This is a genomic window from Halomonas sp. KX33721 (genome assembly GCF_001596805.1).
GTDB classification, from domain to species: domain Bacteria; phylum Pseudomonadota; class Gammaproteobacteria; order Pseudomonadales; family Halomonadaceae; genus Vreelandella; species Vreelandella aquamarina.
The window spans coordinates 115,344-227,327 of record NZ_LVIA01000020.1 but is presented as its reverse complement, the minus strand read 5'-3'; the positions used below and the strand labels follow the sequence as shown (position 1 = coordinate 227,327).

Genomic DNA, 111,984 nt, shown 5'->3' with positions numbered 1-111,984 from the left:
CGAGAAAATCAATGTATTCACGGCCATTCTCATCGGTCAGCCGCGCATTCTGTGCCTTGGTAAAGACAACAGGAAACGAACGTGAATAGGTACGAACATTGGATTCCATGCGTTCGAGTGTTTGGGTCTGCATTAGCGACCTCCTTATCAAGTATGTGAGCTAAGCGAGTTAAAACAGCTAGGGCAACACGAGCGGGAAAACGATCTATCGAGACGGCCTTTAGATGTGGTCCGTCTGGAATGGCCCGATACGTACTAGGTTTTCCGGGTCGTGCTCTCCCCCAAGCTGTTCGGTAGAAAAGTATTCACGGCTGTTCAAAGGTGCCTGCCAGCGTGCAGCTAGGCGACGGAACAACCCCCACGATGCTTGGTTGTCAGGGGTGATCGTGGTTTCTAAGTGGTGAACGTCGTCAAGTTCAGGGCGCGACATAATCGCTTCCACCAGACGGCGTGCCAGACCTGTGCCCCGAGCTTTTTCACCTACGGCGACTTGCCATAAAAAATAGGTGTCAGGGGCATTATCTTTGACATAACCGGATACAAAACCAACTACTTCACCCTCTTCGTTGGTAGCCACAGCACAGGTATCGCGGAACTGCGTTGCTAGCAGCAGATAAGCGTAGGCTGAATTAACATCGAGCGGCGGGCACGCTTTGATGAGTTCGTAAATCCCCCAACCATCATCAGCATTGGGCTTACGAATAAAAAGCGGCATTTCGGCATGGCCTACCACGGCATCAGCAACGGTTGGGCGAGCCAGCTCGGCAGAAGGTGTAAAAGGCTTAATAGGCGTACTCATGGTTATGCTTCGCTGTAGCGAATTTGAGAATCATTATAACAGCTGATTATGAGCAATTCAAAAACCATATTATTCATCCTCGCATCTTCTATAATTTTTGGTTATCAAACGAGCGTTACGTACTCTAGCATCAAGTTTCTGGCTACCATCAGAGTTTAGATCAGTGATACCGATGCGCGAGACAAAAAAGGCGAGCCGAAGCTCGCCTTTAGTCGTTGATCAATAAGGTTAATAGCGCGCGGGGGTTCGCATGGTGACGAACTCTTCGGCCCCAGTGGGGTGAATGCCTACCGTACGGTCGAAATCTTCTTTGGTAAGGCCTGCTCGAACGGCGATGGCAATCCCCTGAATCAGCTCGCCTGCTTCTTCACCTACCATGTGAGCACCGACAACAACATCGCTGGCGTCATCGACAATCAGTTTCATCAACATGCGCTCCTGGCTACCGGAAAGCGTGTGCTTCATGGCTCTGAAATCAGTGCGGTAGACCCGTATTTTGGAAAACTTCTCCCTAGCCGCCTCTTCAGATAAGCCGACCGTACCGATATTGGGATGACAGAAAACGGCAGTAGGAATGGTGTCATAGTCCAATGGCCTAGGCGTTTTTTTATGGAAGTGAATATCCACCAGTTGCATCGCCTCTGCCAGAGCGACGGGCGTTAATTCAGGCCCAGCGATTAGGTCACCCAAAGCTAGTATTGAAGGAATCTGCGTCTCATAACGCTCATTCACGGACAGCTTGCCTTCGCTGTTTAGCTCAATCCCCAGTACATCGATACCCAGGCCGCTTGTATTCGCCTTGCGCCCAGTTGCGGCAAGCACCGCATCCACTTCTAAGGTTTCCCCAGTGGTTAGCTCAACCTGCAGAGCACCCTCTGTCCGTTCAATGCGCGCAATGTTGGCAGAAAAATGGAGGTTAACGCCCTTTTTGGCCATTTCATCACACGTGAACTCGCGGACTTCCTGGTCAAACCCTTTTAAAAGCAGGTCGCCTCGATAAATCAAATGTGTCTCGCTGCCCAATCCGTTAAAAATACTGGCGAACTCGACGGCAATATAGCCACCACCCAGTACTAAAAACCTTTCAGGAAAGCTATCTAAGTCAAATACTTGGTTAGAGGTTAAGGTAAGATCGCTCCCTGGAAACTCGGGTACCCAGGGCCAGCCGCCTGTCGCGAGTAAGATTTTTTCGGCGCTGACGCTCACTTCGCCATCTGCATTGGTTAGTGTCACTGTGTGCGGATCAACAACGCGGGCCCGAGCGTTAAACAGTGTTACCCCTGCGCCTTCTAGCATGCGCTGGTAGATGCCGTTAAGCCGTTTGATTTCGCTGGTTTTATTATCTCTTAACGTAGGCCAATCGAAGGTTGCTGGTGAGGCCAGCCGCCAGCCAAAACCTGCCGCATCATCAAAGCTGTCATGAAAATGAGCAGCATACGAGTATAGCTTTTTGGGTACACAGCCCACGTTGACACAAGTACCGCCTAAATAGCGATCTTCCGCAACAGCAACGCGTGCGCCGGTAGCTGCTGCCATACGTGCCGCGCGAACCCCACCTGAGCCCGCTCCAATTACAAATAAATCGAAGTCATATGCAGCATCCGCTGACATGGTTATCTCCTATTCATTACCTGCTTACCCATTGCAGTGGGAAGCGCTAAGATTGACCTTCTTTGCAAGGGAGGTTAAAACGCCTACCTTGTGTTTAAAACGCTGCTGCGCGACGCCGAGCAAGCCCCCCTGATAATGTCACTCCACGGAGACTCGATGCCTGACCAAATTGCAACGCTGCTAGATAACAATCGCGCTTGGGCGGAACGTATGTGTGAAGAAGACCCTGACTTCTTTAAACGCCTCGCTAATCAACAATCACCTGACTACCTGTGGATTGGCTGCTCAGATAGCCGCGTTCCTGCTAACCAAATTATCGCCCTGCCACCAGGCGAAGTATTTGTGCATCGCAATGTCGCTAACCTTCTCCACCACACCGATATGAATGCGCTGTCGGTTGTTCAATATGCGGTGGATGTCCTCAATGTAAGCCATATCATGATTGTTGGGCATTATGGCTGTGGTGGTATTAAAGCAGCTGTCACGGGTGGTGAATGTGGCGTGGTAGATTATTGGCTTCACTCAGTCCGTGAACAGTACAACCGCCATCGAGACACACTCGATCACTTGCCCATTGAAGATCAAATTGATCGCATGTGTGAGTTGAATGTGAAGGCCCAGGTCAACAGTTTGTGCCGCACTAAAATCCTTCAGCGCGCTTGGCAGCGCGGCCAATCCATCTCGGTACATGGCTGGGTATACGGCCTGAGCGACGGTCGCGTGAAGGATTTAAACTGCACTATCAGTGGTCTTGAGCAGGTTGAAACGCTTTATCGCATTGATCGCGTTCAATCCAGCGACTAAACGCTGATGCCTACCGCTTCGTTAATCGTAGCGGTAGGCACGGTGACAACTTCGACAGCTAAGACCCACCTCAGAAAAAGCCCGTGTAGCTGCTCGATAATCTTCCTGTTCCGCAGCGTCTATTAAGACACCTACTTTCTCTTCCAAATCGACAAACCCAGCGGAAAAGTCATCCCATTCTTCCCATATTTCTGGTTTCGCATCAGAGCCTCGCCCATGGGTTCCAGCAATAAATGCGGGTAATAAGTGGGCTTGAGTAGCCTTCTCCTGCAGCTCCGCTAGGCGCGGGGCTGCACCACGAGCGTCTTGATTATTGACTAAGTCAAAGCGCAGCTGACGAAGCAGGCGTTCTAGATCTTTTAGCTCATCCTGTCGCCAGATAACTGCTTCACGCTCACTACCAAAAGGTGTGTCATCAACCGATTGTGGCATTGCGGGCGCTTGTTCAGCGTGAGCCCCAAGGCTAAATAAACCGAACACCACGAAGGTTCCGGCAGAACGGGCAACCTGACTTTGAAGGGGGCGATGAAGCAGCATATTTTTGGACCTCAACCAATGGGACACGTAACACCAGTACCTTTTAAACCGCAGTAACCGCCAGGATTTTTATCTAAATACTGCTGGTGATACGCTTCGGCGTAATAGAACACGTCGAGTGGCTTGATCTCTGTGGTGATACGCCCTTTGCCTGCGCGTTGCAATGCTGCTTGGAACGCCTCTGCGCTTTGCTTAGCAGCCGCCAGCTGGGCCTCGGTAGTGGTGAAAATAGCAGAGCGATACTGGCTACCAATATCATTACCTTGACGGTTACCTTGCGTAGGATCGTGCTGTTCCCAGAAGATGTTCAGCAGTGTGGTCAGACTTACCCGTTGTGGATCATACACCACTTTGACAACTTCGGCGTGCCCTGTTAAGCCTGTACAAGTCTCTTTGTACGTTGGATTGGGCGTGATGCCCCCAGCATAGCCGCTGCCGTCACATACACCCCCGGCTGCTGCCAAAACAGCCGTTCTACCCCCCAGAAGCATCCCATACCCAACACAATTTCCTCATAACCTTCAGCAAACGGTGGGTGTATAGAGTGTCCGGTAATGGTATGAAGGTCGCTGGTCTCAATGGGTGTATCGCGCCCTTCTGGTGCTTGATGTTTCGTAAATAGCGTCATAACACCCTCTTCTATTCTATTGCTGCGGATAAATATAAGGATCGCCTGAGCGCGTGAACGTGTAAATTAGGTCAACGGCTTGGTTAGCACCAGACACCGCCTGTAGATACAGGTTCCGCCATAGCGTATAGCGTAAGGTTAGTTCTGCAATTGGAGAGAAAATACCTACGCCATAGCTAATGCGAAGATCATCAGACAGTTGGCCACTCACCGCTACCTGACTGTCGTCACCCGCCCCGGTGGTATCAAGTGTCAGGTCATCAATTCCAAACGCTTCTCCGATAGAGCCAACGGCCCCACCGGTGCGGCCAAGGGACATACCAATGAGCGCAGTGGTTAGTGCGCTATCAACACCACCACCTGAAGCATCCGGCGCGCGGCCGCGTAGCAAATACGATAGCGCACGGGTCTCGTCCATCGCGGGCTCTGAAAAGATCATCACATTGGGCTGTTCGGCATCGCCTGTTACGCGCAGCCCCGCAATCACATCATCTTCGGTGATATCCGGGTTGCGGATGGCCTCAAAATCTAGCACTGGCAAGCCCGGAGGACCACTAAAGATCAGTTGACCACGACGAATCAATAGATCTTGCCCGAATGCCTGGAAACGGCCATTTACTAAGTTGACGTCGCCAAACAGCTGAAGCGCTCCGCTATCCTGACGAATCTCCAGGCTACCGCCCAATCCTGACTCCAGGCCATAGGCGGAAATTTGCATATCGCGCCCAAGATTCAGTGTAATTAGCACATCCAGAGCCATACCGGTGTCTGCCAGTTCATCAGCTGCACTGGGATCATTCCCAGCCTCTGCCGCAAGACGTGCTTGTCGTTCAGCCTCACGATCATCGCGCTCGGTAATGATAATTTCATCCGGGCTTGGCGATGTTGCTGACGAAGGTAGATCACCCACCTCTAAGCGAGCCCAGGGAAGATCCACATTGCCCCGTACCTGCAGACGCTCTGGGGTAATACGAATGCGAATATCTGGCGCGGCTTCCAGGCGACCGAACTGCGGTAATACCACCAACAAAGGCTCTTGAGTTGCGTTTAGGTCTATGCCAATACGCCACGCTTCATCGGTAGGCCAATAAGCGTTACCGCTAATCGAAAGCCGGCCTCGCTCGGCAGCGAGAAAACCGTCTATATTTCCCTCTTCGCCATCAAAGGCTACCGCCAGCTCGCCATCCACAATAGTAATGGGAATATCGGGCCCGCTAATACGCAGGCTGCGTAAGGCTAGTTCACCCTGTAAATCAGGCTGGCTTGTGGTGCCACCAATTTGCACGCTGCCATTTAAGCCGCCTTCAAGCTCATCCATACCCACCACCATAGGGCGATAGGGTGCTAACGTGATGTTATTTGCCCGTAGCTGACCATCAAGCGCTCCCTGACCCAATGGGTCGTTTACCGCTAGATTAAGCGTAAGCTCACCTGCTTCCGACAGAGCAAGCAGTACATCCGCTTGGGCCTGTGCTTGATTGGCTTCAATTTTCGCATCCAGATTAATAGTGGGAAGCTCTACTGGCTGACCGTAATCATTGACTGCCGTGATGGCTAACTCACTGAGCAGCTGAAGATTGGCTTGCCACTGGGCGCCTCCCTGCCCCCAGTTGGCTACTAGATCCGCCGTGGTATCACCTTCAAAGCTCCACTCCTCTGGCAAGAAAGGTTCCAGCATCTCCATGGGTACTTCGCGAACACTCAGCACTGCACGCCCCTGGTCGGATGACGCGGTAATGGGCTCTTCAGAGCATACGAGGCCGCCCTGCAACCGACGCAGGCAGAAAGGTGTTAAGCGTGCCTGGCCGTTAGCAAGATTGTAAGTGATATCCAGCGGCGCTTCCAAGCGAATGTCCCCCGCTTCTGAATCAACTTCCAGCGGGGTTAATCGCGCCTGATACTGTTGAGCCTGCTGGTTAAAGCGCCCGTCTAAGGCCAAATTAGCTTGGCTCAGAACGTTATCGGCTTCGCCTGTGGTACTGAGTTGCAAGGCATGCTCGGAAAGTCGCCCGGTGAGGTCAAGGGCGACCGACGCGAGCGCTTGCCCACCTGCATTAACGCCTTGCAAATCCAGTTCGATATTGAGATCGGGGTCGTCAAGACCCTCGACATTACCCGATAGAGAGAGCGTAGTTAGCCTATTTTCAGCAAAGCGTAAACTGCGACCATTCAGCTCTACTACCACTTCTGGCCGGGAGAAACTGCCTTGGGCTTGAATATCACCGGTTAATGTCCCTGCTAGATCAGGATGTAAGCTTTGGAGCTGATTCAGCGTGATATTGGCCTCAAGAGACATCGCCTCTTGGCTGAGTTGTCCTGATGCCGTTAGACGGTTATCACCTTGGGTAAAGAGCAGCTCTTCAATATCAACTTCCAGTTCGCTGTTAGCCTCAAGAGAAGCTTTGAGTGTGAGTGGGTACTCCTGTAGCTGCCCCTGGATATCTAGCTCCGGCAGGCTAATGTCCCAGCGCTCGCCGCGCTGGCGTACGCTGGCGACGATATCGCCACTTAGATTGCCAGCTAGCTGCGGAACAAACAGCGATGGATCTACATTTTCCAAGCGCACGTTGGTATCGACCTCAATCGCCTCTTCCCAGCTTACCCGGCCCTCGCTGCTAAGCGCACTATCATTAATAGTGAGGGTGAGAGGTGACCAATGGAAAGAGGCTAAATCGCCCTCTCCACTCAAACGGATGGCGGTGGCAGGCACTTGTGGGCCTTCGGCATTCGTTTCAAGCGTTACTTGATAGGCCTCCAGGCTGCCGTTGACACCAAGGCTAAGGTTTTCCAGCACGTAGCTCTCAGCTGTAGTGGCAGGTTCTTCCGATGACGCCTCTGGAATCTCGCTGTTGTCAAATAGCGGCCACTGCAAACGGTCGCTCTCTAGTTGCGCTTCAAATGGGAGCGTGGGAGCTAACGCATCTACTTGCGCAGTCAATGACGCATTAACGGGCCCGGTTGCGTTGAGATTCGCGGTCAGGTCAGCAAGGCTACCAGAAAGATTCAGTGCCACCTGCTCACCGCTAAGTGCTGGGAATAACTCGGGTAGCCATAGTTCTGCACGAATCGCAGCATCCAGTGGGTAGTCGCCGCTTAGAGTGACATTGACAGATAAGGTGGCGTCAGCATCAGGTGTGGCAAGCTCCAGAGTGCTTAGCGTTATGTCGCTGCCCTCGGCCCGAGCTTCTACAAGCAGTCGCTCAATCTGATACTCAGCAGCGCCACTTATTGTTATGTCAGTGACTAACAGTGATGCCAGCTCTACGTTAATCGGCAGCTGAATCTCGGGAAGCGTAAGCCGCTCACGCTCGCTAAGGGCAATAGCCTCATTGTCAGCCGCAGGCTTCGCCGGCTGAGCTAGCTGAATAGCGCCGTCTATACCGGCGGCGTTTAGCGATGTATCTATCTTTTGCGTCAACAGCACGCCGGGAGATGGCGGCAAGTAGAGAGAAAGCTCTTCCAGTGTGGTAGGTGCGATAGTGACTTGCTGCTGCTCGGCGGTTATGGAAGTAGCAAATGCTTCCCAGCCCACTTGTGTACCGTCGGCCAGCGTCAGCTGTACGTTATTGAGAGCGATATCGCGCAGTTCAATCGGAAACGGCAGATAAATGCTGAACGGTGCATTGCTTTCCTGTGGCGGCTCCTCGGTTGCTGAGCTTTCAGCTAAGCGAATATCTGCACCCTCAACGCGTAGCGTGTCTAAGCATAACTGACCGGATAGCAAGCAATCTTCTGCCCAGGCAAGCTCAAAATCCGCTAGCGTAATTTGAGTGCCACCAACAGCCATTTGAAAGCCTTGCAGTCGAAAGCTGTCCAGTAGCGCGCCCTCTTGCTGCTCGTAGGTGAAAAAACCACGTTGTTCACCTTGGGAAAACAGCTGCCCGGTTCCCCAAGGGGAGAGCGCCACCCCGGCAACTAAGGCAATTAACCCAAACAGCCATAACGGCAATACGATGATAAGGCGTAACAGGCTCCAGAATGCTAACCAAGTACGGCGCTTAGGTGAGAGCCTCTGACGGTTTTGGGGCGCTTTTGAATCAACCTTAGCCAAAGAGCTCTCCTAGAATTCTGGACCAATCGAAAAGTGCACGCGGAAAGCGTCGTCGATATCAAAGGGATGTGCGATGTCGAAACGTATCGGGCCAACGGGAGACACCCAGCGCACGCCCACGCCCGCGCCTGTTTTAAGGCCAGTCGGGCCCCAATTATCGAACGCATCCCCTGTATCAATAAAGGTGGCGCCCCACCAGTCTCCCGTAACACGACGCTGATACTCTAATGTGGAGGTCAGCATTTGTTGGCCGCCACGTAAGCGACCTTTTTCATTACGCGGTGACAAGCTCTTGTAGGAGTAACCGCGTACGCTGCGATCACCGCCTGCGAAGAAACTCAGCGATGGCGGAATCTTGTCAAAGTCACTGGTCTCGATAGCGCCAATGCTTAATCGAGCTAAAAAGCGGTTGTCATTACCGATGGTGCGAATCCATTCGGTATCGCCGGTTAGCCGGGTGAATTTGGCGTCAGACCCCCAGGCTCTGTCAGAGTACTCAATCGATAACTGCTGACGATCGCCCCACAGAGGAAAACGTTGAGGACGAGTGCGGGTTCGCGACCACTGAATCCCTGGATAAAACAGCCAAACCTCATCAGCTTGGCCGCCTTGGGTAAAGTCTTCATACGTTGTGCGGAAGTAGAGCGTTTGTACCCAACGGTTCTCAAATTCCCAACGCCGAGCCACTTCTACGGTGCCTTCCAAGGATTTTGTGTCGCCATCGTCAATATTGCGCACGCCATACTGCAGGCGGTAGTTATCCCGTATCGGGTCCTCTAGCGGAATATTGTATACCCCCGTAAAACGCTGTTCAGGGGCAGAAAGATAGAGATCATGATCCAGACTGTGACCAAACCGGTTGATCCATGGCTGCTGCCAGCCAAAACGCAGGCGTGGGCCTACATCTGTGGCATAACCTATACCTACCTCAAACTGGTGGCGATCTGCCGGCTCGACACTGACATCGATGGGCAAGCGGGTATCGTCACGGCTGTTAATACTGAGAGCACTGGCAAGCGCTGCGCTACTTACTCTAGAGCGTTCAGGCTGCGATGCAGTGGCTTCGTTCCACCAGGGCGACCCTCCGCTCGGCGGAGCGATTGTCAATTCTTGAGCTGTCTCCAGCCGGGGCCGTACGGAGACAGAACTAAACCATCCTGTTTCAGCTAAACGCTGATTATAGCGGGCCAGGGATTCCGCTAGGTAAGGCTCACCAGCACGAAACGTCTGCATTTGTCGCAGCCGCTCAGGTTCAATATGGCTGCCCGTAATAAATGTATCGCCAAAGTGATAGCGTGGCCCGCTATCAAAGGCCATATAGAGGCGAGCGCTTTCCAAGTAAGGGCGCACTTCCATCCGTCGATCTGAAAACCCCCAGTCGAAGTAGCCCCGCTCAATAGCTAGACCGGCAAACTGGCTACGTAGACTGTCCCAGGGGGCATGGCGCAGCGGCTCCCCCTGCTTTAAAGGAAAATCATCAAGCGCGTCTTGGAAAGGGGGGTCATTGTTCGCATCCCCTGTAATACTGATGTCGAGTACTTCAATCACTACCTGAGGCCCTGATTCAATACGCACGGCGATGGGCGGCTGATCTAGCTCGACAGTAATATCAGGTTCGTAATAGCCATATACTCGCATGGCTTCTTGCGTGCGCTGGCGTATTTCACCTTCCAAGCGGGCATCGGTGTACTGGTCGGCCTCAATATTTTCTAAATAGGCCTCAATATTAACTAGCACACGCCCATCAACACCGCTGATGTCTGCTTCAAGGGCCCAAGAGACCGATGAAGCAGACATTAGCGGCAGCACCAGTAAATACGCCACTTGTTTGGCCGTAGGCCACCGCCGTTGTCTTCCCATACCGTTATATCCCTAACCCTATCATCGGCTTAGTGGCTTGTTTCTTCCACATCGTGATGCTGCTATTTAATTGCGCAGCATTTCCATCTGCGCACTAAAGGCTAGCTGCGCCTGCCGAATCTGCCGTAAGTCGCTCTCAAGCGTGTTTAAGCGCTGGGTCCACTGCGCTTCCAGCGCTGTTAATTCAGCTTGGCTAGCAGGCTCTTCTTGAGGTTTGAATTCAGCGACAGTAGAAGAGAGCTGCGTTAACTGCTGCTCGACATTTTCCCGCCAGATACTCAACTGCTCTTCAGTAGCAGTTCGGTCGCTGGCTACCTGGCGCTCCATGGTATCGAGCCGCTGGTTGATGACCCCCTCTAAATGAGTAACCTCCTCCACTAAATTTTGCCTACCAGAGGTACCCGCTTGCTCTAAGGCATCTAGCGATGTCCGAATAGCGGCTAGCTGGCTATCACGAAGGGCTGCTTGCTCCTGAAATTGCTCGAATCGTTGTGAAAATGTCTCAAGCGCCTCATTTGATACAAGCTCTTCATTTTCTGTGAGAAGCCCGTAGAGCTCTTCACGCGTATTAGTCAATGCCACAGCCAGCTGCTCCTGCTCTTGGAACAGAGTGGACATCTGAGCTTGTACAAAGGTTATCGCATCTTGGGCCTCTGTGTCATCGGAGTCGAGCCTTGCGTGAAGATTAGACACCTCACCACTCACACGATGCACTTCTGCTAGCAATCTCTCTCTTTCGTACCAAACCCCTGCTGCTGCTGCGCCTAATAGCAACATCAACAGAATTAATACGAGCCAAAGCGGCCATAATCGCGGCCCCCTGCGATGGCGTAAGTGCTGTGCTGTCAGGCTTTGATCCACGTCGGGAACAATACGCTGAGATGAAGTGACATCGGACATATGTTTTCCTTAGGGCGTCGTTGGATCGGCGCGTCGTCCAATTCCCCGATAATGTAAGCCGCAGCTGGCTACAAAAGTGGGGTCGTAGATATTGCGTCCATCCAATATTAGCTTTTCGCGTAGCAGTGAGGCTAAGCGGTGCCAGTCAGGATTCCAGTAGGCTTTCCATTCGGTCACTAGCATCAGGGCGTCTGCACCCTGGCAGGCAAGATAAGGATCATCCTCGAACGTCATTAAATCATTCCGCTGCCCAACCGCCGAGTAGAGCGCTGGAATAGCCGCCGGGTCGTGTAGTTTGACCGTGACTCCCTGTGCCCAGAGCGCTTCAAGCAGCGTTAACACCGGTGCATGATCAATCCGGGCGGTGCCTGGTTTGAACGCGGCACCCCATATCGCTACCGTTTTGCCTGCTAAATCACCCTCAAAAAATCCCCACAACTTTCTGAACAGCGTCTCTTTTTTCTGCTCATTGATGTCCATCACCTGCTCAAGCAGCGCCGAGTAGCGACCACTGGATGACTGAACATCGGCTAAGCGCATCAAATCACGCGAGAAGTTAGGGCCACCAAAGCCACATCCTGGATAAAGGTACTCAAACCCTATCCGCGTATCTGCGCCCATACCCTGGCGTACATGCTCAACGTCCACTCCTAACGTATCGGCAAGACCTGCAATTTCATTCATATAGCTGATACGGGTAGCCAACATACCATTGATGGCCAGCTTGGTCAGTTCAGCGGCACGACAAGGCATGCATTGAAACACTTCGCTACGACGATTGAAGGCACGCAGTAGCTCTCTTGTCATTTGCTCACCCATGGCGTCATCGCACCCGAGCAGCCAGCGCACTGGACGAGTAAAAGAGAGCCAGGCTCGCCCTTCTTCCAGAGTGTCAGGCAGTGCCACACGACTATGCTGGTGTCCCATTAGCGAATGCAAACGCTCGGTCTCGCCCACTGGGAATGTTGAATTATTGACCAGCACCGCGCCGCTGTACTCCTGAAACATTGGGTGTTGTAAAAGCGAATTGGCTGACTGACGCTGACTAGGAGAAAGCGCTAACCAAACAATATCAGGCGTTTCAGAGACGTCAGGAGTAGCAACGATGGTTAAGTTGCCTGCTGCCATGGCTTGCTCAATCTGTGCCATCAGCGATGGTTCTCGGCGTAGCCAGTCAGCACTGGCCAGCGTTGGCCAGGGAACGCTCTCGTGGAGTAACCAGTCAACGTGATGACCTACCCAAGCAAGCGCCGCCGCCGCAGTTGCGGCGCTTAATTCACTACCATGCAGCAATACACGCATTCAGATACTCTCCCTGGCCAATAAGCGCCGATAAAATAAAGTGTTAGGCGTCATGCTGAGTTCCTTTCCATGCGTTTCGCGTTAGGAGTGGTTAGAATAACCATAATACTCAACGTTTGAGTGGATGCCACCTTGCCGCTAACCACCGCGAAATGGCAAACCATATTCATTTCACTCAAGACCAACTGCCGATGGGGGTTACACCATGTCAGTGACACTTCAGGATAGCACCACTCGCCGCTATCAAGACAACGTCGATGCCGCAGAAGTTGCGAAATTTGAAGCACTTGCCAGTCGCTGGTGGGATCCAGAGAGCGAATTTAAACCGCTTCACGATATTAACCCTCTGCGCTTGGACTTTATCGATGCTCGGGCTGGGCTGGCTGGTAAGAAAGTGCTGGATGTAGGTTGCGGTGGCGGTATTTTGAGCGAATCGATGGCCCATCGAGGAGCCAGCGTGACGGGCATTGACCTAGGGGAAGCACCGCTAGGGGTGGCGCGGCTTCACGCTGAAGAGAGTGGCGTTACGGTAGAGTACCGGCATATCAGCGTTGAAGGTTTAGCCGCTGAAGAGCCCGGGCACTATGATGTGGTGACCTGCATGGAGATGTTGGAGCATGTACCCGACCCCGCTTCGGTTATCCGTGCCTGCAGTACACTGGTTCGCCCTGGAGGCTATGTATTTTTCTCAACGCTTAACCGCACACCGAAGTCTTACGCCTTTGCCATCCTAGGGGCCGAATACGTGTTGAAGCTGCTGCCCCGTGGTACCCACGACTACGCCAAGTTTATTCGCCCTTCCGAAATGGCACACTGGGCGCGTACGGCATCTCTTGAGGTGCGTGAGCAAACGGGACTTACTTATAACCCTATTACACGGCACTATCGTCTGGTTCCTCATGATGTATCCGTCAATTACATGATGTACTGCCGCAAAGCGAGCGAGTAAATGTTGATACCCTCCCCCCAGGCGATACTGTTTGATTTAGATGGCACATTGGTAGATACCGCCCCCGACTTGGCTGCCGCAACTAACGCGTTAAGAGCCCATCACGGCTTAGCGGCCCTGCCGTTCCAGGAAATACGTGGGCAAGTGTCTAATGGTGGCAGCGCCCTGGTCACGCTGGCGCTTGGCCTTGAAAGCGGTAGTGACGAGCATGATGAGGCAAGGCAGTTCTTGCTGGATGCTTACGAGCAAGCAGTGGCGGTCCATAGCAAGCTTTTCGAGCCGTTAAATGAGTGGCTAACGCAGTGGCACAGTGAAGAGCGACTTTGGGGAATTGTGACTAATAAACCGCGGCGCTATACCTTGCCGCTTTTGGAAGCGCTGGCGCTAACGCCAGGGGCGTTGCTCTGCGCTGATGACTTAAGTGTTAAAAAACCTGCGCCTGAGCCGCTTTGGGAAGCAGCAAAACGCCTCGGTGTTTCCCCCGAAGCGTGCTGGTATATCGGCGACCATGTTCGCGATATGCAAGCGGCTAAAGCAGCCGGTATGACGGCTGTCGCCGTGGGCTATGGCTATATCAGTGAAGAAGACGACTACCAGAGCTGGCCTGCCGACCTGTGGTTTACAACGTGTGATGAGCTGGTAGCCGCTCTTCATGACCACCGCACTGATTAGCCTTCGCCAGTGTGGAAACGTTAGACGCGTGGCGGCTGGGCATCAAACTTCTGGCCGCTAACGCCTTTACTATCAGGCCCCATCAGCCATAGGTAAGTGGGCATGACCTCTTCAGGCGTACGCAGTGTAAACGGATCTTCACCTGGGTAAGCAGTGCGGCGCATTTGGGTACGCGTAGCACCTGGATTCAGCGTATTCACTCGAACATTCGTCTGATTCTCTAATTCATCAGCCAGCACCTCCATAAATCCTTCTGTGGCGAATTTTGACACAGAATAGGCACCCCAATACGCACGCCCTTTACGGCCAACGCTGGAGGAAGTGAAGATAACCGATGCATCATCAGACGCCTGGAGCAATGGCAGCAGCGCTTGAGTCATCCAGATGGGACCATTGATATTGACCTGCATTACCTGACCCCACAGTTCGGGATTATACTGCTCGAACGGAGTAATGCGGCCAAGCAGCCCAGCGTTGTGCAATAACCCATCTAGACGGCCAAACTCTTTATCCAGCGTTTCTGCCATATCGTGAAAATCTTTGAGTGTCGCCCCTTCAAAATTGAGCGGAAAAATAGCCGGCTGTGGCCCGCCAGCCGCTTCAATTTCATCATAAACGCGTTCAAGTTTAGCAATAGTGCGGCCTAGCAATATAACGGTAGCCCCATGACGGGCATAGGTTAATGCCGCCGCGCGGCCAATCCCATCTCCCGCACCGGTTACCAACACGACGCGATTTTCTAGCAGATTGGGCGCTGGTTGATAGTCGATTTTGCAGCTCATGAGGTTTCCTTGAAGCTAAAAAAGTAAACGGTATTAACCCGCCGACTGGCGTAAGAAGTCATTGGCCAACCCAGCGGCACTGCTTTGGGGATAGTCATCCCGCACTTGTTCCAACAGCTCGCGGCTACGCTCTGCTTCGCCTTTACGCGCCTTAACCAAGCCGAGTTTGTAGAGCGCATCGGGTACTTTGGTACTACCGTTGTACTGCTCAATAACGCGCGTGAAGGCTTGATCAGCTGCATCTAACTCACCCTCTGCAGCATAAAGTTCGCCCAGCCAGTAATGGCCGTTCGCCGTCAAGCTACTTTCTGGGTGGTCGGCCACAAAGGACTCAAAGGCCGCAATAGCATCTTCAAACTGGCGCGCCTGAACGTGGGCAAATGCAGCTTGATAAGCCGCTTGTGCGTCTTCACTTACATTACGGGCGGAAGGCGCTTGCACAACCTGCTCCGCTACTTCTGGCTCAACTTGAGGCGTTGCCTGCTCAATTTGACTGGGCGCGCTGCTCATCAAGCGGTCTTCAATATCCAGGTATTGCTGCTGCGATTGGTTTCGCAGTTGCTCTAACTGGTGACGCAGTTCTTCAATCTGGCCACGCAGCTGTTGAATTTCCTGCTGGTGCTCTTGCACTTGGTTAAACAGGACAAGATTACCGCCTGACGACTCTTGCCGCTGAGTTTGCTGATAAAAGCTATTGGACGAACCTGAGGAGAGGTCTTGGACCAGCGGCTGCTGCGCCAAGGCGGATGCTGACAGAAGGGATAAAGGCAATACGGACAGCGGGAGCGCTATGGCTCCCGCACCGCACAGCCTCTCAAAATAGCGTTTGAGACTGTGATTCATGATAGCTCCGAGTGATACAGTTGGCGTGCCAGGGCACGCCAATACTATCAGTAGTTAAAGACGACGCGACGGTTTTGCGAGTAGGCGCTTTCGTTTTGGCCACTCACTGCCGGACGCTCTTCACCGTAGCTAACCACGCTCATTTGTGAAGGAGATACACCCTGAATATTCAGGAAACGCTGTACGGCTCCCGCACGACGCTCACCTAGCGCCATGTTGTATTCACGGGTACCGCGTTCGTCGGTGTGACCGTGAAGAACAACGCGGGCGTTCGGGTTAGCACGCAGGTAGCGCGCATGAGCCATTACCACAGATTCGTATTCGCTCTTAATGGTATCGCGATCGTAATCGAAGTAAATAGTGCGTACTTCAGGAATACGAGAATCCGCCTGCTGACCAGCAGCGCCAGAACCTGACGTTGAGCCATACTGACCACTAGTGCCAACACCAGACGTGCTAGACCCCATACTGCTGCCATCCTGGCTTCCGTACGAGTCTCCGTCTTGGGTTCCGCCGGTGCTGGAACAGCCAGCGATAACTACGATAGATAAAGCGACTGCTAATGAGCGAGCCAACGGCTTAAGTTGCATAATCAGACTCCTTGCCTGAAAACAGAAGTTAGTGCTGTTCATCTATTAATTTAAGAAAGGTGACCACGCGGGATCACGTACATCACCTTGTGCTGCGGGCAACCTAAATGACGAGCGGCCATCGGCTGAAACGGCACTTAGTACTCCGCTACCACCCTGTTGGGTAGCGAAGATTACCATGGTCCCGTTCGGCGCAACACTAGGAGATTCATCTCTTGTTGATTCGCTTAATACCACTAAGCGGCCACTCTCAAGATTCTGCTTCGCCACTTGAAAACCGCGGCTGGAACGGTGAATCAAAAAGATTTCTTCACCGTCTGGCGAAAAGCGTGCACGGGCGTTGTAGTTGCCCGTAAAGGTCAGTCGGTTGGTCTCTCCACTGCCTAACGAGGTTTGATAAATCTGCGGGCCACCGCTGCGATCCGACGTAAAAATCAAGCTACGACCATCAGGAGACCACGCGGGCTCGGTATCGATACTGTTGCTGTTAGTAATACGGTCCAGCGAACGGTTAGCTACGTCCAGCACGTAAATTTCTGGCTGACCGTCTTTGGATAACGACATGGCGATACGACGGCCATCTGGCGACCATGTTGGCGCACCATTGATACCACCAAATGAGGTGGCTTGAACGCGCTGACCTGTATTAACGTCTTGGATGTAGATAGACGCCTTGCCTGTTTCGAAAGAGACATACGCCAGCTTGCGGCCATCCGGCGACCAAGCGGGCGACATAATGGGCTGATCCGAGGTCAGCACCTGCTGGCTTCGACGGCCATCGGCATCAGCCACATACAACCCAAACTGCATGTTATCGCCTAGGCCCTGAGCCGTAACGTAAGCAATGCGGGTTGAGAAAGCGCCGCGAATATCGGTAATCGCCTCGAAAATTTGGTCACTGATGTAGTGCGCCGCACCACGAAGGTCGTTGCCACTGGCAGTCACGGTTTCACTGATCATGGGACGTTGGCCGCTAATATCGACCAGGTCGAACTGCAACTCATAACCGTTGCCTGTCTGCTGCGCGCGCCCAACGACGAGATAACGCACGTCCAGCGATCTCCAAGTGCCAAACTCTACGTCAGACGCTTGGCTTGGACGGTCGAACATAGCACTACGCTCTAGCGGTGCGAAAAATCCGCTGCGTTCAAGGTCGTCTTGTACAATTTGCGCGACATCTTCAGGTAGGCCTTCGCTGCCTGCGAATGGCACGACCCCGATAGGCAACGCCTGATCGCTACCACGCGTTATCTCAATGGTTAAATTAGCGCTTGCTACGCTGCTGATTAGTAGCAGTACGCAAAAAAGCCACATTTTGCTTAACGTTTGCATCAGCGAACATCCCCCGGGGTAAATCGCAGATTAAATTGACGTAAAGTACGCTGCTGTTCCGCTGGCAAGTCACGTAACTCGCCAAACGGTGCTGCATGTTCCACCGCCTGCATAGCTGAGCGATCAAAAGCACTATCACCGCTGGATGAAGCGACAGAGGTCGCTAGTAGCTCACCCGATGGACCAAGCCTCACTTGTATCGTAGCACTCATTGCGTTGCTCGCTCCTGGAGGGATAACCCACGCTTGCTCTACAGCACGCCGGACAATGTTAATAAAGCTGTTTGCCGCCTGTTGGGCCTGCTGTGCATTAGCGGCCGCTTCTGCCTCGCCTGCTAACTGACGTTGCATGGCCGCTTCGGCTGCCTCAGCAGCACGACGCTCTTCTGCTTCACGCTGTTTCTGGGCTTCTGCTTCGCGAGCGCGCTGCTCCTCCGCTTCCCGTTGGCGACGAGCTTCTTCCTCCCGCTGGCGCTGCGCTTCGGCTTCACGCTCACGTTGTTCTTCCGCTTCGCGCTGGCGTTGGGCTTCTGCTTCACGGGCACGTTGGGCCTCTTCTTCCCGAGCGCGTTGCTCTTCAGCCTCACGTTGGCGCTGAGCCTCGGCTTCCGCCCGTGCACGCTCTGCTTCCGCTTCACGCTGGCGCTGGGCTTCGGCCTCTGCCTGCGCACGCTGCTCTTCCGCTTCACGTGCTTGGGCTTCTGCCGCTTGCTGTTCGGCTAATCGCTCAGCTTCTTCTGCGCGACGCTGGGCTTCGGCTTCGGCTTCAGCTTCTGCTTGGGCTTGTTCTAGCGCGCGAGCCTGTTCCGCTGCCTCAGCTTCTGCTTCGCGCTGGGCTGCCTCGGCGGCAGCTTGCTGCTCCGCCGCGGAAGGCTCATCGCTAGGCGGCTCTGGATCGGGCTCTTCGGGTTCAGAGGCATTGTTCATTGCGGCCTGTTGCTCAGTGACTTGCTGGGCCTGATCAGTGAACGTTTCCGTGCTCACGAACGTCGCTTGTACGATCGAAGAAGAGTCTGGTTCCGCCGACATGCTGGGCAGCTTGACCAAGCTAAAGATAACCACGAGCAAGTGCACGGCAACAGCCAAAATCGTTGGCCACGTGTAGCCAACGTCTTGTGGGTCACGCGGTGGTTTTACAGCCATGTGCGACTCGCCCTTAACCATCTTGGGGCGGCTCTGAGAGCAGCCCTACGTTGGCGACACCCGAACTCTGCAGTGTGCTCATCAGCAGCACAATCTGGCCATAAGGCACATTGCGATCTCCGCGCACCATCACAGGCGTACCGGGACGACGCTGAAGAATAGCAGTCACTCGCTCCGACATTTGCTCCAGAGAAACCGCCGTCGAATCTTCTCCCAGAGTAATAAAGTAGCCGCCATCGCGATCTACCGAGATGATGATCGGGTCATTATCTTCCTGGGTTTCAATAGGCTCAGAGGTGACTTGAGGCAGATCTACTTGAACGCCTTGTGTCAGCATGGGAGCAGTAATCATAAAAATGACAAGCAGTACCAGCATCACGTCGATAAAAGGGACAACGTTGATCTCCCCCATCGGCTTGCTTTTGCCACTACGATTGAACGGACCTTGCATGGCAGACTCCCTTAACTAGCGCTAGGTTTGCCGTCACGTCCTTGCAAGTTACGGTGCAAGATTGCGTGAAACTCTTCAGCAAAGTCTTCATATTTACCCAGTAAGCGAGAAGCGTTATTGGATAGACGGTTGTAGAAAATAACAGCGGGAATCGCTGCGAAAAGTCCCATTGCCGTGGCAATCAGCGCTTCTGCAATCCAGGGTGCAACAGTCGCTAGTGTCGCTTGCTGGGTCATGGAAAGTGATTGGAATGAGCCCATAATGCCCCATACCGTACCAAATAAGCCGATATAAGGACTGGCGGAGGCAACCGTTGCCAGAAAAACAAGATGTTGGGTCAGGCGGTCTTCTTCCCGCGACCAGGCGACTCGCATGCTGCGCTGGACACCTTCCAGTACCGTATCGGCACTGCGGGTTTTAGGCATTAGGCGGTTAAATTCCCGAAAACCTGCCTGGAAAATGTGCTCCGCTCCATGACGAGGGGCATCAGCAGGAATTTCGCGGTAGAGCTCGTTTAGGTCAACACCTGACCAAAACGACTCTTCAAACTGGTTGTACTCTTGCTTGGCTCGGCGTAGCGCAATGCTGCGCTGAAAGATCACCACCCATGAGAGGATTGACCCCACCACTAGCAGCAGCATGACCAGCTGTACCACAATGCTGGCACTCATTATTAAGTGGGGAATGGACATGGTGTTATCGTTCACAGTTGCCCTCATCAATCAATTAATGTCGTTTTCGACTGGGGTGTGGTGTTAAGCGACAATGGCCACGCTTTTGGACGCAGTGTCGTAGCGTTTAAGCAGGCTATCTCGACTGTTGCGGAGCACAAGAGTTCCTCGTCGCGCCGAACCTGTTGTTCAAATGTCATCCGGCAACGACCTTTTTCCGCAATGTTGGCAGTTACCGTCAGTGCCTCATCCAATCGTGCGGGTTTGGCATAGTGGCAGGCCATGCGGTATACCACTAGCTGTGTACCTTCGTCTAGCAACGTTTGCTGGTTAAGGCCTAATTCTCTTAGCCACTCGCTGCGCGCCCGTTCCATAAACTTCAGGTAGTTAACGTAGTAGACAATTCCACCGGCGTCAGTATCTTCCATGTAAACACGCACTGGTATGCTAAATTCGCCCGTCATGGCCGACGTTCTCCCTCAACATCAATTGACTGTTCGTGGGGCGTCTTATCAAAGTGTAGCCAGGCTTGACGAGTCACCACACGGCCTCTTGGTGTACGCATCATTAGCCCCTGCTGAATCAGATAAGGTTCAATCACATCTTCGATGGTATCGCGCTCTTCACCGATGGCGGCAGAGAGTGAGTCAACGCCCACCGGGCCACCATCGAATTTGTCGATCATCGCCAGCAGTAAACGGCGGTCCATGTGATCCAAACCGTGGTGATCGACATTTAGCATATTGAGCGCCGCATCCGCTAATGTCACATCCACAACGCCATCGCCCTTTATTTCGGCGTAGTCCCGCACTCTGCGCAACAGTCGGTTGGCGATACGCGGCGTACCACGGGAGCGGCGCGCGACTTCAATGGCACCTTCATGGCTGGTTTCAACGCCTAGTAGCCGTGCTGAGCGGGCGACAATCTCGGTCAGCTCTTCCAGGTTATAAAACTCAAGACGCTGAACGATACCAAAGCGGTCACGCAGCGGCGAGGTCAACAACCCCGCACGAGTGGTGGCGCCCACCAGCGTAAATCTGGGCAGGTCAAGTTTAATAGAACGTGCGGCGGGCCCTTCGCCAATCATGATATCGAGCTGAAAGTCCTCCATCGCGGGATAAAGGACCTCTTCCACCACGGGCGAGAGGCGATGGATTTCATCGATAAACAGCACATCGCCCGGCTCAAGATTGGTCAGCATAGCGGCTAGATCCCCCGCGCGCTCCAGCACCGGGCCAGAAGTAGATTTAAGCCCCACGCCCATTTCAGTAGCGATAATATTCGCCAACGTCGTTTTACCTAAGCCTGGCGGACCGAACACCAGCGTGTGGTCTAAGCTCTCTTCGCGTAGCCTGGCTGCTCCAATAAAAATCTCAAGCTGTTCGCGAACCCGAGGCTGGCCAATATAGTCTTTGAGATGTTTCGGACGAATAGCATAGTCGATGCGCACTTCGCCCTGCTCTGGCTCAGCGGCAATTAATCGGTCGTGTTCTAACATAAAGACTCTTCTAGAGTGCTGACTAATGAGTACACGCTATTGCACTCGTGCTGGTCTAACCGGACATGCGTTTGGTTAACGCGGCTTTGATCAAAGCTTCGGTAGTTTGATTGGGGTCGACGTCGGCTAACATTTTCGTCGCTTCTGTCAGCTTATAACCCAAGCTCACCAGGGCTGCTTCGGCATCCGCCAAATGATCCCTTGGAGCAGCTCGCCCGCTTGTCGCTTCAAGAGCCAACGGCGCATCGTTGCCATGCTCCCACTCAGGAAAGCGGTCACGCATTTCGATAATCAACCGTTCCGCCGTTTTTTTACCAACGCCTGGCAGTTTTGTCAGCGCTTTGCTGTCGTCATCTCTGATACAGCGCATAAAGGCATCTTCATCCATGCCCGACAGGATCGCTAACGCAAGTTTCGGCCCTACGCCATTCACTTTGATCAAGGCGCGAAACAGCGCTCGCTCATGCTCTCGCCCAAACCCATAGAGCAAATGCGCATCGTCACGGATGGTGAGATGGGTATAGAGTGACACCTGCTCGCCGGGAGCGGGCAGCGCTACAAAGGTGTTCATGGAGGCTTCAAGCTCATAACCAACGCCATGCACATCTACCACCATCCAGGGCGGCTGTTTTTCCAACAACAGGCCGGTTAAACGTCCAATCATCATATGCCTCGCAGCCAATCAAAACAGCAGCCACTATAAAGCCACTCTGTACAGATGACCAGTAATGCCTAGAGCCGCCATCGCCCTGATGAGCGGCGCTTACTGCGTGAAGGAGTCGCCGCCACCAGGGCGTTGCCAGCAAAAGCGTGGGTCAGTGCAATGGCTAGTGCATCGGCGGCATCTGCCTGGGGTGTCGCCGACAGGCCGAGCAGCGTGGTGACCATATGCTGCACCTGGCTTTTATCAGCGCCGCCCTGCCCGGTTACCGCTTGCTTAATCTGCCGAGCGGCGTACTCCGCGATACTCAGCCCATGGTTAGCCAAACAAACCAATGCTGCGCCGCGGGCTTGGCCTAGCTTGAGGGCCGAATCAGCATTTTTAGCCATAAAAACCCGCTCTACTGCAACAGCATCAGGGCGGTGCAGGCCAATCAATTCGCTAATACCGGCATATATTTGCGCCAAACGCTGCTCCAGTGCACCATCAGCCGTACGAATGCAGCCACTGGCCACATAGCGAGGCTTCACGCCTATTAGATCAATCACGCCGTAACCGGTGATACGTGAGCCTGGGTCAATGCCTAAAATTCTGACCGTGGTCGCCAGCTGTTTTTCGTCCATGGATTTTTCTCTTGGCACTGCCTAAAACAAAAACACCGACGCTAAGCGTCGGTGTTGTACTCGTCAAAACGTGAAGGCGGTCTTACTCGCCCGCTGCTTCCGCTTTGGCTTTTTGGCGTAAGCGAATGTTCAGCTCTTTGAGCTGATCAGCGCTGACTTCACCCGGTGCATCGGTCATCAAACAAGCAGCACTTTGGGTTTTCGGGAAGGCGATGACTTCACGAATGGTTTTCGCACCGGCCATGAGCATGACTAAGCGGTCCAGACCGAAGGCCAAGCCGCCATGGGGCGGTGCGCCATACTGCAAGGCATCCAGCAGGAAGCCGAACTTCTCTTGTGCTTCTTCTTCGCCGATCCCCAAAATATCAAACACGGTGCTTTGCATGGTTTGGTTGTGGATACGGATAGAGCCACCACCCAGCTCGGTACCGTTGAGCACCATGTCGTAAGCGCGAGAAAGCGCTTTAGCCGGGTCTGCTTTCAGCTCTTCCGGCGAGCAGGAGGGCGCTGTAAACGGGTGGTGAAGCGGGCTTAGACGGCCATTGTCGTCGGCTTCGAACATGGGGAAGTCAACGACCCACAGCGGCGCCCAGGCTTGAGTGTAAAGGTTCAGGTCGGCACCCAGCTTGACACGCAGCGCACCAATGGCTTCGTTGACGATACGCGCTTTATCCGCACCGAAGAAGATAATGTCACCATCTTCAGCGCCGACACGATCAAGCAGCTCTTCGACCACGTTTTCCATGAACTTAACGATCGGCGACTGCAGGCCATCTAGCCCTTTGGCACGCTCGTTGACTTTGATCCAGGCAAGGCCTTTAGCACCGTAGATACCTACGAACTTGGTGTATTCGTCGATCTCTTTACGGGAAAGCTTGGCACCACCCGGTACTTTAAGAGCCGCCACGCGGCCATCTTCTGCCTTGCCGGCCCTGAGAACACATTGAAACTAACCTGCTGCATCAGGTCGTCAACGTCGGTGAGCTCCAGCGGAATACGCAGATCGGGTTTATCCGAACCAAAGCGATCCATGGCTTCTTGCCAGGTCATACGCGGGAATTCCGGCAGTTCGACGCTCAGCACTTCCTGGAACAGTTGGCGAATCATGGCTTCGGTAATGCCCATGATGTCGTCTTCTTCCACGAAAGAGGCTTCGATATCGATCTGTGTGAATTCAGGCTGACGGTCAGCGCGCAGGTCTTCATCGCGGAAGCACTTTGCGATTTGGTAGTAGCGGTCAAAACCCGCCACCATCAGCAGCTGCTTAAACAGCTGGGGAGACTGTGGCAGTGCAAAGAAGCTGCCCGCGTGAGTACGGCTAGGCACGAGGTAGTCCCGGGCACCTTCAGGCGTAGCTCGTGTCAGCACAGGCGTTTCAATATCTAGAAAGCCTTGGTTTTCTAGGTAAGCACGTACGTTATGAGAAATACGCGAACGAAGCCGCAGTTTTTCGATCATATCCGGGCGGCGTAGATCAATATAGCGGTGTTTCAGACGCACTTCCTCACCGACTTTGCCATGCTCATCAAGCTGGAAAGGCGGTGTCGCTGCGCTATTCAGTACTTCAACTTCTTTGGCCAGCACTTCAATCATGCCGGTGGGCATGTTGGGGTTCTGGGTGCCTTCAGGACGCAGCCGAACACGACCAGTAATGCGCAGAACATATTCGCTGCGTGCACGGTCGGCATTAGCAAACGCCTCGGCGGTATCGGGGTCTACGACAAACTGAGCGATACCATCACGGTCACGCATGTCGAGAAAGATAACCCCACCGTGGTCACGACGGCGGTGAACCCAACCGCAAACGGTGACCGTTTGATCCACCAATGTTTCGTTAAGCTGGCCGCAATAATGGCTGCGCATGTCACATCCTGTTCTGTTTCGTGGCAATTAAGTTGTCTTGAGCCTTTAAAGGCCCTGACAGCCGCGGCTACGCCGCGGCGCCTTTTTTCGTTGACGTGCTGCCGACATCGCTTTTCGCGCTACCCGCTGCTTGTCCGTCGGCAGCTAAATTCTTTTTGCTACCTGTTTTGAAATCAGTTTCGTACCAACCGCCACCCGCTAAGCGGAACCCGGCTGCTGAGACCAAGCGCTCTAGATCATCTTGCTGACACGCAGGACAGCTTGTTAACGGATCGGCGCTAATTTTCTGAAGTTTTTCCATGCGATGGCCGCAGGCCTTGCACTCGTACTCATAGATGGGCATGTTGATGGCTCCTGAAAAGCTCAACTCCGACAGGTTTTATGTTGACAGTGTCGTGGCAAACTTAATGCTACCAGGCTGACAATATGTGGCCTGTCGGGATAAATTCCAAGACTGCGGTCGATAGAGCGGTCATTATACCCTTTTGTGCCCCCTGCCGAGCAAGGCCAAGCGGCTTTCGGCAGTTAATGGAGAAATAAAATGCCCAATGCGGTCATACTGGATGCCCAAAGCCTTGGCCCTGACATTGATTTGACGGCTATTCGTGATGCCGTCACGCACTTAGAAATACATCAGCAAAGCACCACAGCGCAGGCGCGTGAACGCCTAGCAGATGCCGAAATTGCCATCGTCAATAAAGTAAGGCTGGATGCTGAGACGCTTTCACAGCTTCCTTCGTTACGATTGATCTGCGTGCTGGCCACTGGCTTGAATAACATTGACCTAGATGCTGCCAAAGCCCACAACATTACAGTTAAAAAACGTGTCGGCCTATGGCACCGCTAGTGTGTCGCAGCACACGCTGATGCTGATGTTATCACTGGCGAATCGCTTACCCCGCTATCAAGCGGATATTGCCGATGGGAAATGGCAAGCGAGTGATTTTTTCTGCTTACAAGATCACCCAACACTCCAGCTTGCTGGCAAGCAGTTGGTGATGGTGGGTCAAGGAGAGCTGGGGTCTGAAGTGGCTCGGCTTGCAGAGGCGTTTGGTATGCAGGTCACGTTTGCCGCCCGTCCTGGCAACGAGCAAAACGATCAGCGACCTTCGCTGGATGACCTACTGCCCTCGGCAGATGTGATTAGCCTGCACTGCCCACTGAACGATGCTACTAAGCACCTTCTCAACAAAGAGCGTCTAGCGAAAGCAAAGCCGTCACTGCTAATCGTCAATTGCGCTCGTGGCGGTATTATTGATGAAGAAGCCGCGCTGGAAGCGCTTCGTAGCGGTAGCATCGGTGGTCTAGCCGTCGATGTGCTACCTGTCGAACCACCCAAAGATGGACACGCACTATTAGATGCGCTGGCGAATGCAGAACCCCTCAATCTGATCGTAACGCCGCACAACGCGTGGATCACGCCCGAAGCACGGCAAAACATCGTCGGCTTAACCGCCGACAATATTCGTGCGTGGCAGACAGAGAATCACTAACTTGCCAGCTAGGCACACTAAACGTGTGCCTAATAGGTCGAAAAGTGGTCAGGAGCGTAGTGATGAGCATCCAGTGTTTCAAGTGTGACATGGGTCACCCGCGCCCCTTCTGGGCCCTGCCAAAGCCATTGGCTAAGCTCGGCAACGGCTGAAGAGGGCCCGCACATTAGCACTTCAACCCTGCCATCAGGCAGGTTCTTAGCGTAGCCGGTTAAGCCACGCATCAATGCCTGCTCTTGAGTGGCACGCCGGTACCATACTCCCTGCACTTTTCCTGTTATGTAGGCACGTACGCAGCAATGGGCCATGACAAACTCCTCCGTCGTTAAAGCAGCTCATGCTTAACCAGAACAGCGCTATTGCGGGGCACCAGTGGACGCCCACGTCGTAGTAGCAACGAGCGTGTGAACGCTGCACCAAAGAGTAAGATAAGCGAGCTGTAGTATACCCATAGTAAAATCATAACCACCGAACCCGCCGCACCATAGGTGGATGCCGTGGCCGTGTAGGCGAGGTAAATGGTAATAACACTGCGACCAATGGTAAACAGCACTGCTGTCACCACTGCACCAATGAAGACATCCTGCCAGCGTAGCACTACATCGGGCAGCACTTTAAAAATAGTCGCAAACAGCAGAGCGACCATGGCAAGCGATATTAACGACTCGGCGGTGGTGGTTAGTAGGCTTGCAAATGGCAACAGGTCGTTTGTCGCGTCTAGCATGCCGCGAAGCACCACTCCAAGCACTAGCGACACCAGCAAAATAAAGCCGATAGACAGTACAACGGTTAACGATAACAAACGGTTTTTGATAAAAATAAGTGCGCTGTTGCTATTTGGCTTCGCTCTAACCCCCCAAATGGTATTCAGCGAGAACTGCATCTGCGCAAATACGGTCGTTGCACCGATTACAAGGGCAATAAAGCCAAGAATTGTGGGCAGAACCCCCGACTCTTCAATGCGAGACTGGGCAACCGCCTGCTCTATTGCCAAGGCAGCTTCTGTGCCTAAGGTTCCTTGTAACTGCGCCACGATCTGACCATGAGCCGCCTCTTCGCCGAGGACCACGCCAATCACTGTAACCGCAATAATCACCGTGGGAGCTAACGAGAACAGCGTGTAGAACGCCAGCGACCCAGCGTAGCTAAACGCGTTACGCTCAAGCCAGAGTGACGTTGCATCTTGAATTACCTTCCACCAAAAAACGAGCGTGCGCTTAAGCATCATCATTCCCTTAAAAGCAAATCACAGCGTTTTCATACAACGCTTATATACTGATTAATCAATAAGCATACCCAATGAAAACGCTCAGCGCAGGTATGATTGCGTTGCAGAGGCTGATGGGGCCGACCATAATGGCAACGCTTTATTCTCACATTTTCAGCAATCAAGGACACGCAATGAACTCAGATGCAGCTCGGTCTGTAACGTCTTATGACTTTGATTGCTTAGTATTTATTGGTCGCTTTCAGCCTCCCCATTTAGGCCACCTTGCCATCATCCGCGAAGCCCTTAAACAGGCTCGACAGGTAATCGTCATGGTGGGCTCCTCCTGGCAGGCGCGCTCGCTTCGTAACCCGTGGCATTTTGATGAGCGCCAAGCCATGATCCGCTCAGGATTTGATAATGCGGATAATCAACGACTTGAAATCACTCCGCTTCTGGATGCGCTTTACAACGACGATGTATGGGTCAGGGACGTACAGCGGAAAGTGCGCGATTTAGCAGCTCCCGCCAATGCACGGTTGCCAAGGATTGGTCTCATCGGCGCAAGTCGTGGGCAGTCCAGCTACTATTTATCGCTTTTTCCCCAATGGGAGTCGGTGAGCGTACCGCTCGTGGAGGGCATTTCGGCCAGCCAAATTAGAGAGCGGCTTTTCCGCTCACCTGGCTCAACCGATGATTATCTCAGTACGGGGGCTTACCATGACTTGCCCCCTGGCGTGGTAGAAAGCGTGAGTAAATTCTGCAAAGGCGAGGACTATCATCGACTATTGGAAGAGCAGCAGTTGCTCGATCAGTATCGACAAGCATGGTCACAGGCACCCTACACCCCTATCTTTGTCACCGTTAACGCGGTTGTTGTGCAATCAGGGCACGTATTACTGGTGAAGCGTACTGCGGCTCCTGGGAAAGGCCTATTCGCGCTGCCCGGTGGGTTTATCAATCCCCATGAGCGATTACTAGATGCCTGTTTGCGTGAGCTGCGCGAACGGTTGCGCTTAAAAGTGCCAGAACCGGTATTGAAAGGCTCTCTGCGTGGCCAGCGGCTGTTTGATGAGCCCCACCGTAGCTGGCGAGGTCGCACACTAGCCGAAGCTTTCTACTTTGCTTTGCGGCCTGACCAGCAGCTGCCGCGCCTTAAACCCGTTAAGGGCGGCGACCATGCCCGCTGGGTGGCACTCGCCGACTTGGAGCCAGAGAGCCTCTTTGAGGATCACTTCTTTATTATTCAGAATTTCCTTGGCTTACCCGCCGATTTTGGCTCTCTTTAAGCCTGCAGGAAATCACGCGGCAGTTTCATCATCTGCCGCCATAAGCGCTCTACTCCCGGCTTGTGGACCAGCGAGCAGCGATAGAGGCGAATTTCCAGTGGAATGTCCCAACTCTCATCGCCTGCTCGCACAAGCTTACCGGTTTTTAGCTCCTCACGAATACAGAAATCAGGAATCCAGGCAACCCCTACGCCCTGTAATACCATGCCCTTCAAACCTTCAGCCATGGCGGTTTCGTAGACCGTTCTAAGCTTCATGCGCAGCGGGTCGTTTTTCAGCAGCATCCGCACGCTGCGACCTAGAAACGCCCCCTGAGTATAGGCCAGATAAGGAATGGAGCTATCGCGCTGCAAAGAGAACAACGGTTTCCCATGCTCGTCAGGCAGCGAAACAGGAAGCATCTTGACCTTGCCGATCGAAAACGAAGGAAATACCTCCGCATCTAATTGCATTGTGGCGAAAGGGTCGTAGTAAGCCAGCATTAAGTCACAGTTCCCCTCACGCAGCACATGAATGGCTTCACCGACGTTCATGGCAACCAAACGCGTTGGCAACTCCCCTAGCCCTTTTTGTAGCCTAGAGATCCACGGCGGATAAAAACTGAGCGCTAACGAGTGCGCCGCGACGATATCCAATGCTTCGTTGGCAATGGAGAGCCCTCGCAAATGGCTGAGCGATTCGTTTAACTGTTCAACTAAGTTGCGGGCGGTCACCAAAAATAGCTGCCCTTCTGAGGTTAAGCCAATCGGCGTCGTTGATCGGTCCACTAAGGTAACGCCAACTGCCTGCTCTAATGCCCGAATACGCCGACTAAACGCAGGCTGGGTGACATGGCGCTGTCGGGCAGAGGCAGAAAAACTGCGGGTATTCGCCAGTGCGACGAAGTCTTCTAGCCATTTTGTTTCTAGATTCACCCATGACTCCTGTTATTTGAACGTTGATGGCTTGCGTCATTTGGTTGGGGCAAACGATTACTGTACGGGTGCCATTAAATAAGCAGCACGGGACACGACTTTTTTCCACATGGGGCGCTGACTCACTTCATCGAGAGTCACTCGGCGGCACTTGGAAAAATCAGCTTCCAGCATGGTGGCAACATCGTTGGCAAAATCGGCGCTGGGAATGAACGCAGTGATTTCAAAATTTAACCGAAACGACCTATTATCCAGATTTACCGTACCTACAGTGGCGTATGAATGGTCGACAAGCATGACTTTTTGATGTAGAAACCCAGGTTGATAACGGTATATTTTCACACCCGCTTTTAACATATCCGGCAAAAAAGAGAACGCAGAGAGGAATACCAGCAAATGGTCGGGGCGCTCCGGGATCATGACGCGCACGTCGACGCCTCGCATAGCTGCCAATCGTAAAGAGTCTTGGACGCCCTGATCAGGTACGAAATAGGGGCTCGTAACCCAAAACCGCTGGTTGGCGCTATGAATCAGCTGTTGAACAAGTAATCCAGCCGTATCCTGCTTATCGGCTGGGCCGGAAGGCACAATCACCACTTGCTGATCTTGCTGTGGGTGACTTTCCGCGTGCCAGTTCAAGGTAATGACATCGCCTGTTGCCCAGTGCCAATCCTCCCAAAAGGCTTCTTGCAGCCCTAGTACACACGGCCCCTGCACTTTCAAATGGGTGTCTCGCCAAGGGCCGTGCTTAGCACTTTTGCCAAGATACTCGTTGCCGACGTTAAAGCCGCCTATCCACCCCTGCTTGCCATCTACTACGGCAATTTTTCGATGGTTACGGAAATTGAGCTGAAAGCGGTGTTTTAGCCCGCGTGATGAGCGGAAAGGTGTGACCTCTGCGCCACTTGTACTTAATTCATTTAAATAGCCGTCATTTAGTTTACGGCTACCAATTTCGTCATATAGAAAATAAACGCGCACACCGCGCTTAACCGCTGCAATCAGATGCTGCTGGAGCTGCCTGCCTAACTCATCATCGCGAACGATAAAGAACTGGATCAGCAGATAATCCTGCGCTTGATTAATACCTGCAAATAGGCTGTCAAAAGTGGCATCGCCATCAATTAACAGCTCGGTGCTATTGCCTTTCGTCAGCGGCATCATCGCTAATTGTTCAACCGCTTGAATATCGGTATTGTCGGAAATAGCGACATGGGGCTTTACGTTATGTCGATAGCGAACGAGCACTCGGCGCAACACCGAATCCCTGGCACCTCTTGCCGTCACATACCCATAAAAACGTGGCCTGCCAAACAGCCAGTACGCTGGCACCGCCGCATAGGGAAAGGTTAGCAGTGAGATAATCCACGCCACTGCACCCTGTGACGTACGGCTCGACATTAATGCCATCACCGCCGAGATCATTCCCAGCACGTGAATCAGCATGATCCCTGTCCCTAGCAACCAAGAGGCCATTCGCTATTCCTCACCATCCGTTAGGACCTGTTATTTCTGACTACTCCATAAACAGGAGCCCCGTTAGAACGGGGCTCCTGTGGTTAAGCAACGCCTATATCACCTCAGCGTATCATGCTTTTTCGGCAATAATTTCTTTCCATTTAGCCGGGCCTGTCTGGTGAACAGAGGTGCCTTGGCTATCTACCGCTACCGTGACCGGCATGTCTTCCACCTCAAATTCGTAGATGGCTTCCATTCCCAAGTCTTCAAAGCCCACCACGCGTGACTTTTTGATCGCTTGGGCAACCAGATAAGCAGAGCCACCCACTGCCATGAGATACACTGCTTGGTTGTCACGGATCGCTTCAATGGCAGCTTGGCCGCGCTCTGCTTTGCCGACCATACCCAGCAAACCAGTCTCCTCCAGCATCGTCCGAGTGAACTTATCCATGCGTGTGGCCGTGGTGGGGCCTGCAGGGCCAACCACTTCATTGCCGACCGGGTCGACTGGGCCAACGTAATAGATAAAGCGCCCTTTCATGTCGACCGGCAGCGGCTCGCCTTTGGCGATCATATCCACCATACGCTTGTGGGCAGCATCGCGGCCCGTCAGCAGTTTGCCGTTTAACAGCAGTGTATCACCGGGCTGCCAGGTTTTGACTTCTTCGGGCGTGACAGTGTCTAAATTGACACGCTTGACGTTATCGCCTGCTTCACGGGTAATCTCCGGCCAGTCTTCCAGCTTCGGAGCCGGCAAGGCTACAGGGCCAGAGCCATCCAGCGTGAAATGCGCATGCCGGGTGGCTGCACAGTTGGGAATGATCGCCACCGGCTTATTGGCAGCGTGGGTCGGATAATCTTTGACTTTGATATCCAGTACCGTGGTCAGGCCACCTAGGCCCTGGGCACCAATACCGCTTTTGTTCACCTTATCGAACAGCTCAAGGCGCAGCTCTTCGGCACGGTTGCTTGCGCCACGGGCCTGAAGCTCTTGAATATCGATAGGATCTAATAGCGCTTCTTTGGCAATTTCCATTGCTTTTTCAGCGGTACCGCCAATACCAATGCCAAGCATACCCGGCGGGCACCAGCCAGCACCCATTTTGGGAAGCTGTTCCATCACCCAGTCGACCACGCTATCGGAGGGGTTGAGCATGGCAAACTTCGATTTCGCCTCGCTACCGCCGCCCTTCGCTGCCACATGAATATCGACCTTATCGCCCGGCACAATTTTGTGGTGAATGATGGCGGGCGTGTTGTCTTTAGTGTTCTGGCGCTTGCCATCCGGGTCGGCAAGAACCGAGGCGCGCAGTACGTTATCCGGCAGTTGGTAGGCGCGGCGCACGCCTTCGTTGATCATGTCGTCGAGGCTTAGCTCGGCGTCCCATGTGACGTTCATACCTACGTGAACGAACACTGTCACGATGCCGGTATCCTGGCAAATTGGGCGGTGCCCTGTTGCGCACATGCGCGAGTTAATCAAAATCTGAGCGATGGCATCCTTTGCGGCGGGGTTCTCTTCACGCTCGTAAGCGGCGGCCATCGCATCGATGAAATCTTTCGGGTGGTAGTAAGAGATGTACTGCAGAGCATCGGCAACGCTTTGGATCACGTCGTCCTGGCGAATCACGGTCATGGATTAACAGCTCCTCGGTTATCGTCTTGGCTGCAGCCTTCGCGGCCGTCTAAGTGTGCGGGAAGTATACCGTATTGAGACTCACGCGGCAGCCAATGCACCGAGTAACCGCTTGCTGTTACGTAGCGCTTTGGTCTGATTGTTTGAACATAGCTATTAAGATAACGGTATAAAATTTATCCCAAGGAGAAGGCTGTCATTGTGGGCAAGAGTATAGCCGCCGAGACCCGACCATCATGCGCTCAATCACACTGCCGCAACGATGGCACGAGAGCCCGGCGCGCTCAAATACGCTGAACCGCCAATCTGTTTTTCAATGCGATCGCTGCGCGGCGAATCTCTGGATCTTCAGACATCGCTTATCCTAGCGCCAGCTGCTTCTCTTTCATTTGATGGAGCTGGTCGCGCAACCGCGCCGCTTCTTCAAACTCGAGATTTTGAGCCGCTTCAAACATGGCATCTTCAAGCTTACTAATGGCCGTGAGCAAGTCTTGCTTACTCATGGCGGTCACATCGTAACCGCCTTTAAGCTCGGCCACCTTACGCTCATTGCCCTTACGCCGACTGCTCTTCTTACCTGGCGTCTGCGCGGCTTCTAGAATATCTGCAACCGAGCGGGTAACCGTCGTGGGGGTAATGCCGTGCTTCTCGTTATGCGCCATCTGTTTATGGCGTCGACGCTCGGTCTCATCAATTGCTTTCCGCATGGAGTCCGTAATGCGGTCGCCATATAAAATCGCTTTACCGTTGGCGTTACGCGCTGCACGACCAATGGTTTGAATTAACGAGCGTTCGGCGCGCAGGAAACCCTCTTTATCGGCATCCAGAATCGCCACCAAAGAGACTTCAGGAATATCCAACCCCTCCCGCAGCAAGTTGATGCCCACCAGCACGTCAAACTTGCCCAGGCGTAGGTCACGGATAATTTCCACCCGCTCGACCGTATCAATATCGGAATGTAAGTAGCGCACGCGAATACCATGCTCATCAAGGTAATCAGTCAGGTCTTCTGCCATGCGCTTGGTTAAAGTAGTAACGAGCACCCGCTCGCCTACCGCTGTTCGCAAACCGATCTCCGACAGCAGATCATCGACTTGCGTGCTGGCCGGGCGTACTTCAATTTGCGGATCCAACAGCCCAGTTGGCCGAACGACTTGTTCGACGATCTGGCTTGCGTGCTCAGCTTCATAGTTGCCTGGTGTTGCGGATACGAAGATCGTTTGTGGCGATATAGCCTCCCACTCCTCAAACTTCATGGGGCGGTTATCCAACGCTGACGGCAGGCGGAAACCATACTCGACCAGTGTCTCTTTACGCGAACGGTCGCCTTTGTACATCCCGCCTACTTGGGGCACGCTCACGTGTGACTCATCGATAAACAGCAGCGCATCATCCGGCAGGTAATCAAAAAAACGTGGGCGGTGGCTCACCAGGTGCACGGCCAGAGAGGTAGCGAGAGTAGTTTTCAATACCGTTGCAGTACCCCAGCTCCAGCATCATCTCAATATCGTAAAGCGTACGCTGCTCAAGCCGCTGGGCCTCTACTAAACGCTCGTGCTTACGCAGCCATTCCAAGCGCTCTTTGAGTTCTGCTTTGATGGATTCGATGGCTTCTAGAATGGTCTCACGAGGCGTCACGTAGTGGGATTTTGGGTAAATCGTCATCCTTGGGACTTGCCCGCGCACATCGCCAGTGAGCGGGTCAAATAAACGGATAGAATCTATTTCGTCGTCGAAAAGCTCAACGCGCACCGCTTCCTCATCCGAATCCGCCGGGAAGATATCAATCACGTCGCCCCGCACGCGGTAAGTACCGCGACGGAAATCCATATCGTTGCGGGTGTACTGAAGCTCTGCCAAACGGCGCAGGAAGGCTCGTTGGTCGATAAGCTCGCCACGAGTGAAGTGCAGCCGCATTTTCAAGTATTGGTCTGGATCACCCAAGCCGTAGATCGCCGATACGGATACCACGATTAGCGCATCACGGCGCTCCAGTAACGCTTTCGTAGCGGAAAGACGCATCTGCTCAATATGGTCATTGATTGAGGCATCCTTCTCAATAAACGTATCTGACGAGGGCACATAGGCTTCGGGCTGGTAGTAGTCGTAGTAGGAGACGAAGTACTCAACAGCGTTATCGGGGAAAAACGATTTAAATTCGCCGTACAGCTGTGCCGCCAGGGTTTTGTTCGGCGCCATCACGATGGTGGGCCGCTGAAGTTGCTGCACCACATTGGCCATGGTGAAGGTTTTACCTGAACCGGTGACCCCGAGCAGCGTTTGATGGGCAAGCCCGGATTCCAAACCACTGATCAACCCGCGTATGGCCGCAGGCTGGTCGCCCGCAGGCTGAAATTTTGACTGCAGACGAAATTCCTTGCTCATCGTTGCTCCTGTTGAGGAAGTAGGCCTACGCGGTATGGGTCGCTATCTCTATCGTTGCCTGGGTCATCAGGCGCTGAATCGGACAGCGGTGGCTAATGTCTTCCAGCTTTGCTCGCTGTTCTGGATCGCTGATGCCATGCAATTCTAACGTCACATCTAGCTTGTAAACGCCTTTGCGCTCTTCGCTATCGTCACGTTGAACCTTGACGGTGATGCCTTCCAGTGGCCACTGTTTGCGCTTGGCGTACATTTGGACCGTAATTGCCTTACAGGTTCCCAACGCGATATCGAAATAGTCGTGGGGGTCCGGGGCACTATCATCGCCCCCCATCGCAGTGGGTACATCGGCATAGAGATCTTCCATACCACTTACCTCGATACGCTGACGAAAAACGCTATTTCGTTCGCTAATCACCACGATAGGCGGATGCATTACGATACCTTGACGCGAAGATTAAGTTTTTCAACCGCTTTAATTAGCGCTTCTCGCTTAGCACGACCCTCCACTTCCGCCCCATAGCGCCCCACTTCGGCGCTATCGACGCCGTCAAGCATCATCAGTGCGGTGGTGATTTTGTTAACTTGTTCGGCGGTAGTGACGCCTTGAAAGCTTAATGATTGAACTGCCATGCCGCGTCCTTTGCTGAATAATTGTCAACTCACATACAATGGGACTGTATACAGGAAATTACCTATGCAAACCTGATACAGGACAAAGAGTCTAGCATGCTCCCAAGGCCTTGCAATCTGCCTATTCTGCCCACACTTTTACAAGCACGCTTTACTGACACATCCCACTAACTACGCCCAGGAGTGACTATGGCCACCGCGAACACGCAGCCCCCCAGCGCCGTACGTTTGACCCAGTATGCCGCGCTCGATATTAAAGGGGCCGATGCGGAGAAATTCTTACAGGGCCAAACTAGCGCACAGGTGGGATTGGCGAATGGCACTTTCGCACCGCTCACCTGCTTCTGTACCCCTAAAGGGCGCATGTTGGCCAATGGGCAGTTATTGAGGCTCGGCAGCGACCATTTCCGCTTGGTACTAGATGCCTCTCTTGCGGACGGACTGCTCACCCATCTGAAAAAATTTGCCGCTTTCTATAAAGCAGAGCTTTCAGTGGTAGGCAGCGTTACGTTTGCAGGCGCCAGCGAGCCTGCAGATACGCTTGCCAATCAACTAGACATCACGCTGCCCGACCAACCTTATACCCACACTACCAGTTCAAAGGGAACGGCGTTGCGGATGCCCGGCAAACCCCGTTGGCTGTTGATGTTTGAAGAGGATGCCAGCGACCTCGTCAACAGTGATGATACATTACACAACGAGTGGCAGCTTGCAGATATTCGCAGCGGTCTTGCTTGGCTTACCGCTAAACAGCAGGATCACTTTCTCCCCCAAATGCTGAACTGGGAAGCATTAGGCGGCATTAGCTTTAAAAAAGGGTGCTATACAGGCCAAGAAGTCGTCGCCCGCGCTCACTTTCGTGGCCAGGTGAAAAAAACGCTTAGTTCACGCCAGTGTTAATGCGACCACCCTTCCTGAGATTGGCGAGTCACTGCTTGATGACAACGGGAAGACGTTAGGAGAAGTGGTCAGCAGCGCATTTAGCGGCGAGCAGCAGGTAGAATTGCTAGCGGTGATGAACACCAAGGTCATGGAAGAGAATTTAGCAGTTTATTGGCAACAGCAGCCTATCACGCTGTATGAGATGCCCTACCCCATTGAGCGCTTGGACCCGGAGCAGATCGCGGCTCAACTTGCTTGAGGTCAGGATTTTCACTCATCGTTAGTTAACTTAAATGCTCGTGCGGCGTTGTCACTGCTCAGCGCTGCTACGGTATCAAAAGATTGCCGACGTAACCTCGCCACCTCCTGAGCCACCAGCATTACCCGAGAAGGCTCATTCCGCTGGCCCTGATAACCGCTTAATGGCATATCGGGGCTGTCGGTTTCCAGCACAAACCCATCATCGGGTAGTTTTGCCACCACACGGCGTAACTTTTGAGCGCGCTCATAGGTCACCGCGCCGCCCAGCCCCAGCACATAACCAAGGTCCAAAAACTTGACGGCCTGCTCGTAAGAACCGGAAAAGGCGTGAACGAGCCCGGCGCCTGGCAGCGCTTGCTGACGAAGCCGCTTGCTGACCGTATCATTTGCCTTAACGCAGTGCACCACCACAGGCAGCTTGCAGCGTTTAGCGATGTTTAACTGCTCATCGAAGTAGTGCCATTGCTCGTCCAGGCTATCCGTAAAGCGACCATCAATACCGCATTCGCCAATGGCGACTGGCCGGGCTGGGCAAGCGCCAGCAAGCTGCTGAAGTATGAGGGTTTCGAGCGCTTTCAAATCATCTGGCTGGTGCTGCTCAATGAAGTACGGGTGAAGCCCTAGGCAGATGCTGACATCGTCACGCTCACCCAGCGCCAATACGTTTTGCCAACGCGCACGCACCGTGGCAGGTACAATAAAACGGCAAACGCCCACTGCCTGGGCGGCGGCGATCACGGCATCACGATCCGTATCGAACCCCGCTACATCCAAATGGCAGTGGGCGTCTATCAGCATATTGCCCTCTTTAAGGGGTTTAATGCTCGCGGGTAGACTGGAAGCGAATATCCGGCCAGCGCTCCTGGGTCATTTGCAGGTTAACCCGCGTAGGCGCGATGTAGGTCAGGTAACCGCCGCCATCAATGGCGAGATTAGTACTGGCCTTGCGCTTAAACTCTTCAAGCATTTTGGCATCGTTGCAATACACCCAGCGGGCGGTTTGCACGTTGACGCCTTCATAAATACAGTCGACCTTATACTCTTCCTTCAAGCGGTGAGCGACAACATCAAACTGCAGCGTACCAACCGCCCCTAGAATCAGGTCGTTGTTATCCATCGGCATAAAGACCTGGGTGGCACCCTCTTCCGACAGCTGCTGCAGGCCTTTCTGTAGCGCTTTCATCTTGAGCGGATCTTTCAGGCGCACGCGCTTGAAAAGTTCAGGCGCAAAGTGAGGAATGCCGGTAAAGCGCATATCTTCACCCACGGTGAACGTATCACCAATTTGAATAGTGCCGTGGTTATGCAGGCCAATAATATCGCCCGGCCATGCCTCTTCCACTTGAGAGCGGTCTGAGGCCATAAAGGTCAGGGCGTCAGCGATTTTGACGTCTTTACCAATGCGCACATGGCGCATTTTCATGTTCTTTTCGTACTTGCCGGAACACACCCGTAGGAAGGCGATACGGTCCCGGTGATTCGGGTCCATATTGGCCTGAATTTTAAATACGAATCCAGTGAAGCGATCATCGTGGGCGGTCACTTCACGCGTATCAGTTTCACGTGGCTGCGGAGCCGGCGCGTGCTCGACAAAGCCGTCTAGCATTTCACGCACACCGAAGTTACCCATAGCGGTACCAAAATAGACCGGCGTTAGCTCACCACGACGATAGGCTTCCAAGTCAAACTCATGGGAAGCACCCCGTACTAAGTCTACTTCCATACGCAGCTCTTCCGCCTGCTCTTCACCTAGCACGGCGTCAACTTCTGGGTTATCTAGCCCCTCAATACGCTTGTCATCAGGAATGCGACTGCCCTGACCCTGGGTATAGAGATGAATAACATCGTTATAGAGATGGTAAACCCCTTTAAAGTGACGCCCCATGCCAATGGGCCATGTCATGGGCGCACATTGGATGTTCAATACCGTTTCTACTTCGTCCATCACTTCAATAGGATCGCGGATATCGCGGTCCATTTTGTTGATAAACGTGAGGATAGGCGTAGTGCGCAGACGACACACTTCCATCAGTTTGATGGTGCGATCCTCGACGCCTTTCGCACCGTCGATGACCATCAGCGCGGAATCAACCGCCGTCAGCGTGCGGTAGGTGTCTTCAGAGAAGTCTTCGTGCCCCGGCGTATCCAGTAGGTTGACGATACGCCCACCATAGGGGAACTGCATCACCGACGTGGTCACCGAGATGCCCCGCTCTTGCTCCATCTTCATCCAGTCAGACGTAGCATGACGATCATTACGTTTGCTTTTCACAGACCCCGCCAACTGGATGGCATTTCCAAACAGCAGCATCTTTTCTGTGATTGTGGTTTTACCGGCGTCAGGGTGCGAAATAATCGCAAAGGTACGGCGTAGCTCAGCTTCGCGCGCTAATTGGGCGTCAGACATGGAGTTCTCTAAGATGGTACAACGTGATGACTTAAAACGTAGCGCCAAACCTTCGGCGTTGTGTGTGCCTATGGTAACGCAACTCGCCTTCAACGGCATACCATCACATGCGGGGCGCCGTGCCGATAGATATAAAAAACGCCGACAGGGTCGGCGTTTGGGGTCTCTAGCAACAGAAGGGTTAAGCGTAGGTGTTTACCTGGGTGCCTACACTACCTTCTTGAGCCAAGCTAGGCTGTGCCCCGGTATCTGCAGAGGCGAGCACCTCGGTAATTTGTTCGGACTGCATATCCAGTGCTTGCTTGAACAGTTGCATTTGTGCCTGCTCAGCAGTTTGCGCCTGGTTCATATACAGTGCCGTGCTAACTGCATTACTTGCGGCGACATCCATTATTGCACCTCAATCTATTGAGTGACTCATTCAGCCTAGCAAACCCAGCCTTCCTAGGCCATGTTTGTACTTTTTCATTATGTAACAGGCTGCGGCGTCATATTTAAAACCGGTCTGCCCGAAACGGTGCCATATCAATGGCGGTTGGTTTGTTTTCCATCATGTCCGCCAGCAGCTGGCCTGTCGCCGGACCGAGGGTGAACCCTTGGTGGCCATGTCCAAACGCTAGCCACAGGCCAGGATGGCGTGGCGCTGGGCCAATAACGGGCTTCATATCTGGCAAGCAAGGCCGTGCGCCTTTCCACGCCGCGCTATCTTTTCGCTCACCTAGTGGGAAAATTGTCCGCGCCACTTTTTCGGCAGCGCCCAGCTGCTCTTCATCCGCGGGAGATTCAAGGCGGTCTAGCTCTGCCCCCGTCGTCAGCCGCACACCAGCATTCATCGGTGCCAGCAAATAACCGATCTCGGCGTCCATCAACCAGTAGTTTAATTTGGCCGTTGGCTGTGTCGCGTAGTGCATGTGGTAGCCACGTTTCACAAACGTGGGGAAGTGGTAACCCAGCGGTTTCATCCATTGGCCAGCCCAGGGGCCAAGGGCCATGACAACTTGTTCAGCCTCAAACGACTCCGCACTGGTCGTCACTTTCCAGCGATCATTTTGCTGAGTGATACCAGTGATGTCCGCTTGTACCAGTTGTCCGCCCATCGCTTCAAACGACGCCGCATAGGCAGCCACTAAGCCACCCGGGTCAGCGACTGTCCAGGGGTCTAGCCAGTGAATAGCGCCGATGATTTTATTGCCTAGTTGCGGCTCCTTCTCACTCAGCGCTTCGCGATCAAGAACGGTGAACTGTACGCCGTAAAGCTCGCGGGCTTCTTCAGCCTCTTTAACTCGCTTAGCGAGCTTTTCCGGCGTGCGATAGATTTCAAGCCACCCTTCCTTACGCACTAGATGCTCAGCACCAGCGGCCTCAATCATCGGCGCGTGGGCGTCCAAACAGAGCTGAATTAACGAGGCGTACTCAGGCACGATTTTTTTGTAGAGCCGTGACGAAGAGTGGTGCCAGTAACTCAGCAGTGGCGAGGCCGCATTGACCATACCGGCAGGCCGGTAACGGATATCGACCCGACGGTTTGGAAGCACACTCAATATCGTTTTCATATCACGGGGAAACGGATAAGGCCTAACTGCTTCACGCTGGATAATGCCCGCGTTTCCAAACGAGGTTTCGCGTCCAGGCTGGCGGCGATCCACCAGCGTTACTTGATAGCCACGCTTTTGCAGCTGCCAAGCAATACTGACACCCACCATGCCTGCTCCTAAAACCACCGTTTGACGCGCCATTATGATGCACTCCTCTCGCTCTATTGTTTGCCCAGCCATATGCTGTTAATCACACAAGTAACATATTGAAAAATATCACCAATCAAACAGCTTTTGCACAGTTATAAACACTATTTTTAGACATTTTTTTAGTCTTTCATGACGCAAAAAGCTTAATTAAGGATGACTTTGCTAAGCACGGCATAACATTTGCTTAATCTCAGTTAACACTGCGTTTAACACCCCAGAAACCTTCCGCGACAGAAGCCACAGCGCGGCATTAATAGAAGACATCTTTCCTAACAATGCACCATGTCAGTGTTCACCTTGCACCAGATCAGCACAAGGATCACGCCAATGACCGACAGCTTTGATACAACACTCATCGATATGCTTTGGGTACTGTGGGCAGCTGCGCTGGTTTTCGTCAGCCCGTACCACGCTGGCTTCCATTGGCGACGGCGTTATTACCTGCGACGCCAGCGGCAATATCACGTGCGTGCTACACCGCCAAAGAGGCTGGTCGCAACCGCATTCACTGCTATCAACCTAACGACCACCTGCTGCTAGAACGTCACGGCGAACTGCAGTGGGTTCAGCGGCTACAAAATGCCCTAGATAACGACGCCTTTCGACTTTACGCGCAACCGATTAGCGCCGTATGCGGCAACGGGCCGGGCTATCGGGAAATTTTACTGCGTTTGGAGGAGAACGGCATACTCATTACACCCGGCAGTTTTCTACCCGCCGCCGAACGCTATCACTTTATGGTGAGAATTGATCGCTGGGTGGTTCGCAACACATTAGCGTGGTTGGGGGACCGTTATCGCTGCGCGGAGAACCATACCATAGGCCACTGGGGTATTAATTTATCTGGGGATTCGCTATCAGACAGCGATTTTTGTCAGGAGTTGGTACAGCAGGTACGTCGCGCCGGGTTACCTGAAGGCACCTTATGTTTTGAAATTACTGAAAGTGCAGCCATTGCGCAGCTTTCAAAGGTGGGCGAACTGATTCAAGCGCTGAAAGCACTCGGCTGCCGATTCGCGCTGGACGACTTTGGCACCGGACTCTCCTCTTTCAGCTACTTAAAACAGCTATCAGTCGACTATTTGAAGATTGATGGCAATTTTATCCGCAATATCCACCACGATCCGATTGATAGCGCCATGGTAGAGGCGATTCACGCCGTTGGCAAAGCGCTCAATATCGATACAGTTGCCGAATACGTAGAGAATCAAGCAACGCTGGACAAGCTGCGCTCATTAGGAATTGACTATGCACAGGGGTATTTGCTGGGCAAACCGGAGCCTATTACCGCTACAGCAGGTAACCAGATTAAAGTGATGCCGCGATAGAGGGGTATAAAACAGACAATGGCTAAAAAAGCCAAAAAGAAATGCTTATTTAACTAGCAGAGACGCTGGAGAGCTTTGTAAAAGAAGAGGAGATATAAGAGAGTAAATTACAGGTTAATGGGGTGGATGATGGGGATCGAACCCACGACCACCGGAGCCACAATCCGGGGCTCTACCACTGAGCTACATCCACCAGAACCTGAAACTTTTAATGCTGCCTTGTCAATGGGGTGGATGATGGGGATCGAACCCACGACCACCGGAGCCACAATCCGGGGCTCTACCACTGAGCTACATCCACCACTGACAAAAAGCAAACTTGAGAATACCCAACTGGAGAACAAACACTGAAAAGTATTTGATTGGCACGCCCAGCAGGACTCGAACCCGCAACCTACGGCTTAGAAGGCCGTTGCTCTATCCGGTTGAGCTATGGGCGCACATAGTGTATCCAGAGTGAATACTGATGAGCACTTGACCACAACCAAAGTTTGGAGAAGCAGATTAACACCTTCCGTGCTAGGTACGTGGTCGGGATGGAGGGATTCGAACCCCCGACATCCTGCTCCCAAAGCAGGCGCGCTACCAGACTGCGCTACATCCCGATTTCTTACCTTAGACGTTGCTGCGTGTCCCGTCTCAAGCGAGGCATATATTACTATTTCTAATTTTAAAGTCAACACTTAAAGTGATTGATTCGATAGGCGCTTTGCCTTGCCGCGCTACCATGCGAAAATTGCCCCCTTAAAAGCGCGTTCTACCACCAGCGCTTGTCAGTTTGCTTTGCTTTTCAACCTTCATAGGGATCTCATTACATGACCGCCCAACTCATCGATGGTAAAGCCATCGCCGCTAATGTCCGTCAACGCGTTGCCGAGAAAATTACCGCACGTCAGCAAGCTGGCGCTCGTGCACCCGGACTAGCCGTTGTTGTGGTCGGCGAAGATCCAGCCTCTCATGTGTACGTAAGCAATAAACATCGCGCATGTGAGCAGGCTGGCATTCTCTCTTTTCAACATGCCCTGCCAGCGGACACCACCCAGGAAGCGTTAGAGGCATTGGTCGATGAGTTGAATAACGACGCAACTGTGGATGGCATTCTGGTTCAGCTCCCCCTGCCCGCCCACCTCGACGCTCGGCCAATTCTGGAACGCATCCGCCCTGACAAAGATGTCGATGGTTTTCACCCTTATAACCTTGGCCGCCTGGCCCAGCGCTTACCTTCACTACGCCCCTGTACGCCAAAAGGCATTATGACCATGCTGGCGCAAAGCGGTATCGCGGTACGCGGCATGGACGCCACCATTGTGGGAGCTTCTAACATCGTTGGACGCCCGATGGCACTTGAGCTAATGCTGGCAGGCTGCACCACTACGATATGCCACCGTTTCACCCAGGATTTAGCCGGCCATGTCAGCCGTGCAGATTTAGTCGTTGTTGCCGTCGGTAAGCCCGGCATTGTGAAGGGCGAATGGATCAAACCAGGCGCCGTGGTGATTGATGTCGGCATTAACCGTCAAAATGACGGCACCCTCGTCGGTGACGTCGACTTTGCTGCAGCTGCAGAGCGCGCCAGCTATATCACTCCCGTACCGGGTGGCGTTGGTCCCATGACCGTTGCCACGTTGCTGGAAAACACTCTTGAAGCCGCCGAACGACACGATCAGCAGCATTAAGCACTGAGCGTTTCAACAATTAAACCTCACGAATTACGACGGAGAATGCGACAGTGCAACGGATTGGAATTATTGGCGCAATGGCGCAGGAAGTGAATATTTTAGCGGGGCAGCTTGATAACGCCGAGCGCTACGAGCACGCCGGATTTGTATTTCATACCGGTACGCGCCACGGCTTGGAAGTAATCATTCTGCAATCGGGTATTGGAAAAGTGAACGCGGCGGTTGGCACGGCGATTTTATTAGAGCGCCATCAGCCGGATGCGATCATCAATACTGGCTCAGCTGGCGGGTTTGCCACCGACTTAGCCATTGGCGACGTTATCATTTCCGATGAAGTTCGCCACCACGATGTCGATGCAGTGGTATTTGGCTATGAGCTAGGCCAAGTACCAGGCATGCCGGCTGCCTATCATGCAGATAGCCGCTTGCGCGACATCGCTCGCGGCGCGATTGCAGCACTTGGCGAGGTAAACGTACGCGAAGGGATGATTGCCACTGGCGATGCTTTTATGGCCGACCCCGAGCGGGTAGCCACCACACGCGCCCAATTTCCCACCATGCTCGCAGTGGAAATGGAGGGCGCTGCGATTGCCCAAACTTGCTACCTCTATGGCTGCCCGTTTGTCGTCATTCGCGCCCTCTCTGACATCCCTGGCAGTGGCGACAACCACCTCTCTTTCGAGCAGTTCCTCGATATTGCCGCCGACCACTCATCACGGATGGTGGATCAGATGCTCATCGCCCTGGGCGAAACTAAGTAAGTGTCATCGCCTAACTGCGCTAACGAAAACGGAGCCTTAATGGCTCCGTTTTCGTTGAGACTTATACAGCGCATTACTTTTTCATCGCCCATTGCAGTGTTTCACCTGCCAGCAGCGGCACAATGGTTTGTCCCGATGCGTAGGGGTAACTCTCGGGCAATACCCATTGACGGCGCTCAAGGGTTACCGTATCCGTATTCGGCGCCAAGCCGTAGAAGCGTGGGCCGTTCAGGCTAGCAAACGCTTCTAGCTTATCCAGCGCCTGCATCTCTTCGAACGCCGTCGCGTATAGCTCGATGGCAGCGGGAGCGGTATAGGCACCAGCACAGCCGCAGCTCGACTCCTTATCGCCTTTCGCGTGGGGTGCGCTATCCGTGCCTAAAAAGAATTTCGGGCTACCGCTGGTCGCCGCTTTCAGCAGGGCTTGGCGATGCTGTTCACGCTTGAGAATAGGCAAGCAGTAGTAGTGAGGACGAATGCCGCCCGCTAACATTTTGTTGCGATTGAACAGCAAATGGTGAGCGGTGATAGTCGCCGCTACGTTATCGGAGGCGCTGGCCACAAACTCAGCGGCCTGCTGAGTGGTAATGTGCTCGAATACCACTTTCAAACTAGGGTGACGCGCCAGCAGTGGTTTCATCACCCGCTCAATAAACATCGCTTCCCGATCGAAAATATCGATCTCGTGATCAGTGACTTCTCCATGCACCAATAACGGCATGCCTAGCTTGGCCATCATAGCAATCGTGGCGTCACAGTGAGCAATATCCGTCACACCTGACGCAGAATTGGTCGTCGCCCCTGCTGGATAGAGCTTCACGGCTTTAACAATACCGCTTTTTACCGCGCGCTCAATTTCTTCAGGTGGCGTCGTATCCGTCAGATAAAGCACCATCAAAGGCTCAAACGCACTGCCCTCTGGTAGCGCTGCCAGGATTCGCTCGCGATATGCTATTGCCTGCTCTGTCGTCGTCACCGGCGGTTTCAGGTTAGGCATAATAATAGCGCGCCCCATTTGCGCAGCAGTATGCCCCACCACGGCGTTTAACGCCTCGTCATCACGTAAATGCAGGTGCCAATCATCGGGGCGGGTAATGGTAATAGCGTCCACGGCAAATCCTATTCTGATCTTGGGTAAGGGAGTTCAGAGAGCTGCCACAGTATACTCAATACGGCGATAGGATAAATCTGCGCGTCACCCCCACAGATAAGCGCAAGTGTCGTATCATGGCGGCACGCTGTAAGATCAAGGATTCAGTTGTTTATGCAGAACGTACGACGCTATGCGGATTTTATCGCCAGCATCGAGGGATTGGCGTGGCTGGGGCTCGCATGGTCGATTTCTATATCAATGCACCGTCAAAGCACCGAACCTACTCTGGCGATGCTATTTGTGGTGGCAACGCTGGTCCTGTTTAGCTGGGCACATCGACCTATGCGCTATTTACTGCGCCGTTACCACATTCGTAAGCGCCGCACTGACATGTGGATTCACACGCTGGCGCTCCCGCTGCTACTGGCGATGTTTTTCCACATTATGTTGGAAGCGTTGCTCGGCTCGGCCTGGCTCCCTCCGAAGATGCTGCTGTTTAACCTGTTAGCCTCTGCGGGTTGGATGACGTTTGTCATGACCCTATTTATTAAGTTCGTTATCCATAGCGTCAAAACATCAAGTAAATAAGCCGCCTCATGCCTACTGCTCTGCCCTTGCCGCTCTCTACGCCTAACCGCAATCTGGTACGGCTCACCATCGTTCGGGGGATCACCTGGACGGGGTTTTTGATGGCCATTATTGTAGGCATCGAACTACTAGCGTTTAAATTGCCCGTCACAGCCGTGGTCAGCGTAGTCATTGCCATGGGCATGTTGAACATTGCCACGTGGTGGCGGCTGGGTAGGCCTAGAGCCGTTAGCCATGGCGAGTATTTATCGCATTTACTCGCCGACATCGCAGGGCTCACGCTGCTGTTTTACTTTTCAGGGGGCTCCACCAACCCGTTTATCACTTACTACTTGGTGCCGGTGACTATTGCCGCAGCCACCCTACCTTGGCGCCACGCGTGGATCATCGCCGCCTGCGCCATGGCGGGCTACAGCTTCCTGATGTTTTACTACCACCCGATACCGCAGCTAGGACATATCAGTAGCGATGGCCCGTTAAGTCTACATATCCTAGGAATGTGGCTGAACTTCGGACTTTCTGCCGGCCTAGTCACCTTCTTTATTTATAAAATGGCCCACGCCCTGCGCAGCCGGGATAAAGCGCTTTCCCGCACCCGGGAGGCTGCGCTACGCAACGAGCAAGTGCTCGCCGTGGCCACCCAAGCAGCGGGTACTGCTCATGAACTGGGAACGCCGCTTTCTACGATGGCCGTGCTATTGAAAGAGATGCAGGCGGACGCGGAGCAAGAGAGCTCACTAGGGCAAGACATTGCGCTGCTGCGCCAGCAGGTGGATATCTGTAAATCGCGCCTGCAGCACTTGGTCAGCAATGCTGACCGTCGGCGTATGGCCGAACCTGAAATACTCGATGCGGAAGTATGGCTGGCAGGCGTGGTACAGCGCTGGCTCGTCATTCGGCCCGATGTTAGCCATCGTTTTGAAGTCGCTGAACGCCGCGGCAGGCCCTGGCTGGCAGTTGATGCCACCTTAGACCAAGCACTGACTAACTTGTTGAATAACGCCGCCGATGCCAACCCCGAGCACATTGCTATTCGCCTGGATTGGCAAGACGAGGAGGTGGTGATTGATATTCGTGATCACGGCCCAGGCGTGGCGATGTCAATTGCGGATCAGCTAGGCGATACCTTTGTCTCCACTAAAAGCAAAGGCATGGGTATTGGCCTATTTCTCACCCACGCCACGATTAACCGCTTCGGCGGCGGCGTTAGCCTTTATAACCATCCAGAAGGTGGAACGCTGACCGAGGTCACCCTGCCGCGTTGCTCAGCACCAACCTAGGGTGAGACGGCAGCTATTTAGACAAATGAGGGTACTATGCAGAACCAAGAGCAACGTCTGCTGATTGTCGATGACGATGAAATGTTTTGCCACGTACTAAGCCGCGCACTGACCCGCCGCGGCTTTGAAGTGATGGTCGCTCACGACGCCGACCAAGCGCTGAATATCGCGGCACAGTTTATGCCTACCATGGCCACGCTTGATTTAAAGCTGGAGCATAGCTCTGGCCTTAAGCTGCTGCCTGAACTGCTCTCCGCAGTACCAAGCTGTCGCATCGTTGTGCTCACGGGCTACTCCAGCATTGCTACGGCGGTAGAAGCTATCAAACTTGGCGCGATCAACTACCTGTGTAAACCGGCAGATGCCGACGATGTGATGGCGGCCTTTGAACACCCTGACGCTGACCCCAATATCGAGCTGGCGGATAATCCCCCTTCCATCAACCGGATTACCTGGGAGCATATCCAAAAAGTGCTGCAAGAGCATGATGGCAATATTTCCGCCACGGCCCGGGCGCTAGGCATGCACCGCCGCACACTACAGCGCAAGTTGCAAAAACGCCCGGTTCGCCGCTGAGCCCGCCCGTTATCAAGCTCCACTGGCTATCGTAACAGGCGGGGGGGGGTTGGGTTAGTGTGCTGTCCAGCCGAGATCAATATTCCAGCTAGCGCCAGTGACTGCGCCCGCCGCATCTGACGTCAGGTAAGCGACCAACTGAGCAACTTCGGAGGGGTCGATTAAGCGCTTAATCGCGGCGTTTTTGAGCATGATTTTCTCGATCACCTCTTGCTCATCCATACCATGCAGCTTGGCCTGATCGGCAATCTGGTTATCTACTAACGGGGTTTTAACATACGCAGGGCAAATCGCATTGGCGGTAATGCCCTGTTCGCCGCCTTCCAGCGCAGCGGTTTTGGTTAACCCAATCATGCCGTGTTTGGCGCTAATATACGCCGCCTTACCCGGCGATGCCACCTGCGCATGGATTGAGGCAATATTTACCACTCGCCCCCAGCCCTTTTCACGCATATAAGGCCAAGCGGCCTGGGTGAGAAGGAATGGCGCGGTCAGCATCAGGTCGATAATTTGCCGCCACTTCTCTTCGGGAAAAGTCTCGATAGAAGCGACATGCTGAATTCCGGCATTATTCACCAAAATATCCACGCCACCAAAGCGTTTCACTGCCTCAGCAATTGCACCACGGCATGCATCTGCGTCGGTGAGATCCGCTTGGTAAAACGCCGCGCCTGCCGCTTCTGCAATCTCTTTTCCAGCAGGATTAAAATCGACGGCCAGGACTTGGTGGCCCTGCTCGCAAAAGTGTTTAACAACGGCTTCACCGATACCACTGCTGGTACCAGTCACCACGGCAACCCGAGGGGTTGAAGCTTTTTGGGATGACATTCAGACGTCCTTTTATTAACTGCACGGTAATGAATGTATAAACGCTCATGAGTATAGGAGTCGCCGGTAGCTTCTGCCTACTCTACCCTTGCGGTACAGCGTTCGGGGTCATTAGCTGTTCCATCATGCGCTGTGCTAATCGTGCTGTCTCTTGAAGCGTTTCAAGATCGCTTAAATCTTCTAAGATTTTTCGCTTATAAAGCTCGATACCCGCGGGCAAACGCTCTAGTTGCAGTGAGTAACGGCCTGAAGGAAGCGTTAACGCACACTGTGACTCAAGCGGCGCTTGTAAAGCAGACTGCTCTGGCAGCGCGACAAGCCATAGCTCACAAGGCGTAATTAAAGCGCCAGCCATCACGCTGGCGCCGCTAATGCGCGACTCAATATGCTGAAAACAGAGCGCATCAACGCCTAATCGCGGATTGAAGTGCGCCTGCTGCTTAAGTCCTGCTAAGTGCTCATCGCGGTAGCACTTAGCAAGCTCAGCTAAATAACCATATTCATGCGGAGCCAGGGTTTGCATGGCTTCTCCTACTGTTCCATTGCTCATTGTGCGGCTTTATAGGGCACGTAGTGTGGTGCTATTGGCGAAAACCTGTGCCCTACGCCACAATGGGCGCTGATTCCTAATCCAAGCATTCTGTATCGTAAAGGAGTTGTTGCCATGTTTGTGGTCATTTTTGGGCGCATGTCGTGCCCATTCTGTGTACGTGCCAAGCATCTTGCCGAACACCTCGAGAGCAACGGCAAAATTGATGGCTACCGCTATGTAGACATGCCCTCAGAAGGCGTTACCAAGGAAGATATCGCCAAAACTGCGGGCAAACCCATTCATACCGTACCGCAAATCTTTGTCGACCAGCAGCACATTGGCGGCTTTACCGAATTCGACCAGTTTGTCCGTGATAAGCAATTAATGGCCTCTTAGCACCACTGCTGAATATTTAACGCTGGTGACGCTTAACTCAGGCTTTGACTGTTACCGGATTACTTGGGAGGCTTGGCACTCACCCAAAAACAGCTAAGCATGGCGTGAGCCAAGGCCCACGCCATTTCACCATGCTCGCTTTCAGTGTTACTCGTCGAAGGTCATTTCTGGAACGTGGTCAGGAACGATCAGCTTGCCTGCAGTTTTCTCGACAATTTCCTCAACGCTAACGCCGGGCGCGCGCTCTTTAAGGATGAAGGCACCGTCTTTAATTTCCAGGTAAGCCAGATCCGTTAGCACTCGATTGATGCACCCGGCGCCTGTGAGCGGCAAGTTACATTTTTCCAGCAATTTGGATTCACCGTGTTTGGATGCATGGGTCATGGTGCAAATAATATTTTCTGCGCCAGCCACAAGGTCCATCGCCCCACCCATACCTTTGATGAGCTTACCGGGGACCATCCAAGAAGCGATGTTGCCCTCCTGATCAACCTCGAACGCCCCCAGTACGGTTAAGTCCACATGTCCGCCACGAATCATAGCGAACGACTCAGCGGATGAGAAAATGGCAGCGCCAGGACGCGCGGTAACAGTCTGCTTGCCCGCGTTAATCATATCGGGGTCCACTTCTTCCTCAGTGGGAAAGCGCCCCATGCCCAGCAAGCCGTTTTCAGACTGGAGCATGACATCTATACCATCTGGGATATAGTTAGCTACCAGGGTAGGAATACCAATGCCTAAATTGACGTAAAAACCATCCTGCAGTTCACGGGCAACGCGCTGTGCCATCTGTTCGCGAGTTAAAGCCATGGTGCCACCTCTTGTCTTAGCGGTTAGTTGATTGTTGGCGTTGTTGCGCTTAGCTGCGCACCGTGCGCTTCTCAATACGCTTCTCGAATGTGCTTTGAATAATACGATCCACGTAGATACCCGGCGTATGAATCTGGCTTGGCTCCAGTTCGCCTGGTTCAACAATCTCCTCAACTTCTACAACGGTGATCTTGCCTGCCGTGGCGGCCATGGGGTTAAAGTTCTGTGCAGTATGGCGATACATCACGTTGCCATAGCGGTCGGCTTTCCAGCCTTTCACAATCGCAAAATCGCCTTTAATGGCTTCTTCTAAAATATAGTGGCGGCCATCGAACACACGCTCTTCTTTGCCTTCTGCAATCGGGGTGCCATAACCAGTAGCCGTGTAGAAGGCGGGGATGCCCGCTCCGCCAGCACGCATTTTTTCTGCCAGCGTTCCTTGAGGGGTCAGTACCACCTCAATTTCATTATTCAGCATTTGCTGCTCAAACAGCGCGTTTTCGCCTACGTAGGAGGCGAAGATTTTGCTTATTTGCCGATCTTCGAGCAGAAGGCCTAAGCCAAAACCATCGACGCCACAGTTGTTAGAGACAACAGTAAGGTCTTTCACACCACGACGTTTGATTTCTGCGATCAGATTTTCTGGAATACCACACAGACCAAAGCCACCTGCGAGGACGGTCATGCCGCTTTCAATGCCTTCCATTGCTTCTTCGTAAGAAGCTACACGCTTGTCGAATCCTGCCATTGTTATGCCTCACATTGTTGTTGAGTACGTATCGGTGTTGAGAACGTTTGTCGAGAATAGTGTGCAAGAAGCGTTTGTTGGAATGTCGCGCCATACATAGTGAGTATGACGATCAGAACAGTATTGCCAGTGTTGTCCTAGATGATATATTTGTTAAGTTTGTTTTTCTTATCAATTTATTTTAATAACTTATAAAGAGACACCATGACCGTCAAGCAGCTTCGTGCATTTTTAGCCGTGGCACAGACCCTAAGCTTTACCCAGGCATGTGAGCGCCTGCACCTTTCACAGCCCGCCCTAAGCCTTGCCATCAAAGGGTTAGAAGATTCGCTAGGCGGCAAACTGCTTATCCGTAGCACCCGCAGCGTGCGACTAACCCCAGAGGGGGAGTCGCTGCTCCCGCTTGCCAAACATCTGCTGGCGCAGTGGGATAACACAGAGGAACGCCTGCGCCAGCGGTTTACGTTACAGCTAGGGCGACTCAGCGTTGCGGCCATGCCGTCTTTTGCCTGCAATCTATTACCCAGTGCACTGGTTAAGTTTCGGCAACAGTACCCCAAAATCAACGTTACGGTGCACGATGTGATCAATGAAGAAGTCACGGATATGGTGCGCTCCCGACAGGTAGAGATTGGCATTGCCTTCTCGCCGGAGGGCCAGGGAAGCTTAAGTTTTACACCTTTGTTTGAAGATCAGTTTGTCGCCGTGGTTCCTCCCACCTCGCCCCTGGCTCACCGCGACACACTGCCCTGGACGCAGCTGCTTGAGAATGACTTTATCACGCTACAACGCCCCTCCATGGTACGGCGTTTACTGGAGCAAGAGCTTGAAAAGCGCCATATAGACCTCCCTGTCGCCTTTGAAAGCCACCAGCTCTCTAGCGTCGGACGAATGGTCGCGGAAGGCCTAGGGGTCAGCGCTGTGCCCTCCATGTGCATTCAGCAAATGCATGAGCTGGGTGCGCGCTGCGTACCACTTGTCGAGCCAAGCATCGCTTGCCGCGTGGGGATCCTGACCCAGGAAGAACTTTCCGTGGCGGCGCATGCGCTGCGTAGCGTGTTGCTTGCGAGTGTTAAAGCACCCTCCCTACCCATTGACGTATAACGCTTTGATACGGTTATGCTGGGCAGCGTGGCGCTGATCTATTAGCATTTATCGCTAAGCGCGTGATTAAAAGGCCTTTAGCACGCAGACGAATAGCTGTGAGGATTGTGGTATGCCAATTATTAAAGGGGGCGTTAGCATCTTGCTGCTGACGTTGAACACGCTGGTTTGGGGTGTCCCCCTGATTATTCTGACGCTGCTCAAAGTCATCGTCCCTGGGCGGCGGCAAAAAGAGTGGCTGCTTAAAGGGCTATGTGCCGTCGCACTAAACTGGATTGGCGTCAATTTGTGGTGGATGCGGCACTGGTTAAAACCTAATGTCTCGATCAACGTGCCAGATACATTAAGCCCTGAGCAGTGGTGGCTGGTAATCTCCAACCATCGCAGTTGGACCGATATCTTTATTCTGCTTATGGCACTGCACCGACGCATTCCTATGCCGCGCTTTTTTTCTCAAACACCAACTTATCTGGATCCCGATTGTTGGTCTCGCCTTCTGGGCGCTTGAGTTTCCCTTTATGCGTCGCTTTAGCCGTGAGCAGATCGCCAATAACCCCAAGCTAGCCACAGTTGACCGGGAATCCACTGAGCGCATGTGCCACCAAGCTCGCCATGCCCCTATCGCTATTTTTAATTTTGTCGAGGGAACCCGCTTTACCGTCGCCAAACGCGAGACGCAGCAAAGTCCATTCCAGCATCTGCTTCGCCCTAAAGCAGGAGGAATTGCCCAAGTACTTAGCCTGCTGGGGGATCAGTTGGATGGTATTCTTGACGTCACTATTAGCTATACCAACCCATCACCCACGTTTATGGGTTTTTTATGTGGTAAAGAAGCCCCCATTACGCTTGAAGCCCGGCAGCTAGCCATTCCTGAATGGATGCAAACTGCCAACTACCATGACGAACCGCAGCATAAGGAACGCTTCCACGCATGGATCAACTCACTCTGGCAGGAAAAAGATACCTTGCTAGATCGCCTCAGCGACCACGACTAAGCCACTGGCTCACCATTTTTGTATTGGCCAGCGTGCTAACTGGCTGCGCCAGCTCTGCCCCCTCCTCTAGCCAGCGGGTGCCCGCCGCTAGCAGCGCCAGCGCTATTGGCGGCAACTGGGTAGAGGTTAGACGTGGGGATACGCTAGGGCAGCTCGCGGCACGGGCTAACGTACCACTTGAACGGCTAGAGCGCTTCAACCCGGGGGTTGACTCTCGCCGTTTAGCCGTTGGTCAGCGCCTATTGATCCCAACCCAGCAGGAGCGAGCGCCTTCTGGCGGCCCTTATCGCTATCAAATCCGGCCCGGTGATACCTTCTCAGGTATTGCCAGGCACTTTAACACCACAACGGGACGAATCCAGAGTGCTAACCAAGGCACTTCCCCCACGGCATTGCGTGTCGGGCAAATCATTAGCGTACCGCTTAGCAGTACCGCTCGAACGGCATCATCAAGCAGTAGTTCAGCCGCTAGTAGCGCCAATAACCGTAATGCACCAACGCCTGCCCCTGCGCCAAGCGCTAGTTTGCCAGCTTCGGCACGCCGATGGCCGTGGCCTTTAGAGGATTATCGTGTGGTTCGTCAGTTTGGTGCCGACAGCCGCGGCACACTACAGCCCATGTTGTTGGCAACTCAGGCAGGCGCTCGTGCTAGGGCCGTTGCTCCTGGTGAAGTACGCTTTGCAGATAGCATGCGACAGCTCGGCGATGTCGTGATTGTGCACCATGCCGATAACTTGCAAACCGTTTACGCGCTCTGCGAGCGGATTCTCGTCCGCGTAGGGGACCAGGTGAGTACAGGTGATGAGCTGTGTGATGTAGGACAAAGTAACGCGACACAGCGTTATGATCTGCTGTTTGACTTACGTCAGGGGGGAAAACCCATCGACCCACGACAGGTGCTAAGGTAAGCATATTCCGCATGCAAAAGCCCCGCGAGGGGCTTTTGCATCTTTTTTGAATTAACTGCGCTCGCTAATTAACCGCGATAGTAACCAGGGGCCACAAATGGCATCGCGGAAACGCTCATGGGTAGCTGCTTGCCGCGTACTAACGCGTAGACGGTAGTACCGGGCGCTTCCCACTCACGGGCGAGGTACCCCATGGCAATAGGTTTACCGACGCTTGGCCCAAAACCTCCGGAAGTCACTACGCCAATTTCATTGCCCGCTTCATCTACCAGCAGACTGCCTTCTCGCACCGGCGCGCGCCCTTCTGCTACCAGCCCAACCCGCTTGCGGGTATGATCTTTGGTATCCACTTGGTGCAAAATCACATCGGCTCCGGGGAAACCCGCTGCTCGCTCGCCGCCATGGCGACGCGGCTTGCCAATGGCCCAGATCAAGCCGGCCTCGACAGGCGTGGTTTGCATATCCATATCGTGACCATATAGGCACAAGCCCGCTTCTAAGCGCAGTGAATCACGCGCGCCCAAGCCAATCGCTTCTACTTCAGGCTCGGCCAGCAGCGCTTCGGCAAGCGCCTGACACTCGTCAGCCGCGACAGAGATTTCAAAGCCATCTTCGCCGGTATAACCACTGCGGCTGATCCACACGTCACATCCTGCCAGCGTGTAACGACCATGTTGCATAAACGTTAGCTCACAGGCTGGCGGGCAGAGCCGCTGCATCACATCGCGGGCCTGTGGCCCTTGAAGCGCCAGCAGACCGCGATCAAGCACATCGATTTGATGAGTGTTACCAAGATTAGCACGCAAATGGGCAATATCTTGGTCTTTGCATGCCGCGTTCACCACCAGATAGAAGTGATCGCCAGCATTCACCACCATCAAATCATCAATAATACCGCCATCGGTGCTGGTAAAAAGGCCATAACGCTGCTGGCCTTTTTGCAAGCCTACCAAGTCCGCTGGGATAAGACTTTCCAGCGCTTCAGCGACCTTTTCTCCGGAGACCAGAATCTGTCCCATATGCGATACATCGAACAAGCCACACCGCTCGCGGGTATGCTCATGCTCTTTTTTAACACCCAGCGGGTATTGCACCGGCATATCGTACCCGGCAAAAGGCACCATCTTGGCCCCTAGCTGCGTGTGAAGCGCATGAAGTGGCGTGTGTTTCAGATCAGTCATGGCATTTCCTCTGTCAAAAAAGAGAAACGGGAAGCCTTACTAGGCTTCCCGGCTCTATTACATTGCATTACCTGCTTACAGGCAGGCCTTATTTATCATGATCCAGGGCTTCACCCGGCAGCACGTCCTTACCAGCGAAATAATCCCGAGTGAGCTTAAAGACAACCGGAGACAGCAGCGCCAGGGCAATGAGGTTAGGAATCGCCATCATCGCGTTGAAGGTGTCTGCCATCAGCCAGATAAAGCCCAATTGCGCAACTGCACCCAGCGGAATAGCCAGTACGAACAGCACTCGGTACAGCATAATAGAGCGCGTACCGAACAGGAACTGGCAGCATTTCTCACCGTAAAACGACCAGCCAAGAATGGTGGTAAAAGCAAAGATTGCTAGCGCAATGGCCACGATCTGATTACCAAAACCAGGCAGCGCCGCATCAAAGGAGAGCGCGGTGAGCGAAGCGCCCGCTTCGCCTTCCATCCACACGGTAGAGGTCAAGATCACCAGCGCCGTGATGGTGCACACGATGATGGTATCAATGAACGTACCCAGCATGGCAATCAAGCCCTGACGAATCGGGTTTTTCGTTTGCGCAGCAGCGTGAGCAATCGGTGCACTGCCTAGACCTGCCTCATTGGAGAAAATACCCCGCGCCACGCCAAAGCGGATGGCGGCCATTACCGCAGCACCGGCAAAGCCACCGGCTGCTGCCATGGGGTTGAAGGCGTAGTAGAAGATCAGCCCAAAGGCGTCACCGATTTGGCCCGCATTAACGATCAGCACCAGCAAGCCCGCAAACACATAAGCAATGCCCATCACCGGTACCAGCTTACCAGCCACCTTGGCAATGCGCTTGATGCCACCCAATATCACTGCACCGGCGAGTACCATGATGATAACGCCGGTTAACCAGTGAGGAACACCAAAGGTGGCATCCATGGCGTCAGCCACGGAGTTAGACTGTACGGTATTTCCAATCCCGAAGGCCGCCACCGCGCCAAAGAACGAGAACAGACCGCCCAGCCACAGCCACTTACGGCCCAGGCCATTTTTGATGTAGAACATCGGCCCACCCACGTGATAGCCGGTGCTATCGGTTTCCCGGTAGCGTACTGCCAGCACTGCCTCGGCAAACTTGGTCGCCATACCCACCAGTGCGGTAATCCACATCCAGAACACAGCACCTGGGCCACCTAATGCGATGGCCGTTGCCACACCGGCAATATTACCGGTACCAATCGTAGCAGACAGTGCTGTCATCAACGCGTTAAAGGGAGAAATTTCCCCCTCATCGCTGGGTTTTGCAGAGGTTTTATCGGATGGCTTGGCATCGCGGCCTTGCCACATTAGCTTGAAACCCATGCCGAGTTTACGTATCGGCATCAGTTTCAAGCCAATCTGCAGGTAGATACCCACCCCCAATAGCAGGATCAGCATTAACGGGCCCCACACCACTCCGTTAATGGCCTCTAATAGGCTTGTTAACGTTTCCACACGACTCTCCTTACCCAATTGATTAATGCATTTGTTATGAAGGTTAGGTTGTTCACCCGCTCCATCCGATAGCAGATGGAATCACCAAGCATTCCCACCATAGCGCTTAATTAACGCTGGAAAAACGGATGATGGGTATGTTTTACACCATTTTCTTAGTGCGCTTCCATGCCAATGTCGCCTGCTGATAGAGAAAGCTGCTCTTTTTGAAACTGGCTGGCGCACTGAAACAACAGAAAAAGAGCATCCATTTTTAGCCTTTTGGAGGCAATGAAGAAATTTGTTTCCGATAAGAAACACGGTACCATATACCCACTTACGCTCACTGAGAGCTGGCCACAGTCGCCAAGGCGAACGACAAGCGCTAGTATGCTTTCGTTCTGTCCACTGATTTTATAGGGGAATCACTATGAGCAATCTTCCTGCCAATCTTCGTTACGCTGCCAGCCATGAATGGGTGCTTGATCATCAAGATGGCACCGTCACCATCGGCATCACCGACCACGCGCAAGAAGCGCTAGGCGATGTGGTATTTGTTGAACTGCCCGAAGTTGGCCAATCCCTAAGCAAAGGGAAAGAGTTTGGCGTCATTGAATCCGTGAAAGCGGCCTCTGACCTTTACTCGCCGGTCAATGGCGAAGTAATTGAAGTGAACGAAGCCCTCGAAGACGCTCCCGAAACGGTGAACGACGCCCCCTATGAAGGCGGCTGGATTATGAAAGTGCGTGTTACCGACCAAGCCTTTGAAGGTCTCTTAGACGCCGATGCGTATCAAGCGACGCTGAGCGCCGACGCCTAAGTCATGTAGCCAAAGCGCCTGCCCCTGCGGCAGGCGCTTTATTATCGCCTCTGCACGGTTTTCTCATTACGTCCGGAATCTCCCCCATGCCTTTTGAATCACGCCGTTTGGCCGAACTGGCCGACCACGATGCTTTTATCAAACGCCATAACGGGCCCAGCCCCGATGATGTCGCCACCATGTTAAAAGCGCTCAATATGCAGCGCATGGAAGACCTGATTGAGCAAACCGTGCCTAGCGATATTCGCCTAGGTCGCGAACTTGCCCTTGACGACCCCCGCAGTGAAGCGGAAGCCCTTGAATATTTGAGCCAGTTAGCGCGCCAGAACCGCGTCAGCAAAAGCTATATTGGCCAGGGTTACTACAACACCCACATGCCCGCAGTGATTCAGCGCAACGTGCTGGAAAATCCCGGTTGGTATACCGCTTACACGCCTTACCAGCCCGAAATTTCCCAGGGCCGTCTGGAGGGATTGCTAAACTTCCAGCAGGTGATTATGGATTTAACCGGCATGGAGCTTGCTAACGCCTCCCTGCTGGATGAAGCCACCGCCGCCGCAGAAGCCATGGCACTGTGTAAGCGCGGCAATAAAAAGAGCAAGTCGAACGCGTTCTTCGTGGCTGACGACCTCTTTCCGCAAACGTTAGATGTCGTCAAAACCCGTGCCGAGTTCTTTGGCTTTGAGCTGATCACCGGCCCCGCCGAAAGCCTTGCCGAACACGATGTGTTTGGCGCTCTGGTTCAGTACCCCTCTGCCAGCGGCAGCGTCAGCGACTTAGCCCCGATGCTAAAGGCGGCTCAAGAGCGCGGCATTATGACCTGCGTGGCCACCGACCTGCTTAGCCTGGTGCTGCTGAAAGAGCCGGGCGCGATGGGTGCGGATATTGTCGTAGGTAACTCGCAGCGCTTTGGTGTGCCCATGGGCTTTGGCGGTCCACATGCGGCGTTCTTCGCCACCTCCGACAAACTCAAGCGCTCGATCCCAGGGCGGATTATCGGCGTCTCTAAAGACAGCCGTGGCAAAACCGCGCTGCGCATGGCCATGCAAACCCGCGAGCAGCACATTCGCCGTGAGAAAGCAACGTCGAATATCTGTACCGCACAAGCGCTACTAGCCAATATCGCCGGTTTCTACGCCACATATCATGGCGCAGAAGGCCTACGCAAAATTGCTGGTCGCGTTCACCGCCTGACTACTGTGTTGGCTACTGGCCTACAGCAAGCCGGCGTTCAACTAGCGAATAACACCTGGTTCGATACGCTACGCCTTACCCAGGTAGACGCGGGCAAGATTCACGGCCGCGCCATGACCCACGACATCAACCTGCACTACTTCGCCAATGGCGATGTGGGTATCAGCCTGGATGAAACGACCACCGCTCACGATGTCGCCGCCCTATTCGACGTCCTGCTGGGCGATGAGCATGGTCTGGCCGTGGCAGTGTTGGACGACCAGGTAGTGACCGATAAGCTGAGCGGTATTCCGGCCGCCTACCAGCGGGAAAGCGATTTTCTGGACCATCCGACCTTCAATCGCTACCGCAGCGAAACCGAAATGCTGCGCTACCTGAAGCGTCTTGAGAACAAAGACCTGTCGCTGGCCCATGCCATGATCCCGCTAGGTTCCTGCACCATGAAGCTCAACGCGACTAGCGAGATGATTCCTGTCTCATGGCCTGCGTTTTCCAACCTGCACCCATTTGCGCCCCGTGATCAGGTGGCGGGCTACCATCAGATGATTGATGAGCTGGCAGCGTTCTTAGTTGAAGTCACCGGCTATGACCATATCTCGATGCAGCCTAACTCAGGCGCGCAGGGTGAATACGCGGGCTTGCTGGCGATTCGCCGCTATCAGGCAGCGCAAGGTGAAGCTCACCGTGATGTGTGCTTGATTCCAAGCTCCGCCCACGGCACTAACCCGGCCTCTGCCGCCATGCTGAGCATGGAAGTGGTGGTGGTGGAGTGCGATGCCAACGGCAACATAGATTTAGAGGATTTGACCCGCAAAGCTGAGCAGCACAGCGAGCGGCTTTCAGCGGTGATGATTACCTACCCGTCCACCCACGGCGTCTTTGAGTCGCACGTTCGCAAAGTATGCGAAGTGGTGCACCAGCATGGCGGCCAAGTTTACGTCGATGGCGCTAACATGAATGCTCAGGTTGGCCTCACTCGCCCTGGTGACTTCGGCGGCGACGTGTCTCACCTGAACTTGCACAAAACATTCTGCATCCCCCACGGAGGCGGTGGTCCAGGTATGGGCCCGATCGGCGTTAAAGCGCACCTTGCCCCGTTTGTGCCTAACCATGTGGTGACGCCCATCAACGGCGTTAACCCAGAGAGCGGCGCGGTGTCGGCGGCAGCCTTTGGCAGCGCTTCCATTCTGCCGATCTCGTGGGCGTACATTAAGATGATGGGTGCCCGTGGCCTGCGTGAAGCCACCGAGCTGGCCATTCTTAACGCCAACTATATTGCCAAGCGTTTAGAAGCGTCCTATCCGATTCTCTATCGCGGCCAGAACGGCAATGTCGCCCATGAGTGCATCATTGATATTCGTCCGCTGAAGAGCGCGTCTGGTATTAGTGAAGAAGATATCGCCAAACGTTTGATGGATTACGGCTTCCATGCCCCCACCATGTCGTTCCCAGTACCGGGTACGCTGATGATTGAGCCCACGGAATCTGAATCACTCTACGAAATTGACCGCTTCTGCGATGCGATGATTGCAATTCGTGAAGAGATTGCACGAGTAGAGAGCGGCGAGTGGCCGCTGGATAATAACCCGCTGGTGAATGCGCCACACACACAAGCCGACCTAATGGATAGCGCATGGGAGCGGCCTTATGACCGCCAGCTAGGTGCCTTCCCCACCGAAGCAGTGATGGCGTCGAAATACTGGCCCTCAGTGAATCGCGTCGATAACGTCTTTGGTGATCGGCAGTTGATCTGCTCCTGCCCCAGCATTGACGAGTATCGCCGTTAAGCAGAACCCATAGCGCGATAGGAAACGCCTCTGGCCCGTTTACTCGGGTATCAGGGGCGTTTTTTTCTTGGAGACGCTGATCATGAAAGCCGTTCAACAGCTTTTCATAGCGTTTAGGTAGGACAGAATCTTGCCGACGAAGAAGATAGAGCACTTCGTTAATCGCTTGGGGAAGCGCTAACGCCTTCACCTGCCGCTGCCACGGCGATGTTTCGAGCACTAAGCGCGAGACCACCGTAAAGCCAAGCCCCCTCGCCACTGCGTCCAGCACCATGCTCACTTCATTGGTGAACCCCTGATGACGGAAATGAGTCATGGAGCGAAATTCATCGGGATAGTTCGCCCGCAGCAGCGCGTTGGCGTGGTTAATCCCATCGTAGTAGTTGATAAAACCGATACCCATTAACTCTGACAGCGTACTGCCTGCGAAATCGGCAGGTACGACCAAACAGAGCGGCTCTTTGTGCCATACCGTGCAAGTGAGCTCAGGGTGGTTAACCTGCTCGGTCACAATGCCGATATCGTAGCGGCCTTCGAGCAGGTCGTTGACGATCTCGTGGTTAAACGCAAAGCTATAGTTGACGGTCAGGTTGGGGTGCATCTGCTGCTGACCGAGAATATACGGGTAAAACATCAGCCCTACGCTGCCTGGGGATGCAATCCGGCATTCGCCGCTATCCAGCGAGTCATCATCCAAGCCATGCCGGAACTGCTCATGTTCGGCAAACAGCTTAAGTGCGTAATCATAGGCACGGCGGCCCGATTCGGTCAGGGTAAAACTTCTGCCACGGCGCTCTAACAGCGTTTTGCCAAGATAGCTCTCCAACTTACGAATATGCTGGCTAACCCCAGGCTGCGTCATCTCTAAACGACGCGCCGTTCGTGTGAAACTACCGGTTTCCACTAACGTTATAAACGTCCGAAAGTATTGGGCATTAAACATAGGGTTTAAGCAACATCCTCATTATCCATCATCGTAAGGCGCTGACGTGAAGCACTATTGTGACATGCTATCGCACCCGCTGCCGCGTGCGCTTGCAGGCCCCTAGCGTAGCACAAACGCTGCTAAGACGGGCGCTTAGCCGCATTGCTGAACAGCGCCAAGCGCCGTGCTAGTATGCAGGTTCGTTACTAACACTCTTAGGGACAGCCAGACTAATGACGCAAACCCCAGCGCCTCGTGCCACGATTTCCAGCATTATTTCTCCTGAAGGAAGCCTTGAAGTCCTCTCGCAGCATGAGGTTAATCGGCTCAAGAGCACGTCTAAAAGTGGTTTGCACGATTTACTGCGCCGCTGCGCGCTTGCCGTACTTAATTGCGGTAGCGCTACTGATGACAGCTTGGCCATTCTCGAAGCCTATAAAGATTTCGACATTGAAGTACTGCAGCAAGATCGCGGCATTCGCCTAAAGCTGACTAACGCGCCCGCAGAAGCGTTTGTAGATGGACGCATGATTCGCGGTATCCGCGAACATCTCTCATCCATCATTCGCGACATTGTGTATGTTTATAACGAAATTCAGCACCACAAGCGCTTTGATCTCAGTACGGGCGAAGGCACCACCAATGCGGTGTTTCATATCCTGCGCAAGGCGGGCACGCTTAAACCTGGTCGCGACCCTAGTTTAGTGGTGTGCTGGGGCGGGCACTCTATTTCCCGCGAAGAGTACGAGTACACCAAGGATGTGGGCTACCACTTGGGCTTGCGCGATTTAGATATCTGCACCGGCTGTGGGCCTGGGGCTATGAAAGGCCCGATGAAAGGAGCCAACGTAGCGCATGCCAAACAGCGCCGTAAAGATGGCCGTTACCTGGGCATCTCGGAGCCCGGTATTATCGCTGCCGAAGCACCTAATCCCATCGTTAACGAACTCGTCGTCATGCCGGATATCGAGAAACGTCTAGAAGCGTTTGTGCGTCTAGGCCACGGCATTATTGTCTTCCCCGGTGGCGTGGGCACCGCAGAAGAGATTCTCTATTTGCTGGGTATTCTGTTGCACCCCAGCAACCGGGAGATCCCCTTCCCCCTCATCTTTACCGGCCCTGCCAACTCCGCGGCTTACTTTCAGAAAATCGATGAATTCCTGGTATACACTCTCGGTGAAGAGATTCGCCGCTACTACACCATTATTACGGGCGACCCGGTGGCCGTTGCTCGCACAATGCGCGAAGGCATTGACCAAATTGCCGATTTCCGCCGCCAACATCAAGACGCCTTCTACTACAACTGGCGCTTAACCATCGCCCGTGAGTTTCAAGCACCCTTTGAGCCCACCCACGAAGCGATGCGCGGCCTGGCCCTTCACCGCCAGCAGCCCACCCACGAGCTGGCCGCCAACCTAAGGCGCGCTTTCTCCGGCATTGTGGCGGGTAACGTGAAAGAGCCGGGCATTCGCGCCATTGAAGCTCATGGCCCCTTCGAGCTCACCGCTGAGCCAGAATTGATGCAGCGTTTAGACGCGTTGCTTAGCTCCTTTGTTGCCCAAGGGCGCATGAAGCTTGATGGACAACCCTATACGCCCTGCTACGTGCTTAGATAGGCCCTTAGCGCTTCACCCATAGCAGGTATCGCCCATGATGCCTGCTCAAGGAAACTCGCCGTGATTATTGCACTGCTCACTTTCGCCATTGCGGGGATTATTAAGGGAGCAATTGGTTCGGGAGTGCCGGTGGTCGTTGTACCTGTATTGACCATGCTTTATGACGTTAAGCTGGCCATTGCAGTGTTGGTAGCTCCCAATCTTTTTAGCAATGCGCTTCAGGTATGGCAGTACCGCCAGCACCTTCTCCCCCTGCGCTTTCTACTCTCATTTGCCGTAGCCGGTGGCGCTGGCATTGTACTTGGCACCTGGGGGCTAGTAGCGCTCTCACCAACACTGCTATCGCTAGGCGTCGCTGCAGCAATCCTTTTGTATCTCATCATCAAGCTGGCCAAGCGTACCGCAACGCTACCCTTTACGGTCGCAAAGCGAATTGTACTCCCTGTCGGTTTGTTGGCGGGTGTGCTTCAAGGCGCTGCGGGCATGTCCGCCCCGGCGTCAGTGACCTTTCTGAACGCAATGCGCCTGGAGCGTCCGGTGTTCATCGGCTCGATTTCGGTGTTCTTCGTGGCGATCACCCTGGTGCAGATTCCGGCTCTGCTCAGCGCCGGGATTCTCACCTGGGAGCGCTCGTTGTACAGCCTGGCGGCCCTGCTGGTCATTCTGGCGGCCATGCCCCTGGGCGCCAGGCTGGGCAAACGCCTGCCGCATCGCTGGTTCGACAGGCTCATCATGTGCCTGTTGGCCACAATTGCCATCAAGATCGTCGTGGATGCATTGATGGCCTAGTCTATACTGGTGCATGATCGCGGCCGAACCGTACTCGGCATTCATGTCATGTATACTTCTTGACTCTTTATCTCTGACTTCAGCACCAAGGAAAGGAGCGACCCATGGAAATGATCAACCAGTTGAGCGATGGCAAGGCCAAAGCCTTTGCCAAACACTGTTTTGAAAGCTATTCCCCGGAAGAACTGAACGCAGCGGCGGCCGGCAATCCTGACAAGGACCAGGCCGACCACTGGGGTATTACCGAAGGACAGTGGCAAGAAGCCGTGACAGCGGCCCTTGCTGACCACAAAGCCCAGAGTGACTGAACACCTCTTATCGCACTGACGTTGCCGCTGCCTGCCCATGGCAGGCGGTGGCACTCACCTCCTCCGGCGCAAGATGCTTTTTTCCACCTCGACCACGCCATACACGGCCATACTTCCCACCAGAATGGCAAGCCAGTGGCGAGCAGCCAGCCCCTCGCTAACCAGCACGAACTGCATGAAGGGTAAGTAGGTGAACCCCAGTTGCAGCAGCAGGACCAACCCGATGGCAACCCACACCGGCCGACTGCCAAACACGCCTTTCCAGGTCACCGTGCTGTTGAGCAAATAACGGCTATTGATCAGGTAAGCGGCACTGCCCGCCACCAGCATATTGACCGCGCCCGTGCGGGCCAGCGCTTCGCTACCCCCCTGCCCCAGAATCCAGTTGAAAATGCCGAATACGCCCACCAGCAGCAGCAGTGATACGAACACCACCCGCCAAAGCAGAAAGAGATCCAGCAGCGGCGCTTTGGGGTCCCGGGGCGGCCGCTGCATCAGATCCTTCTCGCCAGATTCGAACGCCAATGCCAGGCCCAGCGTAATGGCCACCACCATGTTCACCCACAGCGCCTGCAGCGGAGTCACCGGCAGGCTCGTGCCCGCCAGCACGGCCAGCATGATGGCCAGCCCCTGGGCACCGTTGGTGGGCAGGATGAAGGTAATCGTCTTGCGAATGTTGTCGTAAACCTTACGCCCCTCTTCGATGGCGTGGACGATGGTGGCGAAATTGTCGTCGGCCAGCACCATTTGCGAGGCATCCTTGGCCGCTTCCGTTCCTTGAATGCCCATGGCGACACCCACATCTGCCCGCTTGAGCGCCGGGCCATCGTTGACCCCATCACCCGTCATGGCGCACACGCCTCCACGCGCCTGCATGGCCTTGACCAGCCGCAGCTTGTGCTCTGGCGACGCCCGAGCAAACACATCCACCTCCAGAATGACCGCTTCGAGCTGCTCATCGGTCATGGCCTCCATTTCACGCCCAGTCAAGGCCCGCTCGGTGTGCTGAAATCCCAGCTGCCGCGCAATGGCCAAGGCAGTGGCAGCATGGTCTCCGGTGATCATCACCGGGCGAATACCGGCGCGCTGGCAGCGTTTCACCGCCTCGATGGCCTCTTCACGGGGCGGGTCCAACAGCCCTATCAACCCCAGCAGGCGCAACCCCGACTGCACATGAGGGTGATCGAGCTCAGCGTCTTCCTCCATTGCCTTCTCGGCAATCGCCAGCACCCGCAAGCCTTTCGAGGACAGCGCTTCGATATGCGCCTCCCACTCGCTGGCCACCAGCGGGGCTTCGCCTTCATCGGTGATCACATGGCTGCTCATTTCGATAATGCGATCCGGCGCACCCTTGACCAGCAGCTGCCGCCCACCCTCAAGGTCATGCAGCGTGGCCATGTACTTGTGCTCTGACTCAAAAGGAATCGCATCGAGACGCGGGTACTGCTGGCGCAACGCCAGGTGATCGAGCCCCGCTTTCTCGGCGGCCACCACCAGCGCCCCTTCGGTGGGGTCGCCAAAGATGCGATAGCGTTCATCTTCCTGGTGCAGCTCGGCATCGTTGCACAGCACGCTGGCCAACAGGCAACGTTGCAAGGCAGGCTCATGGGCCAGTCCATTGCACTGCTCCTTGGCGGCAGCTCCTTCCCGGTATAGCTTGCCATGCGGGGCAAAGCCGATACCCTCGAGCGTGAAACGGGCATCCTGCAGCCAGATGGCCTGGGCTGTCATCTCATTACGGGTCAGCGTGCCGGTCTTGTCGGAGAAAATGGTGGAAATCGAACCCAGCGTTTCCACGGCGGGCAGCCGCCGGATGATGGCCCGCCGCCTGGCCATGCGCTGAACGCCCAGCGCCAGGCCAATGGTTACAATCGCAGGCAGGCCTTCGGGAATGGCCGCTACCGCCAGGCCTACGGCCGCCATGAACATCTCGCCCAAGGGCTGCTGATGCAGCCAGGTACCCAGCAGCGCCGTGATCCCAGCGGCCAGCAGGATAAACACCGCCAGCACTCGGCCAGCTCTATCCAACTGCTGTAGCAATGGCGTCTTGATCTGCTCGACACTGCGCAGCAATTCGGAAATCTTGCCAATTTCCGAGCGCCCTCCGGTCGCCACCACCAGGCCACGGGCATTCCCCTGCACGACCAGCGTGCTGGCAAACGCCATGTTCGAACGCTCGGCCAGCTCGGTATCGTGGGCCAGCGGCGCGGGCTGCTTATCGACGGGCACCGACTCACCGGTCAGGGCAGCCTCATCGGTTTTCAAGCGCCGTACTTCCAGCAACCGAACATCCGCAGGCACGCGATCCCCGCTCTCGAACAACACGATATCCCCTGGCACCAGCGCTTCGGCGGGCACCGTGGTACGCTGGCCATCGCGCAGCACGTTTGCCTGGGGAGACAGCATGTTGCGAATACTGTCCAGCGCCTGCTCGGCCTTGCCTTCCTGGAAAAAGCCGATCAAGGCAATGATCAACACCACGCCCACGATGGCGGCCGCATCAATCACGTGGCCCAGCAGAGAGCTGGCCACCGCCGCGACCACCAGAATCAGCATCAGGATATTGGCAAACTGCGCCAGCAACCGCTTGTACCAGGGGCGCCCCTGGGCCTGCTCCAGGCGGTTTTCTCCATACTGAGCCAAACGCGCTGCTGCTTCTTCGCGGCTCAAGCCTTCACGGGTCGCCGACTGTTGCGACAACGCTTCGTCTACCGATAGCCCATGCCATGCCTTGGGCGTTGCAGCCTGCCTGCCTGTGCGACTCATCCCTGCCTCCTGGTCGATGCTCTCGAGTAGGTATCTCACCTTGCACCAGAGCATACCGTACCCAGCTACGCAGGATGCCTCCCACCGCTAAAAGCTTGACTTGCATCAAGAGTACCCAAACGCCAGCCTATTTAATCTGCATCATGCAACCTGAAAGAGTGCTGTACTAGACTGTCACGCAGACCAACAGTAAACGCCGACGGCGCTACATCCACAGAGTACGTCAAAAGGATTGCCACACTGAGGAGGTGCTGCATGGAGAAAGCGGTCATCGACATCATTCGAGAGAAGGAAGGCCTACCCAACAGCATGAGCGACAGCGACATTGTGCGTGAGTACAAAGGCACCTATACCGCGGCCCGCGCCGCCATCAGCGTGGACCATAAGCCGCTGGATCAGGTGATGGCCGATACCATGGCCAAAATACTGCCCTTTATGCGCCATGATCGAAAGAAGAAAAAGTGAACCAACGAAAAAAGCCGCTGCAATGAATGCAGCGGCTTTTTCGATATTGGTCGGAGTGACAGGATTCGAACCTGCGACCTTTGCAACCCCATTGCAACGCGCTACCAAGCTGCGCCACACTCCGATGTCTGTTTGGCATTTGCCTCAAGACGGTGCGTATACTAGCGTTTTATACGCCAAATGAAAAGCACTTTTTGCGCTTTCTTTTCAATCGCTTGCCACTAAGCGTGGTCGGCTGCTTTTAATAAGGACGCCATGGCGTCGTAAACCTTAGGGGTAGTTACTAGCAACTGCTCCGGGTAGAGGTCTGCCGGTACACCGTCAGGCACCTCGCTTAAATGCCCCACCCGCGCGCCTGCTTCGCGAGCAATGACCCAACCCGCCACAAAATCCCAGGGCGATACGCTTTCGTAGTAGGCATCTAAACGACCGCAGGCCACATCACACAAATCCAATGCCGCTGAACCATTACGCCGGACATCCTGACAGCCTGTGAGTACTGCTTCTAAGCGTGGCAGAAGTTTTTTACGCTGCTCTTTTTGATAGGGAAAGCCGGTACCTACCAGCGTGCTTTCAATGGTCTCAGCGCCGCTCGGCTGAATCGGCTGCTGATTGCAGAATGCGCCTAGGCCCTCTGCTGCACTAAAGGTTTCACCTAAAAACGGCGCATGTATCACGCCTACTTTACCTACCCCCTGCTCCATCCAGCCGATTGATACCGCTACATGGCGCAGGCCCTGGGCAAAATTAACGGTGCCATCAATCGGATCCACAACCCAGAGCTGCTCGGCGGGGGTATGCAGCGCATGCTCCGGGCTTAGCTCCTCGCTTAACCTTGCTTCCTCTGGGAAGTACTCCTCCAGGCGCTGGCTAATCAGCGTGTCGACGGCAACGTCCACATCAGTAACTAGCTCGACCCCTCCTTTCAGCCGCTGGCTAAACCCTTGCTGCTCTCTGGCATTACGAATCATCTGCCCCGCCTCTTCGGCAATCTCTATGGCCAGTGCCAGCCGCGCTTCCAGGGTATAAACCGCCATGTTCGCTCCTCAGTGGGGTGTTTGTTATTTCTCAGCATAAGCGTTGATCCATGGTATTACCATGACGCCCCGACACATGGGAACGGGTTAGCGCAAAGCATCCACCAACACATCGACCACCACCCGAGTCGCGGCTTCAATTAACACCACATCAGCGCCAACACGCTCCCACTCGTATCCCGGGTAACGGGGCAGCTCACGGGCGATGGGGCCGTCAAAGCGCTTAGCAATGCCGGGCGGCAAGGGCTTGCCCCGCTCTAAATTGCGCTGAATACCAGGGGGTAACGGTTCCGCACGGGGGGCATCGTGGCGGCGCAGTAAGCGCAACAGCTCGCGCTCGTTAATACGCGGCAAATCCACATAACCATCGCTATGAGAGCGACGGGCGCCACTTTCACGATGGCCGCTGTCACCGCCTCGGTGGCGCTCTGCCTGGGAAGCGTTATCCCGGGCGCCGTGGGCTGGTGCATGGGCGGGTTGGGCCAACGCGGTACTGCTTAGCATAAGCGCGGTAGCGCCAATTAGCATAGAGCGTAAAAAGTGGTTCATAAAAAAAAGCTCCACTGTGATTAGGAAGCTTTAGTTTAGAACAACAATGCGCAGGAAATGGTGAAGATTAAAATTCCTCCGAGGCGCTATCTCGACAGCTTCCGGGGAGATACTTCTCGTCAATACCATTTTGTTGAGCCGACATACAGGACCATTTAATTGATCCTTCATCTGCCACAAGCTCAATACGTAACCGTCGACCACGAATATCTTTGGACACATGCCCGTCGGTACTCATCCGAATGCCGATAGCTACCTTATCTTCCCGATAAAAGTAGTCCACATCCTGGATATAACGAGTTTGCGAAACCAGCTCCTCCATACCAGTATCTTGCCCCGTACCGAAGTTGCCAGAGAACGCGTAACGCTCTGCTAGCTCAGACTTTACGCCGCTCAATACATTCAATGCCTCAGATACCTGAGCGCGTGCCGTATAGTTTTGATATTGCGGAATAGCAATAGAGGCCAAAACGCCAATAATAGCTACCACAATCATCAGCTCAATTAGGGTAAAGCCACGTTGAGTTCCTTTCATGCTTTCTTTTCTCTTGATTGTTTATAAAAAGGGACCCGTAGGCCCCTCTTTTTATTTTTCTTATGATTGGGAATTAATCGTCTGCGCGGCAACCAGCAGGCAACCAATTTTTTTGGCCAGAAGAACCTTCCCAAGAACATGTCCAGCCGTTTCCAGGATTCCGTGTTGAGGCATTATTTCCTGTGGCTGCTTCTCCATCAGGTGCAATAATCATTGTAATATCACCTACTGCGCTCGTTTCCTCGAAAAGCACCTCTAACTGCTCGTTTTGATACTCAACATTCTTTACGTAACGACCAGAAATATTATTTGTACTAATATTGGTAGCCGCCGGCATCTCTCCTCGCAGCGAATACTGCTCAGCAATATCAGCCCGTAAACCAGCCGTCACAGAAAGCCCTTCGCTCGCTTGGGCACGAGCAGTGTAGTTCTGATACTGCGGTACGGCGATGGATGCTAATACGCCGATGATCGCGACGACGATCATCAGCTCAATCAGCGTGAAACCGCCCTGCTTGAGGTTGCGAAACACATTTTTTGCAGTTGTTTGCATCTAAAAATCTCCAAGGAGATTTTGCTTGGCAGGTATTGCCAAGCAAAATTAATGTACATTAGTTACACTAACTTACGCACAGTGTTTTTTCAACTACATTTGGCCCACTACTTCGTTCATTTGTACGAACGCGTGCACTTAGAAAAGCGTGGTGCCGCCAGCACCTTAGTATGGTACAAGTAAGCGCATTCTGACCACTTTGCTACCACAGGTCGTGCATGTCTAAACCCTCTTTTGAATCGACACTTAGCCACGCGGCAGCTCACGGCGGCCTGCGCGGCATTGCCCAGCGGTTGGTTAAACACGGTGTGTTAAGCGATGCACAAGCGGCCACCGCACAGTCGACGGCCTCTGATCTCGAAATTTCGCTGCTTCAACACGTTATTGAAAGCGGGCTGGCCGACCCTGTTGCAGCTACCGTAGCAGCGGGATGGGAGTATGGTCTTCCGGTTATCGACCTTGAGGCGCTGCGCCTTACTACGCTGCCACCCGCCGCCGACTACCCCGTTAAAGTATTACAAAATCTTAATGTGCTGCCCCTGGCCCGCCATGGCCACCGCCTAACCGTCGCGGTGCCTTATCCAGCAACGCTTACCCAGCTAGATGAGCTCCAGTTTGCCACAGGATTAAGCATAGAAGGTGTGCTTGCCCCGGTGGATCAAATCACTGTTGCACTTAATAACTATCTCGCCCAGAACGAACGCGGCATGTTGGATGAGCTAGATGGCATTGACGACGCGGTGAGTTCGTTAAACATTGTACAAAACAGTGACGGCAACGAAGTTCCTCTTGAGGAAGCGTCGCAGAGTAGCGAAGATGCGCCCATCGTTAAGTTTGTTAATAAGATTTTATTAGACGCCATTCGCCAAAGGGCCTCTGATATTCATTTCGAGCCTTATGAAACGCTCTACCGCGTCCGTTTTCGCGTTGATGGCATGCTGATTGAAGTTGCTAGACCGCCCTTTGCCATGCGCCACCGTATTGCGGCTCGCCTTAAAATTATGGCTCGGCTGGATATTTCGGAGCGCCGTCTACCCCAGGATGGCGCGATAAAACTCAAGCTCTCGCGAACGCGCTCTCTCGATTTTCGGGTTAACTCGCTACCTACGGTATACGGTGAAAAGCTGGTGCTGCGGATTTTAGACCCTACGGCGGCTCAGCTAGGCATTGAGCAGTTAGGTTTCACCGATGAGCAGCGCGCTCTGTATGAACATACGCTTAAACAGCCCCAGGGCATGATTTTGGTGACGGGGCCGACCGGCAGCGGTAAAACCGTTTCGCTTTATACGGGGATTAATATCCTTAATAAAGTAGAGCGCAATATTTGTACGGCTGAAGACCCCGTAGAAATCAAAGTAGATGGCATTAACCAGGTAAACATTCTACCCAAGATCGGCCTCGACTTTGCCAGCGCCCTGCGCGCCTTCCTTCGCCAGGACCCGGACGTTGTGATGGTGGGAGAAATACGCGACCTGGAAACAGCGGACATTGCGGTAAAAGCTGCCCAAACCGGCCACTTGGTGCTCTCTACGGTGCATACTAACTCGGCAGCCGAAACACTCACACGATTAGCCAATATGGGCGTTTCGTCCTTCAACATTGCAAGCGCCGTTAGTTTAATTATTGCACAGCGCTTAGCGCGTAAACTTTGCCACCATTGCAAAGAGCCCATTGAAATACCGCGTAAGGCGCTTCAAAAAGAGGGGCTAAACAATGAGGAGATTAACCAAGCCACCCTATATAAAGCCGTGGGTTGTAAACACTGCACCCAAGGTTACAAAGGGCGGATTGGTATCTATGAAGTTGTTCCCATTACAGAATCGATGCGTCAGCTCATCATGCGCGATGCCAATTCGCTAGAAATTGACCAGCAGGCCCGCAGGGAGGGCTATCCCAGTCTCCATCGCAGCGGCCTATTAAAAGTCATGCAAGGTATCACCAGCCTTGAAGAGATTAACCGCGTAAGTAAGGAGTAAGGCATGGCTAAACGTGCTCGTAGGCGCCAAACTCCCGCCATCAAGTTATCGCGCTGGAAGTGGATAGGCAAAGGCCCCCAAAACAGAACGTTAAGTGGCGAAATGATCGGCCGCAGCAAAGCGGAAGTCACCGCAGAACTCGCCAAACAAAATATTGATATTCGGCGTATCAGTAAAAAAGGTAGCATTGGCGGCAACGGCCGCATCAACCCTAACGACATCATGGTGTTTGCGCGTCAAATGGCCACCATGATTCGAGCAGGCATCCCACTTTTACAAGCGCTTCAAGTAGTCGCTGAAAGCCTAAAAAAACCCGCCATGGTGGCCCTGATACAGCAAATGATGAGCGATGTGTCTTCTGGCGCTAGCTTCTCGGATGCGCTTCGCCAACACCCAAAACATTTTGACCGCCTGTTTGTTAACTTGGTAGATGCTGGTGAACAAGCAGGCGCCCTAGATCAAATGCTGGATCGCGTTGCAACCTATAAAGAGAAAGTAGAATCCCTGAAAGCACGTGTTAAAAAGGCACTGTGGTATCCCACTGCGGTCATGGCGATTGGTATTGCGGTTACCATGCTGCTTCTGGTGAAAGTGGTACCTGAATTTGAAAGTATGTTTCAAAGCTTCGGGGCGGAACTACCTGCGCTTACGCAAATGACGGTAAATCTATCGAAGCTTGCCCAGCAGTACTGGCTAACAGCATTTGGCGCGCTGGTAGCGGCCATATTCTTGCTTAAACAAGGCATCCAGCGTTCACCAAATATCGCTTACCGCATGCATGCATTACTACTTCGATTACCGATTATCGGCGACATCATGCATAAATCTGCGGTTGCGCGTTTTTCTCGCACATTGGCCACCACATTTTCTTCCGGTGTCCCACTGGTAGAAGGGTTAGACACAGCCGCCGGAGCAACCGGCAATAAGGTTTACGAACACGCCGTGGTGCAAACTCGCCAAGACGTGGCGACGGGGCAGCAATTACATTTTGCGATGCGCATGACAAATCGTTTTCCAGCCCTGGCGGTTCAAATGGTCAGTATCGGTGAGGAGGCAGGCTCTTTAGATGCCATGCTGAATCGAGTGGCAGATTATTACGAAGAGGAAGTTGATAATAAAGTGGATGCACTCACATCGTTAATGGAACCCGTTATTATCGTTGTGTTGGGCTTATTAGTCGGCGGTGTTGTCGTGTCCATGTACTTGCCAATTTTCAATTTAGGCTCTGCGTTATAGCCGTTTTCTACATGCGCTGCCCACGGTGGCCTCTCCTATTTTCAGGCAGTTAAAAAGGACATTTATGTATCTCCCTTCACCGCTCGAGTGGGCGCCTGCTCTTCTACTCGGGCTTTGTTTTGGCAGCTTTTTAAATGTGGTGATTACTCGCCTACCGGTCATGCTGATGAGGCGCTGGCGCAATGAAGCCCTAGCTTCGCTGGAGTTTCCGGCAGAAACAGCGCCCCGCTTTAATCTCGCAACCCCTGGCTCGATGTGCCCGCGCTGCGAGCATCCGATTGCGTGGCATGATAACTTACCGCTGCTTGGCTGGTTAAAACGGCGCGGTAAGTGCGCAAACTGCCAATCTCCCATTAGTGCACAGTACCCACTGGTTGAACTGATGGGCGGGCTATTAGCGGTGGCCGTTGTGGCGCTTTATGGCACAACAGCAAGCGCCCTGTTTATTTATGCGGCCTGTTTAACACTTTTGGCGCTGGCGGTTATCGATTTTCGTACGTATTTGCTGCCGGATATGTTAACCCTGCCCTTGCTCTGGGCGGGCTTGCTCTATCAGCTGCTCTTTCAGCCCATTATGTTGCCCAGCGCGGTAATCGGCGCCATGGCTGGCTACTTAATCCTCTGGAGCTTTTACTGGCTGTTTAAGCTATTAACGGGCAAAGAGGGTATGGGGTTTGGCGATTTTAAGCTGCTAGCGGCGTTAGGCGCCTGGGTCGGTTGGCCCATGCTGCCATTACTGTTGATCGTATCGGCAGGCATTGGTGCCCTTGTGGGCTTGGCGGCGCAAGCCAGCTCCCCTCATTTGCGCGGCCAGCCGCTGCCTTTTGGCCCTTTTCTAGCCCTGGCGGGTTGGGTTTGCTTATTAGCGGGCGATGAGCTGATGGCGCTCTATACGTCACTGCTATATTAGCATTGGTCATTTCGTCCATCTTACTGTGGCCAGCTATTATCTATGCCCATGACGATAGCAGCGCCACTATTTAGGGAACAGCCATGATTGTTGGGTTAACAGGCGGTATCGGTTCCGGTAAGTCTACCGTTGCTCGGGCGTTTGGTTCGCTGGGAATCGGCTGGGTAGACGCCGACGATGTGGCCAGGGAAGTCGTCATGCCTGGCGAACCAGCGCTAGCGGCTATCAGAGAACACTTCGGAAATGATGTACTGCACGCTGACGGCACGTTAAACCGTGCAGCTTTGCGCAGCATTGTGTTTGACAACCCTACCGAGCGCAAATGGCTGGAGTCGGTGACCCATCCTCGCGTGCGCGAACGCATTCTCGTACATCTAGAGCGCTTACAGCGCCAATCACCTTATGTGCTGCTGGTATCGCCGTTGTTATTTGAGTCAGGCCAAGACAAGCTGGTGGATCGCACCGTTGTAGTCGATGTGCCCGTTGAGCTGCAGCTTTCGCGGACACGTGCGCGAGACGACGTGAGCGAGGCTCAAGTGCATGCTATTCTCGCCGCCCAGCTTCCCCGTGAAGAGCGCCTTACTAAGGCCAATGATGTTATTGATAACAGCGGAGACCATGCTTCGATGATGCAACAGGTAACGCAGCTTGATCAGCACTACCGAAATAAATACCTCTAGCTCAAGGAGAGTTCTATGCCAACACCCGCTAACGATGCACCGCTAGAGGTCGCTTGCCCTCAATGCAGCAAGCCAGTCGTCTGGAGCCCAGAGAGCGCCTACCGCCCTTTTTGCAGCAAACGATGCCAGCTGCTTGACCTAGGCGCTTGGGCGGAAGAGTCTCACCGCATTTCGGGCGAATCCGCGATGGATGAAGCCGATTTGGACGCGCTGCTTGCCCAAGCGGATAGAGACGCCCCGCTCTCTTAGCCCATGAGTGTTCTGCCATGAACGATAATGCCCTGCCCGTTTACCACTTGCTGCATGAGCTGGATGCCCGTTTCGATGACCTGATGGCAGCTATAGATCATGCAGCCACTTATTATGAGCAGCAGCAATCAGCCACATGGCACTTTCAGCCCTACCCTGGGGGTAGGTCTTGGCTACGCCAAGCCCTGCTCGATATGTGGCATCAGCAGGGCCAAGATGGGCGCGAGACGCGTAACTACATTGCGCTTATCGCAGCAGATGATGAATTACTTGAAAAGTTTACGGCGGTTAACCGCGCTAAAGCACACATTAGCGACCTGCTTCAGCATATTAAACAGGCACAGCCAAATACACTCAGCCAAGCCAAACACCGCTTGCCTCAACGCCACCCAGACGTGGATAACGTGCTGCGTCAGGGTGGCTTGGCGCGCTTGCACCTTAAGCAGTGTTGGCGGCACCTTCCTATTGCCCCGGCACCGGTATCGCGCGTTCGCTTTGCTTGGTATAGCAGTGGCCGCTCAATAAAAAAAAATTACCGTACAAGAAGCAGAGCAAAAACTCTTGCAGTTAGATACCGACTCGCCACATATCCGCATTCAGCTACGTAGACTAGCGGGAATACCAAGCAGCGAACCGCTAGCACAGGTACAAAACCAAGCCCCGCTCATGCGCGGCAACCTGTTTTTTACAGAACCACTAGAAGACGGCCATACCCGGCGCGCATTAAATATTGCCATGCCGCTTATTGTTCCCGCCCCTGAAAATCGCTTGCCACATATTAAAATGCCGCCCCTAGAGCCGCCCGCGCAGCGTACGCGGGCAAAGCGTCGGGATGAAAAGCTGGAGAGTGACGTATTTCTACCCAGCTTGCGGGTATATCGCTACCGTTAGTGCCCACTGTCACTTTGGGCGGGCATGCGATCCATCTCCCATAGGCCGTAGGCCAATAGCGTCTGTATCAGTTCGCTTACCCCCGTCTCTGATAAATCATACTCCTTCAGCAAGGCCTTTAAGCGCTGGCTGAAAAGCAGATCCTGTTCCTTCTGTCGCTCAGCCTGATCATCAGCCTCGAGCGCCGCTAAAGAGCGTACAGGGGGCCCTGTTGGAATATCAAAGTCACTATCAGGATCTTCCAACTGACGCAATGCTTGCGCAAAGGCGTCATCCAGCTCACGAAACTTACGCAGCTTTTCACGCTCATCCAGTTGTTTTTGAACCTTTTGATATTTCATCGATGTTTCATTTACACCTTACTTGGGATGGTCGATATGTCTGCAAAACAGACTTTATTTACAAAAAAAACTATGCACAAACGCGTAAACTCCCATAGCAAACTTGCCTTTGCTTCAGCTTAGCAGCATAAAGACACCATCGTGATGAAGCCACTAATCGGTAATAATGATTATCCGGCTATCTATCGAACGTCAAACGCATCACGTTCCATCACGAGCCATGGATGGCCGCTCTGTAGATAACACTCAAACACTGGTGGCAACGATAAAAGTCATGGACCACCAGGTTACCAGCAACAACAAGCACCGGGAGGGTGCATTACAGGCAAGCTATCAACTGACCTGTATGACTCACGCATGGGAGGCCAGATAATGTTCAATGCAATGTCGCGAGCTGAGATCTGGCTACAGGACACGCTTGACCAATCGCTAAGTATAGAAGACCTTGCTAATCACTTGGGATATTCAGCGTCACAGATACGGCGGCAATTTCGTCACTGCTTCAACACCTCTCCTAGCGCTTATCGTGAGCAGAGGCGCTTAGAGCGAGCAGCGGTCTTGCTATCGCTTACCCCACAAAATATAGCGCATATTGCCATTCGCTGCGGGTATGCAAACCATTCATCGTTTTCGCGCGCATTTCAGCGGCGCCATCAGCTGACGCCTAGGCATTATCGCCAGTCTTTTAGCAGCGTGCGACACCTACAGTAGCGCTACCTGACCTGCTCGCAGACAAAGTTGACGCCCTTGAGGCAGGCGCTAAGGTACGCAAGTCAAGAACTGACATTGGTCTCTATTTAACCCACACAGCAAATACAGAAAATTTAGCCCTACCAGTTGCTTACCGGCGCATTGAAATTCCTGCACAACACTATGCAAAAACCTGCTTTGATGATTTTGATGAGCTATCAGATGCATTGACATCAACGCTACTGCCGCTGCTCAATCAACAACATCGCTTTCACATTAGTGGAGAATCCCCACGGATTTTATGGCATCCCGATCACTTAGAGCTGCGGGTGCCACTACTGAGAGAAGCAACGCACATTTATTGAACTGGTTGATGCTGAACTAGTGGCTGGCTAGTCCGCAGCGCCAAACCCTGCTGACTTCCCAGCCAGTCTTCTAGGTCGCTGCTTGAAACTAACCCTCTAAAAACAAAACCGGCATTTCTATTAGAAATGCCGGTTAAACTACTTAGTCTTCCATGCGCACGAACCAGGACTCGACAGCTTCATCACCATGCTCATCTTTCCAGCTACGCAGACCTTTATGGTTCCCACCACGGGTTTCGATCACTTCACCAGTATGCGGGTTCTTATAGATTTTTAAACGACGCTTACGGCGAGTAGAGGCGGCCGGCGCTGCTTTGGCACTGCGCTGATCAGTAGTCGGATCCAAAAGCGCAATTACATCTGCAGGACGCTTACCAAACTCGTTCATCAGTGCTTCAAGTTTAGCTTTAAACTCAAGCTCGCTTTTCAGGCGCTGGTCGCCTTCAAGACGCTGCAGCTCTTCTTGAAGCTGTTTAAGCTGCTGCTCTTTTTGAATGTAGTCGTTTAACAGTGACATAGGAAACCCTTTTAGCTTGGTTTTAACTGCGATGGCATTCAGCTGGGAAACTCAATACCGATTAGTTCAGGATGCGGACACATTATTGCCTTAAACTCTGTAATTGACAACAGTCTAGTTCATTTTGGTCCATTTACTAAACAATTTTACAATCCACAATAGCGCTTTAAAGCCTTTGCTTATTAACCCAATCATCCACTTACTTCTGACTAAGCCAACAAAGAAAAGTGTGTAAAATTTTTGCAAAAAAAAACGCCGCCCTTTTGGGCGGCGTTTTAGTAGGAAAAACTAATAATTTAGTCTTGACCCATCTGCTGCTTGATCAGATCACCGATAGTGGTCGGGCCACCTGCTGCTTCCGGCTCTTGGTCACGCAGTTTCTTCAGGTTCTGACGAGTGTCGTCTTGCTCTTTCGCTTTCACCGACAGATTGATCTGACGGCTCTTACGATCGACGCTGACAATACGCGCTTCAACGCTGTCACCTTCGTTCAGCACATTGCGTGCATCTTCAACGCGGTCTGCGCTAATTTCAGACGCTTTAAGAATGGCAATAACGTCAGTTGCCAGCTCAACGTGTGCTTCTTTAGCGTCAACTTCTACAACGCGACCGGTAACAATGCTGCCCTTGTCATTCACTGACAGGTACTCAGCAACCGGATCGGAATCCATTTGCTTGATACCCAGGGAGATGCGCTCACGCTCCGGGTCGATAGACAGAATAACGGCTTCTGCTTCGTCGCCTTTCTTGAAGTTGCGAACGGCTTCTTCGCCAGTCTCTGTCCAAGAGATGTCGGACAGGTGAACCAAACCGTCGATACCGCCTTCAAGGCCGATAAAGATACCGAAGTCAGTGATTGACTTGATGGTACCGGAAACACGGTCGCCCTTGTTGTATTCAGCGTTGAACGTTTCCCACGGATTAGCAGTGCACTGCTTGATACCCAGAGAAATGCGACGACGCTCTTCATCGATATCAAGAACCATCACGTCAACATCATCGCCCACTTGAACGACTTTAGACGGATGAATGTTCTTGTTGGTCCAGTCCATTTCAGACACGTGAACCAGACCTTCGACACCCTCTTCCAGCTCAGCAAAGCAGCCGTAGTCCGTCAGATTAGTGACGACCGCGTGCACTTTGGTGCCTTCCGGGTAACGCTCTTTGATGTTGACCCACGGATCTTCGCCCAGCTGCTTCAGACCCAGTGAAACGCGGTTGCGCTCACGGTCGAACTTCAGCACTTTGACGTTAATTTCGTCGCCAACGGCAACGATTTCAGACGGATGCTTGATACGCTTCCAAGCCATATCGGTGATGTGCAGCAGGCCATCAACGCCGCCCAGATCAACGAAGGCGCCGTAATCGGTCAGGTTCTTAACGATACCCTTGATTTGCTGACCTTCTTGCAGAGTGGCCAGCAGCGCTTCACGCTCGGCACTGTTTTCTGCTTCCAGCACGGCACGACGCGATACAACGACGTTGTTGCGCTTCGGATCAAGCTTGATGACTTTAAAGTCCAGCTCTTTGTTTTCCAGATGTGCCGTGTCGCGAACCGGACGAACGTCAACCAGAGAGCCCGGCAAGAAGGCACGGATAGAGTCGACATCGACAGTGAAGCCGCCTTTGACTTTACCGTTGATCACGCCCTTGACGATTTCGTCTTTCTCGAAGGCTGCTTCCAGAATTTTCCAAGCTTCTGCGCGCTTGGCTTTTTCACGGGACAGACGCGTTTCACCGAAGCCATCTTCAACGGCTTCCAGTGCAACGTGAACGTCGTCACCGATAGCGATGGTCAGTTCACCATTCTCATCGCGGAATTGTGCCGCAGGGATCTGACCTTCGGATTTCAGACCAGCGTTAACGGTAACCCAGTCACCGTCAATGTCGACAACCTGAGCCGCGACGATAGCGCCTGGCTCCATGTTGATGTCGTTAAGAGACTGTTCAAACAGTTCAGCAAAGCTTTCGCTCATGGTTTTCCTACGTGATCAACGTTGTTGAGGCATAACTGCCTTCTCCGTACCACCAGCGAGTACGGGCCTAATGTCACTCTGCTTTTGGAGGCGTTAGCGCTGGTTAGACCTGACCGGGCTCACTGATATGGAGTTATCGCCCTGCCACGTCGTGACACCTTTCCAAAAACGCCGCAAGGGAGAATCAAATGCCGTTAGACATGCCGCGTTGGGCAAGCAGTTCGGTCAGCCGATCAACCACTTCCGGTATGCTCAGGCGCGTGGTATCAAGCGTAATGGCATCATCTGCCGGCTTGAGAGGAGCCACACTGCGTTGCGTATCGCGTGCATCGCGTGCCTGAATCTCCTTTAAAAGACTCGACAGACTAGCATCCACCCCTGCTTCCTGCAACTGTAGATGCCTTCTGCGAGCCCGTTCTTCGGCGCTGGCGGTGAGAAAAACCTTCAACGGCGCCTCGGGAAATACGACAGTTCCCATATCGCGGCCGTCTGCCACCAGCCCAGGTAATTGGCAAAAATCTCGCTGGCGCTGAAGTAGTGCTGCGCGCACACTAGGCAGCGCTGCGACCTGAGAAGCAAGTTCACCTGCTTGCTCGGTACGAATCACCTGCCCAACGTCTTCGCCCTCTAACAAGGTGCAAGGCTGACCATCTACCACAGGAAAGGCAACATCTAGCTTAGTGGCAATCGCTGCCAGTGCCGCCTCATCATCTAGGGCGACATGATGCTTGACGGCCGCCCGGGCCGTTAGACGATAAAGTGCCCCACTGTCTAATAGGTGCCAACCTAAACGCTCGGCCACAAGGCTGCTAATCGTGCCTTTGCCAGCACCGCCGGGGCCATCGATTGTCAGCACAGGTACCTTAGCGGTCATTAGCACCCTCCACGCTAACACTCATACCAATGCGCTGCGCCAGCGCAACAAAATCCGGGAACGAGGTAGCGACATTCGCACAGTCGTCAATAATGATTTCATCACCTGCGCGTAGCGACGCAATGGCAAACGCCATAGCAATACGGTGGTCGCCCAAGCTATCGATACGGCCGCCGCCATAGCTCGGCACGCTGTCGTTGCCGTTACCAATAATATCGATACCGTCTTCCACCACCGTATGCTCAACGCCAAGCACAGCAAGGCCATCGGCCATGGCCTGGATACGGTCGGACTCTTTCACCCGCAGCTCTTCCGCGCCGCGCAGGCGCGTCGTGCCATGAGCATTGGCCGCCGCGATGAATAGCGCCGGGAACTCATCTATAGCCAGCGGCACTTGATCGACGGGAATATCAATACCTTTTAGGGGCGCGTAACGAATACGAATATCCGCCACTGGCTCGCCACCCACTTCACGTTCGTTTTCAAGCGTTAAGTCGGCGCCCATCAATTTCAAAATATTGATCACACCAATGCGGGTTGGATTGATACCTACATGCTCTAACGTGATATCCGAGCCCGGCGTAATGGCAGCTGCGACAAGGAAGAACGTCGCTGACGAAATATCGGAGGGCACATCAATCGACCCAGCCGTTAATTGTCCGCCACCTTGTAGCCAACAGGTATCCCCTTCGCGTGAAACGGCGTATCCAAAGCCGTTAAGCATACGCTCGGTATGGTCACGGGTAGGAGCTGGCTCGCGCACGCGGGTTTCACCTTCGGCATAGAGCCCAGCAAGCAGCAGGCATGACTTTACCTGCGCGCTGGCCATCGGCATGTCGTAGTAAATACCTTTCAGCGGCGCACCGCCGTGGATCTTTAACGGCGGACGGCCGCCTTCGGCGGTATCGATGGTAGCACCCATCAGACGCAGCGGATCTGCCACACGCCCCATCGGCCGCTTAGAGAGCGACTCATCGCCGGTCAGCTCGCTATCGAAAGATTGGCCCGCCAGCAAACCGGCAAAGAGCCGCATAGCCGTACCGGAGTTGCCTACATAGAGCGGCCCTGCGGGCGCTTTCAAACCCTGCATGCCCACACCGTGGATAGTGACTCGCCCCTGGTGAGGCCCCTCAATGGCCACGCCCATCTCGCGAAAAGCTTGTAGAGTCGCTAGGCTATCCTCACCTTCCAAGAAGCCTTTTACTTCCGTCACACCTTCCGCCAGAGCACCCAGCATAATAGAGCGATGGGATATGGATTTATCGCCCGGCACGCGAAGACGGCCTTGCGCTTGGCCGCCTGGCTGCACGCGATAAGTCACTTTACCGTGTGGTTGCATATGATATTCCGCCTGATAACTGGTTTTATTCAATAACGTATCAAAATAGTGTCGCGCGTGGCTGGCACGATCAAACGTTGCAATTAGCGCATCGCTATCACCGCTTTCAACGGCGCAACGAAGACGCTTTAACCCTGCTTCAAAGTCGTCTAGTGACGACAGCACTGCTTCTCGGTTGGCGATAAAAATATCCCGCCACATGACCGGGTCGCTGCCTGCAATACGGGTAAAATCACGAAATCCGCCCGCAGCGTAACGAAAAATATCCAGCCGCTCATCCTGACGCGCCAGCGTATCCACTAGAGAGAACGCCAAAAGGTGCGGCAGGTGACTCGTGCGTGCCAGCACCTGATCGTGGCGCTCGACGCTCATTTGCAAGACTTCTGCACCACACGTCTGCCAGAGCTTTTCCACGCGTGCTAGTGCATCAGCATCGACGTTAGGTTCGGGCGTCAGAATCACTTTGTGATTAACATAAAGCGTCGGGTTGGCCGCTGCCACACCACTCTTTTCTGAGCCCGCGATAGGATGCCCTAAGACGATATTAGGTAATACGTAACCAAACACGCGTTCGGCACACTCACGAATGGTGGCTTTGGTACTACCCACATCGGTGATCACTACATCATCAGCCGCGTTAGGAAGCGCCTGGGCCAGCGCGGTCATCACGCTTTCCATTGCCAGTACGGGCACTGCCAGGACCACCATGGAAACATCATCCAGCAGCTCAGCTAGCTGCGTGCCGCCAGCGTTAACAAGCCCCAGCTCAATACCCAGAGCAATCTCGTCTTTATTAGGGTCGCAGGCAATAATTTCCCCGGAAAAACCAGAAGCGCGCAGCGCCGCTGCTAGCGAACCACCAATTAAGCCCAGCCCGACGATTAAAATTCGCGGTTCATGACACACTTCACGCCCAGCACCTTGTGCTAACACCGTCACAGCACGCCCTGAGGGTAAGAACCCAATACGCGCAACTCAGCAGCGCGCAGACGCACCTCTTCCAGCACAGCCGCTACACCCGGCTCATCACGGTGGCCTTTGAAATCAATGAAGAACACGTAATTCCATACGCCTGTGCGCGAAGGGCGCGTCTCGATGCGGGTTAAATCGATCTTGTGGCGATGGAATGGCTCCAACAGGTCGTGAAGCGCGCCTGGCTGGTTACGCATGGCTACCACAATGGAAGTTTTGTCTTCGCCTGACATAGGCACATCTTGATTACCAATAATCAAAAAGCGCGTCGAGTTATCCGGACGGTCTTCGATTTTATCGGCAATGCGCTCTAAGCCGTAGAGCTTGGCAGCCATGTCGCCGGCAATCGCCGCGCTGTGCCATTCGGTTTTCACCAATTTAGCCGCTTCAGCGTTGGAGGAAACCGGCACACGCTCAGCATGTGGGTAATGCGCATCCAGCCATTTACGACACTGGCCAAACGACTGGGGGTGCGAGTAGATACGCGAGACTTTGTCTTTGCGCGTTGTTTCGCTAATTAAGAGATGGTGGTGAATGCGTAGTACTACCTCGCCACAAATCTTAATGGAAGAGTCCATAAAGGTATCGAGCGTGTGGTTCACCACCCCTTCAGTGGAGTTTTCCACCGGCACCACGCCATAGTTCACCGCGCCGGCTTCCACTTCGCGGAACACTTCATCGATAGCGGCCATAGGCAGACTTACCGCACTTTCGCCAAAATGCTTGAGCGCCGCTTGCTGGGTGAAAGTGCCTTCCGGCCCTAGGTAGGCCACTTTTACCGGCTGCTCCAGCGCGAGGCAGGCCGACATAATCTCGCGGAACAGACGGGCCATCTCTTCAGCGTCCAGCGGGCCTTTATTCAGCGCCATAATGCGCCGTAACACCTGCGCTTCGCGCTCTGGGCGGTAAAACACGGCATCTTGATCTTGGGCGAGCTTAACGTGCGCCACCTGCTGGGCGCAGCTGGCACGCTCACTGATCAAGCGCAGAATATCGCCATCCAACTGGTCGATACGTTGACGCAAGTCATCTAAATTGATCGGCGTATCGGACATGATGGTTAGCCTCTTCGTTGTTCAAAATCCGCCATAAAGGCGATTAAGGAATCGACCGCCTCTTCTGGAACGGCGTTATATAAACTAGCGCGCATACCACCTACGCTGCGGTGGCCTTTAAGGTTTAGCAGGCCTGCCTCATCGGCTTCTTGTAAAAACGCTTTATCCAAACGCGCATCCGCCAACACAAACGGTACGTTCATACGCGAACGGTTAGGTACGGCGATAGGGTTACTGTAGAAGGCGCTGGCATCAATGGCAGCGTAAAGCTTTTGCGCTTTGCGCTGATTCAGCGCATCCATTGCATCTAAGCCGCCGATGTCATTTTTAAGCCATTGGAAAACCAAGCCCGATAGATACCAGGCATAAGTCGGCGGGGTGTTCACCATAGAGCCCGCTTCTGCCAGCATTTGATAATCAAAAAGTGATGGAATCGTGCTAGGGGCTTTACCTAGCAGATCGTCACGTACGACCACGATGGTTAACCCCGCCGGGCCGATATTTTTCTGCGCGCCAGCGTACACCACACCAAAATCGCTGATATCAATCGGGCCAGAGAGAATATTCGACGACATATCGCACACCAGCGGCACGGCTGCACCATCAGCGCGAGTTATCTGGGGCGTGTAATCAAACTCTAAACCACCAATGGTTTCATTCGAGGTGTAGTGCAGATAGGCCGCGTCATTGGTGATTGATAACGATGCCTCATCAGGCACGGCAGTGTGACCATTAGCCTCGCTGCTGGCAGCCACATGGCAGCTAAAGCCAAGCCGCTTGGCTTCACTTAACGCTTTCTTTCCCCAAATGCCTGTTTGGATAAAGTTAGCGCTACCGCCCTGGCCCAGTAAATTCATCGGCAGCATCGAGAACTGCATGCTTGCGCCGCCCTGCAAGAAAAGCACTTGGTAATTGCTGGGAATCGCTAGCAGTTCACGAAGATCTGCCTCGGCACGTTCTGCAATGGCAATAAACTCATCACTACGATGGCTCATCTCCATCACAGACAAACCACGCCCCTGATAGTCAAGCAATTCGTTACGCGCTCGCTCTAAAACGGCGGTTGGCAGGGCTGCAGGCCCTGCACAAAAGTTATAATGACGTGTCATCGGTTCCCGGTTCCTGTGCGCCATTGTCTGCGTCTGCTGGCTCGCCTGCCTCTAAAACATCGGACTCTTCGGGCTCATCAACGCGAACGGTTTTCACCAGCTTCTCTTCTTTACCCAAGCGAATCAGCATCACACCCTGAGTATTACGCGAAGTCGTTGACACTTCTTCCACGCGAGTACGCACCAGCGTGCCGCGATCGGTAATCAGCATCATTTCGTCGCTGTCATACACCTGCATAGCGGCAACCAATGAGCCATTACGCTCGCTGGTCTGCATCGCAATGACGCCCTGGCCGCCACGGCCGCGCAGCGGAAACTCCTCCAGTCGGGTGCGCTTGCCGTAGCCATTCTCACTGGCCGTCAGAATATAAATCTGGCCTTCGTCCTGGGCTTGCTCCACCGCCTCTGCCTGCGCAGCTACCTCGGCATCGGCTTCGGCATCAATCTGCTGGCTCTTCGGAATAATCAGACTGATAACTTCCGCATCGCCTGCCAAGCGCATACCACGTACGCCGCGAGCGGTACGGCCCATGGCGCGCACATTGCCCTCTTCAAAGCGAATCGCTTTGCCATTCGAGGAGAGCAGCATGACGTGGTCGCTGCCCGATGTAATCGCAGCACCGACCAAGCGGTCACCCTCTTCCAGGTCAATCGCAATCAGGCCAACGCTACGCGGGCGAGAGAACTGCTCAAGGCTGGTACGTTTGACCGTACCATTTGCGGTGGCGAAGAAAATGTAGTGCTCGGGGTCGTAATCACGCACAGGCAGGATGGCGTTGACCGATTCGCCCTCTTCCAGCGGCAGCATGTTCACCAAAGGCTTGCCACGAGAGCCGCGGCTTGCATTGGGCATTTCGTACACTTTCAGCCAATACACCTTGCCACGGTTAGAGAAGAGCAGCACGGTGTCGTGGGTCGAGGCAACCAGCAGATGCTCGATGACGTCCTCGTCCTTCATGGCCGTGGCGGACTTGCCGCGACCACCCCGACGCTGAGCCTGATAATCAGACAGCGGCTGAGTCTTCGCGTAACCAGAGCGGGACACGGTAACCACCATATCCTCTTCTGCGATTAGGTCTTCAATGGAAAGATCCAGGTGGCTGGCTTGGATTTCCGTGCGGCGGTCATCGCCGAACTGATCACGCACCGCGTGCAGCTCTTCACGGATGACTTCCATCAGGCGGTCAGCGGAAGCCAAAATTTCGGTAAACTCGGCGATCTTCTCAAGAATCGAGAGGTACTCATCCAGCAGCTTCTCGGTTTCAAGCCCAGTAAGGCGGTGCAGGCGCAATTCAAGAATGGCCTGCGCTTGAGCGGGGGAAAGCCGATATTCGGTGGCAGAGGGGTTCAGTCCAAATCCTTCATCCAGATCCTCCGGCTTGCAAGAGGTCGCCCCAGCACGTTCCAACATCGCGGTTACCTGACCAGGCTTCCACACTTTCGCCAGCAGCTTTTCACGCGCTTCAGCGGCGTTAGGCGAGGCTTTAATCAGTTCAATGACTTCATCTATGTTCGAAATCGCGACGGCCAAACCTTCAAGCAGATGGCCACGCTCACGCGCTTTCTTGAGTTCATATAGCGTGCGCCGCGTCACCACTTCACGGCGGTGACGAATAAACGCTTCGAGCATCTCTTTGAGGTTCAACGTGCGGGGCTGGCCGTTCTCCAGCGCCACCATGTTGATGCCGAACACGTTCTGCAGCTGCGTCTGGGCGAACAGATTATTGACGACCACTTCGCCGGACTCACCGCGCTTGATCTCAATCACCACGCGCAGGCCATCTTTATCCGACTCATCGCGCAGCTCAGCAATGCCTTCGATTTTCTTCTCTTTAACCAGCTCGGCAATCTTCTCAATCAACCGGGCTTTGTTCACCTGATAAGGCAGCTCAGTGATGATAATGTGATCGCGGCCGGTTTTATCGTCGTGCTCGATGGTGTGGCACGCGCGCACGTAAATACGTCCACGGCCAGTGCGGTAAGCATCGAGAATGCCCGCACGCCCGTTGATGATCCCCCCGGTGGGAAAATCAGGACCGGGGATGTATTGCATCAGATCATCCACCGAGAGCGTGTAGTCGTCGATGAGCGCCAAGCAACCGTCGATCACTTCCCGCATATTGTGCGGCGGGATGTTCGTCGCCATGCCCACCGCGATGCCCGACGACCCGTTGACCAACAGGTTGGGAACTTTCGTAGGCAGCACGTCTGGGATTCGTTCGGTGCCGTCGTAGTTATCGACCCAATCGACCGTGTCTTTTTCGAGATCCGCCAGCAACTCGTGGGCTAGACGCGCCATGCGCACCTCGGTGTAACGCATGGCCGCCGCGTTGTCACCGTCGATGGAGCCAAAGTTACCTTGACCATCGACCAGCACATGACGCATGGAGAAGTGCTGCGCCATGCGTACGATGGTGTCATACACCGCACTATCTCCGTGCGGGTGGTATTTACCGATGACATCGCCGACGACACGCGCCGACTTCTTGTACGGTTTATTCCAGTCATTGCCCAGTTCATGCATGGCAAACAGCACACGCCGGTGAACGGGCTTCAGGCCGTCGCGCACATCAGGTAGCGCGCGGCCGATAATGACACTCATCGCATAGTCGAGGTACGACTGTTTGAGCTCGTCTTCAATATTGACGGGCAAGATTTCTCTGGCGATGTCACCCATGAAAGTCAGATCCTTTGCACTGCATTGGCACTGCGAGAGTTGAAAGCGCTTGAAAATGCCGCCTTTCGTCGTACGAGACTGAGTACATGAAGGCGGCGCGCAGATACCGTGACATCATACCACTGCATGCGCATCAAGGGCAGTCGGTGACACCGCCATTGCCATTTAGGCCGTAAACGCTTCTTTGGGCACGATCAGTCCCCGTAGCACGTCGCGCACCTCACCTTCGATGGCGGCGGCTTTATTGGCCTTCACATCCAGCAGCACGAAGGTGAGGTCGGCCTGGGCGATCAAAGTGCCGTCAGATCGAATGATGCGGTGATGGCAGAGCGCACTTCGCTCACCAACGTCGACGATGCCCGTTAATACCTGCAAATCGTCCCCCTGGACGGCCGCCGCGCGATAGTCGATGTTTAAATTAACCACCACGAATGCCCGCCCAGCGCTGTGAAGCTGCTGGATAAGCCGAGGGTGCTCATCGAAGAATGCCCAGCGCCCCTCCTCCATAAACTCCAGATAACGCGCGTTGTTGACATGACCATAGCCATCTAGGTGGTAACCACGGACCCGCATACTGACGTGGGAAATTAACTCAGACATAGCATCCTCTTGTTCACTGCTTATGGAAATGGGGCAAGGAATCATTAATACCCTGCAAATCAAACACAAGTTTTAAACTCGTGCAACAGCAGGTCGCTGCACCAAGGTGCTGGTAGGAAAGGCCGCGTTTCGACATAATGTGCCACCTTTTTCATAGGATCGGTGACATGTGGTTTAAGCACCTGCATTTATATCGCCTACACGGCGCTCCCGAGCTAGATAGCCAAACTCTGGCCAACGCATTGGATGAGCATGCGGCCAAGCCGCTAGGCAATGCGGATGCTCGCCGCTTAGGCTGGACAGCGCCTGCGGGGCGGCTAGGTGGCGACCAGCGTCTGCATGAAATTCAGGGGCACCGCTTACTCTCTGCCCTACGCCAAGAGCGCCTGCTTCCCGCGTCGGTTGTCAAAGAAGAAGTCGACGAAAAAGTCGCCGATATCGAGGCCAGTGAGGGACGCAAAGTCGCGCGCAAGGAAAAGAGCGCGCTGAAAGAGCAGGTCACCGAAGAACTCATGCCCCGCGCCTTTGTCCGCAGCCAGAAAATTGACTTATGGTGGGACACTAAGCGCCAGCTCATTGGCGTTAATGCTAGTTCCCGCACCCGAGCAGAAGATGTATTGGACCTGCTGCGTGAGACACTCGGCAGCTTAAAAGCTACGCCATTGAGCAGCCAAACACTGCCGATACGCGCCATGACTACTTGGTTAGGCGACCCATCTAGCCGCCCAAGCGACCTACAGCTCGGCGACCAAGTGGAACTCAAGGCAAAAGGCGACGATGGCGTGCTACGCGCACGGCAAGTTGACCTAGACAGCGATGAAATTCAGCAGCTACTTGAGAGCGGACGCCAGGCCAGCAAACTGGCGATCAGCTTGGAAGGCCGCCTAAGCTTTGTGCTGCATGACGATTTAGCGCTGAAGTCGCTGCGCTTTGGCGACGCACTGATTGAAGAAGCCGACCATGCCGACGACGGCGATGATGCGCTAGCCCGCCTGGAAACCGACTTTATTCTGATGGCCCAAGCGCTTTCTGACGATGTTACCCGCCTGCTGGAATGGCTTGGTGGCGAAACTCAGCGGGAACCGACGGCTCAGCAAGATACCTAACGCTCTATATTTTAAGCCGCAGCCACCCGATTATTTTTGCTTATATCCAACGGATCGCATGACTCATCACAATAACGCACCCAACACTGACACCACCAACGACCCATGGGCAGACATTCGCCCCTATATGGATCATGAGGTGGCCGATGTTCTTGAACGGCTCTCTCACGATAGTGAACTGCTTGACGCGCTTACCCGCTTTAGGCTGCCGCGCATGGCCAAATGGGCGCGGCCCGTAGCGCGCGCCCTGGCAGGCCACGCCATTCGCCGTGAAGTAAAGGGTGTTACCAGCGTTCGCGAATTTCAAATGCGCATTGCCAGCTATATGGAGCGCATGATCCGCACCACCACGGATGCCTTTGAGGTCTCGGGATTAGACAAGCTCGACGACAACAGCGCTTATCTATTTATCGGCAATCATCGCGATATCTCGCTAGACCCCGCCTTTGTTAATTACGCGCTTTACCAGGCAGGCCGAGATACGGTACGTATTGCGATTGGCGACAACTTGCTGAAAAAGCCCTATGTAACCGACCTGATGCGGCTGAACAAAAGCTTTATTGTGCCGCGGAGCGCACGCGGAAAGCGGGCCATGTTGGCCGCTTATCAGCAGCTGTCGTCTTACATTCGCCACTCGATTACCGAAGACAATCACTCTATCTGGATGGCCCAGCGCGAAGGTCGTGCTAAAAACGGCATTGACCGTACCGACCCCGCTATTATCAAAATGCTCACGATGGCAAAACGCCATGCAGAGCGAGATATGGTCTTCGGCGATGCCATTGCCGAGCTGAAGCTCGTTCCTGTATCGATTAGCTACGAGTACGATCCCTGCGACTCGCAAAAAGCTCAGGAACTGCATGATATCGCCACCCAGGGTAGCTACGCCAAGAGTGAGTTTGAAGACATCCGCTCAATTGTTTCTGGCATTACCGGCTCTAAAGGCCGCGTTCAGCTAAAATTTGGTACGCCAGTGGGTGCCGACATGGCGACACCTGATGAAGTAGCTGCTGAAATTGACCGCCAGGTGATTGGTGGTTATCGCCTATTTCCCAGCCACTATCTGGCGCTGGAAGCATTGGGCGAATCGCCGGAGCTAGTCGCGCGTAAATCCATTACCCGTCAAGATCGGGAGCGGTTTAAAGCACGGCTAGCAAGCGTTCCAGAAGCACTGCAACCCTATTGGTTAGGGCAGTATGCCAACCCGGTGAAACATAAGGCGGGACGACTCAGCATATAAATGCTTACATGCAGCGGCTTACTTAGTTAAGCGTAATGATCAACGCATGCTCGCAGCTCGAAAAAGTGCTATGGTCAAGGCATTCATTGGTCTCGCTTGGTAGCTTCATCAGGCGCGGTCTTAAGGAGATTCTCTATGTCCGCATCAGAAATTCAAAAAACACGTATTATCAACGAGCTACGCGGCTTTATTCGCAAGCTTCTACAAGACCCTAAAATTCTAGAGCAGTCGCTGGCTATTGCACGCCAGCAACTGATTGAAGGCAGTAGCCCCGCCGTGATGGCACGTATTGCCAATGAGATTTCAGACACCACCAGCGTGCATATTCCTGAAGACCCGGCAGAGCACTCGGAAGCAGACAAGCTATTTTTAGAACTGCTGCGTGAAGTAGTTCAAGAAGAGCAAGCGCTCTACTAGTCTGTCAGGCTGAGCCTCTGGCTATTTGTACGCATTACCATGACATTACCGGCGAAGCACCTCCCCTTCGCCGTCTTTATTTGTACTGCCTAACCGGAATTATCACTCACCATGCCCAATACTGCCCCGCGCAACATTCTGGTGACGAGCGCCCTTCCCTATGCCAATGGCGCTATTCACTTAGGCCACCTGCTTGAGTACATCCAAACGGATATCTGGGTACGCTTCCAAAAGAGCCGTGGCCAGCAGTGTTACTACGTTTGTGCTGACGATGCTCACGGCACCGCGATTATGCTGCGTGCCGAGCAGGAAGGCATTTCCCCTGAAGCACTGATTGAACGCGTTTCCCAAGACCACCAGGAAGATTTCGCCCGCTTTGGCGTGGGGTTCGATAACTACCACTCCACCCACTCGGATGAGAACCGCTACCTCAGCGAGCTGATCTACACCCGCCTACGCGATAAAGGCCATATTGCCACTCGCGATATCGAGCAGATGTTCGACCCGCAGAAAGGTCTGTTTCTAGCCGATCGCTTCATCAAAGGCACCTGCCCAAAGTGCCACGCGGTCGATCAGTACGGCGATAACTGCGAAAAGTGCGGCGCAACCTACACACCTGCGGACCTGATCAATCCAGTTTCCGCCATCTCCGGTGCCACGCCCGAAGTACGCAGCTCCACGCACTACTTCTTCAAACTGCCGGACTTCGCCGACTTCCTGCAGCAGTGGATCAATGATGGCCACGTACAGCCACAAATCCGCAATAAGCTAATGGAGTGGTTTGAGTCTGGCTTTAACGAGTGGGATATTTCCCGCGATGCGCCCTACTTTGGTTTTGAGATTCCCGATGCGCCCGGCAAATACTTCTATGTATGGCTAGACGCCCCCATCGGCTATCTGGCCAGCTTTAAAAACCTCTGCGAGCGCGAAGGTATTGATTTCGATCGCTTCTGGGAAAAAGACTCAGACGCGGAGGTCTACCACTTCATTGGTAAAGACATCGTCTATTTCCACGCGCTGTTCTGGCCTGCCATGCTCCACGGTGCTGATTTGCGCACCCCCACGGCGGTAAACTGCCACGGCTTTTTGACCGTCGATGGTGCGAAGATGTCAAAATCGCGCGGCACCTTCATCAAGGCCGCCACTTACGCTGAACATCTCAACCCCGAGTACCTGCGTTACTACTTTGCCGCCAAGCTCACCTCCAAGGTGGATGATCTTGACCTAAACCTTGAAGACTTCGCTGCCCGAGTGAATTCAGATCTCGTCGGTAAGGTCGTGAACATTGCCAGCCGCTGTGCCGGTTTTGTCAAAAAACTTGGGGGCGGCACCCTCTCTGAGCACTGTGCCGAACCGCAGATGGTTGCCCGCTTTATCGCTGCCGGTGACGATATTGCCGCCGACTTTGAAGCGCGTGAGTTTAGCCGCGCCATTCGCAAGATTATGGAATTGGCCGATGAAGCCAATGCCTATATCGCTGAAAAAGAGCCCTGGGCACTCGCCAAGCAGGATGGTCGCGATCAAGAAGTACTGGAAATCTGCTCGGTGGGCATCAACCTGTTCCGCCAGCTGATGGTGTATCTGGCGCCGGTGGTGCCGAGCATGGCAGAGCAAGCCCGTGAGTTTATAAATATTGACACTCTTGATTGGGAAAGCCGTGGTAATGTGCTGGTCAACCACCCGATCAACAAATTCAAACCGCTGATGACCCGAGTAGAGCGGGACAAAATCGATGCTATGATCGACGCATCAAAAGAGGATCTGGTAGAAGAGCAGAAGCTAAAAAACACCCCGAAAGGCCCGCTAGCAGACGAGCCCATCGCGGATGAAATTAGCTTTGATGAATTTGCCAAGGTTGACCTGCGCATTGCTCGGATTGCCAAAGCACAATATGTCGAAGGTGCTGACAAACTATTACAGCTTACCCTGGATTTGGGTGGCGAAACCCGCAACGTCTTCTCTGGCATTCGTTCTGCGTACTCTCCAGAGGCCCTGGAAGGCCGCCTGACGGTGATGGTTGCCAACTTGGCGCCCCGCAAGATGCGCTTTGGTGTATCCGAAGGCATGGTGCTTGCTTCAGCGAATAAAGAGGGTATTTATCTGCTCTCGCCGGATGCTGGCGCCGAGCCGGGTCAGCGTGTAACGTAGCGCCGCCATTCACGGATGAAAGGGGCAAGGCGAACAGCCTGCCCCTTTTGTTTTTAGGCTACTTCTTCCATTTAGACCCATGACTCACTGTCGGAGCTTCCCAACCGGCGGTTATTCGATCAGCGCTTAACCTTAGCGGTGAGCCAAGCCAGTGCAGACAGTGACTACTGGCCATCATGATGCTGGATATCGATCACTTCAAACTCTACAACGACTATTATGGCCATCAGAAAGGAGACGAGTGCTTACAGCAAGTGGCGACGGCGCTGCATGTCTCTCTACAAGCCCCCTCTAGCCAGCCACCCTATTTCTAAGCAAAATACGCCGTCATGAATGAACTCTTCGTTATTTTGGTCAGCACCGCGCTGGTGAACAATTTTGTATTGGTCCAATTTCTTGGGCTATGCCCGTTTATGGGTGTCTCGAACAAGCTCGAATCAGCGATGGGCATGTCGCTGGCTACCACGTTCGTGTTGACGCTAGCCTCTGCCGCTAGCTACGTGGTTTATCACGGTTTACTGGTGCCCTTTGATATTACCTATCTGCGTACCATTAGCTTTATCGTCGTGATTGCTGCCGTTGTGCAGTTCACTGAAATCATGGTGCGCCAGCTCAGTCCGTTACTGCATCAGGTGCTGGGTATTTTTCTGCCACTAATCACTACCAACTGTGCCGTCCTCGGCGTGGCGCTGCTGTCGCTAAACCGAGAGCTGAGCTTTTTCCATACCACGCTATATGGCCTGGGCGCTGCGTTAGGCTTTTCGCTGGTGCTCGTACTGTTTGCCGCCATGCGCGAGCGCTTGGCCAGCGCAGATGTACCCAAGCCCTTTCGTGGGGCCGCTATCGCCATGATTACCGCCAGCCTCATGTCGTTGGCATTTCTTGGATTTTCCGGACTGGTACAGGGGTAACGGCCATGAGCGATTCCTTTTCATGGTGGGGGGTGCTTAGCGCCGTCGGCGTACTCACCGGCCTGGGCATCACCTTTGGCGCGCTACTCGGCATGGCGAGCGCGCGCTTTAAAGGTGAAGAGAACCCGCTGGTTGAGAAAATTGATGCGCTGCTGCCACAAACCCAATGTGGCCAGTGCGGCTATCCCGGCTGTCGCCCCTACGCTGAAGCGATCAATCAGGGCGACGCCATCAATAAGTGCCCTCCCGGCGGTGAGGCAACTATTCTCGCCCTAGCGGATATGCTCGGCCGTGACCCTGCCCCGCTAGATGGGGAAGCAGCCAGTGAAGATACCGTGGCGTATATCCGTGAAGCCGAGTGTATCGGCTGCACCAAGTGCATTCAGGCGTGCCCGGTAGATGCCATTATTGGCGCGGCCAAACAGATGCATACCGTGATCGAAGACGAGTGCACCGGCTGCGACCTCTGCGCGGCCCCCTGCCCGGTGGACTGCATCGACATGCTGCCCAGACGCAAACCGCTGACACAGTGGGAGCCCATCGTGAGCGACCGCCAGCCATCAAGGAGCGCGCATGCCGGCCTATGAATTCCCCGGAGGCATCTACCCACCCGAACGTAAAGAGCGCTCTAATCAAGCGCCGCTGCGCACCGCGCCGCTGCCAAAGGTGGTCATGCTACCGCTGTCGCAACATACCGGTAAAGCGGCACTGCCCTGCGTCAACGTGGGCGATGCGGTCAAAACAGGCACACTAGTCGCCCGCCGAGATGGCATGGTCTCAGCTAATGTGCACGCCAGTATCAGCGGCACCGTGATCGAGATAACTGACAGCGTGATCATCATTCAAGGCGATGGCGAAGATCGCTGGGCCACGCTACCGCCGCTGGATTGGCGAACCGCAGAGCGCGACACGCTGCTGCAACGGCTAGATGATAGCGGGCTTATTGGGCTAGGGGGGGCGGGCTTTCCGACCTATATCAAAGCTCAAGTCAACGAGCACCATGCCATTGACACGCTGGTGGTCAATGCCGCCGAGTGCGAGCCTTATATTACCGCCGATGACCTCACGCTTCGCCACTATGCAGCGGATGTGCTCGAGGGTGCTCAATTGCTGGCTCGCCTATGCGGAGCCACGCACATCATCGTCGGTGTCGAAGATAACAAGCCTGAGGCTATTCAGGCCCTACAAGCCCTTCTTACGGTCATTGCTGACAGCGAACCGCTCGCGAGCGTGACTCTGAAGATAATCGAAACCCGCTACCCCAGCGGCGGAGAGCGCCAGTTGATTAAAAAGCTGCTGAACCGCGAGGTGCCTAGCGGTGGGCTACCGGCGGATATTGGCGTGCTATGCCACAACCCCGGCACGCTGCTCGCGGCGCTGCAAGCGGTACGCGACGGACTACCGCTGGTCGCAAGGGTCGTTACCCTAACGGGTGATGCCATTACCCAGCCCGGCAACTACTGGGTTCGTGTAGGCACCTCGGTAGACGCGCTGCTGGCGCAGGTTGGCGTGGACGACGAGCAGTTGCATCAAGTGGTGGTCGGCGGGCCGATGATGGGCACGCCGCTTACGTCATTAGAGGCCCCCGTTACCAAAACGACCAACTGCCTGATTGCCGCGACAAAAGAAGAGCTGCCGCCAGCACCCGCGGAAGCCCCCTGCATTCGCTGCGGCGCTTGTGAAAGTGTGTGCCCTGCTCAACTGCTTCCCCAGCAGTTGCACTGGTACGCCCGTGCCGAAAACGATGCCGCCCTTGAAGCCCATCATCTGTTCGACTGCATTGAGTGCGGTGCCTGCAGCTACGTTTGCCCCAGCGCGATTCCTTTGGTGCAGGACTACCGCTCCTCCAAACAGCGTATTCGGCATAAACGCATCGAAACCGCCAAAGCGGAACACGCCAAGCACCGCTTTGAGTTCCGCCAAGCGCGGCTGGTCAGGGAAGAAGCGGAGAAGAAGGCGCGCCGTCAGGCACGGCTCGCCCAGCAGCAGTCCGCTTCCAGCGACGCTACGGGCACTCAAACCGCTCCCGTGGCAGACCTTCGCAGCCTACGCATCGCTCAAACGGCAGCCAAAGCCGCCGTGCGAAAAGCGGAGAAAGTGTTGGCACGGGCCGCCGCTCAAGACCCGCAGCAGCGCCACGACGATTTGGAGACCCAGCTCGCCACTGCCCAAGAAAATCTAAAAGCGGCAGAAGCACGATTGGCCGACGCTCGCGCCGCCAGTGAACAGAAGGAAGCGCCATGAGCATGATGCACGCCCCCCAGCTGGGAAAAGCACCATCAACAGCCCATGTGATGCGCTGGGTCATCGCCGCCACGCTTCCGGGCCTTGCGGTGATGACGCTCTATTTTGGGCTAGGTGTGCTCAGCAACGTACTGATCGCGGCGCTTTGGGCCGTCGCCGCTGAGGCGCTCGTTCTACGCCTGCGCCACCGCCCCATTTGGCCGACGCTCAACGACTCCAGCGCCCTGCTCACTGGCGTGTTGCTAGGCGCCTCGCTGCCACCCGCGAGCCCCTGGTGGCTGATTGGCGTTGGGGTGATCGCCGCCGTCGTCGTCGCGAAGCAGCTCTATGGCGGCTTGGGCCACAATCCTTTCAACCCTGCGATGGTGGGCTATGCACTGCTGCTCGTGTCGTTTCCCACCCATATGACGCTCTGGGCACCGCCCCAATCGCTTTGGCCCGATTCACTATGGCCACAAATCCTGGGGTCCGTCCCCGTGTCCGCGCTGGATGCCTTGAGCGGTGCCACCCCCTTAGATGCCTTCAAACACAAAGGTGACGCCGTGCTCGCCAGCGAGTTCTGGGCATCGTCGCCGCTCCCTGACGGCACGCTGAATGCTTGGCGCAATATCGCGCTGGCATGGCTGGCAGGGGGCGTGGTGTTGATCGCCAAGCGGCTGATCAGCTGGCATATTCCGGTCGCTATGCTGGGCAGTATGATGCTGCTCTCAGCGCTGTTTTATGCCAACGACACCAGCCACTTTGGCTCACCGCTGTTTCATCTTGTCACTGGGGCAACGCTGTTTGGTGCCTTCTTTATTGCCACCGACCCGGTCTCAGCGGCCACCAGTCGTCAGGGGAAGCTGTTATACGGTGCGGGGATTGGCGTGCTGGTCATCCTGATTCGCAATTTAGGCGGCTACCCGGATGCCGTCGCCTTTGCCGTGCTGCTGATGAATCTCTGCGTGCCGCTGCTGGACATAGTCAGCGTGCCACGCCCGGTCGGTCAAGCTACCGCTCGGCCTGATGAGAGGAAGAGCGCGCCATGACCACTCAACACGCTATTCTGCGCGGTGCACTGGCCCTTGGCCTGTTTGCCCTGGTCACAGCCGGCAGCGTCGCCCTCACCCGCGCCGTGACCGCGGAGCGTATTGCCGAGCACCAGCTTGCTTATCAGCATCGTCAGTTGCAGGAGGTGCTGCCCGCTTCACTGGCCTCGGTGCCGATTCAGGCCGTGCTGGAGAGCGCGTTTTCGCTACCCGACCCATTGCCGTTGGGGCACCGCACGCCTCAAGAGGGTTGGCGGGTACAGCAAGGTAGCGAAGCCGCCACCATTCTGCCAGTCGTAACACGCCAAGGGTATAACGGTGACATTCGCTTGCTAGTCGCCATCAACCAAAGCGGGCAACTCACCGGGGTGCGGGTGACTCACCATCAAGAGACGCCGGGGCTTGGCGATGATATCGAGAGGTCACCACGCAGCGCCTGGATCACGTCATTCAATGGCCTAAGCCTTGAGAGCCTGCCCCCAAGCGGCTGGGCCGTGAGCAAAGAGGGCGGCGAATTCGACAGTTTCACCGGTGCGACGATTACCCCACGGGCCGTCATTAACGCCGTTCATGAGGCGCTGCGCTACTATCAGCGCGAACTCGTTCCGCAGGAGCCCGCACCATGAGCCAGTGGACACAGCTTGCCCGAGAAGGGCTTTGGACCAATAACCCGGCGCTGGTGCAGCTACTGGGGCTTTGCCCGCTGCTGGCGGTCAGCGCCACGGTGGTGAATGCGCTAGGCTTAGCGTTGGCCACTCTGCTGGTCTTGGTAGGGGCCAGTACAACAATCTCGCTCATTCGCCACCAAGTGCCTAGCGCCGTGCGGCTCCCCGCGTTTGTGATGGTGATTGCCGCCTTTGTAACCTGCGCTGAGCTGCTCATGGCCGCGTTCGCTTACTCGCTCTATCAAATATTGGGGATTTTCATCCCACTTATCGTGACTAACTGCGCCATTTTGGGCCGGGCGGATGCGTTTGCCTCCCGCCAGCCCGTGCTGCCCGCGGCAATCGATGGGCTGATGATGGGGCTGGGCTTTGGTGCGGTATTAGTGCTGATGGGCGTGATCCGCGAGCTGGTGGGCCAAGGGACGCTGTTTAGCGACATGGCGCTGCTGTTTGGGCCAGTTGCCGCTCACTGGCAGATCACCCTGGTGGCGGACTACCAGTTTCTCTTTTTCATCCTGCCCCCCGGCGCGTTCTTCGTTGCAGGGCTTTTGATCGCGCTGAAAAACGTGCTGGATCAACGGCGCGCCGCCCGCGCTCAGCCCGTCAACGTCGCACCGCGAGCCGAGCGCCGTGTGCGGGTCACCGGCACTATTAAATAAGCACCATTCAATAACCAAGAGAACACGCTATGAATGCTCAAAAGCGTCATGAGATATTTGCGCGCTTCCAGGCGGAAAACCCACACCCCACCACCGAGCTCAACTGGAGCACGCCGTTTGAGCTGTTGGCTGCGGTCCTGCTCTCCGCCCAAGCAACGGATGTAGGCGTGAATAAAGCCACGGCCAAGCTTTATCCGGTCGCGAATACTCCTGAGGCGATCATTGAGCTGGGTATTGATGGCCTAAAGCAGCACATTAAAACCATTGGCCTGTTTAACACCAAGGCAGAGAATTTAATGAAGACCTGCCACCTGCTGGTCAATCAGCACGGCGGCGAGGTTCCCAACACCCGTCAAGCCTTGGAAGCGCTGCCCGGTGTGGGGCGTAAAACCGCCAATGTGATTTTAAACACCGCCTTTGGCCAGCCCACTATCGCGGTGGATACGCATATTTTTCGCGTTTCGAACCGTACCGGTATCGCCAAAGGTAAAGACGTGTTGGAAGTCGAGCAGAAGCTGTTGCGCCACGTTCCCAGCGCCTTTAAACAAGATGCCCACCACTGGCTGATTTTACACGGGCGCTACACCTGCATTGCGCGTAAACCCCGCTGCGGTAGCTGCATCATCGAAGATCTATGCGACTATAAAGAAAAGACCGAGCTTGCCTAACGGCACGCCAACGCCAGGATCACTCTATGCCGAGCAGGTCATTAGTTGCCCCTCCACCAGCAGCTGACGATACGTTTCTCGCCAGCGCGGCCACTGCCATGGCTGAGTATCCAACTGTGCGGGCTGGCTACCGGGGTCTAACAGCCACGCTTTCAAGCGCTGATAGAGCCCCTCTTGTGTACCATCGTAGCGATATTGGGCGGGATAAAGTTCAGGAAAGCAGAGCCTATCCGGTACCAGCGGCGTGGCTCCTCGCTGGGCAGCCTCCATGATCGCCAGCCCCTGAAACTCATGCCAAGTGGTTGATACCACAATACCTCCACCGTTGAGCAGCGCACGGTATTCCGCCTCCGGCTGCGGCCCCCAGCAGATAACATGCTCAGCCAGGCGCACCTGCGCATCGGCAAATATCGGTGGCACGTCGCGAAACTGCTGGCCAAGCACCGCTAACTCAAAGGGCACCTGCTGCTCGCTTAGCTTGAACAGCACCGCGAAGAAGTCCTCCGGGTTTTTGTCATACTCCCAACGGTGATTCCAAATCAGCCGCTGCGGGTTTGAGTTACCAGCGGCGGCACAGTTAGCAGGCGCGATGGGCACGGGCACCACGCGAGCGCTTTGGCGTAGCCGTTCTAGCGGTTTAGCAGCGGGCAAGTTTTCCGGCATTTTCTTTAAAAAACGCCGCGCACCATCAAAAAAAGAGTCCCGGTTATAGGCCGTGTTGAACACCAGCACATCTGCCGCCAGTGCCGCATACAAGTTGACCATTTTGGCTTCTACCTGGGGCATCTGCTCGCTGGATTCGGGGTAGGCAAACTGATTTTCGTGAAAATAGACGATCTTTCTTGCTCGCCCCAGATGGGGAAACAGCCCCACTAAGGTGGCGATATCTACCATAGACGTTGCCAGCACTACATCGTAGGGCTGATTTAGCCGCTCGTACTCTTTTAACCACCAGCTCAACGGGTTGCCACGAATGCGCCAGGAGAAGTAGCGAGGAGGCAAGCTTAGCAGCGTCCAGTCTACCTCGTTCACTTCAGCCATTAAGCTGTTAGCCCAATAACGGTGGCTAACCGCTTCATAAGCCGATAACAATAAAACGCGCATCATCCTGTCTACCGGTGAAAGGTTCTCTTTATACACAGCATTCGGCCAAGGTCGTCTTGGCCGAATGCTGTACGCTACATACACTTAAACCATCGCAGCAGTCGCACTGCTCATCTAACGCCGCTGAGGAAACCGTAATGGCCAACGTATTAGTGGTCGATGATGAACCCAATATCCTACTCTCCCTTGAGTACCTCATGTCCCATGCCGGGCTGACGGTAACGACAGCGCCCGATGGCGAAACCGCGCTGCTGAGAATTGCCGATGCATCCCCTGACCTACTGCTGCTAGACATCAACTTGCCGGGCATCAGTGGCTTTGAAGTGCTGGAGCAGCTGCGCCGCTCTGAATCCGAATGGCATTTACCGGTGATTATGTTAACGGCTCATGGCCGTGAAGTAGAGCGGGAAAAAGGCTTTGCGCTGGGCGCGGATGACTACGTCACCAAGCCTTTCTCTACCCAACAGCTTGTAGAGAAGGTCAAAGCCCTATTAGCCGAGCGTGCACCATGACACGCAAGGGCCTTCCTAAACGCCAACGCTTGGTCGGCGTGTGGCTGCTGCTAAGCGGCGTTAGCCTAGTGGGGGGAGCGCTCTTTGCCGCTTGGTTAGATAGCCAGCTGGCACTTTCAGGCGTGGCGCGTGCGGCTCTATGGCTAGGCAGTTTTTCAGGCGGCATCACGCTTTTTTTAATGGGCCTGCTGCTGGAGCGCATGCTTTTTACGCCCCTTCGCCATCTTCAAGCGCAGCTGGCGCGTTGGGTAGCCAATCCAGATGCCCCAGACGAACACACTGTAGAGGGCTGGTTAAAAGGGCTTGGCCCAGACCTTCGCCGCGTCAGTCATAGCTGGCGCGCCGACCGCTCACGACTCGCCACCGCCCATGCAGAAGGAGCGCGTAGCGCATCGCGTATACGCCAAGAGCTTGAAATGCTGCTACAGGTGCTTGAAACACCGCTGTTACTTTGCGACCGGCACCGGCGGGTAATGCTGTTTAATCAGGCTGCCGAAAACTTCTTTGCGGGTAATACCGGTCTGGGGCTTGGTAAACGCCTGGATGCCCTGCTGCCAACAGCTACCCTCGCCAACGCCATGGCACAACTGCCCGACGATGGCTCGCCTCGGGAAATGCTCGCTCCCAGTGACCAGCGCTGGCTAAAGGTTGTCATTCGCCGGGTCCCCGGCAGTGAACGCGAAACGCTGGTAACCTGTAGCGATGCGACCACCACCTGGAATAATGAAATGGGCGTGCGGGCCGAACTTAATCATCTATTGCCGCCACTTCGCCAGCACTCCGCCAGCTTAAGCAGCGCCGCTGATGCGCTACGTCAAATCCCCCCCTCAGAAACGTCGCTTGAGCTACGAGCACGTTTAGAGCAAGTAGTGCACGATGAGAGCCAAGCATTAAACAAGCACGTCGCGGAGATTGGCTCGCTGCTGGACGATCTTCAGTACCACGGCGAACGCTTAAGACCCATTTGGTCCAACGATTTTTGGCAATCGCTGGATGAGCGCCTTGACCCGGCCCACCGCTTAATCACCCCTATCGGCGTGCCCGCTTGGTTTAAAGGCGATGCGCCAGCACTCATTGAACTGTTTGACTCGTTGGTAGACCACCTACGCTGCCACTTGCCCAGCAGCGGTTTTGAAGGTGAGATTACGCTCAACCCAAAACGCGCTTACGTTGACTTGATTTGGCAAGGCTCACCCGTCCCCGAAGGCGAGCTCACCATTTGGCGCGAGCACCCGCTGACTACGCTACCGCTTAGCCCCTCAGTCGCGGATATTCTGCGCCAGCACGCCACCGATATCTGGAGTGTTGCCGATGCGGATAAACGCCACGCACGACTGAGACTGCCAGCTACCAACGATTGCACAAACCCAAGCGCCTCGTGAGCTTGCACCTCCGCGGCCGGAATTCCATGACTTTGGCATCGCACAGCTGCCTGCGCCTGACGAGGCTCTGGCTAGCAGAGCTCTACGCTGCCTGGATATCGTGGCGTTTGATACGGAGACTACTGGCCTTGAGCTGCGCCGAGGAGACACGGTGATTAGCCTGGGCGCCTGCCGGATCGTCAATGGCCGTTTACTGGCGAATGATGCGTTTGATCATTTCGTGGACCCGAAGCGCGCCATTCCTGCTGCCAGTACGGTGATTCACGGCATTACCGATGCGGATGTCGCAGGCGCTGCCCCTCTTGAAACGGTGCTTGGCCTGTTTCGAGACTACATTGGCGAGGCCGTACTGCTCGCCCATAATGCGGCTTTCGATATGCTGGCCATTAGCAACCGTGGCGTTGACTTTACGATGCCTGTTTTAGACACACTGCTGATTTCAAAAGCGCTCGATGAAGCATTGGATGGTCACGATTTAGACACCCTTGCCAAGCGCTATGACCTCCACTTTCCACCGGGCACTCGCCACACGGCGTTAGGTGATGCCCGCGTTACCGCAGAGCTATGGCTAGCACTGCTGCCACGGCTCGAGGCCCGAGGCATTGATACGCTGGAAGAGCTGCTTGTCCTGCAGGCAAATGCCTTTGATAAAGAGGATGCCAGCGCACCATGAACCCCTTCAGCGCTCCTTCCCGCAGGCGTGAACGGCTCATCGCGCTGGCCCTGCTAGCACTATTTATGTTTTGCCCGCCGATGCTGCTTATTGTTGATCGTTTACCGGGCCTGCTAGGTTGGCTACCGCTCTACCTATTTGCCGTTTGGGGAGCGCTCATTGGATTCACCGCTTGGCTGGTTGAGCCCCCCAAGGAACCATGACCATGCGCGGCGATTGGGTAGTGATTGGTACCGCCTTTTGCTATTTGGCCCTGCTCTTTATGGTCGCCGCCTGGGGAGACCGGCGCGCCGAACAGGGCCGCTCGCTGATTGGCTCGCCTACGGTCTATGCCCTCTCTATCGCGGTTTACTGTACTGCCTGGACGTTTTACGGCAGCGTTGGCCGCGCAGCACAGTATGGCCCTAGCTTCCTACTGATTTACCTGGGGCCGACACTGGCGATGCTGTTAGCCCCTTTTACACTACGCAAAATGGTGCGCATTGCCGCACAGCAGCGCATTACCTCGATTGCCGACTTTATCAGCGCCCGCTACGGCAAAAGCTCCCGTTTAGGGGCACTCGTGGCCATCATGGCGCTCATCACCATCACCCCTTATATCGCGCTTCAGCTAAAAGCTATCACGGTGAGTCATGCGGTGCTGATGAACTACCCACTGGGTGCCGATATCACGCTAGAGAACGAACGCTTCTGGATGGACCGCTCTTTTTGGATAGCGATGGTGCTGGCGGTGTTTATTATTCTTTTTGGCACCCGTCACTTAGATGCCAGCGAGCGCCACGAAGGGATGGTGGCTGCCATTGCCGTAGAGTCCCTGGTGAAACTGATCGCCTTTCTGGCAGTAGGCGTATTTGTCACGTTCATCATGTTTGCAGGGCCAGGCGCCCTCTTGGCCGAAGTCGCTGCTACACCAGCATTAATCAATAGCATGCGCCTAGAAAACGTACCTGGCGGCGCAACGGGCTGGGTGGGTATGCTGCTGCTGGCATTTCTGGCCTTCTTTACACTACCCCGGCAGTTCCAGGTTCTCGTGGTGGAGAATGTCGACGAGCAGCACCTCCATCGCGCCAGCTGGCTATTCCCGCTCTATTTGCTGTTGATTAACCTGTTTGTCATCCCGATTGCCTTAGCCGGGCTGCTACTTGGCGAGGGCGATCCCGATAGCTTCGTGCTCACGCTGCCCCTCTCTGCGGGGCTAGAAGGTTTGCCGCTGTTAGTCTTTATCGGTGGTCTTTCAGCCGCCACCGGCATGGTCATTGTTGAGACGATTGCCCTCTCTACCATGGTCAGCAATCAGCTCATTATGCCTCTGCTGCTGAAAGTAAAGCACCTTTATATTGAGCGCCATGGCCGGCTTGCCGACTGGCTACTCAACATTCGGCGCATCGCCATTTTGCTGATTCTACTCATGGGCTATCTCTACCATGCGCTGATCGGCGATAGCTACAGCCTGGTAACCATCGGACTGGTCTCTTTTGCGGGAGTGGCCCAGTTTGCCCCTGCACTGCTCATCGGGCTTTACTGGCGCGGGGCAACGCGCCAGGGGGCAACGTTAGGGCTGCTCGCTGGATTTTTTATCTGGTTCTATACGCTGCTGCTGCCGGGGTTTGCACAGTCGGGCTGGCTGAAAGAGACGTTAATTACCCAGGGCCCTTGGGAAATCAGTTGGCTATCACCTTACGCGCTGCTGGGGCTAACCGGATGGGATATTTATACGCATTCACTGTTTTGGAGCATGCTAGTTAATGTTAGTTTGCTGATTGGCGTATCATTATTCACTCGCCCTACACCACTAGAGCAGACTCAGGCCGCACTATTTACCGAGGCAATGCACCCCAATCTGCAAACCACTTCACTCTGGCAAGGTGAAACCACCGAAGGCGCACTCCATGCACTGTTAATTCGGTATTTGGGAAGTATGGCAACTCAGCGTGTCTTTGCATCCCAAACGGCACAACCTGATACCGAGACCGATGCTTATCAGCGGCCAGCGTCTAAGGCACTAATCACTCGTGCTGAACAGGCATTGGCTGGCTCCCTGGGTAGCGCATCCGCCAGCGTATTAATCAACTCGGTCTTACGTGGTGAAGCAGTAGATGTAGAGTCAGTGCTCACTATTTTAGACACCACCTCCCAGGCCTTAGAGTACAACCGCCAATTAGAGCAAAAGTCCCAGGAACTAGCTCGTGTCGGTGAAGAGCTACGCAGCGCTAACGAACGGCTACGTGAGCTTGATCGCATGAAAGATGAGTTTGTCGCTATGATCAGTCATGAACTTCGCACGCCACTAACATCTATACGATCATTTGCAGAAATTTTACGCGATACACCCGATATCGCGGCCGATAAACGACAACACTTTCTCAGCATTATGGTACTGGAAAGCCAGCGCCTTTCCCGACTTATTGAGGAGATCTTGGATTTAGCGCGACTTGAAAGCGGCCGATTAACCATGAAACCAGTGGCGGTTGACTTAACCAAGCTAGCCAAACAGAGCAGCGATGCCATTTTCCGCTTACATGACGAACAGAGTGTCGAATTTGAGTTCTTTGCGGAAGCGTCACCTGCCATAGTCACTGCCGACCCGGACCGTCTTGAACAGGTGATTATTAATTTACTGGAGAATGCACGGAAATTTGCTGCTCCCCGGCACCCAAACATTAAGTTATCGGTTTATCCGGTTGATAATACCTTTCAACTAAGCGTCGAGGATAACGGCCCAGGCATTCCCCCGTCAGAGCGTGAAAACGTCTTTGAAAAGTTTTATCAACTCCAGCTGAGAGAGCACACTACGGAAAAAGGCCGACCCAAAGGCAGCGGTTTAGGCTTGCCCATTAGCCGCGCTATAATTCACCACCTGGGTGGCAAACTATGGGCTACCGAATCCCCATTAGGTGGCACCAAAATGGTATTGGAACTTCCGAAAGCCTCTTTTATGTAAACAATGAGGTGCGCGCCCTAATGGACGCCCATAATTAGCTAGCCGTGCTGCTATCGCGGCGGGGGTCGGGCTCGAACATGGCATCCCCCACTTCATCGATATAGCGCTGCGCTTTTGACACCATTAGCGCATCACAAGCCTCACGACCCGGCACCATATCAGAACGCTCAAACCGGTGCTCTTGCGCGCCACCTTGGCTATCGGGTTTGCGTATCCAGCCGCTCACGCGGTATTGGCCGCTTTGGTTATCAGGCTGGGAGATAATTAAATACTCTTTATACTCCACCGATTCAGCCGCTTTGGTGCCAACACTCGCGTCACTACTGCCTTGCGATCCAAATAAGCCTGAAAGCAACTTCTTAAACATAACGGCTCCTGTTACGCAGTGGCCAGCCCTGAGGCTGGCCACGAACGTTAGCTCTGCTGACGACCTTTGCCCGCGGCAATACGAAGACGCAGCGCATTCAGCTTGATAAAGCCTTCGGCATCTTTCTGATTGTAAGCGCCCGCATCGTCTTCAAACGTTGCGATAGACTCATCAAACAGCGACTGCTCAGATTTACGACCGACTACCGTAGCGTTACCTTTGTAGAGCTTCATGCGTACAACACCCGAGACATTTTTCTGCGTCTCGTCAATAGCAGCTTGCAGCATGCGGCGCTCAGGGCTCCACCAGTAGCCGTTGTAGATCACTTCGGCGTACTTGGGCATCAGCTGATCTTTCAGGTGAGCCTCTTCACGGTCTAACGTCAGTGACTCGATCGCGCGGTGAGCGCGCAGCATGATCGTGCCTCCCGGCGTTTCATAGCAGCCACGCGACTTCATGCCCACATAGCGGTTCTCAACGATATCCAGGCGGCCAATGCCGTTATCGCCACCCAGCTTGTTGAGTTTCTCCAGCACTTCATGTGCCTTCAGCGCTTCGCCGTCAATCGCAACGATGTCGCCTTTCTCGTACGTCAGCTCAACGTAAGTCGGCTGCTCTGGCGCGGCTTCAGGAGAAACGCTCCAACGCCACATGTCTTCTTCGGCTTCGGCCCAAGGATCTTCCAGAATGCCGCCTTCGTAGGAGATGTGCAGCAGGTTAGCATCCATGGAGTAGGGAGATTTCTTCTTCTTGTTGGAGAAATCCACCGGAATATTGTGCTCTTCACAGTAAGCCATCAGCTTTTCGCGGGAAGTAAGATCCCACTCGCGCCATGGCGCGATGACTTTACGCCCGGCTTAAGCGCGTAGCGCCCAGCTCAAAACGCACCTGGTCGTTACCTTTACCCGTTGCGCCGTGAGAAATGGCGTCTGCGCCGGTCTCGTTGGCAATTTCGATTAAGCGCTTGGCGATCAGCGGGCGAGCAATAGAGGTGCCCAGCAGGTACTCACCTTCATAAATAGTGTTCGCACGGAACATCGGGAAGACGTAGTCGCGTACGAACTCTTCGCGCAGGTCTTCGATGTAAATCTCTTTTACGCCTAGCGCTTGCGCTTTGGCACGAGCAGGCTCGACTTCTTCACCTTGACCGATGTCGGCAGTAAAGGTCACTACCTCGCAGTTGTAGGTCTCTTGCAACCACTTAACGATTACGGATGTGTCCAGGCCGCCTGAATATGCCAGCACAACCTTTTTGACATCGGACATTCTTTGCTCCTTGTAAAAAGCAGTTCACTAGAAAGGGTAGCGCCCTTAAGCCAGCGCTACCTGTTTATTCAAACCGTCAGTATAGCGTTCTCAATGCTCAGCGAATACCGTCAACGACGCCTTAGGGGTAAAGCTGCTAGAATCACCCAACCATAGCGGCAAACACTCGCCGCTGATTCTGACCGACTACTCGCTTTACTAAGGAGAGCTGCATGAGCGAGGCAATTGCCCGCGAATTGATGGCCCAGCGTTTTCGCAGTTATTTACCGGTTGTCATTGATTTGGAGACGGGTGGGTTTAATGCCCAAACGGACGCCGTATTGGAAATTGCAGCTGTCACCCTCACCATGGACCCGGACGGTAATTTACTGCCTGACGCGACCTATGCGTATCACATCCACCCCTTTGAGGGCGCCAACGTCGAGCAGTCGGCGTTAGACTTCACAGGGATTAATCTGGATGACCCGCTGCGTCGCCAAGTGGCGCTTAGCGAATCCGAGGCGCTGGGCGAAATCTTTCGCCCCATTCGCAAGTCGTTAAAAGCTCACGGCTGCTCGCGAGCGATCCTCGTCGGCCACAATGCCGCTTTCGACCACGGCTTTCTGAATGCCGCAGCCAACCGCTGCAACATCAAACGCAATCCGTTTCACCCCTTCTCAAGCTTTGATACGGCGACGCTCGCCGGGTTTGTGTATGGTCAAACTGTGCTGGCCAGAGCATGCCGTGCGGCAGGCATTGAGTTTGATAACAAAGCAGCCCACTCCGCGCGTTACGATACCGAGCGCACGGCTGAGCTGTTTTGCGCAATGGTTAACCGCTATAAAGATTTGGGCGGCTGGCGACTAGCCCAGCGTGAACAAGCGCTGGACGGTAGCGATGAGTAATCCGCGCAGGCAGCTAAAAATCCCCGCAGCGGCGGGTTTGAAACAGCATGTAATGCAGCAGAAATAGCTTTACGCTAAACTTTGTGTCAATTAAGAGCGCTTGGTTCACAGGGCGACTTTCAGTGCGCCTGTGAAGCATCGGCAAGCAAGGGAGCGAACGCTTGCCGTCAATAACGATGAAACCACCCGTTTTCAGGAGATGAGACGTTTCCATGGCCCAGCATAATGCCTTTTACGCCCAGTCCGGTGGCGTTACCGCCGTCATAAATGCCAGCGCCTGCGGCGTTATCGAAGCTTGCCGGCAAGCCCCCGACCAAATCGGCAAGGTGTATGCCGGCCATAACGGCATTATTGGTGCGCTGACGGAAGACCTGATCGATGTCACCCAAGAGAGTGATGATGCCATTGCGGCACTTCGTCATACGCCTGGCGGTGCGTTCGGTTCGTGCCGCTACAAGTTGAAGGATATTGATACCCACCGCGCCCAGTACGAGCGCCTGATCGAAGTCTTCAAAGCGCACGATATCCGCTATTTTTTCTACAACGGTGGCGGTGACAGCGCCGACACCTGCCTAAAGGTCTCACAGCTTTCAGAAAAGCTTGGTTACCCGCTGACCGCGATTCATGTTCCTAAAACCGTCGACAATGACCTGCCCATTACCGACAACAGCCCCGGTTTTGGCAGCGTCGCAAAGTACATTGCCACGTCTACCCGTGAAGCATCGCTGGATATCGCCTCCATGTGCGCCACGTCCACCAAAGTGTTCGTGCTGGAAGTGATGGGCCGCCATGCGGGCTGGATTGCCGCCGCAGGCGGACTGGCAGGCGAAGGTGAAGGCGAGCCGCCACACCTGATTATCTTTCCGGAAGTGTCCTTTAACCGTAAAGCGGTCATGGCACGAGTGGATGAGAGCGTTAAGAAGTACGGCTACTGCGTGATCGTCGTATCCGAAGGCGCGCGCTACGAAGACGGCACCTTCCTGGCAGATGCGGGTAACACCGATGCTTTCGGTCACCGCCAGCTAGGCGGCGTTGCGCCCACTCTGGCCGGTATGATCAAGCAAGATTTAGGCTACAAATACCACTGGGCCGTGGCCGACTACCTACAGCGTGCGGCTCGCCACTTAGCATCAAAAACCGACGTTGAGCAAGCCTACGCAGTGGGCCGTGAAGCGGTGACGCTGGCACTGGCAGGCAAGAACTCCATGATGCCGGCGATCCGCCGTATTTCACAAACCCCCTACCAGTGGGATGTGATTTCTGCGCCGCTGTCGCAAATTGCCAACCAAGAGAAATTCATGCCTCGCGATTTCATCAGCGAGAACGGCTTTGGCATTACTCAAGCATGCCGAGACTACCTCTCGCCGCTGATCCAAGGCGAAGACTTCCCGCCGTTCGAGAATGGCCTGCCTAAAGTCGCCAAGCTCAAGCTGGCGAAAGTGGAGCAGAAGCTGCCTAAATTCACACTGTAACTTCTCGGCTGGCTGAAACGCTGGCCTAGAAGAAGGGGCGATGACCAGTCATCGCCCCTTCTTAATTGATTGTCCCGTCCTGAATAGAGTGGACTACTGGACGCTTTCCTAACGCAGCAGCCAGGAAAGCACCAATAGCAAAAGCAAAATGCCCGCTACGCCTTGCCAAAAGCGCCGGGACTCCGTCCGCGGCTCTTCTCGCTGAGGCATCCGTCCTAACGGGATACGTAGCGCGTGAAGAAACTCCGACATGCGCCTAAAGCGCAGCGGCCGCTGTGGGTCCAGCGCTCGGCGCAGCGCTTCATCCAACGCGGGGGTAATCTCCGGGTTGGTGGTACGGGCGCTACGGTAGCTGAGCTCTTCTAAATCGGTATGACAGCGCAGCTTATTCGGCGTCAAGGTATAGGGCAGCTCTCCGGTTAACAGCCAATAAACCGTGGATGCCAGCGAGTACTGATCGCTGCGTCGCCCCACACTGTCGCCCAGGGCGTACTCTGGCGCCGTGTGCTCATTAAAGCCGATTTGGCGAAGCAGTTCGCCTGAGTGACGATGGCCATCCACTTCACGCATGTGGCAGGCGCTAAAATCCGCCAGCACTACCTTTCCATGCTGATCAATCAGCACGTTATCTGGCATAACCTGCTGATGGATAATATCGCGGTGATGCAGCGCTTGAACTGCCTTGCCTAACTGATTGGCAATATCGAGACGTTGGACGAGGCTCGCTTGCGGGTGGCGCTCGGCCCATTGGCGCAAGGTCTCACCTTCCACGTTCTGCATGAGGTAGTAGAGATAGCGACGTGGGCGCGAGGGCTCCATGACTTTCACTACAAAGGGTGAATTCACCCGCTCTACCACCCACTGCTGCAGCAAAAAAATGCTCTAAATAGGCGTTACGCAGCGAAAGTTCCGGGCTGGGCGCTTTCATCACCATCACGCGATCGCTATGCACATCACGGACTCGGTAAACGCGAGATTGGGCGTTTCGTGACAGCACGGCCTGAACCTCTAACCCATCAAGGCGCTCGCCAGGAGCTAATTCAGGGGGGATTGGCAGATCACCGTAGAGCATGCCAGGATGGTCGGTTTCTTCTTCGGGTAGCTCATCAATGCGCAATAGTTGGAAGCAGAACTGATCACCGCCGTAACCGCGCTCCTGAGCGCGCTGTTTTGCCTCACTGGCCAAACGCTCGCAGGCGGCATCCAAATCGCTGGCGTCTTGGCGAATAAGCCGCACGTAGTCCGACGGCATCAGCGTGCCGCGCACCGCCTGGGTAGTGAATACGAACAGGTCGCCCTGTTTAAGCGCTAGATGGGTGTAGTCGATGTCGACGCTGCCATC

Annotated in this window: 97 protein-coding genes, 5 tRNA genes and 12 pseudogenes (1 of these 114 cut by a window edge); 48 read left to right on the top strand and 66 right to left on the bottom strand. The window is 54.3% G+C overall.

Features of this window, described 5'->3' with window-relative positions; all coding sequences use genetic code 11:
- From A3220_RS17920 to gorA, 3 genes and pseudogenes are all read right to left on the bottom strand, one after another.
- A pseudogene (locus A3220_RS17920) lies at positions 1 to 133 on the bottom strand (diaminobutyrate--2-oxoglutarate transaminase); the annotation flags it as partial.
- Positions 134 to 220: 87 nt separating this feature from the next.
- A complete protein-coding gene (gene ectA, locus A3220_RS09110; protein ID WP_062359677.1) occupies positions 221 to 799 on the bottom strand; it encodes a diaminobutyrate acetyltransferase in 579 nt (192 codons plus the stop codon).
- Between the two features lie 228 nt (positions 800 to 1,027).
- Positions 1,028 to 2,410 carry a glutathione-disulfide reductase gene (gene gorA, locus A3220_RS09105; protein WP_058577946.1) on the bottom strand — a complete coding sequence of 461 codons (1,383 nt, stop codon included), beginning with the start codon at positions 2,408 to 2,410 and terminating at the stop codon, positions 1,028 to 1,030.
- A gap of 156 nt (positions 2,411 to 2,566) precedes the next feature.
- On the opposite strand from gorA, the gene can reads away from it, so the two are divergent.
- A complete protein-coding gene (gene can / locus A3220_RS09100; protein ID WP_062374489.1) occupies positions 2,567 to 3,214 on the top strand; it encodes a carbonate dehydratase in 648 nt (215 codons plus the stop codon).
- Between the two features lie 21 nt (positions 3,215 to 3,235).
- Here the strand turns inward: can and A3220_RS09095 are convergent, their stop codons facing one another.
- The 6 genes and pseudogenes from A3220_RS09095 to A3220_RS09070 form a co-directional block, all read right to left on the bottom strand.
- A complete protein-coding gene (locus tag A3220_RS09095) occupies positions 3,236 to 3,751 on the bottom strand; it encodes a cytochrome c (protein WP_083602206.1) in 516 nt (171 codons plus the stop codon).
- A gap of 11 nt (positions 3,752 to 3,762) precedes the next feature.
- Positions 3,763 to 4,379, bottom strand: a pseudogene (gene msrA / locus A3220_RS09090) (peptide-methionine (S)-S-oxide reductase MsrA).
- Positions 4,380 to 4,395: 16 nt separating this feature from the next.
- Positions 4,396 to 8,430, bottom strand: a complete 4,035-nt coding sequence (locus tag A3220_RS09085; RefSeq protein WP_062374471.1) for a translocation/assembly module TamB domain-containing protein — start codon at positions 8,428 to 8,430, stop codon at positions 4,396 to 4,398.
- Between the two features lie 9 nt (positions 8,431 to 8,439).
- Entirely contained in the window at positions 8,440 to 10,290 is a 1,851-nt protein-coding gene (locus A3220_RS09080; protein WP_062374469.1) for an autotransporter assembly complex family protein, read from the bottom strand.
- Positions 10,291 to 10,356: 66 nt separating this feature from the next.
- On the bottom strand, positions 10,357 to 11,190 hold the full coding sequence (locus A3220_RS09075; protein WP_062374467.1) for a hypothetical protein: 834 nt from the start codon (positions 11,188 to 11,190) through the stop codon (positions 10,357 to 10,359).
- Positions 11,191 to 11,199: 9 nt separating this feature from the next.
- A complete protein-coding gene (locus tag A3220_RS09070) occupies positions 11,200 to 12,492 on the bottom strand; it encodes a nucleotide sugar dehydrogenase (RefSeq protein ID WP_062374466.1) in 1,293 nt (430 codons plus the stop codon).
- 205 nt (positions 12,493 to 12,697) lie between these two features.
- On the opposite strand from A3220_RS09070, the gene ubiG reads away from it, so the two are divergent.
- Together ubiG and A3220_RS09060 are read left to right on the top strand one after the other, a co-directional pair.
- On the top strand, positions 12,698 to 13,441 hold the full coding sequence (gene ubiG / locus A3220_RS09065) for a bifunctional 2-polyprenyl-6-hydroxyphenol methylase/3-demethylubiquinol 3-O-methyltransferase UbiG (RefSeq protein WP_044630063.1): 744 nt from the start codon (positions 12,698 to 12,700) through the stop codon (positions 13,439 to 13,441).
- Positions 13,442 to 14,113, top strand: coding sequence for an HAD-IA family hydrolase (locus A3220_RS09060; protein WP_044630064.1), 672 nt, complete (start codon positions 13,442 to 13,444; stop codon positions 14,111 to 14,113).
- A gap of 20 nt (positions 14,114 to 14,133) precedes the next feature.
- On the opposite strand, the gene A3220_RS09055 is transcribed toward A3220_RS09060, so the two are convergent.
- The 13 genes and pseudogenes from A3220_RS09055 to A3220_RS08995 all read right to left on the bottom strand — a co-directional run bounded on the left by A3220_RS09055 (position 14,134) and on the right by A3220_RS08995 (position 24,912).
- The gene (locus A3220_RS09055) at positions 14,134 to 14,895 is read right to left on the bottom strand and encodes a YciK family oxidoreductase (RefSeq protein ID WP_062359686.1); all 762 of its coding nucleotides are present in this window, start codon (positions 14,893 to 14,895) and stop codon (positions 14,134 to 14,136) included.
- Between the two features lie 33 nt (positions 14,896 to 14,928).
- On the bottom strand, positions 14,929 to 15,738 hold the full coding sequence (ybgF, locus tag A3220_RS09050; RefSeq protein WP_044630066.1) for a tol-pal system protein YbgF: 810 nt from the start codon (positions 15,736 to 15,738) through the stop codon (positions 14,929 to 14,931).
- A 47-nt stretch (positions 15,739 to 15,785) separates the two neighbouring features.
- The gene (gene pal, locus A3220_RS09045) at positions 15,786 to 16,328 is read right to left on the bottom strand and encodes a peptidoglycan-associated lipoprotein Pal (RefSeq protein WP_044630067.1); all 543 of its coding nucleotides are present in this window, start codon (positions 16,326 to 16,328) and stop codon (positions 15,786 to 15,788) included.
- A gap of 45 nt (positions 16,329 to 16,373) precedes the next feature.
- Positions 16,374 to 17,660, bottom strand: coding sequence for a Tol-Pal system beta propeller repeat protein TolB (gene tolB / locus A3220_RS09040; protein WP_054641209.1), 1,287 nt, complete (start codon positions 17,658 to 17,660; stop codon positions 16,374 to 16,376).
- Positions 17,660 to 18,802, bottom strand: a complete 1,143-nt coding sequence (tolA, locus tag A3220_RS09035; protein ID WP_128082410.1) for a cell envelope integrity protein TolA — start codon at positions 18,800 to 18,802, stop codon at positions 17,660 to 17,662. The genes tolB and tolA overlap by 1 nt, the downstream gene beginning before the upstream one ends.
- A 13-nt stretch (positions 18,803 to 18,815) precedes the next feature.
- Positions 18,816 to 19,253 (bottom strand): protein TolR, encoded by a 438-nt coding sequence (gene tolR, locus A3220_RS09030; protein ID WP_054645020.1) that lies wholly within the window; start codon positions 19,251 to 19,253, stop codon positions 18,816 to 18,818.
- An 11-nt stretch (positions 19,254 to 19,264) separates the two neighbouring features.
- Positions 19,265 to 19,960, bottom strand: a complete 696-nt coding sequence (gene tolQ / locus A3220_RS09025) for a protein TolQ (protein ID WP_054641207.1) — start codon at positions 19,958 to 19,960, stop codon at positions 19,265 to 19,267.
- 11 nt (positions 19,961 to 19,971) lie between these two features.
- The gene (gene ybgC, locus A3220_RS09020) at positions 19,972 to 20,388 is read right to left on the bottom strand and encodes a tol-pal system-associated acyl-CoA thioesterase (RefSeq protein ID WP_044630072.1); all 417 of its coding nucleotides are present in this window, start codon (positions 20,386 to 20,388) and stop codon (positions 19,972 to 19,974) included.
- Complete coding sequence (ruvB, locus tag A3220_RS09015) at positions 20,385 to 21,422, bottom strand: Holliday junction branch migration DNA helicase RuvB (RefSeq protein WP_044630073.1); 1,038 nt, start codon at positions 21,420 to 21,422, stop codon at positions 20,385 to 20,387. Before ruvB ends, ybgC begins: the two co-directional genes overlap by 4 nt.
- Positions 21,423 to 21,477: 55 nt before the next feature.
- Entirely contained in the window at positions 21,478 to 22,086 is a 609-nt protein-coding gene (gene ruvA / locus A3220_RS09010) for a Holliday junction branch migration protein RuvA (RefSeq protein WP_062359690.1), read from the bottom strand.
- Between the two features lie 68 nt (positions 22,087 to 22,154).
- A complete protein-coding gene (gene ruvC / locus A3220_RS09005; protein ID WP_044630075.1) occupies positions 22,155 to 22,706 on the bottom strand; it encodes a crossover junction endodeoxyribonuclease RuvC in 552 nt (183 codons plus the stop codon).
- An 82-nt stretch (positions 22,707 to 22,788) separates the two neighbouring features.
- Positions 22,789 to 24,569 (bottom strand): annotated as a pseudogene (gene aspS / locus A3220_RS09000) (aspartate--tRNA ligase).
- Between the two features lie 67 nt (positions 24,570 to 24,636).
- On the bottom strand, positions 24,637 to 24,912 hold the full coding sequence (locus A3220_RS08995; RefSeq protein ID WP_044630077.1) for a zinc ribbon domain-containing protein: 276 nt from the start codon (positions 24,910 to 24,912) through the stop codon (positions 24,637 to 24,639).
- A gap of 198 nt (positions 24,913 to 25,110) precedes the next feature.
- On the opposite strand from A3220_RS08995, the pseudogene A3220_RS08990 reads away from it, so the two are divergent.
- Positions 25,111 to 26,062 (top strand): annotated as a pseudogene (locus A3220_RS08990) (D-2-hydroxyacid dehydrogenase).
- 29 nt (positions 26,063 to 26,091) lie between these two features.
- Here the strand turns inward: A3220_RS08990 and A3220_RS08985 are convergent.
- Together A3220_RS08985 and A3220_RS08980 are read right to left on the bottom strand one after the other, a co-directional pair.
- Entirely contained in the window at positions 26,092 to 26,370 is a 279-nt protein-coding gene (locus tag A3220_RS08985) for an acylphosphatase (protein ID WP_044630079.1), read from the bottom strand.
- 17 nt (positions 26,371 to 26,387) lie between these two features.
- Positions 26,388 to 27,287 (bottom strand): YihY/virulence factor BrkB family protein, encoded by a 900-nt coding sequence (locus A3220_RS08980; RefSeq protein WP_044630080.1) that lies wholly within the window; start codon positions 27,285 to 27,287, stop codon positions 26,388 to 26,390.
- A gap of 176 nt (positions 27,288 to 27,463) precedes the next feature.
- Between A3220_RS08980 and A3220_RS08975 the strand changes: the two genes are divergently transcribed.
- Positions 27,464 to 28,558 carry a bifunctional nicotinamide-nucleotide adenylyltransferase/Nudix hydroxylase gene (locus A3220_RS08975; RefSeq protein ID WP_062359698.1) on the top strand — a complete coding sequence of 365 codons (1,095 nt, stop codon included), beginning with the start codon at positions 27,464 to 27,466 and terminating at the stop codon, positions 28,556 to 28,558.
- Here A3220_RS08975 and A3220_RS08970 read toward each other — a convergent pair.
- The 7 genes and pseudogenes from A3220_RS08970 to A3220_RS08945 form a co-directional block, all read right to left on the bottom strand.
- Positions 28,555 to 29,472: a LysR substrate-binding domain-containing protein gene (locus A3220_RS08970; protein WP_044630082.1), complete on the bottom strand. Its 918-nt coding sequence runs from the start codon at positions 29,470 to 29,472 to the stop codon at positions 28,555 to 28,557. The two genes, A3220_RS08975 and A3220_RS08970, sit on opposite strands and share 4 nt — an antisense overlap.
- A gap of 57 nt (positions 29,473 to 29,529) precedes the next feature.
- The gene (gene cls / locus A3220_RS08965; RefSeq protein WP_062374464.1) at positions 29,530 to 30,948 is read right to left on the bottom strand and encodes a cardiolipin synthase; all 1,419 of its coding nucleotides are present in this window, start codon (positions 30,946 to 30,948) and stop codon (positions 29,530 to 29,532) included.
- Between the two features lie 112 nt (positions 30,949 to 31,060).
- Positions 31,061 to 32,566: a fumarate hydratase gene (locus tag A3220_RS08960; protein ID WP_044630084.1), complete on the bottom strand. Its 1,506-nt coding sequence runs from the start codon at positions 32,564 to 32,566 to the stop codon at positions 31,061 to 31,063.
- A gap of 196 nt (positions 32,567 to 32,762) precedes the next feature.
- Positions 32,763 to 32,870 (bottom strand): annotated as a pseudogene (locus A3220_RS17915) (endonuclease VIII); the annotation flags it as partial.
- 55 nt (positions 32,871 to 32,925) lie between these two features.
- Positions 32,926 to 34,951 (bottom strand): annotated as a pseudogene (gene uvrB, locus A3220_RS08955) (excinuclease ABC subunit UvrB).
- A gap of 25 nt (positions 34,952 to 34,976) precedes the next feature.
- Positions 34,977 to 35,384 (bottom strand): OsmC family protein, encoded by a 408-nt coding sequence (locus A3220_RS08950; protein WP_062374462.1) that lies wholly within the window; start codon positions 35,382 to 35,384, stop codon positions 34,977 to 34,979.
- Entirely contained in the window at positions 35,384 to 35,581 is a 198-nt protein-coding gene (locus A3220_RS08945) for a hypothetical protein (protein ID WP_062374460.1), read from the bottom strand. The genes A3220_RS08950 and A3220_RS08945 overlap by 1 nt, the downstream gene beginning before the upstream one ends.
- 189 nt (positions 35,582 to 35,770) lie before the next feature.
- Here A3220_RS08945 and A3220_RS08940 point away from each other — a divergent pair, with 189 nt between their 5' ends.
- Positions 35,771 to 36,481 (top strand): folate-binding protein, encoded by a 711-nt coding sequence (locus A3220_RS08940; RefSeq protein ID WP_354702734.1) that lies wholly within the window; start codon positions 35,771 to 35,773, stop codon positions 36,479 to 36,481.
- Positions 36,482 to 36,545: 64 nt separating this feature from the next.
- Positions 36,546 to 36,722: a hypothetical protein gene (locus A3220_RS18300; protein WP_354702733.1), complete on the top strand. Its 177-nt coding sequence runs from the start codon at positions 36,546 to 36,548 to the stop codon at positions 36,720 to 36,722.
- 11 nt (positions 36,723 to 36,733) lie between these two features.
- Here A3220_RS18300 and A3220_RS08935 read toward each other — a convergent pair whose 3' ends face one another.
- The 4 genes from A3220_RS08935 to A3220_RS08920 form a co-directional block, all read right to left on the bottom strand.
- Positions 36,734 to 37,522 (bottom strand): TatD family hydrolase, encoded by a 789-nt coding sequence (locus A3220_RS08935; RefSeq protein ID WP_062374458.1) that lies wholly within the window; start codon positions 37,520 to 37,522, stop codon positions 36,734 to 36,736.
- Between the two features lie 19 nt (positions 37,523 to 37,541).
- Positions 37,542 to 39,131, bottom strand: coding sequence for a peptide chain release factor 3 (locus A3220_RS08930; RefSeq protein WP_044630090.1), 1,590 nt, complete (start codon positions 39,129 to 39,131; stop codon positions 37,542 to 37,544).
- A gap of 181 nt (positions 39,132 to 39,312) precedes the next feature.
- Entirely contained in the window at positions 39,313 to 39,522 is a 210-nt protein-coding gene (locus A3220_RS08925; RefSeq protein ID WP_054641201.1) for a putative motility protein, read from the bottom strand.
- A 103-nt stretch (positions 39,523 to 39,625) separates the two neighbouring features.
- Positions 39,626 to 40,867 (bottom strand): FAD-dependent oxidoreductase, encoded by a 1,242-nt coding sequence (locus A3220_RS08920; RefSeq protein WP_044630092.1) that lies wholly within the window; start codon positions 40,865 to 40,867, stop codon positions 39,626 to 39,628.
- A 431-nt stretch (positions 40,868 to 41,298) separates the two neighbouring features.
- Between A3220_RS08920 and A3220_RS08915 the strand changes: the two genes are divergently transcribed.
- Positions 41,299 to 42,204: an EAL domain-containing protein gene (locus A3220_RS08915; protein ID WP_228219303.1), complete on the top strand. Its 906-nt coding sequence runs from the start codon at positions 41,299 to 41,301 to the stop codon at positions 42,202 to 42,204.
- A 118-nt stretch (positions 42,205 to 42,322) separates the two neighbouring features.
- Here the strand turns inward: A3220_RS08915 and A3220_RS08910 are convergent.
- The 4 genes from A3220_RS08910 to A3220_RS08895 form a co-directional block, all read right to left on the bottom strand.
- A tRNA-His gene (locus A3220_RS08910) sits at positions 42,323 to 42,397 on the bottom strand.
- A 33-nt stretch (positions 42,398 to 42,430) separates the two neighbouring features.
- Positions 42,431 to 42,505: transfer RNA gene (locus tag A3220_RS08905), tRNA-His, on the bottom strand.
- A gap of 62 nt (positions 42,506 to 42,567) precedes the next feature.
- Positions 42,568 to 42,644: transfer RNA gene (locus tag A3220_RS08900), tRNA-Arg, on the bottom strand.
- Between the two features lie 88 nt (positions 42,645 to 42,732).
- A tRNA-Pro gene (locus A3220_RS08895) sits at positions 42,733 to 42,809 on the bottom strand.
- Between the two features lie 210 nt (positions 42,810 to 43,019).
- On the opposite strand from A3220_RS08895, the gene folD reads away from it, so the two are divergent.
- Both folD and mtnN read left to right on the top strand, forming a co-directional pair.
- Entirely contained in the window at positions 43,020 to 43,880 is an 861-nt protein-coding gene (gene folD, locus A3220_RS08890; RefSeq protein ID WP_054641587.1) for a bifunctional methylenetetrahydrofolate dehydrogenase/methenyltetrahydrofolate cyclohydrolase FolD, read from the top strand.
- Positions 43,881 to 43,933: 53 nt separating this feature from the next.
- Positions 43,934 to 44,644, top strand: coding sequence for a 5'-methylthioadenosine/S-adenosylhomocysteine nucleosidase (gene mtnN / locus A3220_RS08885; RefSeq protein WP_054641586.1), 711 nt, complete (start codon positions 43,934 to 43,936; stop codon positions 44,642 to 44,644).
- Between the two features lie 73 nt (positions 44,645 to 44,717).
- Here mtnN and pyrC read toward each other — a convergent pair whose 3' ends face one another.
- Positions 44,718 to 45,755 (bottom strand): dihydroorotase, encoded by a 1,038-nt coding sequence (gene pyrC / locus A3220_RS08880; RefSeq protein ID WP_044630549.1) that lies wholly within the window; start codon positions 45,753 to 45,755, stop codon positions 44,718 to 44,720.
- Positions 45,756 to 45,908: 153 nt separating this feature from the next.
- Between pyrC and A3220_RS08875 the strand changes: the two genes are divergently transcribed.
- Genes A3220_RS08875 through A3220_RS08865 form a run of 3 tightly spaced genes read left to right on the top strand, consistent with a single transcriptional unit; the run spans position 45,909 to position 48,181 of the window.
- A complete protein-coding gene (locus A3220_RS08875; RefSeq protein ID WP_044630548.1) occupies positions 45,909 to 46,325 on the top strand; it encodes a hypothetical protein in 417 nt (138 codons plus the stop codon).
- A gap of 8 nt (positions 46,326 to 46,333) precedes the next feature.
- Positions 46,334 to 47,605 (top strand): ATP-binding protein, encoded by a 1,272-nt coding sequence (locus A3220_RS08870; protein WP_058577964.1) that lies wholly within the window; start codon positions 46,334 to 46,336, stop codon positions 47,603 to 47,605.
- A gap of 36 nt (positions 47,606 to 47,641) precedes the next feature.
- Entirely contained in the window at positions 47,642 to 48,181 is a 540-nt protein-coding gene (locus A3220_RS08865; protein ID WP_054641584.1) for a response regulator transcription factor, read from the top strand.
- A gap of 54 nt (positions 48,182 to 48,235) precedes the next feature.
- On the opposite strand, the gene A3220_RS08860 is transcribed toward A3220_RS08865, so the two are convergent.
- Together A3220_RS08860 and hybE are read right to left on the bottom strand one after the other, a co-directional pair.
- The gene (locus A3220_RS08860; RefSeq protein ID WP_044630545.1) at positions 48,236 to 49,009 is read right to left on the bottom strand and encodes a 3-hydroxybutyrate dehydrogenase; all 774 of its coding nucleotides are present in this window, start codon (positions 49,007 to 49,009) and stop codon (positions 48,236 to 48,238) included.
- A gap of 82 nt (positions 49,010 to 49,091) precedes the next feature.
- On the bottom strand, positions 49,092 to 49,532 hold the full coding sequence (gene hybE / locus A3220_RS08855) for a [NiFe]-hydrogenase assembly chaperone HybE (RefSeq protein ID WP_044630544.1): 441 nt from the start codon (positions 49,530 to 49,532) through the stop codon (positions 49,092 to 49,094).
- Between the two features lie 141 nt (positions 49,533 to 49,673).
- On the opposite strand from hybE, the gene A3220_RS08850 reads away from it, so the two are divergent.
- Positions 49,674 to 49,937, top strand: a complete 264-nt coding sequence (locus tag A3220_RS08850) for a GrxA family glutaredoxin (protein ID WP_044630543.1) — start codon at positions 49,674 to 49,676, stop codon at positions 49,935 to 49,937.
- 147 nt (positions 49,938 to 50,084) lie between these two features.
- Here A3220_RS08850 and A3220_RS08845 read toward each other — a convergent pair whose 3' ends face one another.
- Together A3220_RS08845 and A3220_RS08840 are read right to left on the bottom strand one after the other, a co-directional pair.
- Positions 50,085 to 50,747 (bottom strand): CoA transferase subunit B, encoded by a 663-nt coding sequence (locus A3220_RS08845; RefSeq protein ID WP_044630542.1) that lies wholly within the window; start codon positions 50,745 to 50,747, stop codon positions 50,085 to 50,087.
- 49 nt (positions 50,748 to 50,796) lie between these two features.
- Complete coding sequence (locus A3220_RS08840; RefSeq protein ID WP_062374456.1) at positions 50,797 to 51,495, bottom strand: CoA transferase subunit A; 699 nt, start codon at positions 51,493 to 51,495, stop codon at positions 50,797 to 50,799.
- Positions 51,496 to 51,699: 204 nt separating this feature from the next.
- Here A3220_RS08840 and A3220_RS08835 point away from each other — a divergent pair, with 204 nt between their 5' ends.
- The 3 genes and pseudogenes from A3220_RS08835 to A3220_RS08825 all read left to right on the top strand — a co-directional run bounded on the left by A3220_RS08835 (position 51,700) and on the right by A3220_RS08825 (position 54,502).
- Complete coding sequence (locus tag A3220_RS08835) at positions 51,700 to 52,599, top strand: LysR family transcriptional regulator (protein WP_062374454.1); 900 nt, start codon at positions 51,700 to 51,702, stop codon at positions 52,597 to 52,599.
- A gap of 112 nt (positions 52,600 to 52,711) precedes the next feature.
- Positions 52,712 to 53,594 (top strand): annotated as a pseudogene (locus tag A3220_RS08830) (acyltransferase).
- A complete protein-coding gene (locus A3220_RS08825; RefSeq protein ID WP_164834380.1) occupies positions 53,531 to 54,502 on the top strand; it encodes a LysM peptidoglycan-binding domain-containing protein in 972 nt (323 codons plus the stop codon). The pseudogene A3220_RS08830 and the gene A3220_RS08825 overlap by 64 nt, the downstream one beginning before the upstream one ends.
- A gap of 68 nt (positions 54,503 to 54,570) precedes the next feature.
- Here A3220_RS08825 and gcvT read toward each other — a convergent pair whose 3' ends face one another.
- On the bottom strand, positions 54,571 to 55,683 hold the full coding sequence (gene gcvT / locus A3220_RS08820; RefSeq protein ID WP_062374453.1) for a glycine cleavage system aminomethyltransferase GcvT: 1,113 nt from the start codon (positions 55,681 to 55,683) through the stop codon (positions 54,571 to 54,573).
- An 88-nt stretch (positions 55,684 to 55,771) separates the two neighbouring features.
- Positions 55,772 to 57,175, bottom strand: coding sequence for a sodium:alanine symporter family protein (locus tag A3220_RS08815; protein ID WP_062374451.1), 1,404 nt, complete (start codon positions 57,173 to 57,175; stop codon positions 55,772 to 55,774).
- A 409-nt stretch (positions 57,176 to 57,584) separates the two neighbouring features.
- On the opposite strand from A3220_RS08815, the gene gcvH reads away from it, so the two are divergent.
- A complete protein-coding gene (gene gcvH, locus A3220_RS08810) occupies positions 57,585 to 57,974 on the top strand; it encodes a glycine cleavage system protein GcvH (protein ID WP_044630536.1) in 390 nt (129 codons plus the stop codon).
- Positions 57,975 to 58,060: 86 nt separating this feature from the next.
- Positions 58,061 to 60,955 carry an aminomethyl-transferring glycine dehydrogenase gene (gene gcvP / locus A3220_RS08805; RefSeq protein ID WP_062374449.1) on the top strand — a complete coding sequence of 965 codons (2,895 nt, stop codon included), beginning with the start codon at positions 58,061 to 58,063 and terminating at the stop codon, positions 60,953 to 60,955.
- A gap of 61 nt (positions 60,956 to 61,016) precedes the next feature.
- On the opposite strand, the pseudogene A3220_RS16865 reads toward gcvP, so the two are convergent.
- A pseudogene (locus A3220_RS16865) lies at positions 61,017 to 61,898 on the bottom strand (LysR family transcriptional regulator); the annotation flags it as partial.
- A 215-nt stretch (positions 61,899 to 62,113) separates the two neighbouring features.
- Here A3220_RS16865 and ppnN point away from each other — a divergent pair.
- From ppnN to A3220_RS08785, 3 genes are all read left to right on the top strand, one after another.
- Positions 62,114 to 63,496, top strand: coding sequence for a nucleotide 5'-monophosphate nucleosidase PpnN (ppnN, locus tag A3220_RS08795; protein WP_044630533.1), 1,383 nt, complete (start codon positions 62,114 to 62,116; stop codon positions 63,494 to 63,496).
- Positions 63,497 to 63,556: 60 nt separating this feature from the next.
- Positions 63,557 to 64,285: a sulfite exporter TauE/SafE family protein gene (locus A3220_RS08790; RefSeq protein ID WP_062374446.1), complete on the top strand. Its 729-nt coding sequence runs from the start codon at positions 63,557 to 63,559 to the stop codon at positions 64,283 to 64,285.
- A gap of 104 nt (positions 64,286 to 64,389) precedes the next feature.
- Entirely contained in the window at positions 64,390 to 64,593 is a 204-nt protein-coding gene (locus A3220_RS08785; RefSeq protein ID WP_062374445.1) for a hypothetical protein, read from the top strand.
- A 54-nt stretch (positions 64,594 to 64,647) separates the two neighbouring features.
- Here A3220_RS08785 and A3220_RS08780 read toward each other — a convergent pair whose 3' ends face one another.
- On the bottom strand, positions 64,648 to 67,359 hold the full coding sequence (locus A3220_RS08780) for an HAD-IC family P-type ATPase (protein ID WP_062374443.1): 2,712 nt from the start codon (positions 67,357 to 67,359) through the stop codon (positions 64,648 to 64,650).
- Positions 67,360 to 67,614: 255 nt separating this feature from the next.
- Here A3220_RS08780 and A3220_RS08775 point away from each other — a divergent pair, with 255 nt between their 5' ends.
- Positions 67,615 to 67,824, top strand: coding sequence for a hypothetical protein (locus A3220_RS08775; RefSeq protein WP_062374442.1), 210 nt, complete (start codon positions 67,615 to 67,617; stop codon positions 67,822 to 67,824).
- Between the two features lie 47 nt (positions 67,825 to 67,871).
- Here A3220_RS08775 and A3220_RS08770 read toward each other — a convergent pair.
- The 5 genes from A3220_RS08770 to A3220_RS17910 form a co-directional block, all read right to left on the bottom strand.
- Positions 67,872 to 67,948, bottom strand: a tRNA-Pro gene (locus A3220_RS08770).
- A 97-nt stretch (positions 67,949 to 68,045) separates the two neighbouring features.
- Entirely contained in the window at positions 68,046 to 68,861 is an 816-nt protein-coding gene (locus A3220_RS08765) for an inositol monophosphatase family protein (RefSeq protein ID WP_062374440.1), read from the bottom strand.
- 87 nt (positions 68,862 to 68,948) lie between these two features.
- A complete protein-coding gene (locus A3220_RS08760) occupies positions 68,949 to 69,410 on the bottom strand; it encodes an anti-virulence regulator CigR family protein (protein ID WP_062374438.1) in 462 nt (153 codons plus the stop codon).
- 67 nt (positions 69,411 to 69,477) lie between these two features.
- Positions 69,478 to 69,945, bottom strand: a complete 468-nt coding sequence (locus tag A3220_RS08755) for a pilin (RefSeq protein ID WP_062374436.1) — start codon at positions 69,943 to 69,945, stop codon at positions 69,478 to 69,480.
- A 73-nt stretch (positions 69,946 to 70,018) separates the two neighbouring features.
- Complete coding sequence (locus tag A3220_RS17910; protein ID WP_062374435.1) at positions 70,019 to 70,498, bottom strand: pilin; 480 nt, start codon at positions 70,496 to 70,498, stop codon at positions 70,019 to 70,021.
- A gap of 218 nt (positions 70,499 to 70,716) precedes the next feature.
- On the opposite strand from A3220_RS17910, the gene pilB reads away from it, so the two are divergent.
- The 6 genes and pseudogenes from pilB to A3220_RS08720 all read left to right on the top strand — a co-directional run bounded on the left by pilB (position 70,717) and on the right by A3220_RS08720 (position 76,440).
- A complete protein-coding gene (pilB, locus tag A3220_RS08745) occupies positions 70,717 to 72,474 on the top strand; it encodes a type IV-A pilus assembly ATPase PilB (protein WP_062360739.1) in 1,758 nt (585 codons plus the stop codon).
- A 3-nt stretch (positions 72,475 to 72,477) separates the two neighbouring features.
- A complete protein-coding gene (locus A3220_RS08740; protein ID WP_062374433.1) occupies positions 72,478 to 73,710 on the top strand; it encodes a type II secretion system F family protein in 1,233 nt (410 codons plus the stop codon).
- Positions 73,711 to 73,774: 64 nt separating this feature from the next.
- Entirely contained in the window at positions 73,775 to 74,620 is an 846-nt protein-coding gene (locus tag A3220_RS08735; RefSeq protein ID WP_062374431.1) for an A24 family peptidase, read from the top strand.
- An 83-nt stretch (positions 74,621 to 74,703) separates the two neighbouring features.
- Entirely contained in the window at positions 74,704 to 75,300 is a 597-nt protein-coding gene (coaE, locus tag A3220_RS08730) for a dephospho-CoA kinase (RefSeq protein WP_062374429.1), read from the top strand.
- Positions 75,301 to 75,315: 15 nt separating this feature from the next.
- A complete protein-coding gene (yacG, locus tag A3220_RS08725; RefSeq protein WP_044627963.1) occupies positions 75,316 to 75,549 on the top strand; it encodes a DNA gyrase inhibitor YacG in 234 nt (77 codons plus the stop codon).
- A 17-nt stretch (positions 75,550 to 75,566) separates the two neighbouring features.
- Positions 75,567 to 76,440 (top strand): annotated as a pseudogene (locus A3220_RS08720) (DNA replication terminus site-binding protein).
- Here A3220_RS08720 and A3220_RS08715 read toward each other — a convergent pair.
- Entirely contained in the window at positions 76,437 to 76,781 is a 345-nt protein-coding gene (locus A3220_RS08715; protein WP_062374427.1) for a hypothetical protein, read from the bottom strand. The pseudogene A3220_RS08720 and the gene A3220_RS08715 overlap by 4 nt on opposite strands.
- Positions 76,782 to 77,138: 357 nt before the next feature.
- On the opposite strand from A3220_RS08715, the gene A3220_RS17900 reads away from it, so the two are divergent.
- Positions 77,139 to 77,492, top strand: coding sequence for a helix-turn-helix transcriptional regulator (locus A3220_RS17900; RefSeq protein ID WP_354702732.1), 354 nt, complete (start codon positions 77,139 to 77,141; stop codon positions 77,490 to 77,492).
- A 486-nt stretch (positions 77,493 to 77,978) separates the two neighbouring features.
- On the opposite strand, the gene A3220_RS08710 is transcribed toward A3220_RS17900, so the two are convergent.
- From A3220_RS08710 to A3220_RS08675, 8 genes are all read right to left on the bottom strand, one after another.
- Positions 77,979 to 78,353, bottom strand: a complete 375-nt coding sequence (locus A3220_RS08710) for a histone-like nucleoid-structuring protein, MvaT/MvaU family (protein ID WP_062374425.1) — start codon at positions 78,351 to 78,353, stop codon at positions 77,979 to 77,981.
- Positions 78,354 to 78,649: 296 nt separating this feature from the next.
- A complete protein-coding gene (gene rpsA / locus A3220_RS08705) occupies positions 78,650 to 80,329 on the bottom strand; it encodes a 30S ribosomal protein S1 (protein ID WP_044627967.1) in 1,680 nt (559 codons plus the stop codon).
- A gap of 184 nt (positions 80,330 to 80,513) precedes the next feature.
- Positions 80,514 to 81,203 carry a (d)CMP kinase gene (gene cmk, locus A3220_RS08700; protein WP_044627968.1) on the bottom strand — a complete coding sequence of 230 codons (690 nt, stop codon included), beginning with the start codon at positions 81,201 to 81,203 and terminating at the stop codon, positions 80,514 to 80,516.
- On the bottom strand, positions 81,193 to 83,448 hold the full coding sequence (locus A3220_RS08695) for a bifunctional prephenate dehydrogenase/3-phosphoshikimate 1-carboxyvinyltransferase (protein ID WP_062374483.1): 2,256 nt from the start codon (positions 83,446 to 83,448) through the stop codon (positions 81,193 to 81,195). Before A3220_RS08695 ends, cmk begins: the two co-directional genes overlap by 11 nt.
- A 29-nt stretch (positions 83,449 to 83,477) precedes the next feature.
- Complete coding sequence (pheA, locus tag A3220_RS08690; RefSeq protein WP_062374423.1) at positions 83,478 to 84,569, bottom strand: prephenate dehydratase; 1,092 nt, start codon at positions 84,567 to 84,569, stop codon at positions 83,478 to 83,480.
- Positions 84,570 to 84,574: 5 nt separating this feature from the next.
- Positions 84,575 to 85,678: a 3-phosphoserine/phosphohydroxythreonine transaminase gene (serC, locus tag A3220_RS08685; protein ID WP_044627970.1), complete on the bottom strand. Its 1,104-nt coding sequence runs from the start codon at positions 85,676 to 85,678 to the stop codon at positions 84,575 to 84,577.
- Positions 85,662 to 88,355, bottom strand: a complete 2,694-nt coding sequence (gene gyrA, locus A3220_RS08680) for a DNA gyrase subunit A (RefSeq protein ID WP_062374422.1) — start codon at positions 88,353 to 88,355, stop codon at positions 85,662 to 85,664. Before gyrA ends, serC begins: the two co-directional genes overlap by 17 nt.
- A gap of 165 nt (positions 88,356 to 88,520) precedes the next feature.
- Positions 88,521 to 88,955: a thioesterase family protein gene (locus tag A3220_RS08675; protein ID WP_062374419.1), complete on the bottom strand. Its 435-nt coding sequence runs from the start codon at positions 88,953 to 88,955 to the stop codon at positions 88,521 to 88,523.
- 167 nt (positions 88,956 to 89,122) lie between these two features.
- On the opposite strand from A3220_RS08675, the gene A3220_RS08670 reads away from it, so the two are divergent.
- The 12 genes from A3220_RS08670 to nth all read left to right on the top strand — a co-directional run bounded on the left by A3220_RS08670 (position 89,123) and on the right by nth (position 100,041).
- On the top strand, positions 89,123 to 90,061 hold the full coding sequence (locus A3220_RS08670) for a recombination-associated protein RdgC (protein WP_062374417.1): 939 nt from the start codon (positions 89,123 to 89,125) through the stop codon (positions 90,059 to 90,061).
- Between the two features lie 58 nt (positions 90,062 to 90,119).
- Positions 90,120 to 91,301, top strand: a complete 1,182-nt coding sequence (locus tag A3220_RS08665; protein ID WP_058577732.1) for a 1-acyl-sn-glycerol-3-phosphate acyltransferase — start codon at positions 90,120 to 90,122, stop codon at positions 91,299 to 91,301.
- A gap of 135 nt (positions 91,302 to 91,436) precedes the next feature.
- Positions 91,437 to 91,718: a hypothetical protein gene (locus A3220_RS08660; RefSeq protein WP_044627975.1), complete on the top strand. Its 282-nt coding sequence runs from the start codon at positions 91,437 to 91,439 to the stop codon at positions 91,716 to 91,718.
- 111 nt (positions 91,719 to 91,829) lie between these two features.
- A complete protein-coding gene (metG, locus tag A3220_RS08655) occupies positions 91,830 to 93,866 on the top strand; it encodes a methionine--tRNA ligase (protein WP_062374415.1) in 2,037 nt (678 codons plus the stop codon).
- 176 nt (positions 93,867 to 94,042) lie between these two features.
- Positions 94,043 to 94,180, top strand: coding sequence for a diguanylate cyclase (locus A3220_RS18295; RefSeq protein WP_089675681.1), 138 nt, complete (start codon positions 94,043 to 94,045; stop codon positions 94,178 to 94,180).
- 15 nt (positions 94,181 to 94,195) lie between these two features.
- On the top strand, positions 94,196 to 94,777 hold the full coding sequence (rsxA, locus tag A3220_RS08650; protein WP_044627977.1) for an electron transport complex subunit RsxA: 582 nt from the start codon (positions 94,196 to 94,198) through the stop codon (positions 94,775 to 94,777).
- Positions 94,778 to 94,782: 5 nt separating this feature from the next.
- Entirely contained in the window at positions 94,783 to 95,364 is a 582-nt protein-coding gene (gene rsxB, locus A3220_RS08645; protein ID WP_058577735.1) for an electron transport complex subunit RsxB, read from the top strand.
- Positions 95,351 to 97,021 carry an electron transport complex subunit RsxC gene (gene rsxC, locus A3220_RS08640; protein WP_058577736.1) on the top strand — a complete coding sequence of 557 codons (1,671 nt, stop codon included), beginning with the start codon at positions 95,351 to 95,353 and terminating at the stop codon, positions 97,019 to 97,021. Before rsxB ends, rsxC begins: the two co-directional genes overlap by 14 nt.
- Entirely contained in the window at positions 97,018 to 98,049 is a 1,032-nt protein-coding gene (locus A3220_RS08635; RefSeq protein ID WP_062374412.1) for an RnfABCDGE type electron transport complex subunit D, read from the top strand. The genes rsxC and A3220_RS08635 overlap by 4 nt, the downstream gene beginning before the upstream one ends.
- Complete coding sequence (locus A3220_RS08630; protein WP_062374410.1) at positions 98,046 to 98,675, top strand: RnfABCDGE type electron transport complex subunit G; 630 nt, start codon at positions 98,046 to 98,048, stop codon at positions 98,673 to 98,675. The genes A3220_RS08635 and A3220_RS08630 overlap by 4 nt, the downstream gene beginning before the upstream one ends.
- Positions 98,672 to 99,373: an electron transport complex subunit E gene (locus A3220_RS08625; protein ID WP_062374408.1), complete on the top strand. Its 702-nt coding sequence runs from the start codon at positions 98,672 to 98,674 to the stop codon at positions 99,371 to 99,373. Before A3220_RS08630 ends, A3220_RS08625 begins: the two co-directional genes overlap by 4 nt.
- Positions 99,374 to 99,402: 29 nt before the next feature.
- Positions 99,403 to 100,041: an endonuclease III gene (gene nth, locus A3220_RS08620; RefSeq protein WP_044627983.1), complete on the top strand. Its 639-nt coding sequence runs from the start codon at positions 99,403 to 99,405 to the stop codon at positions 100,039 to 100,041.
- Between the two features lie 24 nt (positions 100,042 to 100,065).
- Here the strand turns inward: nth and A3220_RS08615 are convergent, their stop codons facing one another.
- Complete coding sequence (locus A3220_RS08615) at positions 100,066 to 101,145, bottom strand: DUF3524 domain-containing protein (RefSeq protein WP_062374481.1); 1,080 nt, start codon at positions 101,143 to 101,145, stop codon at positions 100,066 to 100,068.
- 137 nt (positions 101,146 to 101,282) lie between these two features.
- Here A3220_RS08615 and A3220_RS08610 point away from each other — a divergent pair, with 137 nt between their 5' ends.
- The 4 genes and pseudogenes from A3220_RS08610 (at position 101,283) to A3220_RS08595 (ending at position 106,653) form a co-directional block, all read left to right on the top strand.
- Positions 101,283 to 101,657, top strand: coding sequence for a response regulator (locus tag A3220_RS08610; protein ID WP_054641186.1), 375 nt, complete (start codon positions 101,283 to 101,285; stop codon positions 101,655 to 101,657).
- Positions 101,654 to 103,712 (top strand): annotated as a pseudogene (locus A3220_RS08605) (3'-5' exonuclease). Before A3220_RS08610 ends, A3220_RS08605 begins: the two are co-directional and overlap by 4 nt.
- A complete protein-coding gene (locus A3220_RS08600) occupies positions 103,709 to 103,915 on the top strand; it encodes a hypothetical protein (RefSeq protein WP_054641187.1) in 207 nt (68 codons plus the stop codon). Before A3220_RS08605 ends, A3220_RS08600 begins: the two are co-directional and overlap by 4 nt.
- A 2-nt stretch (positions 103,916 to 103,917) precedes the next feature.
- The gene (locus A3220_RS08595) at positions 103,918 to 106,653 is read left to right on the top strand and encodes a sensor histidine kinase (protein WP_062374406.1); all 2,736 of its coding nucleotides are present in this window, start codon (positions 103,918 to 103,920) and stop codon (positions 106,651 to 106,653) included.
- A 34-nt stretch (positions 106,654 to 106,687) separates the two neighbouring features.
- Here the strand turns inward: A3220_RS08595 and A3220_RS08590 are convergent, their stop codons facing one another.
- Both A3220_RS08590 and A3220_RS08585 read right to left on the bottom strand, forming a co-directional pair.
- Positions 106,688 to 107,020 (bottom strand): HlyU family transcriptional regulator, encoded by a 333-nt coding sequence (locus tag A3220_RS08590; protein ID WP_062374404.1) that lies wholly within the window; start codon positions 107,018 to 107,020, stop codon positions 106,688 to 106,690.
- Positions 107,021 to 107,067: 47 nt separating this feature from the next.
- Positions 107,068 to 108,286: pseudogene (locus tag A3220_RS08585) on the bottom strand (argininosuccinate synthase).
- Positions 108,287 to 108,498: 212 nt separating this feature from the next.
- Between A3220_RS08585 and rnt the strand changes: the two are divergent.
- A complete protein-coding gene (gene rnt, locus A3220_RS08580) occupies positions 108,499 to 109,170 on the top strand; it encodes a ribonuclease T (protein ID WP_044627990.1) in 672 nt (223 codons plus the stop codon).
- 212 nt (positions 109,171 to 109,382) lie between these two features.
- Positions 109,383 to 110,642 (top strand): 6-phosphofructokinase, encoded by a 1,260-nt coding sequence (locus A3220_RS08570; protein WP_044627992.1) that lies wholly within the window; start codon positions 109,383 to 109,385, stop codon positions 110,640 to 110,642.
- A 108-nt stretch (positions 110,643 to 110,750) separates the two neighbouring features.
- On the opposite strand, the pseudogene A3220_RS08565 reads toward A3220_RS08570, so the two are convergent.
- Positions 110,751 to 111,984 (bottom strand): annotated as a pseudogene (locus tag A3220_RS08565) (protein kinase) (it continues 483 nt past the right edge of the window).

Excerpts from the sequence above, each read along its gene's own strand:
- A3220_RS08975 (WP_062359698.1), top strand. The coding sequence starts at position 27,464 with ATGAACTCAGATGCAGCTCGGTCTGTAACGTCTTATGACTTTGATTGC.
- A3220_RS09070 (WP_062374466.1), bottom strand. The coding sequence starts at position 12,492 with ATGCGTGTATTGCTGCATGGTAGTGAATTAAGCGCCGCAACTGCGGCG.
- tolB (WP_054641209.1), bottom strand. The coding sequence starts at position 17,660 with ATGCAAACGTTAAGCAAAATGTGGCTTTTTTGCGTACTGCTACTAATC.
- A3220_RS08740 (WP_062374433.1), top strand. The coding sequence starts at position 72,478 with ATGGCTAAACGTGCTCGTAGGCGCCAAACTCCCGCCATCAAGTTATCG.
- A3220_RS08940 (WP_354702734.1), top strand. The coding sequence starts at position 35,771 with ATGGCCACCGCGAACACGCAGCCCCCCAGCGCCGTACGTTTGACCCAG.
- pal (WP_044630067.1), bottom strand. The coding sequence starts at position 16,328 with ATGCAACTTAAGCCGTTGGCTCGCTCATTAGCAGTCGCTTTATCTATC.
- A3220_RS08670 (WP_062374417.1), top strand. The coding sequence starts at position 89,123 with ATGTGGTTTAAGCACCTGCATTTATATCGCCTACACGGCGCTCCCGAG.
- ruvC (WP_044630075.1), bottom strand. The coding sequence starts at position 22,706 with ATGGACGAAAAACAGCTGGCGACCACGGTCAGAATTTTAGGCATTGAC.
- A3220_RS08850 (WP_044630543.1), top strand. The coding sequence starts at position 49,674 with ATGTTTGTGGTCATTTTTGGGCGCATGTCGTGCCCATTCTGTGTACGT.
- A3220_RS18295 (WP_089675681.1), top strand. The coding sequence starts at position 94,043 with ATGATGCTGGATATCGATCACTTCAAACTCTACAACGACTATTATGGC.
- A3220_RS17900 (WP_354702732.1), top strand. The coding sequence starts at position 77,139 with ATGGGAGGCCAGATAATGTTCAATGCAATGTCGCGAGCTGAGATCTGG.
- A3220_RS08765 (WP_062374440.1), bottom strand. The coding sequence starts at position 68,861 with ATGGCGGTTTATACCCTGGAAGCGCGGCTGGCACTGGCCATAGAGATT.
- A3220_RS08660 (WP_044627975.1), top strand. The coding sequence starts at position 91,437 with ATGTCCGCATCAGAAATTCAAAAAACACGTATTATCAACGAGCTACGC.
- yacG (WP_044627963.1), top strand. The coding sequence starts at position 75,316 with ATGCCAACACCCGCTAACGATGCACCGCTAGAGGTCGCTTGCCCTCAA.
- A3220_RS08715 (WP_062374427.1), bottom strand. The coding sequence starts at position 76,781 with ATGAAATATCAAAAGGTTCAAAAACAACTGGATGAGCGTGAAAAGCTG.
- A3220_RS08675 (WP_062374419.1), bottom strand. The coding sequence starts at position 88,955 with ATGTCTGAGTTAATTTCCCACGTCAGTATGCGGGTCCGTGGTTACCAC.
- A3220_RS08710 (WP_062374425.1), bottom strand. The coding sequence starts at position 78,353 with ATGTCACTGTTAAACGACTACATTCAAAAAGAGCAGCAGCTTAAACAG.
- hybE (WP_044630544.1), bottom strand. The coding sequence starts at position 49,532 with ATGCAAACCCTGGCTCCGCATGAATATGGTTATTTAGCTGAGCTTGCT.
- A3220_RS08635 (WP_062374412.1), top strand. The coding sequence starts at position 97,018 with ATGAGCATGATGCACGCCCCCCAGCTGGGAAAAGCACCATCAACAGCC.
- A3220_RS08980 (WP_044630080.1), bottom strand. The coding sequence starts at position 27,287 with ATGCTTAAGCGCACGCTCGTTTTTTGGTGGAAGGTAATTCAAGATGCA.
- rpsA (WP_044627967.1), bottom strand. The coding sequence starts at position 80,329 with ATGAGCGAAAGCTTTGCTGAACTGTTTGAACAGTCTCTTAACGACATC.
- cls (WP_062374464.1), bottom strand. The coding sequence starts at position 30,948 with ATGGCCTCTTGGTTGCTAGGGACAGGGATCATGCTGATTCACGTGCTG.
- A3220_RS09055 (WP_062359686.1), bottom strand. The coding sequence starts at position 14,895 with ATGAGCTGCAAAATCGACTATCAACCAGCGCCCAATCTGCTAGAAAAT.
- A3220_RS08985 (WP_044630079.1), bottom strand. The coding sequence starts at position 26,370 with ATGGCCCATTGCTGCGTACGTGCCTACATAACAGGAAAAGTGCAGGGA.
- A3220_RS08870 (WP_058577964.1), top strand. The coding sequence starts at position 46,334 with ATGCCTACTGCTCTGCCCTTGCCGCTCTCTACGCCTAACCGCAATCTG.
- A3220_RS08860 (WP_044630545.1), bottom strand. The coding sequence starts at position 49,009 with ATGTCATCCCAAAAAGCTTCAACCCCTCGGGTTGCCGTGGTGACTGGT.
- metG (WP_062374415.1), top strand. The coding sequence starts at position 91,830 with ATGCCCAATACTGCCCCGCGCAACATTCTGGTGACGAGCGCCCTTCCC.
- A3220_RS08590 (WP_062374404.1), bottom strand. The coding sequence starts at position 107,020 with ATGTTTAAGAAGTTGCTTTCAGGCTTATTTGGATCGCAAGGCAGTAGT.
- rsxC (WP_058577736.1), top strand. The coding sequence starts at position 95,351 with ATGCCGGCCTATGAATTCCCCGGAGGCATCTACCCACCCGAACGTAAA.
- A3220_RS08865 (WP_054641584.1), top strand. The coding sequence starts at position 47,642 with ATGCAGAACCAAGAGCAACGTCTGCTGATTGTCGATGACGATGAAATG.
- A3220_RS08570 (WP_044627992.1), top strand. The coding sequence starts at position 109,383 with ATGGCCCAGCATAATGCCTTTTACGCCCAGTCCGGTGGCGTTACCGCC.
- tolR (WP_054645020.1), bottom strand. The coding sequence starts at position 19,253 with ATGCAAGGTCCGTTCAATCGTAGTGGCAAAAGCAAGCCGATGGGGGAG.
- A3220_RS08615 (WP_062374481.1), bottom strand. The coding sequence starts at position 101,145 with ATGCGCGTTTTATTGTTATCGGCTTATGAAGCGGTTAGCCACCGTTAT.
- A3220_RS08825 (WP_164834380.1), top strand. The coding sequence starts at position 53,531 with ATGGATCAACTCACTCTGGCAGGAAAAAGATACCTTGCTAGATCGCCT.
- ruvB (WP_044630073.1), bottom strand. The coding sequence starts at position 21,422 with ATGTTAGAACACGACCGATTAATTGCCGCTGAGCCAGAGCAGGGCGAA.
- A3220_RS08760 (WP_062374438.1), bottom strand. The coding sequence starts at position 69,410 with ATGAACCACTTTTTACGCTCTATGCTAATTGGCGCTACCGCGCTTATG.
- A3220_RS08945 (WP_062374460.1), bottom strand. The coding sequence starts at position 35,581 with ATGGCAGTTCAATCATTAAGCTTTCAAGGCGTCACTACCGCCGAACAA.
- rsxB (WP_058577735.1), top strand. The coding sequence starts at position 94,783 with ATGAGCGATTCCTTTTCATGGTGGGGGGTGCTTAGCGCCGTCGGCGTA.
- A3220_RS08995 (WP_044630077.1), bottom strand. The coding sequence starts at position 24,912 with ATGCCCATCTATGAGTACGAGTGCAAGGCCTGCGGCCATCGCATGGAA.
- A3220_RS17910 (WP_062374435.1), bottom strand. The coding sequence starts at position 70,498 with ATGCAAACAACTGCAAAAAATGTGTTTCGCAACCTCAAGCAGGGCGGT.
- A3220_RS08920 (WP_044630092.1), bottom strand. The coding sequence starts at position 40,867 with ATGGCGCGTCAAACGGTGGTTTTAGGAGCAGGCATGGTGGGTGTCAGT.
- ruvA (WP_062359690.1), bottom strand. The coding sequence starts at position 22,086 with ATGATTGGACGTTTAACCGGCCTGTTGTTGGAAAAACAGCCGCCCTGG.
- A3220_RS08595 (WP_062374406.1), top strand. The coding sequence starts at position 103,918 with ATGCGCGGCGATTGGGTAGTGATTGGTACCGCCTTTTGCTATTTGGCC.
- A3220_RS09080 (WP_062374469.1), bottom strand. The coding sequence starts at position 10,290 with ATGGGAAGACAACGGCGGTGGCCTACGGCCAAACAAGTGGCGTATTTA.
- gorA (WP_058577946.1), bottom strand. The coding sequence starts at position 2,410 with ATGTCAGCGGATGCTGCATATGACTTCGATTTATTTGTAATTGGAGCG.
- A3220_RS09075 (WP_062374467.1), bottom strand. The coding sequence starts at position 11,190 with ATGTCCGATGTCACTTCATCTCAGCGTATTGTTCCCGACGTGGATCAA.
- A3220_RS08780 (WP_062374443.1), bottom strand. The coding sequence starts at position 67,359 with ATGAGTCGCACAGGCAGGCAGGCTGCAACGCCCAAGGCATGGCATGGG.
- folD (WP_054641587.1), top strand. The coding sequence starts at position 43,020 with ATGACCGCCCAACTCATCGATGGTAAAGCCATCGCCGCTAATGTCCGT.
- A3220_RS09095 (WP_083602206.1), bottom strand. The coding sequence starts at position 3,751 with ATGCTGCTTCATCGCCCCCTTCAAAGTCAGGTTGCCCGTTCTGCCGGA.
- ectA (WP_062359677.1), bottom strand. The coding sequence starts at position 799 with ATGAGTACGCCTATTAAGCCTTTTACACCTTCTGCCGAGCTGGCTCGC.
- A3220_RS08835 (WP_062374454.1), top strand. The coding sequence starts at position 51,700 with ATGACCGTCAAGCAGCTTCGTGCATTTTTAGCCGTGGCACAGACCCTA.
- A3220_RS08840 (WP_062374456.1), bottom strand. The coding sequence starts at position 51,495 with ATGGCAGGATTCGACAAGCGTGTAGCTTCTTACGAAGAAGCAATGGAA.
- serC (WP_044627970.1), bottom strand. The coding sequence starts at position 85,678 with ATGACACGTCATTATAACTTTTGTGCAGGGCCTGCAGCCCTGCCAACC.
- ybgC (WP_044630072.1), bottom strand. The coding sequence starts at position 20,388 with ATGACGGGCGAATTTAGCATACCAGTGCGTGTTTACATGGAAGATACT.
- cmk (WP_044627968.1), bottom strand. The coding sequence starts at position 81,203 with ATGACCGCTAAGGTACCTGTGCTGACAATCGATGGCCCCGGCGGTGCT.
- gyrA (WP_062374422.1), bottom strand. The coding sequence starts at position 88,355 with ATGGGTGACATCGCCAGAGAAATCTTGCCCGTCAATATTGAAGACGAG.
- A3220_RS08775 (WP_062374442.1), top strand. The coding sequence starts at position 67,615 with ATGGAGAAAGCGGTCATCGACATCATTCGAGAGAAGGAAGGCCTACCC.
- A3220_RS09060 (WP_044630064.1), top strand. The coding sequence starts at position 13,442 with ATGTTGATACCCTCCCCCCAGGCGATACTGTTTGATTTAGATGGCACA.
- rnt (WP_044627990.1), top strand. The coding sequence starts at position 108,499 with ATGAGCGAGGCAATTGCCCGCGAATTGATGGCCCAGCGTTTTCGCAGT.
- ybgF (WP_044630066.1), bottom strand. The coding sequence starts at position 15,738 with ATGAATCACAGTCTCAAACGCTATTTTGAGAGGCTGTGCGGTGCGGGA.
- gcvP (WP_062374449.1), top strand. The coding sequence starts at position 58,061 with ATGCCTTTTGAATCACGCCGTTTGGCCGAACTGGCCGACCACGATGCT.
- rsxA (WP_044627977.1), top strand. The coding sequence starts at position 94,196 with ATGAATGAACTCTTCGTTATTTTGGTCAGCACCGCGCTGGTGAACAAT.
- A3220_RS08785 (WP_062374445.1), top strand. The coding sequence starts at position 64,390 with ATGGAAATGATCAACCAGTTGAGCGATGGCAAGGCCAAAGCCTTTGCC.
- A3220_RS08935 (WP_062374458.1), bottom strand. The coding sequence starts at position 37,522 with ATGCTGATAGACGCCCACTGCCATTTGGATGTAGCGGGGTTCGATACG.
- A3220_RS08610 (WP_054641186.1), top strand. The coding sequence starts at position 101,283 with ATGGCCAACGTATTAGTGGTCGATGATGAACCCAATATCCTACTCTCC.
- gcvH (WP_044630536.1), top strand. The coding sequence starts at position 57,585 with ATGAGCAATCTTCCTGCCAATCTTCGTTACGCTGCCAGCCATGAATGG.
- pilB (WP_062360739.1), top strand. The coding sequence starts at position 70,717 with ATGTCTAAACCCTCTTTTGAATCGACACTTAGCCACGCGGCAGCTCAC.
- ppnN (WP_044630533.1), top strand. The coding sequence starts at position 62,114 with ATGACGCAAACCCCAGCGCCTCGTGCCACGATTTCCAGCATTATTTCT.
- ubiG (WP_044630063.1), top strand. The coding sequence starts at position 12,698 with ATGTCAGTGACACTTCAGGATAGCACCACTCGCCGCTATCAAGACAAC.
- A3220_RS08950 (WP_062374462.1), bottom strand. The coding sequence starts at position 35,384 with ATGCATCCGCCTATCGTGGTGATTAGCGAACGAAATAGCGTTTTTCGT.
- A3220_RS08845 (WP_044630542.1), bottom strand. The coding sequence starts at position 50,747 with ATGGCTTTAACTCGCGAACAGATGGCACAGCGCGTTGCCCGTGAACTG.
- A3220_RS08930 (WP_044630090.1), bottom strand. The coding sequence starts at position 39,131 with ATGTCTGACGCCCAATTAGCGCGCGAAGCTGAGCTACGCCGTACCTTT.
- gcvT (WP_062374453.1), bottom strand. The coding sequence starts at position 55,683 with ATGACTGATCTGAAACACACGCCACTTCATGCGCTTCACACGCAGCTA.
- A3220_RS08630 (WP_062374410.1), top strand. The coding sequence starts at position 98,046 with ATGACCACTCAACACGCTATTCTGCGCGGTGCACTGGCCCTTGGCCTG.
- A3220_RS08875 (WP_044630548.1), top strand. The coding sequence starts at position 45,909 with ATGCAGAACGTACGACGCTATGCGGATTTTATCGCCAGCATCGAGGGA.
- A3220_RS08665 (WP_058577732.1), top strand. The coding sequence starts at position 90,120 with ATGACTCATCACAATAACGCACCCAACACTGACACCACCAACGACCCA.
- pheA (WP_062374423.1), bottom strand. The coding sequence starts at position 84,569 with ATGTCCGATACGCCGATCAATTTAGATGACTTGCGTCAACGTATCGAC.
- A3220_RS08625 (WP_062374408.1), top strand. The coding sequence starts at position 98,672 with ATGAGCCAGTGGACACAGCTTGCCCGAGAAGGGCTTTGGACCAATAAC.
- A3220_RS08735 (WP_062374431.1), top strand. The coding sequence starts at position 73,775 with ATGTATCTCCCTTCACCGCTCGAGTGGGCGCCTGCTCTTCTACTCGGG.
- A3220_RS08925 (WP_054641201.1), bottom strand. The coding sequence starts at position 39,522 with ATGGATGTCGCCGCAAGTAATGCAGTTAGCACGGCACTGTATATGAAC.
- coaE (WP_062374429.1), top strand. The coding sequence starts at position 74,704 with ATGATTGTTGGGTTAACAGGCGGTATCGGTTCCGGTAAGTCTACCGTT.
- tolA (WP_128082410.1), bottom strand. The coding sequence starts at position 18,802 with ATGGCTGTAAAACCACCGCGTGACCCACAAGACGTTGGCTACACGTGG.
- A3220_RS08755 (WP_062374436.1), bottom strand. The coding sequence starts at position 69,945 with ATGAAAGGAACTCAACGTGGCTTTACCCTAATTGAGCTGATGATTGTG.
- A3220_RS08600 (WP_054641187.1), top strand. The coding sequence starts at position 103,709 with ATGAACCCCTTCAGCGCTCCTTCCCGCAGGCGTGAACGGCTCATCGCG.
- A3220_RS08960 (WP_044630084.1), bottom strand. The coding sequence starts at position 32,566 with ATGACCGTGATTCGCCAGGACGACGTGATCCAAAGCGTTGCCGATGCT.
- can (WP_062374489.1), top strand. The coding sequence starts at position 2,567 with ATGCCTGACCAAATTGCAACGCTGCTAGATAACAATCGCGCTTGGGCG.
- nth (WP_044627983.1), top strand. The coding sequence starts at position 99,403 with ATGAATGCTCAAAAGCGTCATGAGATATTTGCGCGCTTCCAGGCGGAA.